The 115343-nt window shown below is 43.8% G+C and carries 94 protein-coding genes, 4 pseudogenes and 1 riboswitch; of the genes and pseudogenes, 56 read left to right on the top strand and 42 right to left on the bottom strand.

All coding sequences use genetic code 11. The features are described from left to right. Window positions 1–128 precede the first annotated feature (128 nt). The 4 genes and pseudogenes from CWO13_RS08045 to CWO13_RS08060 all read left to right on the top strand — a co-directional run bounded on the left by CWO13_RS08045 (window position 129) and on the right by CWO13_RS08060 (window position 6159). Window positions 129–1724, top strand: coding sequence for a BCCT family transporter (locus CWO13_RS08045; protein WP_048660322.1), 1596 nt, complete (start codon window positions 129–131; stop codon window positions 1722–1724). A gap of 223 nt (window positions 1725–1947) precedes the next feature. After that, window positions 1948–3749, top strand: a pseudogene (locus CWO13_RS08050) (hypothetical protein). Further along, window positions 3746–4483 (top strand): DUF3726 domain-containing protein, encoded by a 738-nt coding sequence (locus CWO13_RS08055; protein WP_048660319.1) that lies wholly within the window; start codon window positions 3746–3748, stop codon window positions 4481–4483. Before CWO13_RS08050 ends, CWO13_RS08055 begins: the two are co-directional and overlap by 4 nt. Window positions 4484–4866: 383 nt before the next feature. Further along, window positions 4867–6159: an alpha/beta fold hydrolase gene (locus tag CWO13_RS08060; protein ID WP_108020016.1), complete on the top strand. Its 1293-nt coding sequence runs from the start codon at window positions 4867–4869 to the stop codon at window positions 6157–6159. 196 nt (window positions 6160–6355) lie between these two features. On the opposite strand, the gene CWO13_RS08065 is transcribed toward CWO13_RS08060, so the two are convergent. The 6 genes from CWO13_RS08065 to CWO13_RS08090 form a co-directional block, all read right to left on the bottom strand. Further along, the gene (locus CWO13_RS08065; RefSeq protein WP_004730424.1) at window positions 6356–6538 is read right to left on the bottom strand and encodes a hypothetical protein; all 183 of its coding nucleotides are present in this window, start codon (window positions 6536–6538) and stop codon (window positions 6356–6358) included. A 268-nt stretch (window positions 6539–6806) separates the two neighbouring features. Beyond that, entirely contained in the window at window positions 6807–7034 is a 228-nt protein-coding gene (locus tag CWO13_RS08070; RefSeq protein WP_004730426.1) for a PAS factor family protein, read from the bottom strand. A gap of 223 nt (window positions 7035–7257) precedes the next feature. Further along, window positions 7258–9414 (bottom strand): cytochrome c, encoded by a 2157-nt coding sequence (locus CWO13_RS08075; protein ID WP_108020015.1) that lies wholly within the window; start codon window positions 9412–9414, stop codon window positions 7258–7260. Further along, window positions 9411–10025 carry a cbb3-type cytochrome c oxidase subunit II gene (locus CWO13_RS08080; protein ID WP_122080839.1) on the bottom strand — a complete coding sequence of 205 codons (615 nt, stop codon included), beginning with the start codon at window positions 10023–10025 and terminating at the stop codon, window positions 9411–9413. Before CWO13_RS08080 ends, CWO13_RS08075 begins: the two co-directional genes overlap by 4 nt. Next, on the bottom strand, window positions 10026–11450 hold the full coding sequence (ccoN, locus tag CWO13_RS08085; RefSeq protein ID WP_108020014.1) for a cytochrome-c oxidase, cbb3-type subunit I: 1425 nt from the start codon (window positions 11448–11450) through the stop codon (window positions 10026–10028). It lies immediately after the preceding gene. Between the two features lie 37 nt (window positions 11451–11487). After that, window positions 11488–11862 carry a c-type cytochrome gene (locus tag CWO13_RS08090; protein WP_048660315.1) on the bottom strand — a complete coding sequence of 125 codons (375 nt, stop codon included), beginning with the start codon at window positions 11860–11862 and terminating at the stop codon, window positions 11488–11490. Between the two features lie 435 nt (window positions 11863–12297). Here CWO13_RS08090 and CWO13_RS08095 point away from each other — a divergent pair, with 435 nt between their 5' ends. Together CWO13_RS08095 and CWO13_RS08100 are read left to right on the top strand one after the other, a co-directional pair. Further along, window positions 12298–12753, top strand: coding sequence for a hypothetical protein (locus CWO13_RS08095; protein WP_102431251.1), 456 nt, complete (start codon window positions 12298–12300; stop codon window positions 12751–12753). A 9-nt stretch (window positions 12754–12762) separates the two neighbouring features. After that, a complete protein-coding gene (locus CWO13_RS08100) occupies window positions 12763–13788 on the top strand; it encodes a diguanylate cyclase domain-containing protein (RefSeq protein WP_102431233.1) in 1026 nt (341 codons plus the stop codon). 332 nt (window positions 13789–14120) lie between these two features. Here the strand turns inward: CWO13_RS08100 and CWO13_RS08105 are convergent, their stop codons facing one another. Together CWO13_RS08105 and CWO13_RS08110 are read right to left on the bottom strand one after the other, a co-directional pair. Then, window positions 14121–16553, bottom strand: coding sequence for a putative bifunctional diguanylate cyclase/phosphodiesterase (locus CWO13_RS08105; RefSeq protein ID WP_102431232.1), 2433 nt, complete (start codon window positions 16551–16553; stop codon window positions 14121–14123). Between the two features lie 3 nt (window positions 16554–16556). After that, window positions 16557–17588 (bottom strand): ABC transporter substrate-binding protein, encoded by a 1032-nt coding sequence (locus CWO13_RS08110; protein ID WP_102431231.1) that lies wholly within the window; start codon window positions 17586–17588, stop codon window positions 16557–16559. A gap of 318 nt (window positions 17589–17906) precedes the next feature. On the opposite strand from CWO13_RS08110, the gene CWO13_RS08115 reads away from it, so the two are divergent. From CWO13_RS08115 to CWO13_RS08145, 7 genes are all read left to right on the top strand, one after another. Continuing rightward, on the top strand, window positions 17907–18557 hold the full coding sequence (locus CWO13_RS08115; protein ID WP_102431230.1) for a LysE family translocator: 651 nt from the start codon (window positions 17907–17909) through the stop codon (window positions 18555–18557). A gap of 288 nt (window positions 18558–18845) precedes the next feature. Next, window positions 18846–19646, top strand: coding sequence for a PhzF family phenazine biosynthesis protein (locus tag CWO13_RS08120; protein ID WP_108082762.1), 801 nt, complete (start codon window positions 18846–18848; stop codon window positions 19644–19646). 100 nt (window positions 19647–19746) lie between these two features. Next, the gene (locus CWO13_RS08125) at window positions 19747–20250 is read left to right on the top strand and encodes a YgjV family protein (protein ID WP_048660308.1); all 504 of its coding nucleotides are present in this window, start codon (window positions 19747–19749) and stop codon (window positions 20248–20250) included. A 67-nt stretch (window positions 20251–20317) separates the two neighbouring features. Next, the gene (locus CWO13_RS08130) at window positions 20318–20632 is read left to right on the top strand and encodes a cupin domain-containing protein (RefSeq protein WP_048660307.1); all 315 of its coding nucleotides are present in this window, start codon (window positions 20318–20320) and stop codon (window positions 20630–20632) included. 91 nt (window positions 20633–20723) lie between these two features. Further along, complete coding sequence (locus tag CWO13_RS08135) at window positions 20724–21188, top strand: GNAT family N-acetyltransferase (RefSeq protein WP_107898846.1); 465 nt, start codon at window positions 20724–20726, stop codon at window positions 21186–21188. A gap of 97 nt (window positions 21189–21285) precedes the next feature. Continuing rightward, a complete protein-coding gene (locus tag CWO13_RS23420) occupies window positions 21286–21486 on the top strand; it encodes a hypothetical protein (protein ID WP_157933142.1) in 201 nt (66 codons plus the stop codon). A gap of 197 nt (window positions 21487–21683) precedes the next feature. Continuing rightward, window positions 21684–21980, top strand: a complete 297-nt coding sequence (locus CWO13_RS08145) for a hypothetical protein (protein WP_048660304.1) — start codon at window positions 21684–21686, stop codon at window positions 21978–21980. A 129-nt stretch (window positions 21981–22109) separates the two neighbouring features. Here CWO13_RS08145 and CWO13_RS08150 read toward each other — a convergent pair whose 3' ends face one another. Then, the gene (locus tag CWO13_RS08150) at window positions 22110–22607 is read right to left on the bottom strand and encodes a fasciclin domain-containing protein (protein ID WP_107898847.1); all 498 of its coding nucleotides are present in this window, start codon (window positions 22605–22607) and stop codon (window positions 22110–22112) included. Window positions 22608–22810: 203 nt separating this feature from the next. On the opposite strand from CWO13_RS08150, the gene CWO13_RS08155 reads away from it, so the two are divergent. Continuing rightward, entirely contained in the window at window positions 22811–23797 is a 987-nt protein-coding gene (locus tag CWO13_RS08155; RefSeq protein ID WP_102431225.1) for a DUF2860 family protein, read from the top strand. A 161-nt stretch (window positions 23798–23958) separates the two neighbouring features. Beyond that, window positions 23959–24453 (top strand): GNAT family N-acetyltransferase, encoded by a 495-nt coding sequence (locus CWO13_RS08160; RefSeq protein WP_102431224.1) that lies wholly within the window; start codon window positions 23959–23961, stop codon window positions 24451–24453. Window positions 24454–24596: 143 nt separating this feature from the next. Here CWO13_RS08160 and CWO13_RS08165 read toward each other — a convergent pair whose 3' ends face one another. Then, a complete protein-coding gene (locus CWO13_RS08165; RefSeq protein ID WP_108082763.1) occupies window positions 24597–25379 on the bottom strand; it encodes a response regulator transcription factor in 783 nt (260 codons plus the stop codon). A 167-nt stretch (window positions 25380–25546) separates the two neighbouring features. Next, window positions 25547–25646, top strand: a riboswitch (purine riboswitch). A gap of 90 nt (window positions 25647–25736) precedes the next feature. On the opposite strand from CWO13_RS08165, the gene CWO13_RS08170 reads away from it, so the two are divergent. The 3 genes from CWO13_RS08170 (at window position 25737) to CWO13_RS23425 (ending at window position 28044) form a co-directional block, all read left to right on the top strand. Continuing rightward, the gene (locus CWO13_RS08170) at window positions 25737–26750 is read left to right on the top strand and encodes an adenosine deaminase (RefSeq protein ID WP_108082764.1); all 1014 of its coding nucleotides are present in this window, start codon (window positions 25737–25739) and stop codon (window positions 26748–26750) included. 252 nt (window positions 26751–27002) lie between these two features. Then, complete coding sequence (locus CWO13_RS08175; protein WP_108082765.1) at window positions 27003–27719, top strand: Crp/Fnr family transcriptional regulator; 717 nt, start codon at window positions 27003–27005, stop codon at window positions 27717–27719. Window positions 27720–27885: 166 nt separating this feature from the next. Then, a complete protein-coding gene (locus CWO13_RS23425) occupies window positions 27886–28044 on the top strand; it encodes a hypothetical protein (protein WP_165901729.1) in 159 nt (52 codons plus the stop codon). An 88-nt stretch (window positions 28045–28132) separates the two neighbouring features. On the opposite strand, the gene CWO13_RS08180 is transcribed toward CWO13_RS23425, so the two are convergent. Both CWO13_RS08180 and CWO13_RS08185 read right to left on the bottom strand, forming a co-directional pair. Beyond that, window positions 28133–28798 carry a DUF2057 family protein gene (locus CWO13_RS08180; RefSeq protein WP_108082766.1) on the bottom strand — a complete coding sequence of 222 codons (666 nt, stop codon included), beginning with the start codon at window positions 28796–28798 and terminating at the stop codon, window positions 28133–28135. Between the two features lie 293 nt (window positions 28799–29091). After that, window positions 29092–30654 (bottom strand): arylsulfatase, encoded by a 1563-nt coding sequence (locus CWO13_RS08185; protein ID WP_077681544.1) that lies wholly within the window; start codon window positions 30652–30654, stop codon window positions 29092–29094. Window positions 30655–31000: 346 nt separating this feature from the next. On the opposite strand from CWO13_RS08185, the gene CWO13_RS08190 reads away from it, so the two are divergent. From CWO13_RS08190 to CWO13_RS08230, 9 genes are all read left to right on the top strand, one after another. Then, window positions 31001–32548, top strand: coding sequence for an arylsulfatase (locus CWO13_RS08190; RefSeq protein ID WP_102431220.1), 1548 nt, complete (start codon window positions 31001–31003; stop codon window positions 32546–32548). A 208-nt stretch (window positions 32549–32756) separates the two neighbouring features. Beyond that, window positions 32757–35129, top strand: a complete 2373-nt coding sequence (locus tag CWO13_RS08195; RefSeq protein ID WP_108082767.1) for a tetratricopeptide repeat protein — start codon at window positions 32757–32759, stop codon at window positions 35127–35129. Between the two features lie 149 nt (window positions 35130–35278). After that, window positions 35279–36262, top strand: a complete 984-nt coding sequence (locus CWO13_RS08200; RefSeq protein WP_017060007.1) for an AAA family ATPase — start codon at window positions 35279–35281, stop codon at window positions 36260–36262. A gap of 12 nt (window positions 36263–36274) precedes the next feature. Further along, window positions 36275–37237 carry a DUF58 domain-containing protein gene (locus CWO13_RS08205; RefSeq protein WP_107898850.1) on the top strand — a complete coding sequence of 321 codons (963 nt, stop codon included), beginning with the start codon at window positions 36275–36277 and terminating at the stop codon, window positions 37235–37237. After that, on the top strand, window positions 37237–37779 hold the full coding sequence (locus tag CWO13_RS08210; RefSeq protein ID WP_107898851.1) for a DUF4381 domain-containing protein: 543 nt from the start codon (window positions 37237–37239) through the stop codon (window positions 37777–37779). The genes CWO13_RS08205 and CWO13_RS08210 overlap by 1 nt, the downstream gene beginning before the upstream one ends. After that, window positions 37772–38851 carry a vWA domain-containing protein gene (locus CWO13_RS08215; RefSeq protein ID WP_108082768.1) on the top strand — a complete coding sequence of 360 codons (1080 nt, stop codon included), beginning with the start codon at window positions 37772–37774 and terminating at the stop codon, window positions 38849–38851. Before CWO13_RS08210 ends, CWO13_RS08215 begins: the two co-directional genes overlap by 8 nt. After that, window positions 38844–40550, top strand: coding sequence for a vWA domain-containing protein (locus tag CWO13_RS08220; RefSeq protein WP_108082769.1), 1707 nt, complete (start codon window positions 38844–38846; stop codon window positions 40548–40550). Before CWO13_RS08215 ends, CWO13_RS08220 begins: the two co-directional genes overlap by 8 nt. Further along, window positions 40547–41926, top strand: a complete 1380-nt coding sequence (locus CWO13_RS08225; RefSeq protein ID WP_108082770.1) for a BatD family protein — start codon at window positions 40547–40549, stop codon at window positions 41924–41926. The genes CWO13_RS08220 and CWO13_RS08225 overlap by 4 nt, the downstream gene beginning before the upstream one ends. A gap of 78 nt (window positions 41927–42004) precedes the next feature. Continuing rightward, window positions 42005–42910 carry a LysR family transcriptional regulator gene (locus CWO13_RS08230; RefSeq protein WP_102431212.1) on the top strand — a complete coding sequence of 302 codons (906 nt, stop codon included), beginning with the start codon at window positions 42005–42007 and terminating at the stop codon, window positions 42908–42910. A gap of 231 nt (window positions 42911–43141) precedes the next feature. On the opposite strand, the gene CWO13_RS08235 is transcribed toward CWO13_RS08230, so the two are convergent. Both CWO13_RS08235 and CWO13_RS08240 read right to left on the bottom strand, forming a co-directional pair. Next, the gene (locus CWO13_RS08235; protein ID WP_108082771.1) at window positions 43142–45616 is read right to left on the bottom strand and encodes a putative bifunctional diguanylate cyclase/phosphodiesterase; all 2475 of its coding nucleotides are present in this window, start codon (window positions 45614–45616) and stop codon (window positions 43142–43144) included. Continuing rightward, window positions 45613–46731: a substrate-binding domain-containing protein gene (locus CWO13_RS08240; RefSeq protein WP_102479200.1), complete on the bottom strand. Its 1119-nt coding sequence runs from the start codon at window positions 46729–46731 to the stop codon at window positions 45613–45615. Before CWO13_RS08240 ends, CWO13_RS08235 begins: the two co-directional genes overlap by 4 nt. Window positions 46732–46812: 81 nt before the next feature. Between CWO13_RS08240 and CWO13_RS08245 the strand changes: the two genes are divergently transcribed. Further along, complete coding sequence (locus CWO13_RS08245; RefSeq protein ID WP_102431209.1) at window positions 46813–47907, top strand: substrate-binding domain-containing protein; 1095 nt, start codon at window positions 46813–46815, stop codon at window positions 47905–47907. Window positions 47908–48030: 123 nt separating this feature from the next. On the opposite strand, the gene CWO13_RS08250 is transcribed toward CWO13_RS08245, so the two are convergent. Continuing rightward, the gene (locus CWO13_RS08250) at window positions 48031–49713 is read right to left on the bottom strand and encodes an alkaline phosphatase family protein (protein WP_108082772.1); all 1683 of its coding nucleotides are present in this window, start codon (window positions 49711–49713) and stop codon (window positions 48031–48033) included. Between the two features lie 80 nt (window positions 49714–49793). Continuing rightward, window positions 49794–50582 carry a formylglycine-generating enzyme family protein gene (locus CWO13_RS08255; RefSeq protein WP_108082773.1) on the bottom strand — a complete coding sequence of 263 codons (789 nt, stop codon included), beginning with the start codon at window positions 50580–50582 and terminating at the stop codon, window positions 49794–49796. A gap of 137 nt (window positions 50583–50719) precedes the next feature. Between CWO13_RS08255 and CWO13_RS08260 the strand changes: the two genes are divergently transcribed. Further along, entirely contained in the window at window positions 50720–52051 is a 1332-nt protein-coding gene (locus CWO13_RS08260; RefSeq protein ID WP_108082774.1) for an anaerobic sulfatase maturase, read from the top strand. 93 nt (window positions 52052–52144) lie between these two features. Next, window positions 52145–53203, top strand: a complete 1059-nt coding sequence (locus CWO13_RS08265; RefSeq protein ID WP_108082775.1) for a hypothetical protein — start codon at window positions 52145–52147, stop codon at window positions 53201–53203. Window positions 53204–53381: 178 nt separating this feature from the next. On the opposite strand, the pseudogene CWO13_RS08270 reads toward CWO13_RS08265, so the two are convergent. From CWO13_RS08270 to CWO13_RS08305, 8 genes and pseudogenes are all read right to left on the bottom strand, one after another. Further along, window positions 53382–53606: pseudogene (locus tag CWO13_RS08270) on the bottom strand (gamma-glutamyltransferase); the annotation flags it as partial. A 258-nt stretch (window positions 53607–53864) separates the two neighbouring features. Further along, the gene (locus tag CWO13_RS08275) at window positions 53865–54932 is read right to left on the bottom strand and encodes a sulfate ABC transporter permease (protein ID WP_108082776.1); all 1068 of its coding nucleotides are present in this window, start codon (window positions 54930–54932) and stop codon (window positions 53865–53867) included. A 1-nt stretch (window position 54933) separates the two neighbouring features. Further along, window positions 54934–55410, bottom strand: a complete 477-nt coding sequence (locus tag CWO13_RS08280) for a hypothetical protein (protein WP_102432439.1) — start codon at window positions 55408–55410, stop codon at window positions 54934–54936. Window positions 55411–55419: 9 nt separating this feature from the next. Beyond that, window positions 55420–58602, bottom strand: coding sequence for a response regulator (locus CWO13_RS08285; protein WP_108082777.1), 3183 nt, complete (start codon window positions 58600–58602; stop codon window positions 55420–55422). Between the two features lie 201 nt (window positions 58603–58803). After that, window positions 58804–59136, bottom strand: coding sequence for an Hpt domain-containing protein (locus CWO13_RS08290; protein ID WP_017082339.1), 333 nt, complete (start codon window positions 59134–59136; stop codon window positions 58804–58806). Then, window positions 59130–60719 carry a response regulator gene (locus CWO13_RS08295; RefSeq protein ID WP_017105950.1) on the bottom strand — a complete coding sequence of 530 codons (1590 nt, stop codon included), beginning with the start codon at window positions 60717–60719 and terminating at the stop codon, window positions 59130–59132. The genes CWO13_RS08290 and CWO13_RS08295 overlap by 7 nt, the downstream gene beginning before the upstream one ends. Window positions 60720–60994: 275 nt before the next feature. After that, on the bottom strand, window positions 60995–62545 hold the full coding sequence (locus CWO13_RS08300) for a DHA2 family efflux MFS transporter permease subunit (protein WP_108082778.1): 1551 nt from the start codon (window positions 62543–62545) through the stop codon (window positions 60995–60997). A gap of 3 nt (window positions 62546–62548) precedes the next feature. Further along, on the bottom strand, window positions 62549–63613 hold the full coding sequence (locus CWO13_RS08305; RefSeq protein WP_048660257.1) for an HlyD family secretion protein: 1065 nt from the start codon (window positions 63611–63613) through the stop codon (window positions 62549–62551). A gap of 128 nt (window positions 63614–63741) precedes the next feature. Here CWO13_RS08305 and CWO13_RS08310 point away from each other — a divergent pair, with 128 nt between their 5' ends. After that, entirely contained in the window at window positions 63742–64644 is a 903-nt protein-coding gene (locus CWO13_RS08310; RefSeq protein WP_048660256.1) for a LysR family transcriptional regulator, read from the top strand. Window positions 64645–64739: 95 nt separating this feature from the next. Here the strand turns inward: CWO13_RS08310 and CWO13_RS08315 are convergent. After that, window positions 64740–64985, bottom strand: a pseudogene (locus CWO13_RS08315) (DUF2861 family protein); the annotation flags it as partial. Further along, window positions 64925–66379, bottom strand: a complete 1455-nt coding sequence (locus CWO13_RS08320) for an ATP-binding protein (RefSeq protein ID WP_108082779.1) — start codon at window positions 66377–66379, stop codon at window positions 64925–64927. The gene CWO13_RS08320 and the pseudogene CWO13_RS08315, both read right to left, overlap by 61 nt. A 243-nt stretch (window positions 66380–66622) precedes the next feature. On the opposite strand from CWO13_RS08320, the gene CWO13_RS08325 reads away from it, so the two are divergent. The 10 genes and pseudogenes from CWO13_RS08325 to CWO13_RS08375 all read left to right on the top strand — a co-directional run bounded on the left by CWO13_RS08325 (window position 66623) and on the right by CWO13_RS08375 (window position 77562). Further along, window positions 66623–67156 (top strand): YbhB/YbcL family Raf kinase inhibitor-like protein, encoded by a 534-nt coding sequence (locus CWO13_RS08325; protein ID WP_050648620.1) that lies wholly within the window; start codon window positions 66623–66625, stop codon window positions 67154–67156. Between the two features lie 40 nt (window positions 67157–67196). After that, window positions 67197–67982 carry a helix-turn-helix transcriptional regulator gene (locus CWO13_RS08330; protein ID WP_108082780.1) on the top strand — a complete coding sequence of 262 codons (786 nt, stop codon included), beginning with the start codon at window positions 67197–67199 and terminating at the stop codon, window positions 67980–67982. A 133-nt stretch (window positions 67983–68115) separates the two neighbouring features. After that, window positions 68116–69447 carry a D-serine ammonia-lyase gene (locus CWO13_RS08335; RefSeq protein ID WP_108082781.1) on the top strand — a complete coding sequence of 444 codons (1332 nt, stop codon included), beginning with the start codon at window positions 68116–68118 and terminating at the stop codon, window positions 69445–69447. A gap of 149 nt (window positions 69448–69596) precedes the next feature. Continuing rightward, a pseudogene (locus CWO13_RS08340) lies at window positions 69597–70405 on the top strand (hypothetical protein). Window positions 70406–70702: 297 nt separating this feature from the next. Then, window positions 70703–71725: a tryptophan--tRNA ligase gene (gene trpS / locus CWO13_RS08345; RefSeq protein WP_102432423.1), complete on the top strand. Its 1023-nt coding sequence runs from the start codon at window positions 70703–70705 to the stop codon at window positions 71723–71725. Between the two features lie 470 nt (window positions 71726–72195). Beyond that, on the top strand, window positions 72196–74232 hold the full coding sequence (locus CWO13_RS08350) for a M4 family metallopeptidase (protein ID WP_108082782.1): 2037 nt from the start codon (window positions 72196–72198) through the stop codon (window positions 74230–74232). A 209-nt stretch (window positions 74233–74441) separates the two neighbouring features. Continuing rightward, window positions 74442–74819: a VOC family protein gene (locus CWO13_RS08355; protein WP_102432421.1), complete on the top strand. Its 378-nt coding sequence runs from the start codon at window positions 74442–74444 to the stop codon at window positions 74817–74819. Between the two features lie 188 nt (window positions 74820–75007). Continuing rightward, entirely contained in the window at window positions 75008–75478 is a 471-nt protein-coding gene (locus tag CWO13_RS08360) for a hypothetical protein (RefSeq protein WP_102478276.1), read from the top strand. 370 nt (window positions 75479–75848) lie between these two features. Then, complete coding sequence (locus CWO13_RS08370) at window positions 75849–76709, top strand: delta-class carbonic anhydrase (RefSeq protein ID WP_102478274.1); 861 nt, start codon at window positions 75849–75851, stop codon at window positions 76707–76709. Between the two features lie 226 nt (window positions 76710–76935). Then, window positions 76936–77562 carry a LysE family translocator gene (locus tag CWO13_RS08375; RefSeq protein ID WP_108019984.1) on the top strand — a complete coding sequence of 209 codons (627 nt, stop codon included), beginning with the start codon at window positions 76936–76938 and terminating at the stop codon, window positions 77560–77562. 138 nt (window positions 77563–77700) lie between these two features. Here CWO13_RS08375 and CWO13_RS08380 read toward each other — a convergent pair whose 3' ends face one another. Then, on the bottom strand, window positions 77701–79083 hold the full coding sequence (locus CWO13_RS08380) for an MATE family efflux transporter (protein WP_108082783.1): 1383 nt from the start codon (window positions 79081–79083) through the stop codon (window positions 77701–77703). Between the two features lie 384 nt (window positions 79084–79467). On the opposite strand from CWO13_RS08380, the gene CWO13_RS08385 reads away from it, so the two are divergent. Then, window positions 79468–79914, top strand: a complete 447-nt coding sequence (locus tag CWO13_RS08385; RefSeq protein ID WP_076670255.1) for a hypothetical protein — start codon at window positions 79468–79470, stop codon at window positions 79912–79914. 163 nt (window positions 79915–80077) lie between these two features. On the opposite strand, the gene CWO13_RS23430 is transcribed toward CWO13_RS08385, so the two are convergent. From CWO13_RS23430 to CWO13_RS08400, 4 genes are all read right to left on the bottom strand, one after another. Continuing rightward, window positions 80078–80215, bottom strand: a complete 138-nt coding sequence (locus tag CWO13_RS23430; protein ID WP_157934941.1) for a hypothetical protein — start codon at window positions 80213–80215, stop codon at window positions 80078–80080. Between the two features lie 124 nt (window positions 80216–80339). Next, window positions 80340–83219 (bottom strand): aminomethyl-transferring glycine dehydrogenase, encoded by a 2880-nt coding sequence (gene gcvP, locus CWO13_RS08390; protein ID WP_108082784.1) that lies wholly within the window; start codon window positions 83217–83219, stop codon window positions 80340–80342. 89 nt (window positions 83220–83308) lie between these two features. Then, entirely contained in the window at window positions 83309–83689 is a 381-nt protein-coding gene (gene gcvH, locus CWO13_RS08395; protein ID WP_017105929.1) for a glycine cleavage system protein GcvH, read from the bottom strand. A gap of 51 nt (window positions 83690–83740) precedes the next feature. Continuing rightward, the gene (locus tag CWO13_RS08400; RefSeq protein ID WP_017064653.1) at window positions 83741–85033 is read right to left on the bottom strand and encodes a serine hydroxymethyltransferase; all 1293 of its coding nucleotides are present in this window, start codon (window positions 85031–85033) and stop codon (window positions 83741–83743) included. A gap of 441 nt (window positions 85034–85474) precedes the next feature. Between CWO13_RS08400 and CWO13_RS08405 the strand changes: the two genes are divergently transcribed. The 3 genes from CWO13_RS08405 to CWO13_RS08415 all read left to right on the top strand — a co-directional run bounded on the left by CWO13_RS08405 (window position 85475) and on the right by CWO13_RS08415 (window position 89021). Next, window positions 85475–86098, top strand: a complete 624-nt coding sequence (locus tag CWO13_RS08405) for a helix-turn-helix domain-containing protein (protein WP_017105927.1) — start codon at window positions 85475–85477, stop codon at window positions 86096–86098. A 448-nt stretch (window positions 86099–86546) separates the two neighbouring features. Next, window positions 86547–87680: a glycine cleavage system aminomethyltransferase GcvT gene (gcvT, locus tag CWO13_RS08410; protein ID WP_060981379.1), complete on the top strand. Its 1134-nt coding sequence runs from the start codon at window positions 86547–86549 to the stop codon at window positions 87678–87680. A gap of 279 nt (window positions 87681–87959) precedes the next feature. Then, window positions 87960–89021: a S1 family peptidase gene (locus CWO13_RS08415; protein ID WP_108082785.1), complete on the top strand. Its 1062-nt coding sequence runs from the start codon at window positions 87960–87962 to the stop codon at window positions 89019–89021. Between the two features lie 85 nt (window positions 89022–89106). On the opposite strand, the gene CWO13_RS08420 is transcribed toward CWO13_RS08415, so the two are convergent. Continuing rightward, window positions 89107–89433 (bottom strand): hypothetical protein, encoded by a 327-nt coding sequence (locus CWO13_RS08420; protein ID WP_102431266.1) that lies wholly within the window; start codon window positions 89431–89433, stop codon window positions 89107–89109. Between the two features lie 201 nt (window positions 89434–89634). Here CWO13_RS08420 and CWO13_RS08425 point away from each other — a divergent pair, with 201 nt between their 5' ends. Next, window positions 89635–89952, top strand: coding sequence for a helix-turn-helix transcriptional regulator (locus tag CWO13_RS08425; RefSeq protein WP_048662017.1), 318 nt, complete (start codon window positions 89635–89637; stop codon window positions 89950–89952). Window positions 89953–90045: 93 nt separating this feature from the next. Here the strand turns inward: CWO13_RS08425 and arfB are convergent, their stop codons facing one another. Beyond that, the gene (gene arfB / locus CWO13_RS08430) at window positions 90046–90456 is read right to left on the bottom strand and encodes an alternative ribosome rescue aminoacyl-tRNA hydrolase ArfB (RefSeq protein ID WP_048660225.1); all 411 of its coding nucleotides are present in this window, start codon (window positions 90454–90456) and stop codon (window positions 90046–90048) included. An 87-nt stretch (window positions 90457–90543) separates the two neighbouring features. On the opposite strand from arfB, the gene CWO13_RS08435 reads away from it, so the two are divergent. After that, window positions 90544–91149, top strand: a complete 606-nt coding sequence (locus tag CWO13_RS08435; RefSeq protein WP_048660224.1) for a beta-phosphoglucomutase family hydrolase — start codon at window positions 90544–90546, stop codon at window positions 91147–91149. 35 nt (window positions 91150–91184) lie between these two features. Here CWO13_RS08435 and CWO13_RS08440 read toward each other — a convergent pair whose 3' ends face one another. From CWO13_RS08440 to CWO13_RS08455, 4 genes are all read right to left on the bottom strand, one after another. After that, window positions 91185–93089 (bottom strand): sensor domain-containing diguanylate cyclase, encoded by a 1905-nt coding sequence (locus tag CWO13_RS08440; RefSeq protein WP_048660223.1) that lies wholly within the window; start codon window positions 93087–93089, stop codon window positions 91185–91187. A gap of 237 nt (window positions 93090–93326) precedes the next feature. After that, window positions 93327–95075: a formate--tetrahydrofolate ligase gene (locus CWO13_RS08445; protein ID WP_108082786.1), complete on the bottom strand. Its 1749-nt coding sequence runs from the start codon at window positions 95073–95075 to the stop codon at window positions 93327–93329. Between the two features lie 293 nt (window positions 95076–95368). Beyond that, a complete protein-coding gene (locus CWO13_RS08450; protein WP_017064646.1) occupies window positions 95369–96673 on the bottom strand; it encodes an inosine/guanosine kinase in 1305 nt (434 codons plus the stop codon). A 128-nt stretch (window positions 96674–96801) separates the two neighbouring features. After that, entirely contained in the window at window positions 96802–97278 is a 477-nt protein-coding gene (locus CWO13_RS08455) for a CreA family protein (RefSeq protein WP_017059837.1), read from the bottom strand. A 248-nt stretch (window positions 97279–97526) separates the two neighbouring features. On the opposite strand from CWO13_RS08455, the gene CWO13_RS08460 reads away from it, so the two are divergent. From CWO13_RS08460 to CWO13_RS08470, 3 genes are all read left to right on the top strand, one after another. After that, window positions 97527–98021, top strand: a complete 495-nt coding sequence (locus CWO13_RS08460) for a hypothetical protein (protein ID WP_108082787.1) — start codon at window positions 97527–97529, stop codon at window positions 98019–98021. Between the two features lie 60 nt (window positions 98022–98081). After that, window positions 98082–99890, top strand: a complete 1809-nt coding sequence (locus tag CWO13_RS08465; RefSeq protein ID WP_108082788.1) for an HD domain-containing phosphohydrolase — start codon at window positions 98082–98084, stop codon at window positions 99888–99890. Window positions 99891–100188: 298 nt separating this feature from the next. Next, window positions 100189–100914: an HAD-IA family hydrolase gene (locus tag CWO13_RS08470; protein ID WP_102530253.1), complete on the top strand. Its 726-nt coding sequence runs from the start codon at window positions 100189–100191 to the stop codon at window positions 100912–100914. A 406-nt stretch (window positions 100915–101320) separates the two neighbouring features. On the opposite strand, the gene CWO13_RS08480 is transcribed toward CWO13_RS08470, so the two are convergent. Together CWO13_RS08480 and CWO13_RS08485 are read right to left on the bottom strand one after the other, a co-directional pair. Then, window positions 101321–102745, bottom strand: a complete 1425-nt coding sequence (locus CWO13_RS08480) for a methyl-accepting chemotaxis protein (protein WP_108082789.1) — start codon at window positions 102743–102745, stop codon at window positions 101321–101323. A 148-nt stretch (window positions 102746–102893) separates the two neighbouring features. Further along, window positions 102894–104117, bottom strand: a complete 1224-nt coding sequence (locus CWO13_RS08485; RefSeq protein WP_102431257.1) for an aromatic amino acid transport family protein — start codon at window positions 104115–104117, stop codon at window positions 102894–102896. A 447-nt stretch (window positions 104118–104564) separates the two neighbouring features. Here CWO13_RS08485 and CWO13_RS23670 point away from each other — a divergent pair, with 447 nt between their 5' ends. The 3 genes from CWO13_RS23670 to CWO13_RS08495 all read left to right on the top strand — a co-directional run bounded on the left by CWO13_RS23670 (window position 104565) and on the right by CWO13_RS08495 (window position 106857). Beyond that, window positions 104565–104693: a hypothetical protein gene (locus CWO13_RS23670; RefSeq protein ID WP_017059831.1), complete on the top strand. Its 129-nt coding sequence runs from the start codon at window positions 104565–104567 to the stop codon at window positions 104691–104693. Window positions 104694–104916: 223 nt separating this feature from the next. Then, window positions 104917–105528 (top strand): acyl carrier protein phosphodiesterase, encoded by a 612-nt coding sequence (locus CWO13_RS08490; protein ID WP_102433327.1) that lies wholly within the window; start codon window positions 104917–104919, stop codon window positions 105526–105528. Between the two features lie 57 nt (window positions 105529–105585). Further along, a complete protein-coding gene (locus CWO13_RS08495) occupies window positions 105586–106857 on the top strand; it encodes a DEAD/DEAH box helicase (RefSeq protein ID WP_108082790.1) in 1272 nt (423 codons plus the stop codon). A 127-nt stretch (window positions 106858–106984) separates the two neighbouring features. Here CWO13_RS08495 and CWO13_RS08500 read toward each other — a convergent pair whose 3' ends face one another. Then, window positions 106985–107725, bottom strand: a complete 741-nt coding sequence (locus CWO13_RS08500) for a TetR/AcrR family transcriptional regulator (protein ID WP_102480545.1) — start codon at window positions 107723–107725, stop codon at window positions 106985–106987. A 150-nt stretch (window positions 107726–107875) separates the two neighbouring features. Here CWO13_RS08500 and CWO13_RS08505 point away from each other — a divergent pair, with 150 nt between their 5' ends. Genes CWO13_RS08505 through CWO13_RS08515 form a run of 3 tightly spaced genes read left to right on the top strand, consistent with a single transcriptional unit; the run spans window position 107876 to window position 113075 of the window. After that, complete coding sequence (locus tag CWO13_RS08505) at window positions 107876–108964, top strand: efflux RND transporter periplasmic adaptor subunit (protein ID WP_102478852.1); 1089 nt, start codon at window positions 107876–107878, stop codon at window positions 108962–108964. Continuing rightward, window positions 108964–110019, top strand: coding sequence for an efflux RND transporter periplasmic adaptor subunit (locus CWO13_RS08510; RefSeq protein WP_108082791.1), 1056 nt, complete (start codon window positions 108964–108966; stop codon window positions 110017–110019). The genes CWO13_RS08505 and CWO13_RS08510 overlap by 1 nt, the downstream gene beginning before the upstream one ends. Continuing rightward, on the top strand, window positions 110016–113075 hold the full coding sequence (locus CWO13_RS08515) for an efflux RND transporter permease subunit (RefSeq protein ID WP_108082792.1): 3060 nt from the start codon (window positions 110016–110018) through the stop codon (window positions 113073–113075). Before CWO13_RS08510 ends, CWO13_RS08515 begins: the two co-directional genes overlap by 4 nt. A 167-nt stretch (window positions 113076–113242) precedes the next feature. On the opposite strand, the gene CWO13_RS08520 is transcribed toward CWO13_RS08515, so the two are convergent. Next, complete coding sequence (locus tag CWO13_RS08520) at window positions 113243–113980, bottom strand: EAL domain-containing protein (RefSeq protein ID WP_102433333.1); 738 nt, start codon at window positions 113978–113980, stop codon at window positions 113243–113245. A 576-nt stretch (window positions 113981–114556) separates the two neighbouring features. Further along, the gene (locus tag CWO13_RS08525) at window positions 114557–115192 is read right to left on the bottom strand and encodes a hypothetical protein (RefSeq protein ID WP_108082793.1); all 636 of its coding nucleotides are present in this window, start codon (window positions 115190–115192) and stop codon (window positions 114557–114559) included. Window positions 115193–115343 lie beyond the last annotated feature (151 nt).

The following is a 115343-nucleotide window of genomic DNA, read 5'->3' on the forward strand; positions in this document are numbered from 1 at the left end:
ATTTCGCAACGCGGTAACCCAAACATGGATTAGCCTGCCCAACACAAAAAACAATAGGGCAGGTGTTAAATACACCCTTGTAGTCATCATTCAAATGACAGCTGCAAAGAAACCTCTGGAGTCAGAGTATGTCTGATTTAACCAATAGCGTGAAATCTTCAAGCTTAAATGCGGGTCAAGCACACACAACAAGCAACACAAACGGGTCTGAGTCTACATCAGATAAATTAGGTCTATCCAACCCAGCACTTTGGTACAGCGGCGGCTTTATCGCTCTGTTCGTGGCACTTGCTCTATTTGATGGCGAGCTGTTATCAAGCCTAGTAAACGCTGGCTTTGCATGGTCTGTTAAAGTATTCGGTCCTTACTGGCAAATGCTTCTTCTTCTGACTTTTCTTATTGGTCTTGGCCTCGCGGCAGGGCGAACAGGCAAGGTTATCCTAGGCGGCATCGCTAAACCTGAAATGGATGGTTTCCGTTGGATGGCGATCATCTTCTGTACGCTACTGGCAGGCGGCGGCGTATTTTGGGCAGCAGCAGAGCCTATTGCTCACTACGTTAGCCCGCCACCATTGTACGGCGCACAAGAAAACGCACAGCAAGGTGCGGTGAATGCGTTATCGCAATCTTTCATGCACTGGGGTTTCTTAGCATGGGCTATCGTCGGCAGCTTAACGTCTATCGTGGTTATGCACCTTCACTACGACAAAGGCTTGCCGCTTAAACCTCGTATTTTGCTTTACCCAGTATTGGGTGAGCGTGCACTGAAAGGCCACACAGGCGCATTGATTGATGCATGTTGTATTGTCGCAGTAGCGGCGGGCACCATTGGTCCTATCGGCTTCTTAGGCTTGCAAGTGAGCTACGCACTGAACGCACTGTTTGATATTCCAGATGGTTTCACAACACAGCTGATCATCATTCTGTTCGCTATCGTTTTATACACATTATCGGCATTAAGTGGTCTTAACCGCGGGATGCAAATGCTAAGCCGTTACAACGTAATTTTGGCAATGGCATTGATGGTCTACATCCTGATCTTTGGTCCAACGAACTTCATCTTCAATGGCTACATCCAAGGTGTAGGCAGCATGATAGATAACTTCATCCCAATGGCAACATACCGTGGTGACGAAGGTTGGTTAAGCTGGTGGACAGTGTTCTTCTGGGGTTGGTTCCTAGGTTACGGCCCAATGATGGCAATCTTCATCGCTCGTATTTCACGCGGTCGTAGTATTCGCCAATTGGTATCAACCATTAGCCTTATCGCACCGTTTGTAACTTGCTTTTGGTTCACGATTGTCGGTGGCTCTGGTCTTGCGTTCGAAATTGCAGATCCAGGCAGCGTAAGTAAAGCGTTCGAAGGCTTCAACTTACCAGGCGCACTACTAGCTGTGACTCAGCAATTACCAATGCCAATGCTGATATCTATTTTGTTCTTGATCTTAACAACGATCTTCATCGTAACGACTGGTGACTCAATGACTTACACCATCAGTGTAGTTATCAGTGGTGAGACAGAACCCAATGCAATTATTCGTACCTTCTGGGGTGTGATGATGGGGGTAACAGCGTTAATTCTGATTTCCCTAGGTTCTGGCGGTATTTCAGCGCTGCAATCCTTCATTGTTATCACCGCGGTACCGGTTTCCTTAATCTTGCTGCCATCACTTTGGAACGCGCCTCAAATCGCAATCAAGATGGCAAAAGAGCAGGGGCTGTAATAATAAGGCTCTGTAAGAAACTGATTAAATAAGAACAAATCAGCCTTTGAAAGAAGGCTGATGCAAAATTCCGAAAGGAACAAAAAACCGTACTGGTGAAGATACATCGGGCGGCACGTATTTAGGTCAATTGATCTAGTCAGGACAAAATAATAAGGGGTGAGCTCGCTTGCCCCAAATAACGTGAAAGCTAACCAACACACTGTAAAAACGAATGCTTCAAATGATGGCAACGATCGGTTCTGAATGGCTAGCAAAATCCTATAACTATAAGGTGGTGAGCAAATGGATGCACATCGTTCTACCTACACTGAATCAGCACTACGTGACGCGACTGTCGTCATGGCACCGGAAAGGCTAGGTGCAATGCACCAAACACGTATCAGCTTCGTTAGAACTCTGATTCGTAAAATGGCTCAGCAAGAATGGAAAGTGACGAAACATGAGTGGCAATTAGACGCTCAAGGTTTTGGTCATGTTATCTATAAGCTTGCGACGCCAAACCATGTTTATCATTTGGTTGTTTTCTGCGATGAGATTGCAGATGACGAACGAAATGACCGTGTAATTGCTGAAAAGTGGGACGTAACGTTCGCGCTTGTTCTTGGTGATGTTGATGTCGCCCTACTTGAAAGACTTCGTGCGAACGTACCGCTTCAGGAAGCAGGCCGTAATCCAAATAACGTGCTTGTGTTGGCGCGTGCAAATAAAAGTGTACGTGTGTTTGAACACATCGTGAATCACTTGGCTAAAGGTGTTCAACCAACGCCAAAAGAGCTGGCTGAAGTGGGTTACATCCTGCGAACGACAGCGGTATACGGTAATGGCAAATTTGGCATTGCTGACTTTAAAATCTTAGAGAAAAATGAAGATTTTAATCAGTCGTTTAGTGCGCAAATGTGTGCGGTTTATATGCTGCGTGAGTTCAGCCTAGATTGGGTTCATTACCTAGCCGAGCAACAGGGCGGTGAACAAGCGATTACCTTGCATAGAGGATTACAGCGTTACCTTGGTGTTGGTAATGCGACTGGTTTAGGCATGGCGCCATACCTTATTAACCACCCGAGTATTGTCGATCAGTGGATGACAACACGTGAGCATGCATTAGCTGACGTGTTAGTTAGTCACACGGATACGGAGTTGATTGAGCCACTACGTACATTAGTTAAAAAAGCGGTTTGTCATTTAGAACAAGTCGTTACCATCAATGAAAACCAGCAAGAGTTGAACAAAGTAGCGGTTGATGAATTAAAACACGCAGAGCAATCGCTAGAAGTGTCTGTCAGCCAATGTGATACGTGGGCGCAGTTAGTTGAACAATCTAAGCACATGAGTATGGAAGCCCAAGAAATCCTTATCTCATGCTTGATGGAATTGTACCCAGAATTAGTGGACGCCCATCAAGAGCAAATGAATTGCAGCGAAACACTGTCGCTTCCAAGTGGTAAAAAGATTCAAGACCTTTTGGTTGTGTTAGAAGAAAAGTACCGTTGGGCTATCACGACCGACTTTACTAAAGCCGAAAACAACTACTGGTTCTGGTACCGCTCTCAAGATAAAGAAGAACCAAGACTCGGTGTTCGAGGTGAAGAGCTAGGCGAAGAGCGTGAACTGCCGTTGGATATAGGCCGTCAAGCTTACCGTTTGTACCATGCTTTATTGCAGTTTGCGCCAGAGCTTTCATTGGCTGAGTTTCTTGTTAAGCAGCCACAGCATCGTGCTATTGCACGTCGTGTATGGACGCTGGGCAACAAAGCGATGGGCGACATTCAAATGAATGTGCTGCACCAAGATTCGCCACCAATGCACTTACTGCGTTGCAAGCTTGCGATGTTCGGTGCGACTAAGTTTGATCCTCGCTCAGACCGTTGGGTACGAGTGACGTTTTTCCAAGGTGCGCCACTGCTTGATGAAATTCATCAGGACGAATGGGTGTTCCCAGTATTACCTAGTGAAGCGGAGCTCGCTGATTCACAAAAAGCTACTACACATATCAATGCTCAACATGGAGGTAAATCGTTATGATCGTTTCTCACAATGAACTGGTAGCGGCCGTCAATAAAGCCTTTCTGGGTATGCGCCGTACATGTGGTGAAGCCGATGTGATAGCGAACATGGTGGCAGATTTACAAATGGTGGGGTTGGATGGTGTTCGTCATTTTAACAATGCGAGCAACTTCATTGGGTTAGAAGACGATTGCCCAGTGGACATTCAAGTGCTTAGTGATAACACGGTTGAAGTTGACCTGCACAAGGCAAGTTTAGCGTGCCACCTACCTGTGGTGATGGATTACGCGATTGAAAAAATGGTCGGCAAGAAGACGCTGAAAATTGAGTTAAACAACTGTCATAACCGCTGGCTAGCGTACAGCGAGCTTGTGAAACTGGCGGCGAAGGGCATCGCGTGTACTGCACGTTGGGATAATGGCTCCAACCCTAAGAGCACTTTGTATGTGCTTAACCGTGGTTGCGTTGCACCAGAATTGTTTTTATCAGATTTGCCTCTGGCATCGGACGATCATATCCACAATATGACCATCGAGCTTTCCGTCCAGGATTTCGATATCGAACGTTTGTCAGATGGCTACCAAACACACATTGAATCGGAAGCGCTTTTTAAAACTCAAGAGAAGGCGTGGAACGAGGGCATTGAAGTTGACGATGGAGAGTGGGGCGCGTTGAAAGAAACGGCCACGGCGATCCTTGTTGAAAACAGCCAACGTTCAATTCAAGGTGCAGGTGAGCTAGAAGCTTCTTAGCTTTATTTTATAGAGCTTTAGTTTATAGATATTTAGCTTATAGAAACTGAGCCTATAAATCCTGAGCTTATTGAATTTATAAACCTCATTTACAACAGATAAAACCAAAGAGCTTAACGTATCCTCACCTCGTTAAGCTCTTTTTATTTGTGTTCTACTTTTGTTCTTCCTCTCAATAGGTCACACCTTAAACTCTCTGTTTTGACACAAGTTGTTACGCGTTGAAGGTAAATTAAGCGATTAGATGAAGAACCTTCACAATCATGTTAAACAAACGGTTTCTTTTACAAGCCACTATGCGTATCTTGCTAACTAAAGGTGCCAACAGGCGCCGTTTTTATTCGTACCAATGACTTTAGAATCAGATAAAAAAGGAATGAAGCGTGCAAGCTAACTTTATTGATGGAACCACCCTGTATCGTCAGCACTCTTTTGAGTTGCCACTCGATTATCAAGCAAAAGATGGACAACAGATCCAAGTCTTCGCACGTGAGCTGGTTGATCTTGCTAAAGATGCGCAACAACTGCCGTGGTTGATCTACTTTCAAGGTGGACCGGGCTTCCCGTCGCCACGAGTCAGCGGTCAATCAGGTTGGCTAAAGCGTGCATTGCAAAACTACCGTGTTCTGCTTCTTGACCAACGTGGTACAGGCAATAGCACGGTGATCAGCCACGAAACCTTGGCTCATTTGTCTCCTGAACAACAAGCTGAATACCTATCGCATTTCAGAGCAGACAACATCGTGCGCGACGCGGAAGCGATTCGTGAGCAGTTGGGTGTTAAACAATGGTCGACGATTGGCCAGAGCTTTGGTGGTTTCTGTACACTTAGCTACTTGTCGCTGTTCCCACAAAGCTTACAGCGTTGTTATGTCACGGGCGGTATTCCGTCTATCGAGCGCGAAGCTGATGATGTGTATCGAGCAACCTACAAGCGTGTAGAAGACAAAAACAGAGCCTTCTTTGCTCAGTTCCCACAAGCGCAAGCTATGTGTCGTGAGATCTCTGATTACCTGCTTAACAACGACGTGAGACTGCCAAACGGTCAGGTGTTTACGGTTGAACAGTTCCAATTGATTGGTATTAACCTTGGTGGCGGTGAAGCAAACCTTCCTATGTACTTCACACTAGAGAGTGCGTTTGTTGAAGTGAACGGTAACAAGCAGCTGAGCTACAGCTTCCTAAATCAAATGCAGCAAGAGCAGGGCTACCTAACAAACCCTATTTACGCGATTCTGCATGAATCGATTTACTGCCAAGGCACAGAGTCTAACTGGTCGGCACATCGCGTGCGTGAGCAGTATCCGCATTTCAACTATCAATCGGGCAGTGAATTCTGGTTTACTGGCGAAATGGTTTATCCATGGATGTTCGACCAATTAGAAACACTGAAGCCACTGCGTGAAGCGGCGAACATGCTGGCTGAAAAGTCGGACTGGGGCACTTTGTACAACGCAGAACAGCTAAGTAAGAATACGGTTCCAATGGCGTGTGCGGTTTACGCGGATGACATGTACGTTGAGTTGGATTACAGCCGTGAAACACTGGCGAATATTCCAAATTCGAAAGCGTGGATTACTAGTGAATATGAACATAATGGTTTGCGAGTGGACGGCGAAAGAATTGTCGATAAGTTAATTACAATGGTTGATTCGTTAGAAAACTTGCCAAAATAATCAAATTCTCTGCGTAGGTTATCTACGTTAGAAGTTATCTAAGTTAGAAACAAGGCACGCCAGAAACAAGAAAACGCTGCATCCGTGCAGCGTTTTTTTTATGTCATCAAACTCTGTTTTTACTTTGTATCGTATTGATTACTAAAGCGAGTAAAACAGAGAATTTAAGAACCGGGAGGGATAGTTCCTAAACTCATTATGGTTGGATGACGATATCTTGATTTTCAGTAGTCGATAAGCTGGCGCGGTTCTGTTCGATGAGCTGCGCCGCATAAGAGGGAGTCACAGCTTGAATTTCGCCTTTTGAACGAATCGTTAGTGCTTCCCACGCATGGTCACGATATTTGCCTGTTTGTGTATATTCAATAAGTACTCTCATGATTCTTCCATCCGATGTGTGGTTAACGTGCTACTAACATTAGCGCCATTATTGAGGTTACACACCTGTTAAAAATGGAACATAAGATTAACCAAATGAGAATGCGAGCAACTTGAAAATTGCAGCGACTTGGACTTATTGTAAAGAGCCATACATACTTATCGTAAACAGCTGCATTTATCGTTAATAGCCGTACTTATTGTAAATAGCGTGTATAAAAAAACGCTGCACAATGGCAGCGTTAAAATGGAGATAGGTTGAAGCTAGATTAGCTGTTTTCTAAACCAACAATCTTGCGTGCAGACATGACTGCACTATCCAAATCGGTCAATCTACCAGCACTCGCTGGACCTAGAACTGATGAATACAAAGCCAACTGCTTCTCAAATGATAAATCTAATTGGTTATATAGATTTTGGCGGATTTGAGCGTGTTGCTGTGGCTTTGCGCTCGACAGGCCTTCCAACGTATCGTAGATGAGTGTAGTTGTATCCATATCTGTCCTTCGTACATCTTTGAAAAATTTTGCACATTATGCACTTGGTGTCATCTTTGTTCTGCGAGATTGATCGCATTATGTGCAGATCTGCTTAATTGTGTAATCAGTTAGTTATAATTGTGTTGTCTGACGCCACTGCGTACAAGAGGACCGAAAATGAAAAGGAGGCACATTGGCCTCCTTTGGTTTATTGCAATTCACTGTCTAAATGATATGTCCGCTATCGGATGTTGATGGTGTTATCTCTGCGGTCATACATGTCCGGTGTGGTATGTAAGCCACCTGCGTAACCTGCAGCTTCAAGTGTTTCTCTTACCTCACGAACATGCTCTGCGGTGACTGGTTCTTGCCTGTCTCCAAGATGCAATCGCACGAAGGTAATCAACTCAGCCAGTCTCTGATCCGACAATACATCTTCAAAACTTGCCATCGGCATGAAGTTTCTATCCTTGTCGAGATAGGTGGGTTGTAGGCCACGTACGGTTACCGCAATGGTGTTGAATGGGTCGCTGTGCATGATAATACCGTTATTCAATAGAGTAGGGGCGATAGGGTCGCGACCCTTACCATCATCACCATGACACGCCCCACAGGTTTGACGATACGTGGTGTAGATTTCAGCTGCGTAAGACTCTTCATCAAAGCCTTGAGGCTGTAACGGCACGGCATCGCTGCTAATGGTGTTGTTGATATCACCGCTCAGCAAGTAGTAGGACATAGACTCAATATCTTCACGCGTCATCAAGCTTAGGCTGTTTTTCACTACATCAGCCATACCCGCAAAAGCCGTACCTTTGTCTGAGTGACCTGTGTGTAAGAAATCGGTGAGTATTTTCTCATCCCAGCCGTCGATATACAGCTCATTTGCGGTGATGTCAGGTGCGTTCCAACCGTCGATTAAGTTACCTTGGAAAATACGTTCTGGTATCAGTGCTTGGGCAATGTTTCGTGGCGTATGGCACTCCGAACAGTGACCAAGTCCTGCGACCCAATATTTGCCTTGTTGCCACTTATCGACATCCTCAATTTCTCCTTTAAGTTCCTCTGGTACTTCGTAATCAATAGGGTCGGTATCCATGAATACGATGTTCCAGCCAAGCAAACCTAAGCGAATATTGGATGGAAACATCATGCTGTTGTCATCATTGCGTCGTGGCACGGCGGTGATTGACTGCATGTATTCCCATAAATCGACCATGTCTTGATCGGTGAGGTATTGATAAGAGGTGTAAGGCATTGCAGGATACAAGTAACCGTTCTTACCTTTACCCGCAACTAACGCGGCTCGGAAATCATCGAAGTCATAAGTCCCGATACCTTCGGTGGTGTGTGGGGTTATGTTGGTTGAATACACGGTGCCGAAAGGTGTCACGAACGGTAAGCCGCCAGCAAAGGGTTCACCACCTTCTGCACTGTGACAAGCCACACAGTCACCGGCATAAGCGAGATATTCTCCGCGCTCAACAGATGATGCTTTCAAACTCGCGAGCCTTTGTTGCTCTACTTCACCAGCGCGTCGGATATAAGCCCCAAGCGCGAGTATTTCGTTCTCGCTGAGCTGATCATCAAACGCAGGCATTAGATTATTCAAACCGTAATTGATGGTGTGCTGAATCTCTTCAATACTGCCCCCGTGTAGCCAAGTATCATCGGAAAGGTCGGGTACTCCAATCGCTGGGTTGGCGACCGTACCATCGGCATGGCAAGACGAACAATATTTGGCGAATAAGGTCTTACCGAGTTCGACCTTAACCTCAGGCACATCGGTATGACGCTGGTTAAGAGACGCTAGATAGTAAGATACCTTTGCCACTTCATCCGGGCGCATGATTTCGCTCCAACCTGGCATCGCACCATTTCGCCCTTTGGCAATGGAATGGATCACAGCCTCATCACTACCGCCATATAACCAATCTTGGTCGATAAGGTTAGGGAAGTGTTTCTGGCCTTGTGCATTGTCTCGGTGACACGCCGCACAGTGAGTTTGGAATAGTATCTGACCGCTGTTCACGATCTCAGGAACTGCAGCTAATCCCTCTAACGTGGTTTCACTGGTTTGTGCAAATTGCTCATTGAGAGTGGTGGATGGTGAACTGAGCTTGTCATCGCTCTGCTCCCAATCGACTAAGCCTTTCCACTCACCAAGCCCAGGGTAGAGCACCAAGTAGCCTGCAGAGAGTAAGAAGGCTACCGCATAACTGACAAACAGCAGATTAGGTGGCGGCGCGTCTTTCTCTTCAATGCCATCAAAGGTGCCAATGGTGTGGTCGTGATCGGCCTTGTGATTGCTACGCCAGTATTTAACGACAACAGACACCATCAGAACAAAGAAAATTAAGGTTAATAATACCGCCCATAGATTCCAAAATGTGCTCATTGTGATACCTCCTGTGACGTATCTTTACCAAGGCTTTGAAGGTAACGAATTAGCGCTTCACCTTTGGTTTTGCCTCTTACTTGCAATCTCGCATCGCCAATCTCTTTGTCGGTATAAGGCACACCCAGCGTGCGCAAGGCTTCCATTTTGGCGCTGATATCATCTCCAGTCAGAGTTTGCTCAAACAGCCACGGGTAAGAGGGCATGATAGAGGTAGGGACAACTCTGCGAGGGTTCACGAGGTGAATGACATGCCATTGGTCAGAATACTTTCTACCTAAATTGGTTAAGTCTGGGCCTGTACGCTTTGAACCCCATAAGTTTGGAAACTCATAGATATCATCCGCTTCTTTATTCGGGCGACCATTACGTTTAACTTCTGGTTCTAGAGGGCGAACCATCTGAGTGTGACAAACATGGCAGCCTTCGCTGATGTAGATATCTCGACCTGCTAACTCAATAGGTGTCAGAGGTATCGCTAAGCTGCCTTTGGCAATATCATCTCCACGGACAATGCTTGGTACTACCCAAACTAATAAAGAGAAGGAGGCGACAACAACGGTGGTCAAAATTAAAATGACGATTGAATGTGTAAAGTCTTTACTCATCACTTAAGCCCCCTCATTAATGGTGTGTTTAGCGTCATGTACGGTTGGCATACGAACCGTTTTGTACAAGTTGAATGCCATTAAGAACAATCCAAGTACAAACAGCGCACCGCCAAAGAAACGCATGAATAGCCAAGGTGCTTTAAAGTCCATAGCTTCTACAAAACTGTAAATCAGTTCGCCATTTTCATTTTGAGCGAGCCACATATAACCCTCACCGATGCCTGCGATCCAAAGTGCTATTGCATAGATGGCGACGCCAGCATGAGCGAGCCAAAAGTGCCATTTAATCAGTCGTCGCGACCAAAGGTCGGTTTGGCCCCATAAGCGTGGAATGAAATAGTAAAAAACCGCTATCCCTGACATCCCAACCCATCCAAGAGCTGCGGAATGTACGTGTCCTATGATCCACTCGGTGTTGTGTGCCACCATGTTGAACCAACGAATGGCAAGCAGTGGACCTTCGAATGTCGCCAAACAGTAGTAAAGAATCGCTGAGAAAAAGAATAAAAGAATGTAGTCGGATTTCAGCTTTTCCTTGTTTTGTAAAAGGGTCATTGCGCTATTGAACGCACCGGCCCAAGAAGGGAGCCATAGGATTAATGACATCACGATACCGATGTTCTGAATCCATATAGGAACGGAAGAATAAACTAAATGGTGCGTTCCGGCCCATGTGTAGAAGCCAACCAAGCCCCAGAAATGGATCACAGACAAACGGTACGAATAGATAGGTCGATCCGCCGCTTTGGGTATGAAATAGTAATTCATACCAATCACACCAGCGGTCAGTAAGAAACCGACGGCATTATGTCCCCACCACCACTGAACAATTGCATCTTGAGCCCCAGCAAATACAGAGTAGGACTTCATCGCCAACACTGGTATCGCGAGGTTGTTGACGATGAAAATCATGGCAACGACGATAATGAAAGCAGCAAAGAACCAGTTTGCCACAAAGATATGGCTGACCTTCCGCTTAGCAAGGGTGCCAAAGAACAACACCGCATAAAGCACCCAAACCAGCACAATCATTAAGTCGATTGGCCATTCAAGCTCCGCATACTCTTTTGAAGTAGTGTGGCCTGCGGGTAAGGAAATGACTGCAAGCAACAGGATGAATTGCCAGCCCCAAAATACCATCCATGAAAGGCTTTTATTGAACAATTCACAATGGCCCGTTCGTTGGGCAATGTACAATGAGGTCCCCATCAAGATATTCACGACGAAGCCGTAAATCACTCCTGATGTATGTAGCGGACGCAGTCGACCAAATTGGAAGTATTGAGAATCAAAGTTTAAGACTGGCCAATATAATTGCGCGGCGAGGATCACGCCGATGATCATACCTACAATCGCCCACACTAAGGATGCGACGATGAAGTACTTCACGACCTTAATGCTGTATTGCGTTGTCACTTGTTCCATAACAAGGCTCCTTGCCTAGGGGTTTTGAACCGCTGACTTAATTTGAATCGCCGATTTCGCTCGAATCGTTACCAAGCATTGAATAGAAATAGGAAATGTCGCGGATATCTTGGTCTGAGAGCGTGTCGGCTTGTTGCTGCATGAGAATCGCTAAACCACTGGTTCTTTCTCGAGTCTGGTAATCTTTCAGTGAAGAGATTAGGTAACCCACTTTTTGGCCGCGAAGGTTGGGGTAAGGGTCTTGTGTAGAAATACCATCAACGCCATGACAGGTCATACACACTTTGGCTTTTTGCTTACCCAATTCGAATTGCTCTTGATCAACTTCAGCAGACACAGGAAACATGACCAGCGTCATTACTAAGGTAGAAAGTGTCGTCATGGGGTTAAATTTTCGCTTGTATAAACTCATTATCGATTCCCTTGATTATGAAGCGAGTAAGCTTTCTAAGAGCGACGCTCGATATCGGCTGGCGTAATATGAAGCGACAGATACCAGATAAACAGGCTCTTAAAACTGCTTACGTTCGATTAAAGGTTATGCAGCGACAGGCATTCTCGCTACTTGCTGACTCATTTTTATTGTCAATTTTATTGGTCACTACGTATTCAGTGGCTGGATTGGATTACTCAAGGTGTTTAAAAAGCAGAGATTTCTACTAAACAAACGTGAGCCAATGATTATCTGGGAAGGAGCAAAGGTTGTGTTCGCGCTGGATTATAAGGTTGAAATGTTATTTAGTCAGGGTTGAGTTGTACGAATGAAAAATAAGGCAATGTCTAAGCAAGTCAAATGCCTAATATGGACTAAACTCAGATGAGTGACCTTTTTAAAACGGAGTTTAAAATGAGAACTGCACTGTTGTTCATGCTTTCATTGTGTTCATTTTCTATTTTCGCTACATCGCAACTCACCGTATTTGACCATCTAGGTCAAAAGCACCAGTTAAGCCGAGAGCAACTGTTACAACTTCCCCAACAAGAGATTATTACATCATTACCTTGGGTGGATGGAGAGCTAGTCTATAGCGGAGTGACCTTGCAAACAGTACTTGAAACCATGGACTTACCTATTGCATCTCAGGTAACTTTCGTAGCATTGAATGACTATAAAATTGCGGTGCCCAAGGAAGATTTTTACGATTACCAACCGATCATTGCGATAAAACAAAATGGTCAATTTATGTCGGTTAGAGATAAAGGGCCCTATTGGTTGATATATCCATTGTCTTCGACGCCTGATATTGATAATACAGACTTCCATGCCAAGATGATCTGGCAGATACGCGATATCCACCTATAGAGGTTCTCTATGAAAAAGCTGTTGTCGTTGACTGCCATTAAGGTCGTCGTGTTATCTTTGGCTGCGGTGGTGCTCACCGTTAATATTTACAGTGTCACTCGCATTAACGACATCAACAAAAGCTTTTCGACTCGACAAAATGAAGCCACCTGGTTTGTTTTCCAGTTAGTAAAGGAATATGCCAATTTTCTGATGGTAAGTCGTTCCGAAACTATCGATTACGATGAGTTATGGCTAGCGTACGATATTACGTGGAGTCGTTTTGATATATTGATTAACAGCACTGAATCTTCCAACTTCATTAAGTCAGCAAACTTTAAGCCTTATTTCACTTCGGAGTTTGATAAATTTAAGAGCTTGGAATCCTCGATAAAATTGGTCAGTGAAGGATTATTACCCAAGGAGTCATTACAGAAAAAGGTCGATATTTGCTACCACACACTTGTAGATTTTATTAACGACAAGTTTCGCTTACAAAGCCCTGTGATTGAAGAAAATACTTCAATGGTTGATAACTTAGTTACCGTCCATCGAATCAGTAGCGTGTTTCTAGTTGCTATCTTGCTGATTACCGGGGTTATTTTCTATGTGGATTTCTCTATCAAAAGAAAACTCTACTCTACGGATTTTATTACAGGGTTTCGTAATCGAATCTCATTGATGAAATTTGTGAAGAATAGCTACTCGAAAGACAACAACTTTGATCTCTATTTTGTCCGAATCAGAAACCTTACTGAAATTAATCAAAAATATGGTCTTGAATATGGCGATCTTGTAGTGAGTTCGGCAGCTAAGTCTCTGACTGCTAAGATACCAGAAAGCACCATTTCGTTTCGCAGTAGCGGAAGCCAGTTTTTATTTTTTATTCCTGACCATTTGTACGCGAGTGATGAAATTCAGGAGGAATTTAACGACGTGCTCAGTGATTACATCTCGGCAGGTAACCTAGAGTTGATGATTGACGCCGTAGTCAGGCATAAGAGAAACATAAGCTCCAAAGATATGATGGAGTTACTGACCTCGATGCAAGGCTAAGCTTCTTATATGGCTTAGTCTCGTTTTTATCCCTCCCTACTGATACCTCATCTTATTGGTACTTGTATGTCTACGTTAAGAGTCTTAATAAAGCTGACCAAGCTAAATTTATTAGCTTGGTCAGCTTAGCTTACGTACTAACTTGTTACCCTCATTAATATGTTGGCTTATGAGCCAGAAGAGGGCTTCATTTATTTATTCGGGCTTGTCTATAGGAACTGTTAGTTCAAGCGTATCGGTGAGTCTGTGCTTATTGCAGGAGGTTTATTCAGATGATAATGAAGCAGAGGTTTGGCCATGGTTGTTAAGTCATCGAGCTTACCGAAACACGACTATTGTTTTTGATTTAGTGACACAACCCTTTCGCAAGAGTTTGGTTCTAAAAGCGATTGTTGGTCTAGAATGGCTTGTGGATTATGGTCACGGACAAATTCAATAAACTCAATGTAAGTTAACGGTTGGCTGAATAAATAGCCCTGAATGAGGTCGCAGTTGGCTTTTCGAAGAAGATGATACTGTTCAAGAGATTCGACTCCTTCACCTACAACGAAGGTGTTACAAGAGTGTCCTAAGTTAACCATGGATTCGACCATCTTGCGGTCAGCCTTATCGTCGACGATATTATCGATAAAGCTCTTATCAATTTTAAGTTCGTCAACAGGGTAATGGAGAAGTTGGTTAAATGCTGTGTAACCCGTACCGAAGTCGTCAAGGGAAACTTTTAAACCTAAGCTTCTGATACTCTCAATGGTCTGCACCGTAAGTTTGCTGCTTTTAACGTAGCTGGTTTCGGTAATCTCTATAATGATATTGCAAGGCGGAACTTTATAACGCTCGAGTACCTTCCGAACATTGTCGGCAAAGTTACGGTTGTAGAGCTCCATCGCCGAGATGTTAATGGACAAGGTGCCACTGTATTGGTGAATATCTGAAAGCTCTTTATAACTCTTGATTGCGGAACTAATGACCCACATGTCGAGTTTGGATATCAAATTACTTTTCTCTGCGACTGGAATGAACTCATCTGGTCCTGCCTTTATATCAAATAGAGCTGGGCAGCGAATCAGACATTCTGCTCCGTCAATCTGAAGTGTTTTAGCATTGAAAATAGGCATAAAGCGAAGTTCAAAGTTGTCGCTCTCGCAGCACTCCAATAGTCTTTTTTCGATAACATCATGCCTTTCAAGTGAGTGGAGTAACTCTTCGCCATAAACAATCCTGCTCTCCCCATCGCTGTGATTCTTAGCATTAATCAACATAGCATCAATACATCGGTGCCATACCTCTTCAAATTTGGGGGTGTCGACAGGCAGAACACCCGTTGCAATCGAGAGCCTAAAACCATAGTAATCGAGGAAAGTCGTTCCCGTAAGAGTGTGGTTAATGTTCTCAATTTCTTCGTTTATTGACTGATGATCACCTATTTCTAATATGGCAATGAACTGGTTTCCTCCCAACCTTGCTACTGAATAGTCGCTGCAACTAAAGCCAAAAGAGGATTGTTGGTTCTGTAAGGTTTCTCTTAGTACTTTGGCTAGACTAACGAGCACATTGTCACCCACTTTAGCGCCATATAAATCATTGATTTTACGGAAGTCGATAATATCCCAACAAACCAAGTAACAGTGTGGGCGCATTGAACTTTTTATACGTACATCTAGGTGTCGAATGAACGAGCGTCGGTTGGCCAACTTTGTTAATTGATCGAACTCAGCTTCAAATTTCAATTCCGTTAGTGAATCAATGTAAGCGTTCTTAAGACCATCGATCTCACTTTGACCAGATGAGCGTTTGAAATATCTAAGTTTGAGTCCGCCAATGGAGATCTCGTGTAACAAGTCTTTCAGTGGGCGAACTAATTGATAGCGGACGACCATGTGTACGATGAGCATGATTATGAATAATGTTGTCAAGCAACCAAGTAAGGTCTTCTGAGCGATAATGGACTTTTCTTGATTGAATTTTTTTTCGCGGATATTAACTTGGGCAAGGAAGTGACGGCTGTTCATCTCAACTTTGATACGGTCTTTGGCTTGTTCAAACGACTTGATGACGAACTGCGTATTTTCGATATGTTCTGTGTTTGATGACGGTTCAATTAGTAGTTGCATGTTGTCATCATCGTTGTATTTGTTGAGCAAATTAGACAACTGTTTTAATGGTCCGTCTGCAATTAATATATATCGATTTAGACTGTTGTTCGCGCGCTTGTCTTGCGGGACTAAATAAGGGTCGATCGCGGTAACGTAAGCATATCTAAGCTCACCACTCACAGAGATATAAGAGAAACCTTCATAAGACAGCTCGTTTCTATTGATTAACGAGGTATAGATATCGAAGACTTTTTCATAGATGTTATCTGGGATTTTTAATCCCTCGAAAGGGTCTGATCGTAAAGTAGAAAGCGTTAATTTGAATTTAGGATTTACGACATAGATATTACGTTGACCAAATTGATTAACATGACTTTGGTTTAAGACTCGAAGTACTCTTTTCTCTAATAGAGATAGGGTGGTGTAGTCACCAGGGTTTTGAATATATCTCAAGAACTGTAGGGATGAACCAATATCTTTTACTAGTAAAGATAGGCCAAGTTGTTCGTACTCAGCGGCCACTAGAGCGGTGTTCACGTCGGACTGAACTTCGTCTAAGTACATATGTTTTACGTGGTTGGAGGCTAAGTTATAAGTAACCATCCCGCCCATTGCAAACACGAACAATAACGTGGGAATGAGTACAAAATAGAGCTTCTTTAATACTGACATTAATTATCTTAGACTGTCGACAATGCGGTTACGAATTTGAATACTATTGGGTTCGAGTTGTTCATATAGATGGCTACGCTCTAATACCTCTTTGCTAGGGAAAAGCTCAGGATCATTCTGATATTCTGGAGTGGTCAGGGCTTTTGCTTTTGAACTTGGAGTCGCAAACCATGACCCCATCGCGTTTTGAGCGGCGATCTCGGGTTGAGTTAAGAATGATAGAATTGTTATCGCTTGTGGAGATAGCTCACCGTTGTTAATTGCTGCAATACACTCCAACCATAACGTGGTGCCCTCCTGAGGGACAATATAGGTCCATGAGGCATTAGGGTCGGCATCATTCAGTACATAGCTGTCACCGGAGTAGCCGTAGGCGAGATCTATATCTGCGAGACGTTCAGGTTGGTGGGTATAGTCAATGACGTATTCGCTACTTTCTATATGAGGCTTTTGTGCTTGCAGAGTCTTGTAAGCTATGCGTAGTTCTTGCTCGTTATTAGTGAATGGATCAAACCCATTTGCTAGCAACGCGGTACCCACTAGATCGGTTGGTTCGTAATACATACTTATGCGACCACTGCTGTTCGTGTCTGGTTCAAGAAGAGCTTTCCAAGAGGTAGGAGGGTTTAATTTGTCACTTCGATATAAGATTCCCGTCGTTCCCCAAGCATAGGGGATGCCATACTCGCCACATCCTTCGACCCACCTTGAATCGATGTTATCCGTAATGGATTGTTGTAACTCACTGAGGTTGTGAAACAGGTTCTGCTTGGCTAACGCATTGAGCTTTACACTTTCTATAATCACTAGCTCAAATGCGCCCCGACGTTCGCTTAATAGCACTTCATCTCTGATCGACTCGTCAGAAAAAAACTGCTGTTTCAAATAAATGCCGTACGTGTCGCTTAGTTCGGTCACGACGCTATCGGATAGAAATTCATCCCAATTGTAGAGATAAATCTCATCCTGTTGGCTAAAGGCAGTGCCAGTTAAAAAAGATGATGACGCAAGAACTGAAATATAAAATGCTTTCACTGAGGGATTCCTTTCCTACTTTGCTTAACTAAATCGTAGCCCAAATTTTGCGACATAGCTCAAATTTAGGTCTCTAATTTCACTTCAACATCACGCAATGCATCCAGGTGGAAAAATCCTATAACCTAATTGGAGCCAAAAGTAAGCTTTAGCACAACATCACTACGTTAAATCAAGGGGATATCAACCCTTGACCGATGAAAACACGGGATTTGTTTGGTTATTAGGTTACTAGTAAATATATATTCAACTACTTGAGCATTTTTTCGTTATTTATGCAATAGTAGGGCATTAATTGAACGATAAGGAGGTTGGTTTATGGATGCAGATTTAGTTGGAATTTTTGTTACCGTGGCGATTGCTCACTTTTTGGCGCTATTAAGCCCAGGACCAGATTTTGTGATTGTGGTGAAGAGTGCTGTTCGAAATAAGGGAAAAAAAGCCCTAGGCGTTGCATTCGGTATTGCCAGTGCGAATGCGGTTTACATTGCTTTGTGCCTAGTTGGCGTAGGCTCGATTTTGGCAGCATCCGTTTCTATTATGATTGCACTCAAGATAATTGGTGGAGTGTTTCTTGTTTATCTTGCAGTGCAAGCCATAAGAGCGAAGAAATGTAATTACAATAATATGGATGTTACCGAAGGAGATAGCTTCAACCAAACGACTTTTTTTAAAGAATTCCTCACCGGTTTTCTATCTGGAATCCTTAATCCTAAAAACCTATTGTTCTATTTGAGCTTATTCACGGTGGTATTGAACAAAGATATTGGCTTCATGTTTAAGTTTGGGCTAGGTATTTGGATGACGGTGGTTGTCTTTATATGGGATGCGGCGATCATCTTCCTGTTATCTGCGCCCAAAGTACGTCAAGAGTTTACGCGTGTTGCTTACTATATTGATAAAGTGACAGGAGTAATGCTAGGCCTACTTGGTTTGACCATTGTGAAATCTGCGCTAGTACGTCAATAGGTTCAATTTGAGTCATCATTGCTGAGTAACTTCACGTTTGTGGCACGATACAATGCTTATGTGCCGCGAATGTGCGTATGTTTCCTACCTTGTCTGATACGTTTTATCTAGTGCTTGCCCGATATTAAACCTTCTGCTTCATCCACCAATTCTTTTCATAACTCTTTGTTTATCTTTCCTTACTCTTCAAATAACTATTAATAAAATTTCTGTTGAAGACTTGTAGCACAGTGTATTTGTGCTTATTGTAGGCAAAATATTTATCCGATCTCAAAGCTAGGAAACATTGTGAATTTAGAGATATATCAAGTGGATTCGTTCACAACTCAAGCTTTTAAAGGAAACCCCGCAGGGGTCTGTATTTCCAAAAAGCCATTGGGTGAGTCGTTAATGTTTTCAATTGCTGAAGAGATGGCTGTATCCGAAACGGCTTTTTTGTCACTTAACACTATGACACTTAAATGGTTCACTCCAGAAGTAGAAGTGAAGCTGTGTGGGCACGGTACACTGGCAACCGTTCATGTGATGAAAGAGCAAGGTCTGCTCAACACAGGGGATAGGGTCATATTTAATACCTTATCTGGGGAGTTGTCTGCCGCAGTTTGTGAATCGTCTATTGAGCTTGATTTCCCTAGTACACAGTTATCATTGTTTACTGAGCCCAACCTCATGTTGCTCGAACATCTTGGTTTAGAGTCGAACCAAGTCGTTTCATTCCGAGAGTTTGATTCCAAGCAGCTAATCGAAGTGTCTGACGAGCGAGTGCTACTGGGCCTTTCACCAAATTTTGATGCTTTAAAAGGTATTAAAGGGCGAGGCGTTGTCGTGACAGCGCTTTCATCGAATACTGAGCTTGATTTTGTTTCTCGTTATTTTGCACCATGGGTTGGGGTAAATGAAGATCCTGTGACAGGGTCGGCGCATTGTGCATTGACGCAGCACTGGGCAGAAAAGCTAAACAAAAGCAGCTTCAGTGCGTATCAGGCGTCTCGTCGTGGTGGCTATATGTCGACAGAGCTATTAGCTAATGGGCGAATAAAGCTAATCGGTTCTGCGACCACTGTGATTAGTGGTGTGTTGAAGATTTAAAGCGTTATTGGCTGTATCTGTTTGAGCGCATCAAGCGAGTTCGTTCGATGATTGATTGAATGAAGCGGCTAAAGCGTAAGTTATTATTGAAGGAATCACTGTGTCAGCGTTTTATCTATCTCAAGTCTTAGTCGCCATTGCGATTTGCTTCGATCTTCTGTCATTCCAGTTCAAGGAAAGGAAGAAAATCGTCACTTGTCTGTTCTTTGCCGGTGTGCTTATTTCGAGTCACTTTATTCTACTCGAGCAATGGACAGCGGCGAGCCTAATGACGATTGCCACGATTCGCTATTTGACGAGCGTATTTTCTACCTCGTCTAAGTTTAAATATTTATTCTGTTCGATGTCGGTGGTCGCAACGGCCGTGACTTATTCGGGGCTGACTAGCGTACTGAGTTGCTTTGCTTCCGTATTTCAAACCTTCGCTGCGTTTAATAAGGATGACCGCCGCTTAAGAGAATTGATGATCATCGGCACCAGTTTTTGGTTGGTTCACAATTATTTAGTTGGCTCGCCAACAGCGGTTCTTATGGAAGCGCTGTTTATTTGCAGCAACTTGGTGGGTTATTACCGTTTTTACTTCAAAAAGAATGCGATAGCTTAGAGTTTGAATCTGTTGCTACGTAATAAAGTACACCGCATGACGATGATTCAAGATTTAGGAGAGCTCGATGCCAAATATCTACGCTGATATCCCTTCGTCGCTGCCCAATGAGATGTTCAACGCTCTCATTAGTAACGAGAATATTCGAATTGAGCGAATTCTGTCACATGGACACAGTTCACCAGAAGAGGGGTGGTACAACCAAGATGAGAATGAATGGGTAATGGTGCTCGAAGGTCAAGGCGTCATCGAGTTTGAAGATGGACGTGTTGTTACCTTGTCTAAAGGGGATTACATCAACATTGCTGCGAGAGAAAAGCATAAGGTGATTGGTACGGTGGAAAACGTTGTGACGATCTGGTTGGCTGTATTTTATCGTTGAATCTCTTTGTTCTAGAATCGACTTATTTAGAGAGCGCTTAGGGGCAATACGGTACTTGTCCAATACACTAAATACATGAAAGGATTATGTCGTGGTTAGAATTAGAAATTACCAACCTAGTGATAACAAAGCGTTATGGGAGATTTATTTTCATACCGTCCGTAACATCAACGTTCGCGATTACTCTCAAGAACAAGTCGAGGCTTGGGCACCAAGTGATTTTGATTCGGAACTGTGGGACAAATGTCTTCGCCGTATACAGCCCTTTGTGGCCGAGTTAGACGGGCGCGTTGTTGGCTATACTGACTTGCAACCCAATGGCTTGATTGACCATTTTTTCTGTCACCATGAATATCAAGGAAAGGGGGTAGGAAGAGCTTTGATGGAGCATGTATTTTCAGTCGGCAGAGTTCGCGGTGTTTATCGATACTTCTCAGAGGTGAGTATTACCGCCAGACCTTTCTATGAACATCTTGGATTCAAGGTTGTGAATGAGCAAGAAGTTGACATGCGAGGCGTAAAACTGACGAATTACGTGATGGAGAAAGTAATCTAATAGCCTGAGCTAACTATCAATAGTGTTGGCGACTTCGAGTTATGTGCATCTTTATTGGTCTAATCTAAACTAATAAAGACTACATGGAGTGTGGCTCATGAATATTGTACTTAGTAATAAGATCCTCGTCTTAATTTCCTCTCTCTCATTGGCGGCAGGGGTACTGGCCTTGAAGTTCGGCTTCGAAGGGTTATTCCCGATCTTTGTCGTCGTTATTTCTTTCTTTTCTGTCGTTATCAATCTGTATGTGCTGTGTATCAGTCGAGAAGACAAAGATGTCTCCGATTCCTATCAATAAACGAATACAGCTCGTCCCGAAGCATTAACCAAAGGGTTTGAAAAACATAAGAAATAACCGACATGAATGACCGGATTTTATTTCTCATAATTCTCAAATTTGCGACATTTGTTGGTGGGTTTTTTACCATGTTCTTAAGAACTTTTTCCGGGTTGCATATAGTATGCAGGCTGATTTAGTTTAATTAAGGAATCCAAGTGGGAATAGAAGCTTTGGCGTTTGTAATGGACGCTTTAATCACGGCATGTTGCATGTACATTGCGTCGAAAATGTCATTCGTTGTTGCCGACTTTAAATCCCTCCTTACCATCGCTGTTATCGTTGCTCTAGTGTCGTTGATTCCAACTGTAGGGTGGGCTCTCGGGTTGATCCTTTTTGTATTCCTTCTCGGGAAGGCAACACACGCGAGTATTGGTGACTGTATTTGGGTAGTGGTGTTTACCAAGGTCGTGTCGATGGCGGCTTTTTTGATATTCGGACGTTTGTTTGTCTAGCTGTACACGCAAAAGAAAGTTCGCCTTCTTTGATGACGAAACTCAGTTATCTCTAAACACGAAAAGGGTGCGAACGAGTCACACCCTTTAAAGAATTTTTGAAGGCTTATTACTGGCTTTACCCATTGATTATTTTGGTAGCAGTACCGCATCAATAACATGGATGACACCATTGCTTGCTTCAACGTCTGGCATCACGACTTTAGCTTTGTTGATCATCACACTGCCATGATCAATCCCTACCATTACAGCTTCACCTTGGACTGTGACTGCACTGTTCAGTTTCATTACTTCAGCCGCCATAACCTTCCCAGGTACGACATGATAAGTAAGCACTGCAACTAACTTGTCTTTATTCTCTGGTTTCAACAGCATATCGACCGTTCCCTCTGGCAATGCAGCAAAAGCCTCATCGGTTGGGGCAAAAACGGTAAATGGTCCGTCGCCTTTCAATGTATCTACTAAGCCTGCTGCTTTTACCGCCGCAACTAGTGTGGTGAACGAGCCGTTTTCTGCTGCCACATCAACGATGTCTTTCTTCATACCGTGATGATTCGCGTGAGCGAAAGCTGTGAAAAGAAGTGTTGCGAACAGTACTGACAGGGTTTTGCTTAAGTGATTAAACATATTGTAGTCCTTTGAGTTTGTCTGTTATTTCCGAGAGGTATTACGAAAGCCTAAAAGCGATAGATCAACTTATTGCACCCTCGTGACACTTACTTCAACTGCCAAAGTCATCAGATGGATAAAAAATCCATGTTAAATACTTGTTGTAATTGCATTTTGATACTTATAGTTAGTGGGTGATTATTCAAGTAATGGATGTGAATATGAGGTTTGCTTTACCAGTTGTATTTTCTGCATTGGCTTCAATGCCTGCTTACAGTGGCCTTGCTCCAAATGAAGGTTTCAGCGGTAACTTCAGTGTTTTGGCCGGTTTCTACTCTGACAGTAGTAATTTGAGTACTGAACAGGATTCGAATCAAGCAACCAACACTGAGGAAGGGAATAGCGAAAAGCAAGGGTTACTCGGCTTTTTGGGTACCGTTCAATATACTTTTGGTGAATCGCTGACTCACCAAGTGTATGCGGGTACGACACGAGAGGATATTGCAACAGGTACCATCGCGTTTGAGATTGGTTACAGACATCAACTTTCCGGTGGCACCATATTGGATTTTTCTGTTCTTCCTACGCTTATCTCAGGTAAGGCTTGGTCTGATCCTTACGCGGTTGGCGTTAATCGAAACGAAACCGATGTGAAAGGTAATGTTGGGCGATTGCAAATGACTAACATCGGCGGCACTGGCTTTCGAACGGATTTCGCGATTGGTGAATCAGACGTAGATGATGAGCTGTCAGGGAGTTCACTAAACTTATCTGCTGAAGAGATAGCACTGCTCGATAGGGAGCGAACTTATGTGTATGCCAAGGTAGGGTATCCCTTCATCTTGCCTAATCAAGCTGGTGTGTTCGTTCCATCTATGGTGTATTTCAATTCAGATGCGGAGGGTGGTGCACTGAGCTTTGATAGCTACGGTATTGAACTGAATTACGCTAAGAGAATTGGTCGCCATGGTTTTGTGGTCACATTAGATGCCAGTGATCGTCAGTATGATGAAGCAAATCCGATTTATGAAAAAACTCGTGAAGAGAACGAATATGGCGCCTTCTTAGCATACGAGTTTGGCGGCTTGATGGGATATGAAGATTGGTCATTGATTACTTTACTTGGTTTAAGAAGCATAGATTCAAACATCGACTTCTATAATTCTGAACAGGTACTCGCGAGCGTCGGTGTCGACTATAAGTTCTAAAGATTAGATATTCCGAAGCTTTGTATAACGCTAAGATTTCGTTGGGTTTATTATCTGTTTAATTATTTCGAGCACTTATAATCTTTAAGGTTGTAGGTGCTCGTTGCTATCCGTAGTATGAAAGTCGTTCAGTTAAAAAGATCAGATAGTAAGGAAGCGCTTTGGAAATACAAATTAGACATCTAGAACTCACAGACAACCAAGATATTTTTGATATTTATCGCCATCCATCAGTATCAGAAAACACCTCTCAAAAGCCTTTCCTCAGCTCTGATCAAGTGGAGCGACTGTTTGGTCACTCCGACCATTTCACTTTAGTTGCGGAAGTATCCGGTAAAGTAGTGGGCCATATTACTTTATTCATGACCAGCAAGGTAAGAGACAGGCACTGCGCTGGTCTTGGTATTGCTATTCACCCGGATATGCATGGTAAAGGGGTCGGTAAGGCGTTAATGCAAGAAGCGATCAATCAGGCGGATAACTGGCTTAACCTCGTGCGTCTTGAGTTAGAGGTTCATGCTGACAACCACGCCGCTATTGCTTTGTATGAACGTGTAGGTTTTCAGTTAGAAGGCACAAAAAGGCTCAGTACGTTCAAAGGCGGTAAGTACATCGATATGTTACTAATGTCGAGAATACGACCAGATTACCTTTGAAGGCGAAGTGACTCTATATAACTGAAGCAGTTGAAGTAAGATATTAATTAACAGGGTTATTTTAATAAAACCCTCAAATTTTATTTGCTTGAGGGTTTTGTGTTTATAAGCATTCGTCACTATCAGATTTGTTGATAAGATCGCTATGAATTATCGATGCCAAAGCCATTTCGCAGTGCAAACTGAATCAGTTCGGTATGGTTGTCGAGTTCCAAAATATCCAACATGCGGTATTTGTGTGACTCAATGGTTCTAGAGCTTAAAAAGAGGATCTCAGCACATTGCTTTGCGGTATAACCTTGTGCCAGTTGAGTCAGAACCGCACACTGCCTTTTGGTCAGCAATAATAGTTTTTCACTCTCGTTAATATTATTGGTTTCATCGCTGGTGACACTACGCGTCATTTTGGAATGCTGCCAAAAACAGAGCCAGATATCACTCAGCAATTTGATTCGCTTCATGTCAGCCTCTTCAATTGGCTTATCGTAACGATTGAACCGTGAGAAGCCGATAGCTCCCCACTGCTGGCCAAACAACGAAAGGCTTACAATCCCATGCCAATGAGCACCTTCTTCATAAAGTACACGTAACGGGTCGAGTTTATGGTTCTTTAGTGTTTCTTCAGGGAACAACTGCCAACACTCTTTTGAACGTAAAAGCTTAAGGTAGTCAAGATAATTGCCTTTTAGAAAGCGTTCCATTTCAAGCGGTGGAGTATCTGTTTGGGATACGGAAATACTTTTTCCTGTATCCAGAAGAATCATTGAGTTTGGAAATAGGGTAAGTCTGTCGAGCTTAAACCAAGCGAGCGCTTCTCTTGCCAGTAAGAAAAAAGTGCTATCGAAATCTTTGGGCTGGCATGCGGTCAAAGTTTTGGTTTGGTGAGAGAGGAGATCCTCAAAGCTCGCGAATAGGTTGTGTTTCATATCGACCGTCTTTTATGGTTTTAGACAAAATAGCGGCAATAACTAAAGTGTGTCAATCTAATATTAGAATGTTGTTCTGAATAAGGTGTGGCGAGTATTCTTAAATGCTACTGAGTAATTTATTAGTTTTATCGAGAAACGATTAGTGAAATTCACACTGAACTCTGTATAGTAGCAACCGTTTGCTTCGTATAACCCCAATGATATGGTTTGGGGGTCTCTACCGGCTCCCGCAAAGTGCTGATTACGAAGGGTTTAGAACACAATTGTGTTCTTACTCTTTGTAATAGCGTTCAAGAAAACCTCCTGTCTATTATTCAGAGTAAGTGCACACCTAAAATCCATAGTAGGTGAAATATGAACGCATTTATTCAAGGGCTTCCAAAAGTAGAGTTGCATTTACACATTGAAGGCTCACTCGAACCTGAGTTGCTTTTTCAACTCGCTCAACGCAACGGCATTGAGCTACCTTACTCATCCCCAGAGCAGTTAAGGCGCGCATACCAATTTGATGACTTGCAGTCGTTTCTGGATATCTATTATCAAGGTGCAGATGCGCTTCGCACTGAACAAGATTTCTATGACCTAACATGGGCGTACTTAGAGCGCTGTAAGGCTGATAATGTTATTCACACCGAAATCTTCTTTGATCCTCAGACACATACTGATCGTGGTATTGCATTCGACACGGTCATTAACGGTATTCATCGTGCACTTCAACAGGGGCAAAAAGAGCTGGGTATTACCTCTCAAATTATCGCCTGTTTCTTGCGTCACCTGACTGAAGAGCGCGCCATTCAAACGTTCGCCGATGTGTTAAAACATCAAGATAAGATCGTCGGGGTTGGGTTGGATTCTTCTGAATTAGGACATCCACCAGAGAAGTTCAAACGTGTATTCCAACAAGCGAAACAAGCGGGTTTCTTAACTGTGGCACATGCAGGGGAAGAAGGTCCTGCTCAAAACATTGTGGATACGATTGAAATGCTCAGCGTGAGTCGAGTGGATCATGGTGTGCAATGCATGACAGATGACGCTTTAATCGTCGAATTGATTGAGACTAAAATGCCGCTGACTGTGTGTCCATTGTCTAACATCAAATTACGAGTGTTTGATGTAATGGAAGAGCACAACATTGTCGAGCTGTTGAGAAAGGGTGTCGCTGTAACCATAAACTCTGATGATCCAGCGTACTTTGGTGGCTACATGTCGGATAACTTCAACGCAGTGAGGCAAGCTCATGAGATGACGCAGAAAGAACTGGCACAGTTTACTTTGAATGCGATTGACGCGAGCTTTATCGAAGAGTCATTGAAGCAGCAATATCGTGAGCGTGTTCAAGACTACCTTTCTAAAGCCGATTCTGAATAGTCTCTAGTTTAGACTTCGGCTATAAAAACTCTGTAGCTTAGAGTCTTATAACGACCGACATATGTTGGTCGTTTTTATATTGCTTCTACGCAATTTTTAGGTGAGAAGTAACCTAACTGACTAAGAGGTATGATTTTATTTTGCTAAAAACATCTCCTCTAGCTGTAATGAACTACCTTTAGAAGGAGTGCAAAATGCAGCACTAACGCTGTATAACGTGAACATAGCGATTGTCGGAGGAGGAATACACCGTTGTTAGACCCAACAATCAGTGAACAAATTGAGTGGCCATGTGAATTGCCGCAAGAATTGATCGATAGCTTAATCGAGATTGCTATTTTCAAAACGAGTGTTCATAGCCTGGAAATTACCAAGAAATTCCAAAATCTGCCTGGCGTTTTCTATATTCTGAGTGGTTCTGCAGGAATCTGTTTTTCTACTGAGAATATGAAAAGCATATCCGGTGGTGTGATTGGAAGAGGAGATTGGCTAGGTGCTTTGTCTATTCATGCTGACTACAACCTCTTTGCTGTGGCAGAGGAGGTCGAGCCTATTACCATGGTACTGTTTCCTGCCAAGAAGGTGTTAGCGCTTGCCGAAGAGCAGTGCATGGTATTCAAATGGTTGTTGCATAGTGGGACCAAAGCACAATCTATTTGGATGCAAGCTTACTTATCCTCGATTCATGAAAAAGAACAGAAAACCATTTACGTCTTGTTGGAGCTTGCTGCACGCCAAACCAATATAGCAGGTGCGACCGTGAGTATAAATATCTCACAAACTCAATTGAGTACTATTACAGGGATCTCGAGACCCAGGTTGAATGAGGTGCTTAAAGGTATAGAGCAACAGGGCTTAGTGAAGATAGAGAGAGGGAAGGTGTTCATCACTGATGCTGAGGGTTTGTATGAGCGTATTTCACCAATGAATTTGATGATGCGCGATCCTGTCGCTGAGATTAAAGCGTGAACCTCTAAAAGCACAGCTAACCTTTGGATGATTAGATTTTGAGTGATTAATCAATATCACACGAAAACATTATGCACAGTGTTCTTTTAGGAACATACACCACAAGAGAATATCTATAACGTTCACTCTAGATTTATAAATTGAATTAGAGCGGAATAGAATTGTTATGAAAATGGCTGTACTGGAATATAAAGTATTGGGACTTGGTGACTGGATTAAAACAAGAATTTCTAGCCGTTGTGCATACTTACTGGCTGAAGAATATAAAGCGTTGGGATGGCCAACCAGAGTGGATGGCAAAGTGGTATCCACTGAGTCTGCTTAATCTATACGAGCCTAAAGTACCTAGATGAAGACAAAAAAGAAGCTGGCAGTGTGCCAGCTTCTTTCATTTTTAAATTAAGACAGTTGAGTTACTTGTTCACGTAGTCTTTGAATTTCTGCTTTGCTTCAGCATCTGCTTTTTCGTACCAGAAATACAACATCTCTTCAGCTGTATTTGCTGCATTTCCGTCAATCTTTGCTGGAAGCGTTACTGGCTGTACGACAGCTGCTGCTGCGCCCGCACTAGCACCTACTGTAAGTGCAGCGATGCCACCTTTCTGGTTGTATTCTTTCGCTTCTTGCGGGTACTTACGACCAATCTGCATGCCATCTTTGATAAGTTTGTCTTGCTTAACACTGATTGCATTTTGGTTTTCATCAACCAGTTTCCAATCTAAGTTTTGAAGGCCTTTTTTCGCTTCGTTGGTGTTACGGAACTTAGGCATATCGAACGTCAATGCTATGTCTGTCGCATCAAAAGTAGCAATAATCGTATCGCTATCGACAAACTCGCGGTCGTTACCTTGGCTGAAAGCAAGTTGATATTTGAAAACGATTTGGTTTACGCCGTCTGGCACGGTGATCGTTTTGCTTGAAGAGAAAAAGCCACCCTCAAGAGCAGGCTTAGCTTCGTTAACCGCTAAGACTTCGACTAAAGCATCTGCGCTAGAAGGAACTTCAATTGTTACGTCAGCGAACGCGTGTGGTGCTGCGATAATTGTGGAAAGCAGCGCGATGGATTTTAATGTTTTCATAATCATACAGTTGTTTATGGGCAGTTGAATTACAATCGCATGGTAAGAACTCCAATTCAAGTCATGTCATAAGGATTTGAAAAAATTTGCGAAATCTTAACGCAACGGTCATATATTAAGGTTCACATTGACTAGTGTGAGTTTTTATTTTTGAAAAATGAGAGGGTAGGTTGGGTGTGAATTATACTAGTTGGCGGTTCGCGTCTTATGTTATTTGTATTGGATACTAAAAAGCCGCGGTCACTGCATTCAGTCACCACGGCTTCGTTATTACATGTTTAATCTAGAGTAGCTTATTTAGCTTGTGCTGCTGCAGCTTCTAGTTGCTTAAGTTTACCTTGAAGCATGTAAGCATTTTGGTTGAAGTTACCTGGGTTCAGTACTTGGCTGTTCTGCATTGGGTAGTCGGGTAGTGTGTTCATAAACTCTTGTACTTTGCCGCCTACTGGTACGAATAGCCACATGTTGTCTGCCATCCAACGCAGGTACATGCCAGACTCGTGTGGTGCTTTTTCGAATGGGTCTGCACGTAGGTGAACGACTTGAGGCCAGTTTGGTTGGAAACGCACTGCATCTGTGATGTTACCGTCCATTACAGCGAACGAAATCTTGAAGTCATTCCAACGTACCGCGTTTAACTCAGCGTTAGCAGAGAAGTAAAGCATGCTATCACGAGGGCCTTTCTCTTCTTTACCTTGGAAGTAAGGCAGGAAGTTGTAACCATCTAGGTGTACACGCCAGTTTTTACCGTTGTAAGTCGCACCTTTATCAGAAGCCAGCTTCTCAACCACTTTATCATCACCAGCTGCTGCTAGTAGAGTCGGAATCCAGTCTTGGTGACTCATGATGTCGTTGATCTTAGTTCCCGGCTTGATTGTACCAGGCCAGCGAACTAGCTGAGGAACACGCATACCGCCTTCGTAAGTTGTACCTTTCTCACCGTGGAAGTAAGTCGCACCGCCATCAGGCCAAGATACGGTTTCTGCACCGTTATCAGTAGAGTAGATGACGATGGTGTTGTCTGCGATCTTAAGCTCATCAAGCTTGTCTAGTAGGATACCTACTTGGTCATCGTGCTCTAACATGCCGTCAGCGTAAATGCTGATACCCGATGCGCCTTGGTATTTTTCTTGTAGACGAGTCCACACGTGCATACGTGTTGTGTTGTGCCAAATGAAGAATGGTTTGTCCGCTTTCACTGCTTTTTCCATGAAGGCTAGAGATTCTTCTAGGAACTCTTCATCCGCGTGCTCCATACGTTTACGCGTCATAGGGCCAGTATCTTCAATCTTACCGTCAGAAGTTGATTTGATTACACCACGAGGCCCAAAGTTCTTACGGAACTCAGGATCTTTAGGGTAGTAGTATGTTTCTGGCTCTTCTTCTGCATTCAGGTGGTATAGGTTACCGAAGAACTGGTCAAAACCGTGGTTCGTTGGAAGGTGTTTATCTTGGTCACCCATGTGGTTCTTACCGAACTGAGCAGTCATGTAGCCCTGTTCTTTAAGAAGGTCTGCGATAGTTGGAGCCCAATCTGGGATACCGTGATCAGAGCCTGGCATACCGATAGTTAATAGACCTGTACGGAAAGGTTCTTGACCCGTTAGGAATGCAGCACGACCAGCAGTACACGATTGTTGACCGTAGTGGTCAGTAAATAGTGCGCCTTCGTTAGCTATACGGTCGATGTTAGGTGTTTCGTAACCCATCATACCGTTGTTGTATGCACTGATGTTGAATACACCAATGTCATCACCCCAGATAGCAAGAATGTTTGGTTTTTCTGCTGCCGTTGCCGCTGAAGAAGCTGCTAATAAGCCAACACCTAATGCTAGTTTATTAATTTTAGTACCCATAAGGACTCCGATTCACTTTAAAGATTAATGCGTTAGAGCAACACATCGATGAACAAATGTTATTCCCAAAATTCCGCTTCGTCCTTTTATAGTGCTTATAACCAATCGTTATGATGCTCAGTTAACCCATTGATCAATATCATTTTTAGTGGGTTGAATGAATAAGTCCTTAGTTTGTATGTGTGATCCTTATCATGTTTGTTGGCGTTAACCTTATCGATGATTCCGGTGTCCATATCTCAATAAAAATGACAAATAGATTAATAGTTTAGCGAATCTCGCGATCGTTCAAAAAATGGACTATACGTTGTAGGGCAGGATGCAAATAACTTACGAAGAGGTTTCTATGACAGCGAAATATGGCGCTAAACGTCGATTAGCGATTTTGGGTACAGCAATGATGGCCGCGTCTAGCGCCACTTTTGCGGCAGAAAAGCCAAATATATTGGTCATTTGGGGGGACGATATTGGTCAATCCAATGTGAGTGCATACACCTTCGGTCTCATGGGTTACAAAACCCCGAATATTGATAGCATCGCCAAAGAAGGCATGATGTTTACCGATTACTACGCAGAGCAATCTTGTACCGCAGGTCGCTCTACGTTCATTACAGGTCAAAGTGTACTGAGAACAGGCTTAAGTAAAGTAGGCTTGCCAGGTGCAGATATTGGCCTTCAAGCAGAAGATGCAACCATTGCTGAATTGCTTAAACCTATGGGTTACATGACAGGTCAATTTGGTAAAAACCACCTTGGCGATAAAGATGAATTTCTTCCAACAGCGCACGGGTTTGACGAATTTTTTGGCAACCTTTATCACCTAAATGCTGAAGAAGAACCAGAAAATGAAGATTACCCAACCGACCCAGAGTTTCGTAAGAAGTTTGGCCCGCGTGGTGTTATCAAATCATTTGCTGACGGCAAGATTGAAGATACGGGCCCATTAACACGTAAGCGTATGGAAACCGTTGACGAAGAAACGCTCGATGCCGCGCTTGATTTTATGGATCGCGCAGTGAAAGCCGATAAGCCATTCTTCGTTTGGTGGAACGCAACACGTATGCACTTCAGAACTCATGTGAAAGCGGATAGTAAGGGTGTGACGGGCGTTGGTAACTACGCTGATGGTATGGTTGAACACGACCGCCACGTTGGACAGTTACTGAAACAAGTCGACGAATTGGGTATCAAAGACAACACGATTGTTTTCTACTCAACGGATAATGGTCCACACATGAACTCTTGGCCTGATGCCGGTACAACGCCGTTCCGTGGTGAGAAAAACACCAACTGGGAAGGCGCATACCGTGTACCAGCAATGGTTCGTTGGCCTGGTAAGATTGAACCGGGCAGCGTTTCTAACGAAATTATGCACCACATGGACTGGATGCCAACCTTCGTAGCAGCCGCTGGTGATGATCAAATCAAAGAGAAGCTGCTGAAAGGTCATACTGCGGGTGATAAAACGTTTAAGGTTCACCTAGACGGATATAACTTCCTTCCTTACCTAACCGGTGAAGAAGAAAAAGGTCGTCGTCATGAAGTATTCTACTTTACCGATGATGGTGATTTAGCGGCTCTTCGTTACAACCAATGGAAAGCGGTGTTCATGGAGCAGCGTGCAACGGGTACGATGCAGATTTGGTCAGAACCGTTCGTGACGTTACGTCTTCCTAAGCTGTTTAACCTCCGTATGGACCCATACGAAAACGCAGATATCACATCGAATACTTACTATGATTGGTTGTTAGACCATGCTTATATGTTCGTTCCTGCACAAGCGTATGTTGGCAAGTTCCTAGAAACCTTTGCTGAATATCCACCACGCCAAAAAGCAGCAAGCTTTAGCTTGGATCAGGTTATGGAAAAACTTCAAGAGAACCATAACAAGTAAGCTTTGGTTTGTTGAAACTGATAGCTTAATGAAACTGGTAACACAAGAGAGCTCCTAGGAGCTCTTTTTTTATGCGCATACCGATGAGTAAATACCAGTCGTGAATATGAATCACAACTATCGTGCTCGCTGCCACTAAATAATTGTAAATTCATTGTTTTTGCGTCTACCTTATTAAGCATAAGGATGTATAAAAACAAGGAATGTTATGTCTGCATGGTTGTGCTTGCTAGTGAACGGATTGAAACACCAGCGAGTTGCAGTATTATCCGCAATGTTATCTTTACCCGTGTTGTCGATACTTAGTTTCCACACGCATGCCAATGAACAGGCTTTATCAGAAGCTTCGCATGCGAGCTCTCAAGCGACGTATGTCGGATCTGAAGCTTGTATTGACTGTCACAGTGTGGAAGTGGAAGCATGGCAAGGTTCTCATCACGACATGGCGATGAAGCATGCCACCGAAGATTCCGTTCTCGGTGATTTCAATAACCAAACCATCACCCATCAAGGAAAGCCTAATCGCTTTTTCCGCAAAGGTGATGAATTCTGGGTAAACATTGAAGGGCCTGATGGTCAATTCAAAGATTACAAAATCAGCTATACCTTTGCCTTTGAACCTCTGCAACAGTACATGGTTGAGTTTGAAGACGGACGCGTGCAGTTGATTCCTTTCGCTTGGGATTCTCGAGATAAGAGTGAAGGCGGTCAACGCTGGTTTCACCTTTATCCTGATACCACCAACACGGATGAATTCTACTGGACCAATAGCGGTCAAAACTGGAACTTCATGTGTGCTGATTGCCATTCAACGAACCTAGAAAAGAACTACGATAGCGCGAGTAATACCTACGACACCACATGGTCGGAGATTAATGTCGGTTGTGAAGCGTGTCATGGCCCTGCGAGTGAGCACGTTGAACAAGCCCAGCAAACAAATAACCAGCAAACCGCAGCCAAAGGGGGAAAAAATGCCCATGTCTCGGCGCATTACGGCTTTGACCGCGATTTGTCAAAATCGGTAAAAGAGTGGATCTACCAAGAGGGCAATTCAACTCTGCAACCAAAAGACATTATTCATACCAATCAAGTTCAGACCTGTGCTCAGTGCCACAGCCGACGCGCCCAGTTGAATGAAACAGGCGACCACGTTAACGGTTCATTTTTTGATAAATACCGCTTGAGCCTGATTACCCCTGAGCTTTACCATAACGATGGCCAAATCTACGATGAAGATTACGTTTACGGCTCCTTCTTGCAATCAGTGATGGCAGAGAAAGGCGTTACTTGTACTAACTGTCACGATCCTCATACTGCAGAACTGAAAATTGCCGAAGAAGCCGTGTGTAGCCAGTGTCACATTGCTTCTGAATACACACCTGAAAAGCACACATTCCATGAAGCCAATACCGAAGTTTCACAATGTACCACTTGTCACATGCCAGAAACGACTTACATGGAAGTCGATCCAAGGCGTGACCACAGCTGGCATATTCCACGTCCAGATATTAGCCAACACATTAAAACACCGAACGTGTGTACGAGCTGTCATGAAGACCAAACTGATCAATGGGCCGATCAGCAAATTGGTAAGTGGTTCCCAGATTCTAAGTATCGTAACCAGCAACACTTTGCTGTTGCCTTTTATGCGGATTCAATCGGGCATAGAGGTGCAGAAGATGCACTGGCGTATTCAGCTCAAGACTCAAGTTTAAGTAATATCATTCGTGCTTCGAGTTTAGAACGTTTAGGTGGCAACACGGGCAAGAACACGCTTATCTCATTAGCGAGAGCGGTGAAACACGATGATGAAATGATCCGCTTGGGTGTGGTGCAAGGCTCGTCTGGCTTCCCATTCACTGATCGCTGGCAGATTCTAGAGCCATTATTGAAAGACCCTGTATTGTCGATTCGATCAGAAACCGCAGGCGCGCTAGTACGTTACTGGGGAGAAATGAATCCGCTGCAGAAAGACCAAATCAAGCCTGCATTGGAAGAGTACATTGAGATACAACAATTTAATGCCGACAGAGGATTTGGCCGCACAAATTTAGGTAACGTTTACCGCGATTTAGGTCAGCACGATAAAGCGATTGAGTTCTATCAAGGTGCAATCGAAATCGAGCCTTATTTCGAAAACAGCTACGCCAATTTAGCGGATTTGTATCGAGCGCAAGGTAACGAAGCAAAAACGTTGTCGACGTTGAAGCAAGGCATTGAAGCTCAGCCTAAATCGAGTGTATTGCCATACAGCACAGGATTGTCTCTGCTTCGTGTGAAAGATTACGAACAAGCAACGGACTACCTTAAACAAGCCGCTGAAACTGCGCAAACCGACCCACAATATTGGTATGTGTACGGATTGGCTTTAGAGAAATCGGATGTGCTTGCGGCAAGTCAATCACTGCACAAGGCTTACCAATTTAGCCGCAACCCACAGCACCTGTATGCCCAGTGTGAAGTGTTGGCGCGAAACAGCCATTTACCGGGCGTACCAAAGGCGTTTGAGCAGTGTATTTCATCATTGAGCAAAGTAGCACCGCCGGAAGCCATTAACCAATTGAAATCTAGGTTTAAATAAAGCGATGAGGTGAGCTTGGCTATCGTGCTTGCTGCTTATTCCGCTTGTAACCAATTATCACGTTTATAACTGTTTATCATGTGTATAACTAATAGTTATGGGGCTTGTGAGTAGGATGTACGCAGCCAGATTGAATTAAGGGAAGACCTATGAACCATGCGCAACAAGCAATAAACCAACTGATTGAACAAACAGAAAAAAGTGTTATCGGTCAGAGCCACGTCGTTCGGGCTCTGGTGATAGGGTTATTGACTAATGGACATGTGCTTCTTGAGGGGCTTCCCGGTACTGCGAAAACTCGCTCAGTAAAATCGCTGGCGAATCTACTGAACACCAGTTTTGGTCGAATTCAGTTTACTCCTGACCTGCTGCCGTCAGATGTGACGGGTACGGAGGTGTATCAAGAGCTTGATGGCAAGCCGCAACTGCATTTCCAACCGGGTCCTATTTTCAACAGCATTGTTTTAGCCGATGAAGTGAACCGTGCGCCTGCAAAGGTACAAGCGGCTCTGCTTGAAGCTATGGCGGAAGGCACGATAACCGTGGGCGGCCAAACTCACATCCTTCCTGACTTGTTCATGGTATTGGCCACTCAAAACCCAGTTGAACAAGAAGGTACTTATCCGCTACCTGAGGCGCAAATGGACCGTTTCATTATGAAAGTGACGGTCGACTACCCAGAAGACGAAGCGGAACGTGACATCATTCGACTGGTGCGCAGTGAGGAGTTGGGTAGCGAAACCAGTTCAGAATTAGTCACTCCACAACATATTGAACCTGAGTTGGTACTTGAGGCACGCCGACAACTTCCAGACATTGCCGTTTCCGATTTAGTTGAGAACTACATTGTGGCCTTGGTCATGGCAACTCGTAAGCCAGAGCGTTACCCAGAATCAAACTTGTCTAAATGGATTGAGATTGGCTCAAGCCCGCGTGCTTCCATTGCGTTGGATAAATGTGCACGCGCTTATGCGTGGTTACAAGGGCGTGACCATGTCACGTTAGATGATGTGCGAGCGATGCTACCTACCGTATTAGGCCACAGATTCTCACTTTCTTATGATGCATTGGCCGATGGCGTTGACCATCAAAGAGTGGTTGAAGAACTGCTTGATAATGTTGAGATCGGATAATTAGGGGGCGTCATGGCGAAGCCAACACAAGCTCCCAAATCGCAAGGCCTTGATCCACGCTTATACTGCGACTATTCAAGGTTAGTGCGAATACAGGCTCAAGCTGAGTCGTTTTCTCTACTGCCTCACCTAAAGGCGGGCAGCGTGCTTTCGGGTAGACACAATTCATTGTTCCGAGGTCGAGGTTTGAATTTCGAGGAGCTACGTCACTACCAACTGGGTGATGACATTCGTAACCTCGATTGGAAAGTCACGATGCGAACAGGTAAACCTCATGTTCGTAGTTATACCGAAGAGAAAGACCGTAATGTGATGATCTGTGTTGATCAGCGCAGTTCGATGTTTTTTGCGTCTCAAAATACCATGAAATCCGTTGTAGCCGCCGAAGTGGCGGCACTGTGTGGGTGGCGAGTGCTTAAAGATGGTGACCGTGTCGGTTTCGTTTTAGCCTCGCACCAAAAGCTCTTTCATACCAAAGCACAGCGCTCACAGTCTGATTTGCTCGCTCAACTTAAACACCTGACTAAAGCGAATCAAAGTTTAGCCGTGAGTGTGAGTGACAGCGAGAGTGTCGGATTCAGTCAATGGATTGAACTGATCAAACGAATGAGATTAAAACAGTCGACCTTAATCTTTATTAGTGATTGGCGAGATTGCCAAGAACAACACCTTGATCGCCTTAAGCAACTGCAACAACACAACGATATCTTAGCCATTATGGTCACCGATCCCTTAGAACAATCACTGCCTCACGATCTTGCAAGTGCAAACTGGGTAGTGGGGGATGGTCGATTTCAACTTAATCTGGATAGCCAATCTAAGGTTAACCTCGCAAGTGAAAGCCTTGCCCAAAAAGCGGCACTCCAAAAACAATCCCTTGCTAAATTGATGGCGATGAAAAACCTTCCTTATATCGAACTAGACACGTCAGGCAATCACATATCACAGTTGCAAAAGCTGGTGGGAGGGCGCTAATGACCGTTGAACATACCCCTCCGAGTACTTACATCCTTCGCGACCTACATGATGTCGCCATTCCCGAGAGCGTGAGCTGGATGCCGCAAACCATTGGTTGGAAGATCCTCGGCGTTATTCTGTTATTGGTCGCTATCTATCTGGCTTATCGTTTGGCGCAGAGATGGTGGAATAATCGTTATCGTAAAGAAGCGCTTAAAGAGCTCATGATATTGGATGCAAGAGACAAGAACTCTACCGAACGAACCTTCAAGGTACTGAAAGTGGTGCTTCGTTACCTAGACAGCAGCAATGCAAAGCTGTTTGGCCAAGCATATGTTAACCGTTTGAACGCTTATCTGCCTGTTAACGTTAACGAGAGTAAAAATAGCAATGCTTTCTTTGCCGATGAAGTTTCGGGACTATGGATGCAGAGTTTAATCGACCCTAAGGTGCGTTTGAGCTTTGAACAGCGTTTAGAGGTGATTCAAACCGCGATGATGTGGCTAAAGCTTCATAAACCGGATGTACAAGTAACGTTTGAGGGGCAAGATAATGTTTGATGCTTTATCTGCAAGCTTCGAATTTGCGCACCCATTGTGGTTTATCGCGTTACCTCTGCCGTTGTTGGTCTACTTTGCCGTACCAGCTTATCGAACTAAGCAAATGGCGATTAAGGTGCCATTTTTTCGAGAATTGGTTGAAGCTATTGGGGAAGCGCCGTCAGAAGGTGCAAGCCAGTTAACACCAAGCTGGTGGCAACGAACTACGCTCATTATTACTTGGGTATTGGTCGTGTGCGCGTTAGCGAAACCAACCATTCTTGGTGAGCCACAGGTTCGTGAACAATTGGGTCGTGATGTGATGGTGGTGGTCGATTTATCCGGCTCAATGGCGGAGCAAGATTTCACCTCTAAGCAAGGCGATAAAATCTCTCGTTTAGATGCGACCAAAGAGGTGTTAGCCGATTTTGCGAAAACCAGAAAAGGGGACCGACTCGGTTTGATCTTGTTTGGTGATGCAGCGTTTGTACAAACACCGTTTACGGCTGATCAAGATGTATGGCTTGAACTGCTTAATCAAACCGATGTCGTGATGGCAGGGCAAAGCACGCACTTAGGCGATGCTATTGGTCTTGCGATTAAGGTGTTTGAACAAAGCGAAAAGCAAAGTACTGCAGTTCAAGACCCGAGCATTGATGCCAACGCGAAAGAGAAAGTTGTGATTGTACTAACTGATGGCAATGACACAGGAAGCTTTGTCGAACCTATCGATGCCGCAAAAGTTGCGAAGGCGAAAGGCGTTCGTATTCACGTGATCGCCATGGGTGACCCACAAACCGTTGGTGAAGTAGCTTTGGATATGGAAACCATCAAACGAGTGGCTCAAGAGTCTGGTGGTGAAGCCTTTGAAGCACTTAATCGCGATGAATTGACTAAAGCTTATGCTCAAATTGGTGAGCTAGAGCCTCAGTTGTATGAGAGTACGACTTATCGTCCTAAACAGGGATTACACCATTACCTGATGGCCATTGTTGTTGTGATGTATTTGACTGCGTTTAGTTTAGCAACAATCCGCCGACGCTCGCTTTTGGCTTCTTCAATGAAAAATTTGAAAGGAGAGAACGATGCCTGATTCTCTCATGTTGCAACAGTTCTTTACCCAGTTTCACTTTATCCGACCATTGTGGTTGTTGGCCTTTATCCCGATGTTTTTCCTATTGTGGATTCGCTGGAGAGAAGAGACCAAACCAACGTGGAAAGACATTCTGCCTGCACATTTACGTGATGCATTAACCATCGGTGAAACCGGTTGGCGCAAACAGTTACCACTGAAGCTATTAATGGTGATTGTGACCATCGCCATCATTATCTGTTCTGGCCCAACATGGCAGCGTGAAGCTTCGCCTTTTGGTGAAGATAAAGCATCGATGTTGGTTGTCCTCGATAACAGTGAATCCATGCTTGCTAAAGATTTGCCTCCAAGTCGCTTAGAACGATCTAAGCAGAAAATTAGAGACTTATTGGCAGCTCGGAAAGGCGGTAATACGGGCTTAGTGGTTTACGCAGGCAGCGCACACGTCGCGATGCCCGTCACTCAAGACAGCAAGGTATTCGAACCGTTTCTAGCGGCTATCACACCCGATATCATGCCGGTATCAGGTAAGTCAGCAGAAGAAGCACTGCCACTGATTAATCAGCAACTGTCTGGTGAGTTAGGCTCTTCTGTACTGTTGGTATCTGATGGTGTAAACCCAAGCACCATTAGGGCGTACGAGAGTTTCTTTAACGACAATCCGTATCAGTTGCTGATTCTAGCCGCAGGAAACAGTAATGTGGTGAGCGATAACCCTGTCGACCTAGATTCATTGCGCAGCCTAGCGAGCAAGACGGGTGGACGACTGATCGAAGTGATCGTTGATAACTCCGATATCCAACAACTCAATCAAGCGGTTGAAAGAAACATGCAACTGAATGGTGAGTCTTCAATGCCTTGGAAAGACATGGGATATGGCCTGCTTATTCCAATGGCAATCATCATGTTGTTGTGGTTCAGAAAAGGGTGGTTGGTACAGTGGTGTGTCGTTGGTCTAGTGATTTCAGGTAGCATCTATTCACCAAGCACTTTGGCGAAAACAGTCAATTTAACTGCTGAGAAACCAGTCGTGGTGGAGCCGCTTACAGCTTGGGATAAAACAGCTCAATGGTGGTGGGACTTATGGCTAACGCCTGATCAACAAGGGCAACGTTTATTGAATCAGAAGGAATATCTTGAAGCGGCCAAGCATTTTAAGGATCCAATGAGAAAGGGCGCGGCTTATTACTATGCTCGTGATTTTAAGTTAGCTCACAGTGCATTTTTGCAAACCAAAACTGACCTTGGCTTATACAATGCAGCCAGTGCGTTAGCCAGACAGCGTGAATACCTTGCGGCACGAGACCTTTTGAAATCATTAAGCGAGAAAGAGGATCTGTCACCAGAACTAAGAACGGATGTGGAGAACAATCTTGCTGTGCTTAGTGGAATTGTCGAAGAGGTAAACCGAACCAGTGAAAGCCAGTCTGGAACCACAGATGGCCCTGAGGAGTCTTTAGAACTCGAAGACGATCAGCCTCGAACGGGAGATGGAGCTGAAGAAGAAACGGTAGCGGAATTGATGCTTAAGGAAACGCTTAATGCCAATGAAATCTTAGGCAGCCAAGAGCTTGCCGACAAGTGGTTAAAACGCGTTGAAGCGGATCCTAAGTTCTTCTTGAAGTCCAAGTTCCAAATTCAGTTAAGAGATCCTGCACCTTCCATCGAACAGTCTTCAAAACAGGAGCAAACACAATGAGTCGAGTTGATTTAACTCTTGCAGTGCTTCTAGAAAAAGCAGGGCGCTCGGAGTCTTTTAGACTAACGAAGGCCTTGTTTGTGTCGCTAGTTCTACTGTTTAGCACTGCTTTTTCTACACTTGCTTCTGCGGCTGATATTTATGACCTGCAGAGGACTGGCGATGTCGAATTGATCGCTTGGGTCGGAGAAAAACCGAAGTCTGGCGACAAGATTACGCCTACGAAAGTTAGCGTTAATGAACAAGTGATTCTGAACATTGAGGTGGCGACACCGCGTTGGCTAACTGGGGGAACCCGAATTGGCAGCATCGAAATCCCGAATGTTATTGCTAAGCAGCGCAACCAGCTGGCGACGAACTACACGGAACGAGTGGGCGGCACAACATGGTCACGCCAACGCTGGGAAGTGACGCTTTATCCGATGACTTCGGGCGAATTCGTCATTCCTACTGTGCCTGTTCGAATTCAAGTGTCAGCGCCTGATGGTTCAAACGTTGGTGGCACACTTTATACGCAACCCATTAAGTTTGAAGCTTCATTACCTTCAGGTTTGTTAAGTGATGAATCGCCTTGGTTTTCTGCAACCGATGTGGATGTTGAACAGCAGTGGCAACGTTCGAATGAAAACTTGAAAGTTGGCGATGCGGTTACACGCACGGTTACGATTAAAGCGAAAGACAGCTTGTCTGTGTTACTGCCAGATGTGTTGTCCAATGAAGCGACTCAGCAATATCAAGCTTACCCACAGCCTAATCGTTTAGACGATACACAAGAGCGTGGTGATTACCGTTCTAGCCGCATCGAAGAAACGGTTTATGTGATTCAACAAGGTGGCGAATTTATCTTGCCGGATTTTTCATTCCAGTGGTGGGACAGTAAGAATCAACGTCTTGAAAGCGTTGTCATAAAAGGTGAGGTGTTTGAAGCCAAGCACACGCTCCAATCTTTCATCAAGGCTTATATGTCGGTCTTTATCAGCGTAGGTTTGGCATTAGTGTTGTGCGTTGCGCTATTTGTTTCTTTGATGCGCTATTACAAGAACCGACCAACACCGAGTTGGTTGGTATTCCGTCGTTTACTCAAGCAAGGTAATTGGTCTGCATTGAGAACCTTTATCTATCGAGAGTTACGAACTGAAACGACTCAGTTAGAACTGGGTAAAGTGAAACTTGGTAAATTGAATGGACAAAAACGTTGGGTGGAAGACAGCGAAGCGCTCCAACAAGGGCGTGAAGATAAAAACGTATTTACTCGCTTGTGGAGAGAGTTACGTAGCCTGCCCAGTACTCAAACAGACTCAAGGCATTCTCGTTCGATTTTCGCCCGCTTGAAAATCCCTAAAGCCTTGCCAGACTTAAAAGATAGAACTAAGTAGCAAACTTTAGTTATTCGCATCGAACATAATCGGCAGGTTCTCTACTATGGGGAACCTGCTTCTTTAATATGGAACTGTATGAAAAGTACCGAACTAAATCTAATTCCTATATTTGTTGCTATCTATGAAGAACAGAACTTATCTAGGGCTGCTAATCGCATGGATATAAGCCAACCAGCAGTGAGTAAAGCACTTGCAAGGTTGAGAGATATCTATGATGAGCCATTGTTTCACCGCACCACATCAGGCGTAGAGCCAACCACATTCGCTATTGATATCTACCCTGCAATGGCCGCTGCGCTTAAAAACTTTACGTCTACCTTATCCGCATCAAGAGACTTCGATCCTAAAACCTCAGGCCGCGTGTTTTCTATTGCCTGCGTCTCGGCGGCTAGCTATGAAATGATGCCAAGAGTGATGCAGTTAATCAGCCAGGTTGCACCCGGTATCGCACTCGAAGTTCACCCTCTGTTTACGGAAGATTACGAGTCTGATTTAAGGCTCCAAAGACACGATGTGATTGTCGATATGACGCCAAAAGGAAGAACCATGCTTAAGCATGAGGTGATTTCTACAGAGGAGCTGGTCGTGGTGTGTAGTAGTGATCACCCTACTGTTGGCGATACAATCGATATGGAACAGTTCTTAGCACTCGAACATGTGGTGGTCTCTAGGTGGCATGCGCGCAAAAGCTTATTGAGCTCTGAACACTACAGTGATCTAGAGAAACGTAGAATAGTCTATCGTGCTGCAGGTGTTGTTGAGATGCTTCCTGTTATCGAAGGCTCTGAGTACATCGGTGTAATGCCTATTTCATCGGTGCGTTGTTTTGCTGAAAAGTACGCGGTCAAAACACTGCCATTACCCTTCGAGTTGGAAGACCTGGAGATGTGTATGATTTGGCATCCAAGCCGTACTAATGAACCAAGCCATAAGTGGTTACGAGCTAAGATCAAAGCAGCAGCAAAAGAGTTATCAAGTTAGCCTATACAAGGACATAGCCATTGAAAGCATTCGCGCGATTTTAAATGGAAAGAAAGCCAACACAGTGGCACTTTGACTATAGGTAAAAGCTGCTTTACTGGTGCGATCTTTGAAGTTGCTTTTTGTTACGGCTGCTTGGCCGGTAGGGCAGCCCGAAGGCTACACTTATTCAGTCAAAAATCTGTGAAGGAACTTAACTCACTGAAACTTAATTAACTTAAGGAACAGACACTAAGCCTCTTTTTGGCTCTGCTCAGAGTTAAGCAAGAAGTAAGACACCCAATCATCAGTCGGCAACGGCCTTGCAAAGAAATAGCCTTGCGCGTATTTACAACCTATTTGGCGCAGAGTCTTTACGTGGTTCTGCGTTTCAAGCCCTTCGGCAATCACCGAGAAATTCAGAATTTGTGCAAGCTTTAATACAGCACATGTGATCTCGTAATCGACCTTGGATGAGTTAATGTCTTCAATAAAGCTTCGGTCGAGTTTGACGCAATCAGCAGATAGATTCTTCAATACCGACAGCGATGAATAGCCTGTACCAAAGTCATCAATCGCAATCTTATAACCCTTCGAGTGAAGTACCTCTATGGTTCTTGAGCAGGTTTCGAAATCTCGCATCATGTCTCTTTCAGTGATTTCAAGAAGCAGTTGATGTGGCTGGCAATCTGTTTCATCCAGTATCACTTGTAGCTGCTCTGCGAGGTCAGTCATATAGAACATTCTTGCTGAGAAGTTGATAGAGAAAATCACACCTTGTAGGTCGATACCTGAGCGTTGCCATTCGGTGATCAGGTTGGCAACCTTCTTAAATACCCACTTATCGATGTCGATAATAAGATCGCTTTTCTCTGCGACTTCAAGAAAATCGATAGGTGGAAGCAATCCAAGTTTGGGGTGACGCCAGCGAATGAGAGCCTCGGCTCCGATGATGTCTTGAGAATCCAAGTCGACTTTTGGTTGGAAGAAGACTTCCAGTTCGTCGTTTGCAATGGCTTGATGAAGCCCCATGTTTGTTTCAATTAAGTCATTGACTTCATGGGTCATTTCATCAGCATAGACTCTGTATTGATCTCTACCGTTACGTTTTGCGTGATACATAGCGGTGTCTGCGTTTCTAATTAAGGTTTCACGATCTAAGCCGTGAGTAGGGTACTCACATACCCCAATACTTGCTGAAACGAAGATAGAGTTATCATCAATATAGTAAGGCTTTCTTAATGCTTGGTTTAGGCGATCAGCGATGGGTTCACCTTCTTCTAAACCAACGTTCGAATACACAACCAAGAACTCGTCGCCGCCCATTCTAGCCACAAACCCCTTATCTCCGACGAGATTGCTAAGGATGTCAGAAACGTTAACCAGCAAGTTGTCTCCAGGTGCGTGACCTAACGAATCATTGATCGTTTTGAACTCATCAATATCGAGATAAAACAATAAAAAGGGCGCTTGGTTCTCGCTTGAGATCTTAATTTCTTTATCTAACTGCTTGGTTGCTAACAATCTATTAGCCAAATTAGTCAACGGATCGTGATGTGCTAGAAAGTCGAAGTTCTTCTTCTCTTCAGTGAGGTCGAGATAGGCCTCAGACAGCCTTGAAGCCATGTTGTTATAGGCTTTTTCCAAGTGAGACCACTCGTCACTTCTGCCCAAATTGATAGGATTCTTGAGGCTACCGGATTCTAAACGGTCGAAGCCATGTCTCAGCGCATTGAGCGGTTGTCGAATATGATGTCTCACCACGTGGTTAACCAGCAACATCGACAACACGACGGCTGAAAAGCTAATAACAATGGCGTTCAGTCTTGATAGACCAATCTCTTTTTCAAGCTGGTCGGTTAGTGCTAAGGCTTGGCTCTGTACGCGTGACTCTGTGTTTTCTACCATCTCTAACAAGTCACCTTGCGCCTCTAATAGCGAAGCCATCACCAACCAACGTTGTTCCAGATTAGCGCGAATCCGTTTTAACGCGGCGTTGTATCGCTTCACGGTACGGTGGATTCGTTTCTTCTCTGCGATAACCACAGCCGTTCCTATATCAACATTTTCTAAGTGGAGTAAGAAGATATCGAGCTCTTTCTCGACCTCGATAAGCAGTACTTTCTCCGTTTCTGGCGTGATGCGGCTGTGAATGTCACCGACCATTTTTCCTGAGGTGAGAAACGACTCTCGTAGCATGTTGATGAGATCTAATTCATTGATATAACGGATGAAATTAGGTTGGTCTAAGTGCCTAAGCTTGCTGTCGGCTATCGCAAATTCGAGTTGATTAAGTTGCTCGGCTAATGCAGCATCGATTTGATTGGTTTGCTTGAGGATTCGATTCAGTGCTAGCGAACTGCCTAAGAAACGATGGAAGTTATCGATAAAGGCATCGATCTTTTGCGAGAAACCTTCGTTGGTCGACAAATCTCTCAAGCGTTGCAGTTGGAAATCAACGTTGAATGCTTCCTCAGACAAGGTGGTTTCACTGAACAGAAAGGTTTGCTCCAGTAACTTCACACGAGAGGTTAATGTAAATACGCGACGACTGATTTCAGAGTTAACAATCAGATCTGACACGTGTGTTGAGGTTTCCGTTTTGAGCGTCGACTCGACGTAATAGAGTGAGCGGATCACCATGATGACCGCAAGGCTCACAATCAAAAGCGAAACCAGATTCGAAATAATGAGCCTTTGGGTGATGTTGATCTGAGGTAGTTTCATTGCGGCTTCCAAATTTTCAGATACGCTTCACGGTAGCCATTTTTAGGGTCATAGATGCCTTTGTCTGACTGGCTAATAAGCTCTTCAACATTACCCGGTGTAACGAGGTGTACAGGGGCAGAGTAGCCACTAGGAGGCATTTGATTGAAGGCTCGGTTGAGCTCGTCAACAATCTGCCAACCTTGTAAATATAAGGGCTCAGGAACGGTTGCCAGTTGGAATTGTCCGCTATAGATTCTTTTGTAGGCCGCTTTGCTGCCATCACCTGCAGATATGTTCCGCGGGATCATTTTTAACTCTTCAAGGCTCGACTCCAAAGAAGGTATCGCATAGTCGATGTACAAGTCGTTGATGGCCAATATGTGAGTGATTTTATCGTCGTACTTGTTATCAAGGTCTTTCAATGTCGCGGGCATTTGCTCAGCAATTTTGTCTAAAGGCAGGTAGTTGAGCTCAAGGACATCACAATTGCTGCAACGCTTGATGGTGTTAACCATGGCGTTGGCTTTGATCATCGCGATTTCATAATTAGGGTCGGTAAACACCACGGTCTTAGCTTGACCCTTGGAGTTGACGATGGCGAGCAGGGCTGCTACCTCAGCCACATCAAGCGGGTCAGTAGTGATGTTGGTGTATAAGCCGATCTCTGGGTTTCCGCCAACAAGCTCCGTCGCGTGCCATCCGATGACAACAATCCCGAGATCTTCTGCTTGTTTCAAAATGGTTTTGTGACGAACCGCGTCAATGCCACCTAAAACAATGGCATCGGGCTCAAAACCGATTGCTTTTCGGATCGCGGCACCTTGACGCACTTCAGAACCCAAACCATCAATGAACCTAAGGTGCCAATTGATGTTAGAGATGGCTTCAGATATGCCTTTGCCAACGCCATATACGCCACCATTACGTAAATCAGACGCGACGAAAATAACGTTCTTTTCATGACGCACTGCTGGACCTTGTGTTGGACCATCCCAGGTTCGTTGGTTGGAAACCGCACGCATCACTTTTTCTTCTGCGTAATGGAAGAAATTGTTCTCAGGATTACCCGCAAAACTCGGTGAGTTGCAAGTAGTAGCGAGCAACAAACTCGCAAAATACACTGTTTTATTCATAAGGGTTATAAAACGCTTTAAATTATTATCGCTATATATTTATAATATTGTTAATAAACATTCAAACATTTGGTAACAGTTATGCCGGGTCAAATTTATAAAAACGTATTACCAGCCCTACTGACAGCTTGTTTTATCCTTCCTTTTGACGTATACGCTGATGGGGTAAGGTCGGACTCAGATGTAAAGAAACTCGAAAAATTTCAAGAGACTGTGAGTGGCGAGCCGATTTCGTTAGCACCAATGTCGGTTGAGAAACCGGTCAGAATTGCCCTAATTTACCCAAGTGCAGATATTTCTGACTTTTGGAGACGAAATTACACTGCATTGAAGGAAAGGTTGATCGCTTTAGAGTTGCCATTCGAGATCAGCGAGTTTACCTCAAGACAAATTGAGCACTCTTTGCAGACTCAATATACGGATCAAGTGTTGAATGCTGACACACCTTATGACTTCGTGATTTTTGGCCCTTCTGAACTGGGAATACAAGCTCAGAACATTCAAAAGCTATCGGCTTCGACAGAATTCAAAACCTTTATTTGGGCATTTCACACGCCAAATGAACAATGGAAACATCAACCAGACAGTTGGTTTGACTTCTCAAGTGCAATGGGCGCGGAAGTGCTGTGTGACCATGTGGTGCAAGAGTTGGGGAGTGAAGTCGAGTTCTCTGCCAATCGCGGGATCCCGGGAATCACGGACACTCAACGTTCACAAGGCTTCATTGATTGCGTGGAAGAGAAAGGTGACTGGTTAACGGTTTATGAGCATTTTGGGCAATATCAAAAAATAGGCGGCGCAGACGGGATCCGATTAGTGCTAGGTAACTTCCCTGAGGTGACCATGGTTCATAATGCCAATACGGCGATGACCATGGGGGCGGTCGATGCGTTAAACCAAGCTGATATGTTGTCTGAGATCTATGTAACGGGTTGGGGCGGCACAGCGATAGAGATCGAGAAGATTCGCTCTGATGAGTTAGATGCAACACCAATGCGCATGAGTGATGACCTTGGTGTAGCGACTGCTGAAGCGATCAAGTTTCATTTAGAAGAGAGAGAAGCTGAAGTTCCGCTGGTATATTTAGGTCGTATCACGGTTGTGCACAATAAGATGAATGACGACCAGTTGAACCAACTCACCAGAGAAGCGTTTCGTTACTCAGGAAAGAATTAAGCACGATTCAATCTATCCTGCATGATAAAAAGAGCCGCTTATTCAGTTTAATCAGAATAAGCGGCTCTTTTTTATGTTAGAGACTCTGTGAGCATGTTTGGTTCACAAACCTAATAATTGTGATTAGTCAGTAATCTCTTCTAGCACTTGCCCAATCGAACCACTTGGTTGAGTGATTCCGAGTTTGTTCGAAAGCGTCGGTGCAATATCGTATGGTGTGATTGGACGTGAAACCTTCTTAGCGTCCACATCATAACCTGCGAAAATCACTGGCACGTGCGTGTCGTATTTCCAAGGGGAACCATGAGTCGAGGCAATTTGCAGGCCTTCCATATCGTTAATGTAGCTACGCGGATCAAATACCACATACACATCGCCTGAACGAGCGGGGTGGTAGTTGTTTTTGATGAGCTGCATCACATGAGTGTCAGGGACTCGGTTTGCTGCAATATCACTGCTTGATACCGCAAACGCAACGCCTTTCACTTTGGCAATTTCATCAGCAATGGCTTCTTGTACCTTAGCCAGATCCAGTTTCTTCTGAGCGATTAAGTCGTGATTAAGATAGATATAAGGCTGAGCGTACAAACGAATTGCGTCTTTGGTTAAGCCAAAATCATCTTTTAATCGTTTCTCTACACCACTCGATAGTAGTGCGTCTTTGTCGAAGTACTGAGCTTGACTGAAACCTAGAGCATTTGCCGCAGGTGAAGATTCAGGAACACCGTGATCGGCAGACAAGACGATTAAGGTGTTCTCTAACCCAACTTGGTTGTCGACGGTTTTGAAAAGCTTAGCGAGAGTCTTATCAAGTCGGATAAGGTTGTCTTCTGTTTCTAGGCTTTCAGGGCCATAAAGGTGTACCACGTAGTCGTTTGATGAGAAACTCACTGACAGATAATCAGTCACGTCACCTTGACCAAGCTTCTCTTGCATCAACAAGGTGCTAGCGAAGTTTTCCGTGATCTCGTCACCAGCAGGGCTCACGGTTAGCGTTGTGCTGTAGTACTTGTAGCTTGCCGGGCCGTATGGGTGAGGGAAGGTGCGTTGGAAATCACCGAGTTTCACTTTGTGTTCGGTATCATTTTCTTGCAACGTGTATTTATCACGCGGTAATGAGAGCTCCCACTTTTGTTTGGAATACTGAGCAGCAATCGCTTTCTCGTTCCAGCGTGATACCCAGTCTGGATACTCGTCGTAGTAATAGTTACTCGTGACGAATTCAGATTGTGCTTTGGAGAACCAGAAGGCTTTACCACTGTGTCCTGCCAATGAGATAGCACCGCGGTCTTTCACTGATACGCCGAACACTTTTGATTTGCCACTATTGGAAATCGTCAGCTCGTCACCAAAAGTGGTGGCGAGTATTGGCTCCGGAGAACGACCGTCACCTTGCGCTGTCTTCTGTGTTGGGTCAATCTCGGTGGCTTTGTCGACACCCGCGCCAGAAGTCAGCATTTTGTAGTTGCCATCTTCTACGTTATACACCAAGCGTTCTTCGCTACGGTCATACCAAACGTTACCTACCATACCATGTACGCTAGGTGGAGCGCCTGTTGCAAGCGACACATGGCCAACAATGGTTTCTGTGTTGCCGTGTTGGTAGTTCGCATTGGTGTAATAAGTACCGTCATCCATTAAGTAGCGAAAGCCACCTTCACCAAAATTATGCTTGTATCGTTCAATGAGGTCAGCGCGTAGACCATCAACCGTGATTTGAAGGACAAGGTCTGGCTTTTCTGCAGCCGATGCAGGAAGAGCGCAGAGTAACGCGAGTGTAAGTCCTGAAAGCTTGGTGTATTGCATAGGGTTTCCTTATTCACTGTTGCCGTAGCGTTCTAACGTGTGGTCAGATTTTTAACGTTGAGATAGGGTTATTCACGTATCTAGTTCGTATCTTTAACCAACCGCAGTCCCATGTCCGACATGGTGATGGATTGGCTTGCGAAATCACGACGGTAACTTTCTGATTCATTTTCGTCATAAGCAAAACTGCCACCGCGAACAGACTTGTGCGATAAGCCTACGTCGCTGTGTTTAGCGTTATTTGGATTGTCTGTTGGCCCGAATCTGTAGAAGGTGTCATCGAAAGCATCAATGACAAATTCACCAACGTTTCCTGTCATGTCATATAAGCCTAGTTCATTTGGCTTTTTTAACCCTACAGGATGCGCGCTATTTTTCGAATTTGCTGAGTACCACGCAACATCATCTAAGTTGTTGGAACCACTGTAAGTATAGTCTTTGCTTTTGTTGCCACCCTTCGCTGCAAATTCCCATTCCGCTTCAGTCGGTAGGCGGTATTCTTCACCCGTTAATTCATTCAACTGCTCAACGAAATAGTTCGCTTGTTGCCAGCTAAGGTTATTGACCGGAACTTGTGGGTTTTGGAAATAACTGAGAGATGAACCCATCACCGATTCAAACAATTCTTGAGTCACCTCAAACTTCGCAATGTAGAAACTATCTACAGTTACTTCACGGGCTGGTCGTTCTGCTTTGGTCGCTTCCGGGTTGTTTGAACCCATGGTGAATGTTCCGCCTTCAACCAACACCATCTCTTGGTCAATTTTTTGAGCGATAGGGTGTGTAGGCACGCTTGCACAGCCGCTTAGGAAAATAGTCATGGTGACGCCGCTAACTGCTGCTAAATGTTTGTAATTGATAAATTTCATCACGTGCCTCAAATGTTCGAAATAGGGTGTGATTCTAACGTTTTTGGTCATTCCTATTGGTTATAAAGGGTATAACATGCCACTGACTTAATTCGGAATTATGATGGGAACAAGACACTAAGATAGGTAGGTAAATCATGCACATTACTCAAGGTCCACAATATAACGGTAAAGCGTCTAAGCGCCTGCATGTTATGGCTAAGCCGATTGGCGCAGCGTGCAACATTGACTGTAAATATTGTTATTACCTAAGTAAGCAAGATTTGTTGGAGTACAAGAAAGGCAGTTCTCCAAGAATGGATGATGAGACGCTAGAGACTTACATCCGACAATACATCGAAGGTCAAAATACGCCTGAAATTATCTTCTCATGGCAGGGCGGCGAACCGACTATGTTAGGTTTGGCTTATTTTGAGCGTGTGGTTGAGCTACAGAAAAAGTATCAGCCTGAAGGTGTGTTAATTTCAAATGACCTACAAACTAATGGCACATTATTGAATGACGATTGGGGTCGATTCTTAGCAAAGAACAACTTCCTGATCGGTTTAAGTATTGATGGCCCTGAAATGCTGCACAACGCTTACCGTACCAACCGCGCGGGTCGTGGCACATTCAAACAAGTGATGGCTGCTGTCGAGCTGTTGCACAAACACCAAGTTAAATTCGCAACGCTAACCTGTGTGAATAACCTGACCAGTCAAAACGCCTTAGAAGTGTATCGCTTCTTACGTGACGTGGTGAAGTCTCCACAAATGCAGTTTATTCCTATCGTAGAACAGAAAACCTTTAGAACCGTTGCGCCGCAAACCTCTCAAGTTAGTGAGCAACTCAAGCAAGGTGACAAGCGTCTTATCCCGGGTCATAAAGATTCGATCATGGAATCATGGTGTGTATCGGACTTAGCGTGGGGCAACTTCCTGATTGCGGTGTTTGATGAGTGGGCGAAGCAAGACATCGGTAAAGTGTTTGTTCAATATTTTGAAGCGAGCTTAGAAACGTGGATTGGTCGCCCGAACCCGCTTTGTACCCTGAATGAGATTTGCGGTAAGGGCTTGGCGATGGAACCAAACGGCGATGTGTTCTCTTGTGACCACTATGTTTACCCTGAATATAAAATTGGCAACATCCATCACGAGAAGCTTGATGACCTAGCATACAGCGCACCACAACAAAAATTTGGTTTCGCTAAATCACGCACACTGACGAGCCAGTGTCAGCAATGTGACTACAAGTTTGCTTGTCATGGTGAATGCCCTAAAAACCGCTTTATCAAAACTCGTGCAGGTGAGCCGGGATTGAACTATTTATGCGCGGGCTGGCACAAGTTCTTTTCTCATGTTGATAAATCGATGGCGTATATCGCGCGTGCGATGAGACACCCCGTTGCTCATGGTAAGTACAGTGATTCTGTGATGATGGCGCGTCGAGCAGAACTGGCAAAACAAACGACGTTTGAGACAAAGTTTTAAGTCAAGTTCTAGGTTTAGAGTTATCGATCCTAACGAAATTTAATCAGATATGAGTCTAGGGACGGGCTAAGTTCTCCAACTTAAGGTAATACTATGATCAAGAAGAGTTTAGCGACAGCGGTTGCTTTATTGGTTTCAACGTCCGCATTGCTATCAACGTCAGCAATCGCAGCCAATAGCGTTCAACAAACCGTTGATGCACCAGCACAAAATATCAATCAAGTGCTTGAAATAACGGACACTCAAACCCGTATTCAACAGTTGTCTTACATGGCACAAGATCAGAATCAGTCTATCGAAAACCGTACTGGTGCGCTGCAAGAATTGGCAGCTTACCCAAGCCAAAACGCGCTGGTGGCTGTTGCTAGAGGCATAAAAGATCAAAACCCTGAAGTTCGTGAAGCGGCAGTGATCGGTTCTGAACCTTACCAACTTGAGCATCGGTGGGCATTGGTTTCACCACTGTTAAAAGACACCGATACCATGGTTCGTCACACGGCAACGTCAAATCTGATTCGTGACTTTAATACCTTAGATGAACAACAAAAAGGACAAATCGAGCCACCAGTAAAAGAGCTTATCAGTTTCCTAGAGACGCAAGAATCAGAAAAGTACCAATTATTGTTTGCTGATGTACTTCGCTGGCACAACGAGTGGGATAAGGCAGAAACGGTTTATCTAGAACTCATCAAAACGCATCAAAAAGAGCCACAAGTTTGGTTAAGTTACGCTGATAATTTCCGAGCGCAGAAAAAAGACCAACAAGCGGTCGATGTATTGGATCGCGGCTTGCAACATGTACCCGACTACGCAGCTCTACATTACTCTAAATCATTAACTTTGGTTCGCCTTGAAGACAAGAGCGCAGCGGCCAATGAGATTGAAGTAGCAGCTAAGTTAGCTAAAGACAACAGCTACTACTGGTACCTCAATGGGGTGTTACAAGAAGATTTAGACATCGATAAATCGACAAAGTCATTCGAAAAAGCGTATCTGATATCGGGGTCTCCAGAGCAGTTGTACGCCGTCTGTGACATTTACGTACGCTACGGCAATGATAAAACAGACGAATGCTTAGTAGAGCTTGCGAAAGTGGCGCCGGGTTATGTGATTGATCAGCTAAAAGAGAAACGAGTAGAGCCAAGCTCATAATATTTGAGTGAGTCGAGAAACGGAAAGTAGCTATTGAAAAGCCAGTCGAAACATTCGACTGGCTTTTTTGTATTTGGAGTTCTGTTCGAAATGTATCGTTAGAACAAGACACAAGCAAGAGACTTCAAAATGGGTGAGCTTAGCAGCTCACTCTCATTAATTTATTCGCCCATTGAGCTGGATGCACGACGACGGTCTGTTGCACCGTAGTCTTGCCATCTTTGACTTCAATTGCGTTACCACCTTGCTTGAGTATCGAATACCCAGTGCTGCTTACGTATGGGTTTGTCGCACTTACCATAAACTTCTCGCCACTTTCGTCGGACGTTATTGGAAAAGGGTTTGGTTCAGCCGCGAAACTGACTGCTGAAACCAAGCTTAAAGATAAAGTCGCTATTCGCATGCGTTCTCCGTTTAAGGTATCTTTTTATTCGCTCTAAGATTGACCGAGTGAGGGCGGTGAAGTTCGTGAGTTTGCAGCCTTTTTACACAATGCTGACCGCTCTGACATTGGAATAAAACCATCTCAATATTCACCATTGAAACGATAGTTATGGTTTATGTTTCGACAGGTTGGAATGAAAAATTACAGCGATAAAAAAGCCCAAGGTAGAGTGACTATCTTGGGCTTTGATTTGAATGACGATTGTTTAATTCTAGGTTAGAAAACGAAACTCAGCATTATGGTGTAGAGCATGGCATCTTTATCATCAAAGCCAATCAGCGCGTTAAAATCTTCGACAAACGCCCCGTTTGCTTTACGAGCTTCAAAATATTGCACTTCACCATTGATAGAGACGTTCGGTAACACATCGTAATCCACACCAATTAGGTAGCTGTTTCCTGTTAGGTGTTCGTGTGAATCAAACTCGGCGCCATAAACGACGTAAGGAGTGAACGAATTGAGTCTGTAACCCAAACTTGCGTATATCGAAGAGGAGAAGTCACTGGTTTGTCCTTCACTGGCCAGTATTGCTTGACCAAATTCGTACTCGGCACCTAACGACCAAAGTTGGATGTGTTGGTTGTCTTGTTTTGGAAGAGATCCAACGTTCTTAATCTTAACCGTCTGATCAAAGTTTGAATCTAAGAAGGATAAGTTCCAACGATAATTTTCTCCGCTTAACTGGAGGTTAGCACCGAACATTCGATTGGTTTCAAATTCCAGTTCTGTACTCGAATTGAAGTCGACTTCATTGTTGTCTTTGATACCTAAGAATGGAGTAAGCAATAGCGTCGCTTCATCACTAACATCGTGAGTCCAGCTGACTTTGATTCCGTTGAACGCAGTAATACCTAATACGGCGTTATACACTTCTGTTGGTGGCCTTGCTGTCATATAGGCTTGGCCTACATAGTAGTACTCAGAGGCAAGGAATAGTGGCAGTCGCAATCGACCAACGCTTACATCAAAGTCATTAAATTCATAGCCTAAATAAGCCCACTCTAGCTGCGGTTCACTCCAGTCATATTGGGGTGGCTTGACAACTTGCACGGAAGCTTTGAATGAGTTGTAGAAGTAATCGAGTTGAACACCAAATGTGGTATCGCAGTCGTAACAGCTCTCATCAGTAAAACCGCGGTTGATGATCAATGGATTATCGTTATCCGATGTTGCCCAAGATGTTGAACCAAAACCACTTAAAGATAAATTATCGGTAAGTTCAATAATGGCAAAGGCCGGAGAGGCAATCGAAGCACATAGCACTAACGTAATTATTTTTTTCATATTATTTCTCCGAACTTATAACGTAGAGAATGTTGGCATTTTGAGGAACCGAAGAGAGTGGGGAGTAACCAATACGGTTTGGTTTTTCGTCTAGCCAGTCGACTAAACTGTCGGTTGAAGCCGTTTTGATTTCTCTTGGATAACGAGCTTTTCCTGAAAAAGATAAGCCAGCCCAGTGTGCGTTCATTTGAGCGGCGTTCTTCCCAAGTAGAAGCTGATAAAATGCCTCTCTTTCGGCGCTGTTTTCAGGCCAATCAGAGAGTTCTACACGCTTGCCGTTGAGACGTTTGGTTTTACCTCGATATAGCTTTCTCGCTTTGTTGATTGATATCTCTTCAAACCCTGAGTCTAAAGAGAATATGGCGTATTCTTCTGCAGCATGAGCGGGGCTGAGAAGAAGTAAGCTTCCAAACAACCCTACCACTGCTGGTAACAGCGCTCTGCTCGAGAGCGTTTTAATTGTTTTGATCCAATTCATTGGTTTCTCCTAACAAGTCGCACTTTCAATTTGATGGAAGAGTTTTTCTTTTCTAACGGGCTTCGCTACGTACCCATCCATTCCGGAATCAAAGCACTTTTGAATATCATCATCGATAACACTGGCGGTTAACGCGATAATAGGAGTCTTGCTTAAGCCTAGGTTTTTCTCGTGTTCTCGAATCTCCTTAGTGGCGGTGAAGCCATCCATCACCGGCATCATGCAGTCCATTAAAATAATGTCGAAACTGCTGTCATTCCGATACATATCAACGGCGATTTGCCCGTTGTCTGCAATTTCAAAGGCGTAACCGGCCTTTTTGAGCATGACTGAAGCAACTTTCTGGTTTACGCGATTGTCTTCAACCAAAAGGATCTTCTCAGATTTGCTTGGCACAAAGTTAGGCTCAGCTTGCTCTGGTAATGTTTTCTTGGCTGTTTGTGCACTATGAATAGGAGTAACGGTTGAACTTGTTGATGCTGCTGGCGCGTTATGTGTAACTGGCAGTGGCATTGCTTCTACAGCCGCAAGCACTTTCTCCTTCAACATCTCGAACTTGAATGGTTTTGGTACATAATCATCCATACCCACGTCGAAACACTTTTGAATATCGTCATCAATCACACTGGCGGTGAGGGCGATAATAGGGATGCGGCGCGTGGCGCCAGTTTCTTTTTCAAATCGTCGGATGTTGCTTGTTGCGTTGAAGCCATCCATTACTGGCATCATGCAATCCATGAGTATCGCAGCGTAATGAGGGTTGGCGGTGAACATGTCGATGGCCTCTTGACCATTATTCGCAAACTCGAATTCAAAACCACTTTTACCGACGTGGAGTCCAGCAATTTTTTGGTTGATCTTGTTGTCTTCGACGATGAGGATTTTGTGTTGGATGGTCGTAGTTTGTTGGTTGGCTTCTGACAATTCAGCTAAACCTTGCGTATCACAGAGCTCAACCGCTTTAATCAAACGTAATCCAAGTAGGGGCTGCGATACCTGAGCAGTAACGCTGTTACCGATGTCAGCTGGCTCACTTAAGAAAGAACGAATCAAACAGATAGTGATGCCGTTTTGGTGCAGCTTATCTAAATCAGTGGTGTAGTAATTGGCTTGGAACGCGTCATCTTCAGCAAAAATTACGGTGATTGGTTTATTGTGTTTTTGAGTTACGAGCTGTTGTGTGATCGTAGCTGTGTTACTCACTTGCTGAGTAACCTTCAAGCCGTAAAGGTTAAGATCCCATTCTATGCGTTTAGAGAGCATGTTCTCGTTACCTAGAACATATATGTCAGCTGTTGCTGTGCTTGGTTTCGGTAGCATAATATCGACGGGTAATTCTAAGTCGAAGTAGAAACAGCTGCCTTCGCCCTTGACGGAGTCGAGCTGAATCTGGCCACCCATCAGTTCAACCAACTGTGTGCTAATGGCTAGGCCAAGACCAGTACCTCCGAATTGACGTGTGGTTGAATCATCTTCTTGAGCAAAGGGTTCGAATATTTGTTTCTGTTGTTGTTTGTCGATCCCAATACCGGTGTCTCGTACAGCAAATCTAAGGGTGACACTATTTTCTGACTTGTCGAGTGTTTGAATTGATAGGGTGACACCGCCTTCTGCAGTAAACTTCACCGCATTAGACATGAAGTTCATTAGGATCTGTCTTAAGCGGTGATCGTCAATCATCACACGAGCAGGTGTGTCAGGGCTGATATCAACGTTGACTGAAATTTTTTGTTCTTTCGCTTTTGGCGCCACAATAGAGGCGATGTCGTATATCGATTCTCTAACGGATGCTGAGTGTGGACTGATCATTAGCATGCCAGATTCAATCTTAGAGAAGTCCAAGATGTCGTTGATTAGGCTCAGTAGCAGTTGGGACGAGGTCTCAATCGTATCAACATAATCGCGTTGGGTCGGTGTGAGAGGGGTGTCTGCAAGAATCTCAGAAATACCAATAACGCCATTGAGTGGGGTACGAATTTCATGAGACATATTAGCTAAGAAGCTACTTTTCGCTTTGCTGGCCTGTATTGCGTGATCTTTCGCTTGTTCGGCGTCCTCTTTGGCTAGTGTTAGTTTCTCTTTAGCGAGCTCTCGCTCGATGGTCAATCGTTTAACTTGTTGAGCAAATAGGCTGAGCTCATCTTTACCCTGAATTAGTTTGTCTAAAGAAGGGCGCTGTTCAGCGTTTTCGCTTTTTAAGAAAGCCAACACCAAATTGAGGTTGTTGGTTACTTGTCTCGCTAAACTTAAGGTTAGCCCCATGACCATGGCTGCGAGCAGGGCAACGATGGAGATAAACAGTGTTCGTTGCACTTGCGCATCTGAGATCGCTTGCTCAACTTCTTGTTGGAACTCTTGCTTGATAACATTACCGAGGCTTTGTAATAAGCTGAGTCGAGCACTCATCGCCTCTAACCCAACAGAAACCTCTTGAGGTGTCAGTTGGCTAATGGCGTTTAGATCAAGCAGTGCGTTTCTGATCTCTTGGCTCTGAGCAAACACGTCGTTTCTAAATACCTCAACCATCAATGACACTTGATGTTCGTTGGCATTCAACGATACAAAGCGTTCGAGGAACAGTTGCTGTCTTTCACTCAAGGTTTCGATCTGTTCAGCAAGTTCTGGGTCGTACTCTTGGCTAGTTTGGAATATCTCAATCAGTGAAGTACCCAGTTTGAACTCTTCGTTCGACCAGAACATCAACCATTCGAGTTGTTGTAATGCGGTGAGGTGTTGTTGAATTTCGCGCTTGGTATTTTCGAATGGGACTTTTTCTATCTCAAGCAACAGTTGCTTGTATAAATCACTCTGCCATTCAAGAGCGTCCAACTTATCGTAAGTGTCAGTCGCTTCCATCGTGGATAGGGTCGCTTCACTGAAGTCAGCCACCAGTTGATTCATATCATCCGAAGCGTCTAAAAAAATGATGGGTGACAGCGTTTTTAATTCTGCCTTTACTTGATTGCTTTGTGTCGCGAATTCTTCAGGGCTCGAAGCCAGAGTACTCCGATATAAGATCGAAATATCTTGCAAATACACAGATAACTGATTGGTTCGTTCAAAATCTGTTAACTGAGTCGTTAAAATATACGCTTGTCTGCCTGCTAGAAAGAGCAGTAGTGAAATGGGAAGTAGAACTAAGCCAAAGAGTTTATGTTTGACTGAAAGGTTATTCCAGACCGTAATCGCCATATAAGGATCCATTCTACTGTTTTTATATAAAAACAGTAGAATAAAAATGCGGATATGGAAACCTTGAAACGGTAAATTTAATGGAAGTGTGGGAGGGGTATAAGTTCTTGTGATTCTGTGGCTTACATGATGAATGTGACTCATTTCTGGCAAATTATATAGATGGCCAGTCGATTTGATTTTTCTATTATTGATGATTAATTAATAAGTGCTAAGAACCTCATCGATTTGCTGATTGATGATCTTCATTTCGCTGTAGATAACGGAAAGATCATCATCTTGTGGTGCAAGCTTGTTGAATGTGTTTTGTTCAACTCTTTCTAATGCAACAGTCGCCGTTTCTTCCCCAAAACTGGCTAGGATGCCTTTTAAGGTGTGCACGGTAAAATGAAGCTTGCCCCAATCCTGTTGTTGAACCAACTCTTCGATCTCTTGTAGCGAATTGCCATGGTCTTCTTGATATGTAGACAAAACGGCGTAAATGACTTCTCTGTCGTTGTCTAAGTAGGCGTTTAAAGCATCAAAGTCTAGCATGTGGACTCCTGTCGGCTGCATGTTGAAAATGGGCTAGGCGGCTTAGTGGAAAAACCATACCGTGATGAATCACTAATCCATTGGTTCCATTTTGGAGGAAGTTCTAATTGTAAGATTTCTTCTAAATAGTCGTTGCTAAGTTTCTCATCTATATGAGCTTTATTGACGGCATATATATAGTCAAGTTTGGCGGCAACTGAATATGGGTAACTGTGAATGTAGTCTTTTAATTCCTGGATCGAGCCAAAGTTTTCAATGTTTATACAAGTTGAAGGGTCGACATTTTTGGACTCAAGTTTGTGGCTTATTGCTTCTCCACGAGATTTTAGACATTCCACGGCTAAATGATAAAGAGAGTACTCACCAAAGTGGGCGAGCAGTGGTAATAGTTGAGCAAGCAAATAAGTTGGTTGGTTGTGGAAATTATTCGCTATCAGTGTCGAAGCTCGAATCACTTTTTTGTGGGCAACCTGAGGGCTATTTTCGATGAGCAATATGCTGCTCTGAAATAGGGCAAGGCTGGCCAAAACTTGCTGCTGTTGTTTTACCGGAAGTTTCAGGTTTACCAACTCTGTGAATTGGTTGGCGTGCTCAAGCAAAATACGTTTGTACTTTAGTTGCGTCTCGCGTTGGTAAGTTGCTTTTAACGAATTAAAGTGCGCACCAATGGAATGGATGACATCAATGTCAGCAGCTGAAATGTGGGTCGCATACATCTCACCTAACTTTATGATCATATGTGTGTTATCTGCGTTCTCAGCTAAGTCGATCGCCCTAATTGCACGATGGCTGATACTTGGTGTCATTTCAAATGCACGAATCGCCAATTTAAGAGCAGGCAGCAGCATCTTATGTTTTTCATAGATACAGCTTAAGCAATCAATAACGCTCAATGAGAGTGGCTGCGCTATCAGAAAATTGTGGAGCTTATCTATGGCTAAATTTGGCTTGCCTAAGCTGTCGAGAATTAGCGCTTCAGCCACTAATTTTGTTGGGTGCATGTTGGTTTTCGAGTTGTTAATGACGTTAGACAGCAACTGCCATTTCTTACCTGCAATTAAATGTTCAATCAATGTCGCTTCGAACTGGACACTGGTGCCATTAGGGGAGACCGCCAAAGCTTGAGCTAACCTCTCTTGAGAGGAGATTGGATATAAATCATTAAGTTGGGTGAGCTTCTTCGACACGGACACAGCACTTTGGATCTTTTTACCTAACCTCTGAGTATGAATCGGTTTAGATACGAAATGGTGTGCTTCACCTGAAAGGGCAGTTAATACCGTTTCTTGACGCATATCCCCAGAGAGCAAGATTGTCGCTACAGTGTGGTCTATTAGGCGATTTCGATACAGAATCCCCAAAAGCTCAAACCCAGTGAAGGATTGCTCTAAGTGATAATCGATGAGGAGTACATGAAAAGAGTGCGTTTCGACCGCTTTAATGGCTTGTCGATAGTCGGTCGCAATAAAGATGCAATCATGTGAAATGCCTAAGCTCGAGAGTTGCTGCTTTATAAGAATAGTAGCACTCTTGGAGTCGTCGACAATTAAAACTCGTAGGTCAGGTGGTAAGGTCAAATCCATTTTCCTCAATACCAAATGTTATGTTTAATTTAGGTGTCAGGTTGCACAATGTCAAGGTGCCTGTATCACATACAAACACTCAATAAACTATTGGTAATTAAAACATTTATGAAAGCCTTCAAACACAGGTTACTTTTACCTGATTTTTGTTAGGTTATACGTGTTTTAGAAATAAAAAAGAGGCAAGCCGATAAGCTTACCTCTCTATTTCATTGTTCGAGTTTATATTCGAATGCTGTTCTATGTTTGAAGTTTTAATTACCGAAACTCTAGCGCTAATCACGCATGTTTAGAATCAATACTGCAGCGAGAGCCAAGAACGCCGTCATCATTAAGAACACATCGTTGTAAGCCATGATCGCAGCGTCACGTTGCATTGTGCCGAGCAAGCTTGCTTGTGCTTGTTGCATCGCAGTTGCGGCATCACTTCCTGACTGAATGAAAAACGCTTGTTGTTGCTGAAGCGTCTGCCAACCAAGTTGACTCACAGAAGGTAATGACTCCTTGATGTGTGCCAAGTGCTCACGCGTTTTGTTATCGAGTAGCGTAGCGATAATCGCGATGCTGAAAGCACCACCTAGGTTTCGCATCACGTTGGTTAACGTTGATGCGTCTGGCGTGTCCATTTTGCTGATGTTTTTCATGGCAACCAAAGACAGCGGAACCATAATAAATGGGCTACCGATAGCACGCAGAACCATAGACAAAATCAGCTGCTGGCCACCAAAATCAATCGTCATATGTGTATTCACGTAACAACTGAAACCGAACATCGCGAAACCAAAGGTCACTAAGTACTTAGGCTTAATGATTTGCGTCAGCTTAGGGACGATTGGGAATATCAACAACTGTGGGAAACCCATCCACATCAAGACTTCACCAATCTCCATCGCATTGTATTGTTGGATTTGAGTTAGATACATTGGCAGCACATAGATAGAGCCGAGCAATGCCATCCCTAGAATCAAATAGGCGATACAAGACATAGCAAATTGCCCATCTCGCAATAGCCGTAAATTCACCAGTGGCTTTTTGTGTTGGAGTTCGTTTATGACGAAGTAAACTAAGCTCACTGCAGACACAATACTCAAGCCTATGATGAAGCTCGAACTGAACCACTCTTCACGGTTACCTTCTTCTAACACTACTTCTAGACAGCCCAATCCTAACGCCATGGTGGCGATACCAAACCAATCGGCTTTTTTCAGCGTACCAAGGTCGAGCTTTTCATCATCCAAGCCATATCGGATCATGGTGATCACCAGTAAAGCTGGAGGAATGTTGATATAGAAAATATAGTGCCACGAGAAGTTCTCGGTCAGCCAGCCACCAAACGTTGGGCCGATTGACGGAGCAAACGTTGCCGTTACACCAAACAGTGCCATACCCACAGCGCGCTTGTTGACAGGCAATAACTGAATCACCAACGAGAAAGCAAGCGGGATTAAAGCACCACCACTAAAACCTTGCATTGCACGGAACACGATCATCGAGGTCATGTTCCAAGAGAACGAACACAACAAAGATGAAATGGTGAAGATGGCCGTCGTCCACGTGATATAACGGCGTTTTCCAAGCGCTTTAGAAAGCCAACCACTGAGTGGGATAGCAATCATCTCTGCGACTAGATAAGACGTAGAGATCCACGAGCTTTCATCTAAGGTGGCAGATAGCGCACCTTGAATGTCTTTGAGAGACGAGTTGGTGATCTGAATATCTAAAATCGCCATAAACGCGCCAATCAAACCGCCAAATAGGGCGATCCAATGACGTCTTGAAACCTCACCATCATCATTAGTGTGGGTTATAACACCAGCGTTACTCATGGTCTAGCCTCGTTTATCGATGGTCGCGACCACAGACAAACCAGGAAGCAATCGACCTTTCAACTCTTGCTGATCTGGAATGATGATTTTCACCGGTACACGTTGAACGATTTTAGTGAAGTTGCCGGTTGCGTTTTCTGGTGGTAGGAGCGCAAACTTGGCGCCAGTCGCAGGGGAGAAGCTGTCGACCACACCTTCAAGTGGTTGCCCCGGGAACGCATCCAGTTCTACTTCAACCGTCTGACCTTTATGAATGCCACTTAGTTGTGTCTCTTTGAAGTTGGCTTCAATCCACACTTGGTTGTTTGGCACCAAACTCATCAATGGTGCACCTGCTTGAATCAACAAGCCTTCACGTACACTGCGTTTACCAATCACACCATCTGCTGGCGCGTAAACTTTGGTGTAATCAAGGTTAAGTTGTGCTTGATCTCTTTGAGCTTTAGCTTCTGTTACTGAGGCTTTGGCTTGCTCAATTTCGCTAGCAATAACGATGAGTTGGTCATTAGTTGCGACAAGGTTGGCTTTAGCTTCTTCTAAGTCTGCTTGAGTCACTTTTTGTTGTGCGACCATGCTGTCGACTTCATCTTGAGAAGCGTAATTGCGGTTTAACAAGCTGCGAGAGCGCTGTACTTGTTGGATAGCACGTTCATATTCTGCTTCTGCGGAATCGACGCCACTTTCTGCTTGGTTAATTTTGCTACGTTGTAACGTCTGTTGTGCGATTAAGTTCTTTACGTCAGATTGTACGACGGATAAATGGGCATTAGCTTGAGCGAGTGCTGACTGGTAATCTCGGTCATCGATTTGAACCAACAAATCACCTTCTTTTACTGGTTGGTTGTCACTCACGTAAGACTTAACAATATAGCCAGATACCTTAGGACTAATATTAGTGATATCGCCTTGCAGGTAGGCATTGTCAGTAGATTCAAAGTACTGGCCATAGCCGTACCAGTATCCAGCGCCGGCTAAACCCAATGACAGCATGATCGCAGTAGCAATAAGCGGAGCTTTTTTACGTTTTTTTGTGCTTACTGTTTGCGAAGCGTTGTTGTTCTCTGTCATTTCTTATTTCTCATTTTGTTTTTATTTAGATGTAACGAATTGTAAATGAATTCGATTGATTGATAAGATAGGAAAAAAGGGAAACACTGTTGCAATAATCTTACTAATAGGGTTTTGGGAGAAGTACGATGGACTTAAATGCTGTGACTGTTTTTACGCAAGTTGTTGATTGTGGAAGCTTCACGCACGCAGCTGAGGCATTGAACATGACCAAGTCGACCGTCAGCCGAAAGCTTGACGAGCTGGAACAGCACCTAGGTGTGAGGTTGATCACTCGTTCGACACGAAGTTTAGTCTTAACGCCGGAGGGTGAGCGCTTCTATCAATCGAGCGTGCAAATGCACGAGATCATGAACCAAGCTGAGCTAGAGGTTTCTGCCAATCAGGATTTGATCCGAGGGCAGTTGAACGTTGTGTTGCCTGTTGAATTGGGGCATCAAGTATTAGCCACATACATCCACAGCTTCCTAAAAGAGCACCCAAACGTGACTTTGAATTTAGAACTGACGAATCGAGAAGTCGACATCATTGCGGAGGGGATCGATCTTTACGCGCAAATTGGTGAGCTAGTGGACTCGAGCTTGGTTTCTCGCTACCTCACAACATCGAAGCGTGTATTGGTAGCCAGCCCTGAGTATTTAGAACAGTTCGGTGAAATCTCTTCGCCCAATGACCTTAAACCGCCATTCCGAATGATTGAGGTGGTAAATAAGGCGGCGCGCCTGCCCAAGTGGCATTTACAATTGGAAGGCGGTGAGTCGATTTTGATCGATCTGCCGTGTCAGTTGCGGGTGAATACTATCACGGCATGCTTAACAGCGTGTGTTGATGGGCTTGGCTTAGCGGTGCTTCCTGAATTCATTTGTCGTGAGCACTTCAAGACAGGTAAGCTGATTCGTTTATTACCTGAATATGAGATGCCGGAAGTTTCAGTAAGCCTAGTGTATGCCGACAGGCAGTTGATGCCGAAACGTAAGAAGGTCTTTATCGACTACCTACTGACTGCCTTTCAAAATAGGAAGCACAAGTAACGGGCTGAACATTAGCGGTTAAATAAGTACTTAAGCTTCCTATTATTCAATTTTGTCTAAACCGTATTGAAGCTAACTATGATTTGGCTGCCAGATGACGACTTGTCCATTCGATAATATAGCTGGTAGTGGTTTGAACCTATCTTTAGTTGATAAACACCAGATTCGGGTTTGATGAACATTTCATTGGTTTCAATCTCTTGATACTCATTTTTGGAAGCGAGTTGTCCATCAAGAAGGACTTTTCCTTTAGGCGATACCAAAGAAAGAGTTTGGGCTTCTAAGCCTTTGTTGAGTTGCTCAGCAGAGACTTTGATTTGATAACCGTGCGATGACAGGCCTGTTCATAAGCTATTTCCAAAATACATCGGGTAGGATTGCGGAGAATAATGAGGCGGCCGTCAGCTTGTTTTATCAAGTGTTCGACAATAGTCAGGCCGATGCCCATATTGTCTTGCTTGTGAGTTTTACTTGGCGTGACACTGGACATGAGTCGTTGTATGGGCGAAGGGAAGTGCCCCTCGTCTTGCACTTCAATAGTCAGCTTGTCTTCGAGTTTGACTTGTACCAAAACTTCACCTCTACCATGTTGTTTGGCATTCTTTATTAGATTATCCAAGCAGATCGTTAGCCAGTAATAAGGCAGGTTCAGTTCAAGTTCACGCGCTTCACATTGATAAGAAATATTGTGCTTTACACACACATGATCGAGCCATTCTTCTAATGATGCGTTTTGCTTTAACAAAGGCTCTGACTGCTCCGAACTTAGGTACACTTTGCTGTTTTCGGTGAGCTGAGAGAGCCTTTGATAGTCAGATATTAAACGCCAAACCGCGCTTTGAGTTTCATCAGAATAGTCATCATAGCGATTTCTGAACATCTCAACAGTTAAGCCAAGGCTAGCAATGGGCGTACGCAGTTCATGAGTGAGAAGCTGCAAAACGAACTGCCTCTCTTTGCGTTGTTTTGTTCTTAGGTATAAGACTCTACCAAGTCCGGAAAGCAACGTTAACAGCAATGAAAAGATCAACGTTTTCATGATTAAGTTGTCATTGCTAGGTTCGCTCAAGCACATGTTGCTGTAACGAAAATTACAGGTGTCACCCGTCAACGATAGTTCTTGCTGCTCTGCAATAGGTTGCCAAACATCTAAGGGAATGGCTTTCCAGCCTTGTTCGCCACTTAGCCAAAGTACATCGTCTTGTTGCCAAGCGCGGTATCCATTGAGCAGTGCTTCTTTGCCTTGTGCGGTTAGCGTTTTTAGCTTGGAATATAAAGGGTGCTGGGGGTTGGCAATACTCAAAAATGGGCGTATCTGCTCGCTTACGTCGGGGTAAACTGCTAAATAACGATCAGCAAAACTGCCACCTGCAGGGTGTCGTTTGGAGTGTGCTGCAAACCAAACGGAATCCAATGCTTGTTGCTGACACAAAGTGAGTTCGAACTCGATGGCGTCATGTAATGAAGGATTATTGTTTTCAATCGCTCTGCAGTGATCTTGTATTGAGGCTAACGTTGCGATGTCGTCCCAACTGAAATGGTTGAAATTAGGATAACGGCTACTTTCATGAAGCAGAACTTTTGGGTACTGAGCCAACTCTTGTTGAGATATTAAGATTGGGGATGATTGCCAGGTCAGTTGATACAGGGTTTGCCACTTGTCTTGCAAACTTTGGGCATTGGCTAAAGTTGGGAGCCAAAAGGTCAAGCAAAGGGCTAAGGTAAACCTGCGCATCCAATCATTCTCATTAAAAGTCGTGAGGCGAGTCTAAAGACTTTTGGGTGAGATTTGTAACCTGAATGTCAATAAGTGCTCCCTTAACAGCAAACTGTCGAGTGGATCATGCTTTTAAATAATAAGATGAAATTACAGTAAGTATCATTTGATTCCGATAAATTAGATAATTATGTACTTATTGTCATTATTAAGCATGTGGGAAGGACTATACTCAACTCATACCAAATAAGAGGAACCATCATGAAACTAATCATCAAATCAGTATTGGCAATCAGTATTTTGGCTGCGGGCTCTGCTCAGGCGTTCGAATTAACCAGCAACGATATTCAAGAAGGTCATCCAATGGCGAAGACTTTTGAATACTCAAGTTGGGGTTGTGACGGCGATAACCTATCACCACAGTTAATGTGGAAAGATGCACCAGCAGGAACCAAAAGCTTTGCAATCACGGCGTATGACCCAGATGCTCCGACAGAAAGTGGTTTCTGGCATTGGGTTGCGTTTGATATCCCTGCGACTGTTAACGAGCTACCTCGCGGTGTCGATATATCTAAAGTCGGTGGCAAAGAAGGTCGCATTGATTACGGTACAGTTGGTTACGGTGGCGTCTGTCCTCCTGAAAAAGATGGCATGCACCGCTACCAGTTCACGGTTTGGGCATTACCAACGGATAAGCTTAATCTAGACGAAAATACGCCGTCGGCAGTGGTTGGATTCACGTTGAACAGTATGGCTTTAGATAAAGCGAAACTGACCGCAACTTATACGCGTTAATAGCTTATACACGTTGATAATAAGTAAACAAGGGGATGAGATGAATCATCAATACCAAGTGACGATCTTTCGTGCCGAGCAGTTACAAAAGCTACGTAATGTGAGGATTCTATCCCCTAGTATCATTCAGATCATTACAGGCAGTAAGCGCCTGTTTTGGAAAGACTCAGCGGCAGAACTCTCACATTCTGAGCTGTTGCTGTGTGAGGCATCAGCTTCACTAAGCTTTGAGAACATGCCCCACAAAGGGCGCTTCTTGTCGCGAGTATTCAGCTTTCAATTACAACCTTCTCAGGCGATGCTTGATTTAAGTGAGGAACGGTCGAATGAGCTGGGGTTGCCTACGGTGCAAGCGGACCGAAACTTACAAGACTCACTCAACGCGCTGTTTTCGTTTGATACACAGAACATGAGCAAAGAGACTCAACAGTTTTGGTTGCAGGGCTTATACCAGCAACTGGCTGAAAAAGGTGTGTTGCATCGACTCTTTGTCAGTGCCAACGTTTCGTTTAGCCAAAAGCTCAGCCATTATCTTTCACATTCACCAGATGAGAAGCATCCGCTAGAGTCGGTGGCGGAGCGTTTTGCGATGAGCCGCGCGACACTGATCCGAAAGCTAAAACTGGAAGGTATGCAATATCGTGAGGTATTAGCAGAAGTGCGTTTAAGCCATGCTTTGTATCTTATGCAAAATGGCCAACACAATGTCACGATGCTCGCTCAATCTTGTGGTTACCAGTCTGAAGGACGTTTTAGTCAGCGCTTTAAGGGTAAGTTTGGTCTGTCGCCAAGTGAGTACATCAAGACGGTTGCCTCAAGGGCATAGTAAGGGAAATACCATCCTATTGACGTTAGACATAAGTATAGGTTATTGAATCATTTCTCGATTACGGCTCTAATAGGCTGCACACCAAGTGATTGAAATAGCGCAGAACGCTAAATACCAGAGAAGGTAGCCCATGATCGAACTGAATCTAAATAACCTCACCAACGACTTTCCATTACTAAATAAGCTTATGGCGCTCGAAGAGGTGGTTTGGTTTAACCCAAATGTCACAACACTAGACCAAGGGTTACCTTATGTCGGCTTGGATGAGAAAGACATCCATGATGCGAGCTTGAGGTTACAAAGGTTTGCTCCTTATCTAGCCAAAGCATTTCCTGAAACTCAAGTGACCAATGGCATCATCGAGTCTGAGCTTGTTGAGACCCCATCGATGAAATCAGCATTGGAAGCGCATTATCAGCAGCCTATTAAAGGGCGCTTGATGATGAAGAAAGACAGCCATTTACCGATTTCAGGTTCAATCAAAGCTCGTGGTGGTATTTATGAAGTACTAACGCATGCCGAAAAGCTAGCGATTAAAGGCGGATTACTGTGTGAGAGTGATGACTACAGTAAGCTGTTTGAACCTGAGTTTCGTGACTTCTTTAAGCAATACAGCATAGCGGTAGGTTCAACGGGTAACCTTGGTATGTCGATTGGCATCATGAGTGCGAAACTCGGCTTTACGGTTTCCGTTCATATGTCGGCAGACGCAAGAGCTTGGAAGAAAAACAAACTTCGTGAGCATGGCGTCCATGTTGTTGAATATAAGAAAGATTATGGCGTTGCCGTAGAACAAGGCCGTAAAGAGGCACAACAAGATCCTAGATGCTTTTTCATTGACGATGAAAACTCGCAAACCTTGTTCCTTGGTTATTCGGTGGCAGGAGAAAGACTTAAACAACAATTTGAACAACAACAGATCATCGTCAACAAAGAACACCCGTTGTTCGTTTACTTACCATGTGGTGTTGGCGGCGGCCCAGGTGGTGTTGCATTTGGTTTAAAGATGGCTTTTGGTGGTGATGTTCACTGCATTTTTGCTGAGCCGACTCATTCTCCTTGCATGTTGCTGGGTGTTCACACTGGTTTGCATGATGAGATTGCAGTGCAAGATCTTGGTATCGATAACCTCACCGCTGCCGACGGTTTGGCGGTAGGACGGGCATCTGGCTTTGTCGGTCGAGCCATGGAACGTTTGCTTGATGGTTACTACACATTAACTGATGAACGTATGTACCAATTGTTAGGCGTATTGAACCAAGCCGAGGGTATTCAATTAGAACCTTCTGCACTGGCTGGTATGCCGGGGGCTATTCATGTTGAACACAACAGTGAATATCTGGAGAGGTTAGGCATCACTGAATCAACGTTAGCGAACGCGACTCATCTTGTTTGGGCAACCGGTGGCGGTATGGTTCCAGAGCAAGAAATGGCAGCGTATCTGGCTAAGTCTTCGTTGTAAATCGAACGCAGGTGGATGATTTACGCGTTTAAATGAGACAATAACTTGCGCAGATCGTTATCCAAAACACACGTTTTATAAATTAAGCTTCTTAGATGTTCTAACTATCAGTTAGGTTGAGTGGCATTCAACTTGATAGGGACATAATGATGCAAGCCGATAAAACGATTCAATCGAGTAAACAAGAAACGCGACAGTTGGTCAATACACCAGAAAACTACTACAACGTTTAGATGCGATTGGAGATTCTTTAAGAGCTTCTGGTAAGGCGCATGCCTTGTTGGGGCTTGGTTCAGTTGGTATTGAAACGGAGCGACTGGATCAATACTCAGACGTCGATTTCTTTGCGATAGTGCAAACGGGGCACAAGCAGTATTTCTTAGACAGTTTGCATTGGTTATCTGACATTCATCCAATCGACTACGCGGTAAGGAATACGGTCGACGGCTATAAGGTGCTCTATGCAGACGGGGTGTTCTGTGAGTTTGCAGTGTTTGAACCACATGAATTAGCACATATTCCGTTTGCTGAAGGGAGAATCGTTTGGCAGGAAGCTGACTTTGATACTCAGTGTTGTATTCCACCACAAAAGCGGGCAGCAGAAGCTAATTCGCAAGAGTGGATTATAGGGGAAGCCTTAACCAACCTTTACGTGGGTATGTCTCGCTATAACCGAGGTGAAAAGCTGTCGGGCAGTCGGTTCGTCCAATCTTACGCACTCGATCGTTTGATCGATCTTGTGGGTCAAACGGAAAGCTCACAACCTGAATTCGTCGATGAGTTTATGTCTGATAGAAGGCTAGAAGCGCGCTTCCCTAAGTTTGCTCAGTTACTGCCAACCTTTACTCAAGGCTACGAACGCACGGCGGAATCGGCTCTGGCACAGCTTGAGTTTTTGAACGTTCACTTTAACGTCAATCAAGCAATGCGTTCTAGAATTATTGGTTTATGTAATTAATACATTTGCTTACGATATGCATCTTTAATAGTTTGCTGTTTTGAAACGCCTCGAAAAGCGATTTCGGTACGTTAGTTTTATTACCTACCAATAAAAGGGTTGTCGTTAACCCTTATTGTTGGTAGATTTTAATAATGAAATTTACTTCTGCTTCAACTTCAATTTTCTTTTGGTGGTGCTCTATCTAGAGCAGCACGGAATACTCACATTCTTTAGCTGCTGGAAGGTAGTTAAGAATGTCACCAAGAATGTCGTTTCTTTTTATCTCCAGTAGCTTTTATTACTTGGAGATACCCCATGAAAACACCTCAAAATACGAACAAACCGGAAATTATTCTTACTGGCGACCGAGCGACTGGCCCTTTGCATTTGGGGCATTATGTAGGTTCACTTCAGCAGAGGACTTCATTGCAGCATATTCACGACCAAACGATATTGGTCGCTGACATGCAAGGGCTTACCGACAATGCACATAACCCTGCCAAGGTTTCGTCTAACATCCTCAACGTTGTTGCTGATTATCTAGCGGTAGGTATCGACCCAACAAAAACCACGATTTGCCTCCAGTCTCAGTTACCAGCACTGGCCGAACTCACCATGTTTTACAGTAACCTTGTTTCTATCGCTCGTTTGGAACGCAACCCAACAGTTAAAAGCGAGATTCAAAACAAGGAGTTTGGTCGCTCAATTCCAGCTGGTTTTCTGACTTATCCGATTTCACAGGCGGCTGATATCACGGCGTTTAACGCGACCTTGATTCCGGTGGGTGACGACCAATTGCCAATGCTAGAACAGACCAACGAGATCGTGAGAAAAGTTAACTCACTCGCGGGCAAGCCAATTTTAAATGAGTGTAAACCTCTGCTTAGCAATGCCTCTCGTCTTCCGAGCACCGACGGCAAAAGTAAGATGTCGAAATCAATGGGCAACGCTATCAACTTAGGTGCGACAGAGAAAGAGATTCGTGCCGCAGTCAAATCCATGTATACCGATCCAAATCATCTACGAATCGAAGATCCGGGCCAAGTTGAAGGGAACATCGTGTTTACCTATCTTGATGCTTTCCATACTGACGCTCAGTACGTTAATGAACTAAAAGATCACTATCGCAGAGGCGGGTTAGGGGATGGCCAAACTAAGAAGGTATTGGAAGAGTGTCTACAAGAGATGATTCGCCCGATTAGAGCACGCAGAGCTGAATTATTAGACGACAAAGCACAGCTCATTGATATTTTACGCAAAGGTACACAAGTATCGAGAGAGAAAACAGAAGCCGTTTTATTCGATGTAAAGGACGTGTTTGGGCTGAATATACTCTGATTGACGGCAATGGCACTTGTTAAGATAGCCAACAATAAATTGGTCATTTGCATGCTTAATAAACACTAGGTTAAGTCCGCACGCTAGGTAATACACCCTTATTACGATTTTGCACGAAACCGTCTTTAACTATTTTCGGGCTCTGAATCTAATAGGGGTGAGTTGGCGCCGTTATTTGAAAATCGATATCGAACCTTAATCTCGTAACGATTCGAAGCATGAAATTTCCGAGTATTGTCGGAAATTAGATACCCCTCCATATTTTGCGTCGATTTGTTGAGTTGTTGCTAAGTGGCGGAAAGTATGGGTTTTTTGACTCCCCACCTCACTTTTATTTTCGTGAAAGATTATCTTCTGAATCAATGTCACATATAAAACTAAATGCATTTAATCATGCGCATAATCTATCGTTAAGATGCGCGCTCATCCAGTGGGTGAATTTATAAAAACAAAAATTATAAAGGTGATGTATGCGTGGTACACATTTACTAATGCTATTCCCAATAGCGTTTACTTCTCAAGCTGCCAATGTAGTGAATTATTCCGATGTCGATCTATCAATCATTCTAAATCAAAAAAATCAGGGCTTTAGTGCTGTAAGTCAACCACTTGCTTACTATGAAGCAAGTCGAGTCGATACCGGTACAACGACACTCCTGCGTAAACAACAGCTCCACTATGGCATTCCGGTTTATGGTCAGTCAGTGGTGGTTGATCATTCTCAGCAAGGCATTGCTCAAGCAATAGACGGGCAAGTTTTAACGGGTATCGAAGCTGATATCGGTTCTACTTTGCCGATGATCAACGCCCAGCAAGCAATAGCGATTGCTAAGTCACAGCACAAGGGCGTGGCTGCAGCTACGATTCGTAATCCAAATGCTGACCTCCTCATTTGGCTTGATGAACAGCAACAAGCACACCTGATTTATAAAGTTGATTTCTTACAAACAAAAGGTATGGGACCTTCACGACCAATTACGCTTGTAGACGCTAAATCTGGCGAGCTACTCGACCAGTGGGAAGGTATTGCGTTCATTGATGCCGAAGGCCCTGGTGGAAACGAGAAAAGCGGTCGTTACTATTTTGGCCCGAATACTCAATACGGTGGTTTCCAGGTTAACTCATATTGCCAGATGGACAGTCAAAACGTTGTTACGATGAATATGAATAATCGCCAAGACTATGGTCAGGTTCATCAGTTTGCCTGTAATGGTAATTACGGTAGGAACGTCAATGATTACCGTGCGATTAACGGCGCGTATGCACCAATGAACGATGCACATTACTTCGGCCAGCGTGTTTTTGACATGTACAAAGAGTGGTTGAACACTCGTCCTATCCAGCAAAAACTAACGATGCGTGTGCACTACGGTTCGAACTACGGCAATGCATTCTGGGATGGCCAACAGATGACGTTTGGTGATGGTAACCAATCTATGTATCCATTGGCGACGTGGGATGTGATCGCGCATGAGGTAAGCCACGGTTTTACTGAACAAAATTCAAACCTTGAGTACCGCGGTCAGTCGGGCGGCATGAATGAGTCTTTCTCTGATGTTGCTGCAGCGGCTTTAAGCGAATATGTTCATGGCAGCTTTAACTGGAAGATGGGTGAGCACGTAATGAAGTACAGCCCTGCGATGCGCTATTTCATTCAACCTAGCCAAGATGGTATGTCTATCGATCACGTTAACCAATATTACAACGGGATTGACGTTCACCATAGCTCGGGTATTTTCAACAAAGCATTCTACCATCTAGCCACCAGCAACGGTTGGGACATTAAAAAGGCGTTCATGACTTACGCTACGGCAAACCAACTTTATTGGACATCAAAATCGAACTTCCAATCAGGTGCGGAAGGGGTTTGTAAGGCGGCACAAAAGCTAGGTTATGAAGCATCTTCGGTGCGTAATGCGTTTAGTCAGGTCGGCGTTAATGTCCAAAACTGTGGTTCTGGTCAGCCGAATCCAAACCCTAATCCACCGACACCGACACCGGGCATCAACAATTTAGAATTGAACGTTCCTGCGCCTGTGTTGAGTAGCGGTAACGATCAACAGCAGTTTGTTCTGAAGAACAGCTCTGAAGGTGATGTTTGGATCCAAACTTACAATGGTTACGGTAACGTCGATCTATATGTTGCTATCGGTCGTCCAGCATCATCAAATGACTACGATTGTTCGTCTACTAACTTGGATAACAACGAGTACTGTGGCTTTGGTGGTATACAAGGGGATGATATCTACGTAATGGTATCGGGTGCGCAAGGGTCAACAGACGCTTATGTAGCGGTCAGCACTGTACTAGAACTGCCAAACCCTAGTCCTCAACCTGATCCTCAGGACATGTGTGTGGATGTGCCAGAATGGAGCCCGAATATTTTCTACCCAGCTGGGGCGTCGGTTCAATATTGGGGCAACCGTTTTACGTCTACAACAGATAACTGGGGTGCTGATCCGTTTGAAAACTATTGGTACTGGACGCATGAAGGTTTATGTCACTAATTTAACCAATCAATTTAGTTAGAATAACGTTGCAAAGGGAGCACTTAGAAGTGCTCCCTTTATTCGTTGATAATGGGATCTATAGCCGTAAAAGGCTGTTGTATCACTTTTCTAAGCGTTAGATTATGAGTGAATAACGCTCTGGATTTTTATCAAATCTTGTAGAGGAGTTAATTAGCAGGCCTGTCACTTACGGAGAGCAATCATTTATGGATATCAGTCACTTAGATCACCTTGTATTAACCGTTAAAGATATCGAGATAACGGTAGACTTCTATCAGAGAGTGTTGGGGATGAAACCGATTCAGTTTGGTGAGGAGCGCTGGGCACTGTCGTTTGGTAACCAAAAGATAAATCTTCATCAGCAAGGGCAGGAGTTCGAACCTAAGGCTAAGCATGTACAAGCGGGGAGTGCCGACCTATGTTTCATCACCAACACACCGATTGATGAGGTATTCGATCATATTACGGGACAAGGTGTCACTATAGAGGAGGGCCCTGTAGAGCGAACCGGTGCAGTGGCCAAGATCACCTCAATTTACCTCCGCGACCCTGATGGTAATCTGATTGAGGTATCAAACTATTAAGGTCAGTCATCACTACCTATGAAATTATCTTAACGAACTTTAAGTTTAGCTGAGAGTAAACTATTGATTCATCAAGTAGTAAGTAATTATGTACACATCTGGTTACGACAAAACAAGCGTGTCACTGGAACTCCTAGCATAAGTTACTTACAATTGAACAATGTTTTATTAATCCAGTCCCAATCGTCATGGTCAGAAAATTAATCATAATAACTATTAGCCTGTTGCTTTTATCCGCTTGTGCGACAACAAGTGAAAATCAAACCGACGAAAATACATCAAGCAATGAGAATGTGCTTAATAACAGCGTCGAAAAGGCTGTGGTCAAGGAGACGGCAAGTGAAGTGGCCATTGAGCCTGTCGCAAATAACGTTAACGAGAGTTCCGTTATTACTGCAGATACCAGTGATATCAATAGCGATGGAGATTCGGCTTCTCATGAATTGAGTGAACCAGCAAAAACTAATCAACAAATGCAAGTGACAGATAAACAAGTCACCGAGGATCATGCAAGGGTTCACAGTGAAAAAGGCTTAGGTAATCATATATTCAATAACGGGCCTACGAAGCAGGTCATAAAATCATTGGAAGGTGTGACAGATGCTTTAAATGTCATGACTTTCGGAATATTTGCTTCAGGAACGCGACCAGCACAATAGCTCGATTTTAAAAACTAGTACTAAACAAAAAAGGCGAACCATGTGGTTCGCCTTTTTTGTTTCTTATTAGGTGACTGGCAGTCAGCTCGTCAGGATTACGTAACGTCTTGTTTGCGCTCACTAACACAATATGAGCTGGACTCGAGTAAGGGGCAGGTCAGCACAGCTCGGTATTTACTTGTTATGGAAGGGGCTCGCCGTATTTAACCTGTTGATCTTGTTATATGCACCAAGGATTTGAATACTCTCCCAAAGTAAGCGATGAAATCTAATCTTACAAAGACAAGGCTTATATTCATGTGTGAGCATAGTAAGATGTTTGCTGTTAAGTTTGGTTTAAGTTTAGCTATCAACATTCTAGGGAAGAAATATGAACAACAAGAGTGTGTTTTTAAGCGTCGCGATGGTGATGTTATCTGCTCAAGCAAACGCATCAGACGCGAACCATGAGTCTGTTTCAGATGGTGTTATCGCAGAACAAAGAGCGAAGCTTTCTGAAAATACCCAAGGGCAAGGTTTTGGTCCGCAAGCGCCTCGTGATCTAGGTTCAGTAGAAGGAACAAACGCTCGATTGTTTTCTGATGCGCCAGATTCAACAGCCATGAACCTATGTAATATCCACTTCCATAAGAACGCAGAGCACAAAGGTGGCGAGTTTACCCAATACGCTGGTAACGGTGATGGCAAGGGTTTCCAGAGTGGCTTTAAATACACTGGTAAGCTAAGTGAGGCTGAACTAAAACCATTTGAGGGCAAGGTTTGTCCGAGCGAGCATGGTTCTTTGCATTCGGGCGATACCATCGAAGTGCATTACGTGTATTCAACGGCACAAGTAGAGCCGGGTGAAACACTGGGTGCTTGTTTCAACGATGCGATTACCAATCCGCAACTGCGTGTGGAGACCCAAGTATACGTATTAGTGAATGACGACAAAGCACTCGACTTCGAAGCATTGGCTAAGCACTCAAAAGTGAATGGATTGCACCAAGCAACCAACATCCCACAAGATACGGGTTCAGCGATTCAATACGCAGGTTCAACAACGGGCCCAGGTTACAACGAGCAAGGTTCACCTTTCCAAGTAACATGGAGTGTTCGTCCACAAGTAGCGAAAGTAAACATCGCGACAGTCGGGAACTGGTGTGAAGGCAATGACTTTAACGAAGACCACGCCCACGGTGTGAGAAACTTGGTGGTTAACCCTGAGCTGTTGTCACCAATGGCGAACTAATCTTGCTACGTTGATTCGTAGTCAATATTTTGTAGAGGTGAGCCATTAGGTTCGCTTTTTTATTACCTTAGATAAAACACTTGGTGCTTTGTGGGGAAATTACGTATGACAGTTATTCAAACATGAGCTTTTTGAATCTTCGCAGACCAAAACACTCTTTACCTAAATCGAAACTCCATGATACGTTCGTGATCAATCATGTTGGGTTATAAGTAAGGACAAGCCAATGTCATTAGAAGGCGCAGTTACATTCTTTATTGCCATGTTTATATTTGGCATTACTCCGGGTCCCGGTGTATTTGCGATTTTGGCTCGTGGTATGGTCGATGGGTGGCGAAAGTGCATTTCTCTTTCTGTAGGAATGATATGCAGTGATCTGATTTATCTTGCGCTTGCCTGTTTTGGTCTAGCGACGATTGCTGAGAACTGGTCGTTTGCTTTTGAGGTGATTCGCTACGTTGGTGCCGCTTATTTGATTTACTTGGGCTACAAGATGTTTAAGAGCCTACCTGAAGTGCAAGGCACAGCTGAGCTCGCAGCAAAACAAAGTCAGAAATCGGAACTCGCCAGTTTCGCACAAGGCTTTTTGATTTCAGCATCAAACCCGAAAGTGATTTTGTTCTATATTTCATTCTTGCCAACGTTTATTGATCTGACTGTTTTGCGTTCACAAGATATCGTCTTGGTTGCTGTTTTAGCGGCGGTTGCTTTGATGTCCGGTTTAATGATCATTGCAATGGGCGCGGGCAGAATGGCAAGTTTACTTAAAACACCACGCACTCATAAAAGATTAAACCAAAGTGCTGGTGGAATAATGATTGCGGCTGGTTCATATTTGGCGATAAACAGATAAACAGATAAACAGATAAACAGATAAACAGATAAACAGATAAATAGATAAATAGATAAACACAGTTCAATTTAGATAAAAAAAGCGCGTTATTGCCGAGTAGCAGTAACGCGCTTTTTTGTATTAGATTATTGGTCTATCTTAGCTTGCTATTGAAACATCTGCTGGTGGCAAGTCACGCTTCTTAATCACGTATCGCAAGCGAATTAACATCAGCGTCGCTGAAACGCTCAAGCCCGTTAGAATACCTATCCAAAAGCCTTCTTCACCCATTGCAGGAACAATGTGGTCTGTTAAGCCCAACACCATACCCAGTGGTAATGCTAAGCCCCAGTATGAAGCGATGGCTAAGATCATTGGGATCTTGGTATCTTTATAACCACGTAATGCACCGTTAGCAGACGTTTGTAATGCATCGCTGAACTGGTACATCGCAGTAAAGGTCAACAATACTGCTGCTGTCGCGCTTATTGCAGGGTCAGTCGTGTAGAGTCTAATGATCCACTCAGGGAACAAAAGGAACATCGCAACCGAAAGCAGTGAGATCAACGCTGCAACTAAGATACCGACTTTGCTGCGTTCAATCGCACCAAGTTCATCTTTTTCACCCAAGGCGTGTCCAACACGAATCGTAATGCCAAAAGAGATACTCATAGGAATCACGTAAGTTAGGCTCGATATGTTAAGTGCAATTTGTGCGGCTGCCACGTTCTCTGCACCAATACGGCCGATCATCAATGCGATAACCGCGAAGATGCTGCCACACACAGCGATGTTCATACCGATAGGTAAACCTAGCTTTAGAAGGTGAAGCATCTCTTTCGCTTTTGGCTTAGCGTCTGCAAAGCTAATAATGGTTTTGTAGTGATGATGACCTTTAATGTAGGAATACAGCATTCCTGACATTAACCAATAAACCAAGCTTGTTGCCCAGCCACAACCTACAGCGCCCATTTCAGGGAAGCCGAACTTACCGTAGATAAGCACGTAGTTAACAGGAATATTCACCAACAAACCAACCACAGAAATGATCATTGGGACCTTAGTGTTATTCATACCCTCACAGAAGCCGTTCAAGGTGTAGAACAGGGCAATACCCGGCACACCAAAGGCTAGGGCAAACGCATAGTCACTGCCGATAGGAATAATCTCAGCGGCAACGCCAATCCATTCTAAGATCGGCTTGGCACTTACGAGGTAAGCGATGAGCAGTACGCTAGCAATTAATGCAAGCCATACCATCTGGAAGAACTCGACAGAGATACTTTGGAAGTCGCGAGCGCCACGGTGATAAGCAACGACTGGCGTTAACGCCATAATCACACCACGCAGTAACAGCAACACAGGAATCCAAAGGCTGGTGCCAAGTGCAATAGCGGCGAGATCGGCAGGACTTACTTGGCCAGCCATTGTCGTATCGACAAATCCCATCGCTTGGGTAGCTATTTGAGTCAAAATGATTGGAATCGAAAGATGCATAAGCGCACCCGATTCACGAGTAAAAGGACGAAATTTCGTTAGCATGGAAGTTCACAACACCAATATAAATACACGAATGATGGCAGGATGGCCGGTGTGTATTTTAGGATGTGCCCGTTGGGCGGGCGACAATATAAACACCTTACCGTATAGGGTCAAGCTTTGGGTTAAGTTAGTCGGATTGTTAAAATATAGAATTAAATTCTATGAATGCTATACAAAGTTCAATCATATTAATCAATGATTGATAACGCTTTGAACTGGATTAAACGTTTATTTTTCAAATGAATATTTATAAATTTGACATCATTCAATGTTATGTAATTACAAGTAGATGTACAATTAGTGGCATAGGGTTTTAAGAAGAAGTCTTTACCTTCAAGTACACAGATTCTGTGGCTATTCATTACAATTAGATTAAGGGTAAAAATGAAAAACAAAAAGGCGCTTGTCGGCACTCTGTTAAGTGTTCTAGTTTCTGGCAATGCTGTTGCTGGTGTTTACACCGATGAACTTACGAAATGTTTGGTGAGCTCAACAACTAAAGAAGATAGGGTTGAGCTTGTAAAGTGGATGTTTTTAGCTGTGTCTGCTCATCCTGCTGTAGACAAAGTTTCTGCAGCGACTCCCAGTCAAATGGATGAGTCAAACAAAAATGTCGCTAAGTTATCTATGCGCCTGACAACTGAAGCTTGCTTGGAGCAAACGAAAGACGCAATCGCCTATGAAGGAGATGTTGCGTTGGAAAAAAGTTTTCAAATCTTGGGTGAAGTGGCAGGTAAAGAGATGTTCTCACATCCTGAAGTAATAAAAAGCATGGCGGGACTAGATAAGCATTTAGATAGCCAAAGAGTAATGGCTCTTTTGAAGTTGTAATAACTTAAAGAGGATATCACCAATAAAAGTATTCTAAATGAGGTGTGGGTAACTATTATAAGCCCTCCTATGCGCGCGCGGAGAAGAGTTAATTTATCACCCGGGCAACAAACAGTTAGAAGCTATAATCTTCAAGCTTTTTGGAAGTGAAACATTTATCTATCTACTGCCACAAAGCCAGCAGAAACACAAAAAGACCAATTCCAATCGTGACTTTTAGAAGCAAGCCAAGAGGGGCTCCACCTTTTGGCGCTTTGTTACAACATCCCATCATCGTTTCCTCATTCATCATTGGATTCATTTCACCTTAAACCTTTCCCTTACGGTAAGGTCAATGCATTTGTAGACCTTGAATTTCAGACAACAAAAAGGCGAACCGTTTGGTTCGCCTTTTGTTGTGTTTCGCTGCTTAGCGCCGCTACGAATTAGTCTTCGTAGTTATCGATGCTTGGGCAAGAACAGATTAGGTTACGGTCGCCGTATACGTTGTCTACACGGTTAACTGTTGGCCAGTACTTCGAGTTCTTGGTTGCTTTCGATGGGAAGCAAGCCAGTTCGCGAGAGTAAGGGCGATCCCATTCTGCGCCAGCTAGGTCAACTTGTGTGTGCGGTGCGTTCACTAGAGGGTTGTTGTCTAGTGGCCATTCACCCGCTTTCACTGCTGCCATTTCGTGACGGATTGCGATCATCGCTTCACAGAAACGGTCTAGCTCTTCTAAATCTTCAGATTCAGTTGGCTCTACCATTAGTGTGCCAGCTACTGGGAAAGACATCGTCGGAGCGTGGAAACCGAAGTCCATTAGACGCTTAGCAATATCTTCTTCGCTGATGCCTGTGTCTTCTTTAAGCGGACGAATATCGATAATACATTCGTGCGCTACGCGGCCGTTAGTGCCACGGTAAAGAACAGGGTAGTGAGGACGTAGTTTTTCCATCACGTAGTTCGCGTTCAGAATCGCTACTTTCGTTGCGTCTGTTAGGCCAGGTTCGCCCATCATTGCGATGTAAGCCCAAGAGATAGGTAGGATAGAAGCACTACCTAGATCTGCAGCTGATACCGCGTAGTCAGAACCTTGTACACCATTTTCGATGTGACCTGGTAGGAAAGGTGCTAGGTGAGATTTAACACCGATAGGACCCATACCCGGACCACCACCACCGTGTGGGATACAGAATGTTTTGTGTAGGTTCAAGTGAGATACGTCTGAACCGATGAAGCCAGGTGAAGTTAGGCCTACTTGAGCATTCATGTTCGCGCCGTCTAGGTAAACCTGACCGCCCGCTGCGTGCACTTGTTCACACACTTCTTTCACTTGCTCTTCGTATACGCCGTGCGTAGAAGGGTAAGTGATCATGATGCTTGATAGGTTTTCTTTGTGCTTCTCGATTTTCGCTGCTAGGTCTGTCATGTCGATGTTGCCATCTTCATCACACTTAACAACTACTACCTTCATTGAAACCATTGATGCTGTTGCAGGGTTAGTACCGTGCGCAGAGCTTGGAATCAGACAAACGTTACGGTGAGCGTCACCGCGGCTTGCGTGGTAGCGTTGAATCGCGATTAGACCTGCGTATTCGCCAGATGCACCAGAGTTAGGTTGTAGTGAGAAATCGTCGTAACCAGTGATTTCACATAGCTTCTCTTTAAGATCTTTCGCTAGCGCTGTGTAACCCGCTGCTTGATCAAGAGGTGCGAATGGGTGAATAGAACCAAACTCAGGCCATGTTACTGGAATCATCTCAGCAGCAGCGTTCAGCTTCATCGTACAGCTGCCCAGTGGGATCATGCCGTGCGTTAGTGAGAAGTCTTTGTTCTCAAGCTGTTTTAGGTAACGCATCATTTGCGTTTCGCTGTGGTGCGTATTGAATACTGGGTGAGTTAGGAACTCTGATTCACGACGGCAGTTTTCTGGAATTGCTGCAAATTCGTTTGAAGCAATGTCAGAAGATAGTGCTTGAACGTCTTCTTTCACGTCGAAGATTGCAAACAGTGAATTCACGTCGTCGATCGTTGTTGTTTCATCTAAGCTGATACCGATCTTACCCTTAAGAAGGCGAAGGTTGATGTCTGCTGCTTGCGCTTTCGCGTACAGTGCATCTGTCTTCTCTTCAGAGTTGATCGTGATGGTATCGAAGAAGCTGTTGTTCGTTAGTTCGTAACCCGCTTTAGTCAGGCCAGCTGCTAGGATAGCTGTCATATGATGTGTACGACGAGCAATAGTACGTAGGCCTTCTGCACCGTGGTAAACCGCGTAGAAAGACGCCATGTTTGCTAGAAGTGCTTGAGCTGTACAGATGTTCGATGTCGCTTTCTCGCGGCGGATGTGTTGCTCACGAGTTTGCATTGCCATACGTAGCGCTTGGTTACCGTGAGTATCGATAGATACACCGATTACACGACCTGGCATTGTACGCTTATGCTTTTCACGAGTACCCATGAATGCAGCGTGTGGACCGCCGTAACCCATAGGAACACCGAAACGTTGCGCTGAACCGATAACTACGTCTGCGCCCATTTCGCCAGCAGGCTTAAGTAGAGCAGAAGCAAGTAGGTCAGTAGCAACTGTAACCAGTGTTTTGTTAGCTTGAGCTTTCGCAATGATGTCTGTTAGGTCACGAACTTCACCCGTTGTACTAGGGTATTGAAGAAGCGCACCAAATACGTCTTGCTCTGGAAGTGTTTCAAGAGCACCAACCATTACTTCAAAACCGATGTACTCAGCACGAGTTTTAACAACTTCTAGTGTTTGAGGGTGAACATCGTCAGCAACGAAGAATACTTTGCTCTTGCTTTTACCAGCACGCTTACACAGTGTCATCGCTTCGCCAGCCGCTGTCGCTTCATCAAGAAGGGATGCGTTCGCGATTTCCATACCGGTTAGGTCCATTACCATTTGTTGGTAATTTAGTAGAGATTCAAGACGACCTTGAGAAATCTCTGGTTGGTATGGTGTGTAAGCTGTGTACCAGCCTGGGTTCTCTAAAACGTTACGTAGAATAACGTTTGGAGTGAATGTGTTGTAGTAGCCTTGGCCAATGAAAGTACGTTTCACTTGGTTTAGGTTAGCGATCTCTTTAAGAGAGGTCAGCATGTCCATTTCGCTCAGTGGCGCAGCAAGTGTCATTGGTTTTTCAAGACGGATTTGTGCAGGAACCGTTTCGTCGATCAGTGCGTCTAAGCTAGTCGCGTTGATCGCATCAAGCATTTTCTGCTGGTCTGCTTTATTAGGGCCGTTATGACGAGCAACAAACTCGTTTTGAGTACCCAGGTCTTTCAGTAATTGGCTTTGAAGTAATTCAGTCATGATATGTTCTACTTTCTCTCTGGAGCCGTGAGCTAGCCCCTAAAATTAAGCTGCTCAAAAGAGCAGCTTTATCGTAATGAGGTTACCTATTAGTCTTCTTCGATAGAGCTTAGGTATTCTTCCGCATCCTTAAGGTTGTCTAGTTCAGACGCATCAGACATCTTCACTTTAACAATCCAACCACCTTCATAAGATTCTTCGTTAATTAACTCAGGGCTATCTTCTAATTCTTCGTTGATTTCTACGATTTCGCCAGAGATTGGTGCGTAGATATCAGAAGCTGCTTTCACTGATTCAACTAGAGAGAAGCTTTCGCCAGCTTCGATTTCGTCTCCAGTGTCAGGCAGGTCAACAAACACAACGTCACCTAGCATCTCTTGAGCGTGCTCAGAAATACCGATAGTTACAGTACCGTCACCGTTGTCTTTTACCCACTCGTGGCTGTCTGCAAACTTTAGTGTATTGTCCATTGCTTATTCTCCAAAAATTTATGAGGTTTTAATTTAAATCTTAAAAACGGTCTAACGGTAAAGAGGGAAGCGCTTGCAAAGCTCTTTAACTTGCTTGCGAACACGTTGCTCAACTTCAGCGTTGCCTTCAGGGCTTTCAACTAAGCCATCAAGTACATCGCCGATCCATTCACCGATAAGTTTGAATTCTTCAGTGCCAAAACCACGACTGGTTCCAGCTGGCGTACCTAAACGAATGCCAGAAGTAATCATAGGCTTCTCTGAATCGAATGGTATACCATTTTTGTTACATGTGATCCCTGCACGCTCTAATGCTTCTTCAGTTACGTTACCTTTCAAGCCCTTAGGACGAAGGTCAACCAGCATTAGGTGCGTGTCTGTTCCGCCAGTCACAATGTCACAACCGCGAGTTTGCAACACTTCAGCAAGAACTTTTGCGTTGTCGATCACTGAATCAATATAAGTATTAAATTCTGGGCCAAGTGCTTCGCCAAATGCTACTGCTTTAGCCGCGATAACGTGCATTAGTGGGCCGCCTTGTAGGCCAGGGAACACAGCAGAATTGATCTTTTTGTTGATGTCTTCGTGGTTAGTCAGAATCATACCGCCGCGTGGGCCACGAAGTGTCTTGTGCGTTGTTGTCGTAACAACGTGAGCGTGTGGTAGTGGGCTAGGGTGAGCACCTGTCGCAATAAGACCCGCGATGTGTGCCATATCGACCATTAGGATTGCGCCAACTTCGTCAGCGATTTCACGGAACTTAGCGAAATCGATAACGCGTGGGATAGCACTACCACCAGCAATAATCATTTTAGGTTGGCTTTCGATAGCTAAAGCGCGAACTGCTTCGTAATCGATTTCAAGAGTGTCGCGGTCTACGCCGTATTGAACTGCGTTGAACCATTTACCAGACATTGCAGGACGTGCACCGTGTGTAAGGTGACCACCAGCGTCAAGAGACATACCTAGGATAGTGTCGCCAGGTTGAAGTAGGGCAAGTTTAACTGCGCCGTTTGCTTGAGCGCCAGAGTGAGGCTGTACGTTTACGTATTCACATTTGAACAGCTGCTTAGCGCGTTCGATTGCGATAGCTTCTACTGTATCTACGTGCTCACAACCACCGTAGTAACGACGACCTGGGTAGCCCTCAGCGTATTTGTTGGTTAGGCAAGTGCCTTGAGCTTGCATTACTGCTTTAGAAACGATGTTCTCAGAAGCAATAAGTTCGATTTGTTCGTTTTGACGAGTGTTCTCTGCTTGGATTCCAGCAAATACTGCGTCGTCAGTCGCAGATAGGTTCGTAGAGAAAAAACTGTCTAAGCTATGGTTTTGGTAAGCGTTCATTGTCGAGACCTTTCATTAAGCTAATGGTGATTGTTTTTATAGTCCATTAGGTCTTACGTTGATTTCTGCATCGGTATCGTTTGCGCTATATAGGTATAGATAAACGTGAATTGCGTTATAAATATACTCTTACAGCGTCTAAGCGATCGTTGTAGGGTCAATGCAGCACGAATTGTTTCCCAAAAAGTTCGGGTAAAAAACAGCTCTTACAAATGTTAAATCTATCATTTGCTGCAAGCTGAAGTAGCATCTCTTCATCTAACAAGTCGATAACATAGCTCTGATAAAATCAATTTTCAACAAAAATTTCCAATAGGAAACAACTTTTCTCGTTTTGCTACAGGGAGCACGCTTTATTTCTGTGTGTGCTCTTTAATCAACAAAGCGCTTCATGCAACAATGAAATGAATAGACAGGAAGTAAGAAAATAATGAGGGACCTATGTCAGAAGACATTTATGATGAGTACCCATCTTTAACGTTGGCGAAGGAAACGTTAGACCAGAATATAGAACCACTCAGGCTAGGCCAGCGTATTAAAGATATCCGCGGCAAGCTTGGGATTACGTTAGAAGAAGCAAGCCAAAGAACTGGCTTGGCGCGTTCTACGCTCAGCAAAATCGAGAATGAACAGATCTCACCAACGTTTCAAGCAATGCAAAAATTGGCGATGGGTTTGCAAATTGATATGCCACAACTCTTTGAACCGCCAAGGAAAAAAGTCGCAACAGGACGTCGAGACTTAACCAAGGCAGGCCAGGGCAAACCACACCCAACACCAACTTACGAACATGAGTTGCTTGCGACAGAGCTTTCTAATAAGAAGATGATGCCGTTCAAAAGCCGCGTAAGAGCGCGTACTTTTGAAGAATATAATGATTGGGTTCGTCACGATGGTGAAGAGTTCTTAATGATCATCTCCGGTGATGTGATGTTCTACTCAGAATTCTACGAACCCGTACCAATGAGCGAAGGCGACAGCATGTATTACGATGCCAATATGGGCCACATGTTGATTTCTACTAGTGCAGAAGATGCGCTGATTTTGTGGGTGACTGCAAAATAAGTTAACAAACTTAGAATTTCTTATAGTGAATGCAAACGTTTGCTTTTGTTTCTAACGTTTGTCAAATGACGCGATATTGATGTGAAAATCATCAATATCGCGTTTTTGTATGTATCGAATAATTGTTTTTAAATTGTTAAATGTCACATTTTGAGCTGTTTTAATCTTGTTAAGGGTGTAAAACTCACTCAGGCTTGTTTATTATAGTGAACACGGTTTACTCATGTTGATTGAAGTTTACTGAAGTGAATTCTTAGAAAGTGAGTTGTATAGGGTTTGTACAGCTATTCATATTTATAACGCTAACAATATAAGCCTATATAAAAGACATCACTTTTTACTATCTACTGTTTCTAACGTTAACCCGTATCGTTAGAGGCGACTCTAAATAGAGATATAAGCGGCAGACTCGATTTTGGACAGCCTGCAACGCTTCATGGAGAATAAAATGACTCAAGAACACGCTAATCAAGACCTACTAAAAACACCACTGCATGCACTTCACGTTGAAGAGGGTGCGAAAATGGTTCCTTTCGCTGGCTACGATATGCCAGTTCAGTACCCACTAGGTGTAAAGAAAGAGCACTTACACACTCGTGACGCTGCCGGTCTTTTTGATGTTTCTCACATGGGGCAACTTCGTCTACATGGTGCAAATGCAGCTGCTGTCTTAGAATCTTTGGTTCCTGTAGATATTATTGACCTTCCTTCTGGTAAGCAGCGTTACGCGTTCTTTACTAACGAGCAGGGCGGCATCATGGATGACCTGATGGTTGCGAACCTTGGCGATCACCTATTTGTTGTTGTGAACGCAGCTTGTAAGACACAAGATATCGACCACCTAACGGCTCACCTTCCTGCAGACGTAGAAATGGAAGTGATTGATGACCGCGCTCTACTAGCACTTCAAGGCCCTAAAGCGTCTGAAGTACTGGCTCGTTTCCAACCTAGCGTTGCAGACATGCTGTTCATGGATGTTCAAAAAGTGGATATCGATGGTGTGGAATGTATCGTAAGCCGCAGTGGTTATACAGGCGAAGATGGTTACGAAATCTCTGTACCGAATGATCATGCTGAAGCACTAGCACGTAAGCTAACTTCAGAAGCTGAAGTAGAGTGGATTGGCCTTGGTGCACGTGACTCACTTCGTCTTGAGTGTGGTTTGTGTCTCTACGGTCACGACCTAGATACAACAACAACGCCAGTAGAAGCTAGCCTTCTATGGGGTATTCAAAAAGTGCGTCGTACTGACGGGGAGCGTGCTGGCGGTTTCCCTGGCGCTGATATCATCCTTGAGCAAATCGCGACTAAAGACGTTCAACGCAAGCGTGTTGGTCTTGTTGGTCAAACTAAAGCACCAGTACGTGAAGGTGCTGAATTGTTTGACGCTGAAGGTAACAAGGTTGGTGTGGTAACTAGTGGTACAGCTGGTCCTAACGCGGGTAAACCAGTTTCAATGGCGTACGTGCGCACTGATCTAGCAGCAATCGGCACCGAAGTATTTGCTGAAGTTCGTGGTAAGAAACTACCAATGACAGTAGAAAAAATGCCATTCGTACCTCAACGTTACTACCGTGGCTAATCTCGTTTAAGAGAAACCGCAATACATAACAAAAGCCTATTGTTTGATTCCCTGTATAGAGAAGTCCGACGGTGGGCTTTTTTGTTTTTGAAAGCGTATGTTTTTGTGAGCGTATTAGGTTTAGCGTTACCCACTAACAACGGTTACTTAAAATTCGTTTATAAAATGAGATATGTGGCGATATCGTTACAAATACTTACTATAATCACGGTTGTGACGTGTTATGGTGGCGATTCATCATTTTTGTAAATAAGTAGTAAGGGTTACAAGGAGTTATCTATGAATGTTAACCATACAATGAGTCCAGTTCGTAAAGCCGTTTTAGTGCTATTAGCACCGTTGATTTATACATCTAGTGCATTGGCGACGGAAAACTCGGTCGAAACTTCTCCTGACGCGAACGTAACACCTTATATTGTGAATGGTAGTGATGCTTCAGTGACGGAATTCCCTTCAATGGCGAGTTTGTTCATTGATCGTATTGATTATGATGGTGTTTACTCAACAGGCCCTTATTGCGGCGCAACCATTTTAGACCCGACCCACATTCTAACCGCAGCGCACTGTATTTACGGTAACGAAGAAGGTCAATTGTTTACTACTGTTGTCCCTCAACTTGAAGATTCGTCTCAATTTCCTAACGGTAACATTCAAAAAGCACGTGTATCCGAAGTTTACTATCGCAGTGATTATTCAAATGCGTTGAGCGACCTATTACGCAATGACGTTGCTATACTTAAGTTAGAAAGCGCACTGAATGTCGACTCAATCAATGATGTTGTTAAGCGTCCTTCAAACGATGATTATCGAATTGGTGTTAATGACTTCGTTGCTGTTGGCCATGGTGATACACGTTCAGGTTTTGACAGCACGACCTTATTGCAAAAAGCATCTCTTAATTACGTAGACAATGCGACTTGTGCAACTGCTTTTATTGATGGCTCGACATTAACTGATAATCAAATTTGTTTTAATGGTGACTATAGCGTATTCACCGGTCTTTATAATGGTACTTGTCAAGGTGACTCTGGTGGTCCAGTCTATTGGAAAGATGGCACTGAGTATAGACAGGTTGGTATCACTAGCTTTGGGCCAGACACATGTGGTGGAAACTCTACGGTGACATCTGTATTTACTGAAATCCTTGACTATGAAGCTTGGATTGATAGCGTAATTGCTGGAACTGAAACCGCTCAATTTGTTTCTACTGACGCTAAGCGAACAGCTTATGTGAATGCGCGAACTTCATCTGGTTCTGGCAGCAGCGGAGGTAGTGTTTCATTTGGTTTGCTAGGTATGCTGATGTTGATTGCTGGTGTTAGAAAAGCAGTTAAACGGTAGAACTTCAAAATGTTTGAACAAGTCGACGCTTTATCTAACGATAGCGTCGACTTTTACTTTTACAGTTGGTTAGTTGTTTGTCGAACTAGTTACTCAGCTCGATTACTGCTTTACGGCTGTATCTTTCTAGAATCTCATCCATCTCTTTTATCGCAGCATTGATGCTTTTAATCCCACCTTGCGCTACACCTTTTTCATTTTCGTTCAATGCAGAAAAAGCCTGCTTTAATTCCTTACCTTCCAACATGCTCCCGTGTAGCAACACCTCTTTGTAAGTGAGTAGCTTATGTTGTATTGCAATAATTTCTGGGCGGGGATTGTCTGATTCTAATGCGTGACTAATGCAAGGAAATGCCAATGTATAGTGATTCGCAATTTCCAATTTGACGTTTTTCTTATTCGCAATATGCAATTTTTTTAATTTCCCAACACTTGAGTCTTCAAGTCTTCTAGCCTTTACGCTCACGACCAATCAAAGCGTGAAAGTTTATGATACGTAACGTTTTTTAATAATTGGATAATATGCCTTTGATGGCTTATGTAAACCATCACAAGTCAATATGGTCTGCTTCTTGCTGAATTTAGGTCATAACTGTCTTTTGAGGATGAGCTTATGTCACAAGAACCCATAATAGTGGCGCTGATTGAGCGTAGGAAACAAGCTAACTTGTCTCAAGAAAAGTTAGCCTCGAGTTCAGGAATGAGTTTAAAAACCTATCAACGGATTGAACGTGGCGAGGCGGATATTAAGATGTCTCAGTATCGTTCAATCACCAGAACCTTAAAGGTGACGGATTTGGATGTGGTTCTTGATATTGTGGGTGCATCACAAGCAACAGCGGAAGACGTTGCAGCGGTCAGTCGCTTACTGACCAGCGAAGAGCGAATGTTGTTGATCAAACTGATTTTGTCGGTCAAAAAGAAGCAGTAATCTTACTTTCAAATAAACAGCGTAATGGATCTATTCGTTAGTCAAATTGACAGGTCTTTCTACAGTAATGTGGTTACTGAGGGCATGAAGCCATCAGCTCACTCTTCCGCGTAGCTGTTTGGTGGTACTTCTCTGCTTCTTACTTTCTAAACGTCTTTTCTGAGAGCCACGCGTTGGTTTTGTTGCTCTTCTTACTTTTTGAACCTTTGTCGCTTCCAAGATCAATTCTTTCAAACGCACTAAAGCATCATCTCGGTTTTGTTCTTGAGTTCTATATTGTTGCGCCTTAATGATAATCACCCCGTCTTTGGTGATGCGACTATCTTTGTGTGCCAAAAGCTTTTCTTTATAGAAGTCGGGCAGGGTGGAGTGTGTGATATCAAAACGTAAATGTATCGCGCTCGATACTTTATTGACGTTCTGACCGCCGGCTCCTTGGGCTCTGATCGCTGTTAACTGGAGTTCCCAGTCTTGAATCGAAACAGAGTTAGATATTTGTAACATAAACATCCATTTTGAACGGTAATATGGGGTCATGATACTGAATATTGGTTATGGTATCAGTAACTTTCTTAAAGAGTGGTAGTAGTGATGAAAATAGATTTAACGGCGTATGAAGGATTGATCTTTGATATGGACGGTACGTTGATCGATACAATGCCTGCACATGTAAAGGCGTGGCAGCAAACGGCTGAAGAGTTCGGCTTTCATTTTGAAGCGTCTTGGCTGCATAGCTTAGGTGGCATGCCGAGCTACAAAATAGCCGGTGAGGTGAACAGTAAATACGGTTTGTCTCTCGACCCACAAGCTGTGTCCACGTTTAAAATGGCATCGTTTGCGGCTATTGAAGACAAAGGAGACGTTATCCCTTGTACTCACTCTCTGCTGTTAGAGCATCTGGGTAATAAGAAGATTGCAGTAGGAACGGGCAGTCAACGTAAAAGTGCCGAACAGTTACTGGATAAGACAGACATCTTGAGTAAGCTCGATATCCTAGTGACAGCAACAGACGTTAAGAATCACAAGCCCAATCCGGATACCTTCTTAGATGCGTGTTTTGGTATGGGTTTGCAGCCAAAGCAGTGTGTTGTTTTTGAAGATACGAACCTAGGTAAGCAGGCTGCTCATGCTGCGAACATGGATTGTATTCTTGTCGTTGAGGGGAGCAAGTTAGAATTTTATCCGGCTCCAAGCTGATCGTTTGCCGGGCAAGTGAATGCAATTGTCATTTGCTAGGCTATTTCGCTCATCTCTTTATCTAGGAATAAGCACACATTGTTTCTCCCTGCTGCTTTAGCTTCGTATAGGGCTAAATCGGCGCACTTGTAATTAAGTGCTGGATCATTTGTTACGTTAGTAATCCCACCGCTCACGGTGACTACGTTGTCGAGTTCGATACTGACAGCGATTCTGAGCCTATTAAGAACGTATTCAGCTTCTTCTGTTGTAGTGTGAGGCAGAATAACGCCAAATTCTTCACCACCAATACGAGCGACAAAATCTGTTTCACGGCATTCTCGCTGGAGTACTTGAGCAACCGTTTGAATGACGCGATCACCATAATCGTGACCAAATCTGTCGTTGATGCGTTTGAAGTGGTCTATATCTAAGATCGCTAAGCAAGACTGTTCACGAGTAGGATAACGATTCACACGAGAACACTCATCTCGCAGCTCAAGATCGAACTTACGGCGGTTCCAGCACCCAGCTAAGGCATCTTTTTCGCTCAGGTTTCTCAGTTTGTTTTCTAGCTCTTTGTGTTTACTGATATCCACAAATGAAGCGACATAAAACTGAATCACGTCTTTCGAATCTTTGATGGTTTGGATTCGCAGTATTTCCGTGATTAAAGACCCGTCTTTACGTCGGTTAACGACTTCGCCTTCCCACATGCCTTTCTCTTTGATGATACTCCACATCTTGATGTAGAACTCTTCATTGTAGCGGCCAGAGGCAAACATCGATGGTTGACGACCTTTTACGTCTTCTAACTCGTAGCCACTCACGCGGGTGAACTCTTGGTTTACTTTGATGATGCGGTTGTTTCTGTCGGTAATCACCAAGGCAGACATGCCATTCATTGCTGCTTTAGCCAGTTGGCTCTCGATACTGTTCTTCTTGTGATTGCTGTTCCACAATACGAAGCCGGCAGAGATCATTGAAATCAAGAAAGATAAAGTGATGATCTGAACGACAATCGCTTGTTTTTCTTGTCGGTATTGACTGCTGAACTGCTGATTTTCAATATGAAGAACCATGTAGATTGGGCCTTCGAACTGTTTTATGTTGGGGCTGATATCAGAGTGGAAATACCAGTTCTTACCATCAAAATAGCTAGAAGATTTCTTGTCTTGAATCGCAGTCCAAAGCTCCGGGTATAACTTTGCGTAAGTTCGCTCTGAACGTGACTCAATCACATGTCCGAAAGATTCCTTTGGGTCTGGCCCCATAATGATGTGTCCGGTTTTGTTGAGAATAATCGGAACAGCAGACGATGCACCAATCTGATAGTGAAGGCGCTTATAGATCTCGAGCATGTTTAGGTTTGCGATGAAGTAACCAATGATGCGATTGTTTTCAGCGACTGGCGTCATAATGCGAAGCGCTGGTATTAAAGGACGAACGATCTCTCCGTTTTCAACTTCTAGGTCAATGCCGCGAGAACTAACTTCACCAATCTTTAATCGTTGCAGTTCCTCATAGTAATCACGTGAAGACTTGTTCTGCAGTTCGTTATCTGGGACCACGATTGCTTGACCGTCTTTGTAGTTAACGCGGAACACTTCGTTGCCAGCTAGATCGAGATAACGAAGCTGAGAATAGTATTTTTGGCCACGAGCTAACATTACCCAAAGATCTTGTAGCGTTTCTTTGTGGATGAGTGAAGGTTCTTGAACGGCACGAAGTAACGTTTGAGAGTCTGCAATAGAAGGAACAGAGTTAGATATTTGCTCAACAATAACGGCGAGTTCGTGAAAACTGTATTCGATTTGGTTCTGGCTGGATTGTTTGATATTTAGCGTATGCTGAGCGTCGACCCTGTCAAATTCAGAGTTAATATAGAGGGCAGGGACTAATCCTAGGGCAAATATGGTGCATAGAAATTGCCCGACTAGTTTTTTTATACTTGTATTCATCACTGTCCTCAAAGAATCAGCGCAATACTATATATTTTATAAGGTTTTTAATGTGATCTTGCCCCAGAACTTAAGACAATATGCGCATATAACTACGTTTTTATTGCAACTTCTTGCACTTAAGCTTGATTGTTGAGCAATTACTTCGTTAGGAAATGATTGCTCAATATAGAACACCGGTCTGAAAATTGAGCCAAATTAATCGCGATTATTTGTCGTTTATCTAACTAAGGGTATTTAGCTTAGGCCGACGATATTTCCATTACTGTCAATATCTAACGACATGAACGCTGGTTTGTCAGGTAAGCCTGGCATGGTCATCACATTGCCACACAACGCGTAAATAAAGCCAGCACCAGCACACAATTTTAGCTCTCTAACGGGTACGTCAAATTGAGTGGGAGCACCTTTTATGTGTGCTTCTGTCGAGACCGATAGTGGTGTTTTTGCCAAACAAACTGATAGGTTGCTATAGCCATGCAGTTTGAATTCAGCTAGTTGTTTTTTAGCCAGTGGAGATAGTGAAATACTTGCCGCGCCATAACCGACTTCAGCGACAGCCATTAGCTTTTCTTCTAGGGTTTGCTCAGAGTGGTACAAAGGCTCAAATTCAGACTCCTTTTTGCAAGCTTTTACCACGGCGCGAGCCAGTTGAGTCGTCCCTTCGCCGCCTTGACCAAATGCTTCGCTCACTTCAACGCTAACGCTTGGGTCGAAGTCGGTGATCATCTGTTTCAAAGCATCGAGCTCTTGAGCTGAGTCTTGTGGGAATTGGTTAATCGCAACAACTGTTGGCACTTGGTATTGCTTAACGTTGGTTATGTGCCATTTTAGGTTCTCAAACCCTGCAACAAGCGCGTTTTGGTCATCATTAAAGATTGAATCTGGTAGTGGGGTGCCCGGTCTTAAATCGTACAAACCTGAGTTCGCTTTTAATCCGCGTAGTGTCGCAACAACAACGGCACAGTCAGGCTTCTTGTTGGATGCCTTAACCTTGATGTTACATGCTTTCTCGAAACCCATGTCTGAGCCGAAACCGCCTTCAGTTACCACAAAGTCACTCAGTTTAAGAGCAATCTTATCGGCAATAATTGAAGAGTTACCATGTGCGATGTTTGCGAAAGGCCCGGCGTGAATTAGGGTAGGAACGCCTTCAAGGGTTTGCATCAATGTTGGTTCAATAGAATCCTTCATTGTTACGGTCATTGCGCCTGCAACATTGAAGTCATCTGCGGTTAACGGCAAGCCTTGTTTGTTGTAAGCAAGTACCACTCGTCCAATGCGCTTTCTTAAATCTTGAAGGTCATCTGCTAGAGCAAGGATAGCCATCAGCTCTGAAGCGGCTGAGATATCAAATCCATCTTCGCGCTCAAAGCCGTTAATTGTTTTGCTTGCTTCGTTCTTGCCTACCGTGATCATGCGTAACGCGCGATCATTATGGTCGAGTACACGTCGCCATACGATTCTAGTGGGGTCGATATCCAGTGCTTTTAAGCCTGAGCGCGCTTCAAAGGCTTCTAAGCCTTCACGCTGTTCATGATACAAACGTGCATCGATTGCTGCAGAGGCAAGGTTGTGAGCGGCCGTAACAGCATGAATGTCACCAGTTAGATGTAGGTTCAACTGTTCCATAGGAGCGACTTGAGAGTAGCCACCGCCAGCTGCGCCACCTTTAACACCAAATACAGGGCCCATTGAAGGCTGACGAATACACGCCATCGCTGATTGGTTAATTTTGGCAAGACCTTGTGCTAGCCCGATGGTGGTCACCGTTTTGCCTTCGCCGAGTGGCGTGGGTGTAATCGCCGTGACTACGACCAATTTACCATCTTGTTGGTTGGAGAGGCGTTCAAGTGATGTGAGAGACACTTTAGATTTGTATTGCCCTAATGGCTGATGTTCGTTGTGTTGTAGGCCAGCTTGCTTGGCAACCTCACTGATGTTTTTAAGGGGAGTAGAGCGACAAATATCAATATCAGACAGCATATTTGATCCTTATATCAGAACCGAAAGGTGGTACGTAAACGTTTGCGTGGCGATGGTACTGTATAAATCTGCCAAGTAAAGGCAAACCACACGAATTATGTGCTGGAAGATAACAGATCTAAAGAGTCATTGCGCGAGATCAAATCTTAAACGAGCAAAATATTCGATCTGATTACCTACAGTTGCAGTTATATTGGTGTTGAATACAAAAAGGGCTGCATATAGCAGCCCTTCAACGAATAGGTAATCTGACTTGGCGTTAACCTCAATCAGTTAACCCCTAATATGGTCGATTAACGATCCCAGTATGTTTCTTCTAAGCTATCTTCGCGTTCAGGTAGCGCACGAGAAAGACGAGGAGAGTGCTGAGTCAACACTTCGTAGCTTACACGGTTTGCGTACTTACAAATTTGAGAAAGAGAAGAGTAAGTTAGACAAGCATGCTCGTGTTTTTCTGAGTTTGGTACATTCACGTGGTGGTAGCTGTTTGCTGCCATGTCGTGAAGTAGTGCTGAAAGTGCACCATCACCAGCACCATTGGTGTTCTTAATCTCAAGTGGGCCACCTAGGTAAGGGCCAATATGAGAGTACACTTTTACAGGGTCTTTACAGTCTTGCTTACGCATCGCGCGGCTGAATTCATATTTATTGAACTCAGGGATGTTACCCGGTAACAATGGCAGTGTGGTTTCGCGTTTCGCTGGTTCGTCAGTGTAACCTGCCATGTATAGGCCAATAGGGCCAGCAGTACATAGAACTAGGTCGACCCATTCAAGCGCTTTGTTAGCCGCCAATAGAGGGTCTTTTTCACCTGTGAGCGCTTCACCTTCGTCTTCGTTCATCGCGACGATGGTTACGTTCTCTTTCAGGTATTCTTGCCACCATTCAGCGTTACCTTCGATCACATACTTAGTACCAAGTGTTAGTACAACAGGCACATTGTGCGCTTTCGCGTATTCAATCGCTTTTTGTACCGCTTTTGGCATCGGATCTTCAGGTTTGCCACGCATTAGGTATGACGAGACAACTAATGCAGACGCTTTCTCGAACACTTTTTCAGGAATGCTCTCTGGAAGAAGTTGGTTCATGTGACCTTCATTGATTGCAAACGTACGTTCGCCATCTTCAGAAATAAGTGTGTAGCAACGACCGATTGGACCATCAACAGTTTGAAGGTGATTTAGATTCATACGAGAAGAAGTGCGGCAAAGATAACGATAACCAAATGAGCCAACTTCAATCTTCTTAGACATAACGCCAAGCAGTACAGATTTGCTGTCTGCAAGTACGGAATAGTTGTGCAGTGTGTTGCCGATAGTATCGCCAGGGTATTGATGCGTGATCAAACCGCGCTCAACTAACTCTTCATACAGCGCATCTGCTTTACTTTCTTCCAATACTAGTGAGTGACCTTTACTCAGCTCGTATTTTTCTAGGAACTCGTTGTCAACACGGGCTTCGATATCAACAATCGTTTGGCCAACACCGACAATCGTTGCGCGGTGAAGCTTAGGTGTTTGTTGAATTTGGTTGACCAACGGATCACGTGCGTGAGTTGGAAAGTAATGCTTAGATTTACGCTGTCCAGGAAACTTCATATGAAAAATACAGTGAAAAAATTTTGCCGCATGATATCACATTTTGTTTCTGTTTCTTTCATTTTTATTACATTTTGAATCACCTGCACAATGTCTGTACAGGTGAATCGTCTTACTTTGGCTTGAAGCTATTCAGCTGGAACAAGTGTTGCTGGATCTACGTAAGCCTCTGTACCCCAAAGCGGAACGGTTGAAAGGCTATGCTTGAAACTGCCTTCCGTTTCTTTGGTGGTGTAAGACAAGTAAAGCAGCGACTGATTCTCTGCATCGTAGATACGACGAACCTTCATTGTTTTAAAGAAGATACTTTTCGATTGCTTGAATACCACTTCGCCAGACTTACTCTTGTCTATTTGAGCAATCATTTCTGGTGTGATTTCACCTGTTTGACGACAAGAGATAGAGCTATCACTTGGATCTGAAAGGCTAAGGTTTGCTTCGATTGATGCGATATGACAGGTAACACCTGCGATCTTATCGTCATCTAATGAAGACATCTTGATATCCTTCATTGTGAAGAAACCCAGTGAGACGTCGCCAACCTCGTTGTCCGAACAGCCAGCTAACATTGTGACGATACCTGCTGCTATTAAGGCTTTTTTCATAAGAAGTCCTTTTTATTTATATAGTTCTGTTTACTATAAGGATATTGAAAGCTTGAATACGAGTGTAGAGCTTTTCGTTAAGTTCTTAAAGGATGTTGTTGGATAATGAAAAATATGAAGCATTTAAAGTACTTGTTGGCCTTGGTCATGCTCTGTATGCTCTCTGCTTGTAGCTCGGCACCTCAGCCGACCATATGTCTTCCAAATAACTGCGATATTTGGGGATACTAACCGTAGGTACTAAAAGAATGAATAACGAAATACCTGAAATTGTACATAAGAAAAATCAATGGCTTTTTAGTCAGCTCGACATTGCTTACCCCGCAAAAGAGAGCCTCCTAGGCCGTGAACTTTATCAAAGCAAACTCCCATCCAAGACATACCAACTCCTAGCTCCAGATCAAACACCTTCCCAAATTGATGAACTGCATAAAGTTGATTTCCATAAATTGACCGTACTATTCTCACTTAACCAAGCAAGCGTGTACCAAGATGAAGCCGAAAGGGCACACATGCTTGAGTTCTTGAGCCAAATTATGCTGTCTGATGAACATGTTTTATACATCGGCACTCACAATGGCGAAGTTGTTGCGAGTGCGATCATCACAGAGTTAGAAGATTCCCTACTGATCTCGGATGTCGTTGCTGGAAATGGTCAAAGTATCAACAACTTTGCTAAGCAGTTACACGATTTTTGGGCACAAGATCATGCTTCTTGCGATAAAGTGTGGATCGAGAACTGAAGATTCTTTGACAAAGCGTTAATCTAAGTACAATACCCCGTCTTATTTAAAGGGTATTGTATGTACAAGCTATTGATATCAATCGCTGTATTGTGTGTTAGCGCTTATTCTTCACTCAGCTTTGCTAACGACTGGGATATTAAACGCATCCTAGTTTTACACTCATACGAACCTTCTTATCAATGGACTGCTGACTTCCAAAAAGGGATAGACAGTGCGTTCAGCCAGTCTCAAACCGAAGTTAAACTCTCAATCGAGTATTTGGATTCAAAGCGTGTCCACAGCCCAGAGTACTATGACTCTCTCGCGAACTACTTACGTGCGAAATATGCAGGTTACAAGTTTGATGGCGTAATTGCGACGGACGATAACGCAGCAAATTTCCTTGAATCGTTAGGTGCTTTAATTGACCGTTCTACTCCTGTAGTGGCGGTGGGAATCAATGACACCAGTACCGATATGTATGCAGTATCTGACAGAGCAACTGTGCTTTACGAGAACGATCAGATAGACGTTAATATTAAGCTGATCTCCAAATTAAGGCCTAATCTAAAGAACCTCTATTTTGTAAATGATTACAGTGTCACGTCTGAGTTAATTCACAAAGAAATGAACAAAATGATTGCTGAATTTCCAAATATCAACCTCATAGAAATTCGCGATTTGTCGCTGGAGCATACAAGCCAGTTTTTGGAAGGAATCTCTGCAGACGATGCGGTATTGCTCAGTCATTACAACACTGAGTTGAAACAAGGGGTTTACCACACTTACCAAGAGATTGCGGATACCTTGTCAAAAGCGAGTGCTGCACCAGTGTTCGCGTTGTGGCAGTTTTATATTTCGGGCGATGTTCTCGGTGGTTATGTGAATCACTCACAAAGCATGGGTGAGGAGGCAGTTGATGCGCTAGACAAATACCTTCCTCTCGGTTTTGCAGAACCGTTAACTCCCGGAGATAACAAACGTTTTGTATTCAACTACCCTGCAATGAAACGATACGGGATTAGTGCCAACGCATTACCTGATGAAGCGGTATTCATTAACGAACCTTCTTCCTTTATTCGCAAAAACTTCCAGTTGTTAATGGGGCTGTCGATGGTGATTGCGGGTTTGAGCCTGATCATCTTGATGCAATTTGTCACTCTGCGCCAAAAGAAAGAGTTGGCCAATAAGAACAAACGAATCTTAAAGCTTCAGAAACAGACCTTGAATATCCAAAAGGATATGATTCATGTTCTCGGCGAGGCGATTGAAACCCGCTCTGGCGAAACCGGTAATCACGTTAAGCGTGTAGCCAAGTTATCCTCATTGCTCGCTAAGTATCGTGGCTTGAGCCATCGCGAGGTCGAGATGATTGAGATCATCAGCCCGATGCACGATGTGGGTAAGATTTCTGTCCCTGAATCGATCTTGGATAAACCTGGTAAATTAACCGACCAAGAGTGGGAGGTGATGAAGCTTCATACTACGGCTGGCTATAACTTACTGAAGAGCGGAGCGGGTGATATTACCAACCTCGCGGCAATCATTGCTAACGAACATCACGAGCGCTGGGATGGAACAGGATACCCGAATGGCAAAGTGGGAGATGAAATTCACCTGTTTGCTCGCATCACTGCCGTAGCCGACGTCTTTGATGCGCTGCTTAGTGCTCGTTGCTATAAAGAACCGTGGCCGTTAGATATGGTCGTCGATTTGTTCGAGCGAGAGTGTGGCTACCAGTTTGATCCTCAGCTAACGACATTGCTACTGAAACACTTACCCGAGTTTGTCGCTATCCGAGATTCTTATCCCGATACTGGAACTGTGGAATATGCGATTTCACGTTCGCTTGAAGCTAAGGTTTTAGAAGAGCCGGTTGTTCGCTAAGTCTATATTAATCGTTTATACATCTTGGTTTTTTATCTAGTCACCACGATCCGGCTAGGAAGTGGTGATTTATATTTTCCCCTGAAATTGAGTCGCTTATGTAAACCTCGCAGTATTTGATTTCGTAGGATCTTGGTTAATTTGATGAAAACTGTTGCTTATGCCGAGCGATAAAGTGATCAACTCCATATTTCGCGAAGAGAAATAAGCCTGTTTCCGTAAATTGTTACCTTAATCATCTCGCGTACTGAAAGAACACTATAGGATAAAACTTGGATTCAATCTGAGTGAGATACCTATGCGGTTAGAACAGACTAAATGTGTAATTTTCGATTGTGATGGAACACTTATCGACAGTGAAAAGCTGTGCTGCCAAGCTTTGGTGAACGTTTTCACTGGCTTTGGGGCGAAGTTGAACGTCAACGACTGTTATGCGCACTTCCAAGGTGGGAAGCTGGCCGACATCTTAATGGATACGCAAGCGCGTTTAGGCTTATCTATCTCAATTGACACACTAGAACCGTTATACCGGATCGAATTAGAAGCACTGTTTCAGCGTCATTTAAAGCCGATGGACGGCGCTATCGAACTTATTGAATTCCTCAAACAACAAGACATTGAGTTTTGTATCGCTTCCAATGCACCGAAATCTAGAGTTGAATCTTCATTGGCGATGACAGGCATGCTCGATGATTTTAAAGGTAAAGTGTTCTCAGCTTTTGATGCTAACAGTTGGAAGCCAGAACCTGATCTAATCATGTACACGGCCATGAATATGGGCTTTCTACCAAATGAGTGCATCTACGTGGATGATACGTTAAAAGGGATTGAGGCTGGTGTTCGTGCGGGTATCCAATCGTTTCGATTACGCCCGAGTATTGATGAAGCAATCGTAGATCCCGAAGCCGACTCAGCAGAACTCGCGGCTCAGGATATCTACAGTTTAGAAGAAATTTCAGTTTGGATTAATGGCAAGCACTGCTCAAATGGTGATATATCGAATTCTGCAGCTTTGGTGGGGTAGAGCTTAATTGAAGGCTGACTACCTTACTAAATTGTTTGGTATGGAAACCGCAAGATGCACAAGTAAACTTCTCACCACTTTCTGAAAGCAGATACTCGTCGTGTTGGCATAAAGGGCATGTAATGTCGTCGGTGTTTGGTGTTTCTGTTTTATTCATTATGTGTCACCTGCAGCAAGAGGGTAAGCGAAAAAAGACCCGTTCAATTAGATTACTCCTAAGCTCGAATATTAGACAGTTCTTACACTTCTTAATCTCTCCTTTGCGACTTGCTTCATGGTAATTGATAATGTCATCGTTATTGACCATGATTCTTGTAATGTTATTAAACAAAAGTCAAAAAAAAGGACCCATTACGAGTCCTCATTAGTTATTTTCAATTCACGTCGCTAGCTAGCCTGCAGATCCTTAAGTGCGGTATCGCGCCAACGTCTGAGACAGAGAAACCGACGCTTCCGTTAGTCTAGATACACCATTTGACGAATTCTGAGCGACGTCTTTAATCACATCGGATTGGCTGCGAATATCGTTAAGTTTTGCGGCAATCGTATTGGCAACGTTGCTTTGTTCATCGGCTGATGTTGCAATCTGGATACTCATGTCCATCAGCGCTTGTGCAGAATCTGCAATCGAGTTTACGTCGTGACCAATGTTAGAAATCAGCTGGCTACTGGTTTGCGCCTGATCGACCGTTTGCTCTGTGATCTTTGCAATATTTTGACTCTCTTGTTGTAAGCGCTCAATCATCGCTTGGATCTCAACGGTAGCTGACTGAGTGCGACTTGCGAGTGTTCTTACTTCATCAGCAACAACAGCGAAACCACGACCTTGTTCGCCCGCACGAGCGGCTTCAATCGCAGCGTTCAAAGCCAGTAAGTTGGTTTGTTCTGAAATTGCGTTGATCGTCGTGATGACTTCGTTAATTTGGCTCGTGTTCACATTCAAGCTGGTCACAGAAGATGAGGTTTGTTCAATCAAAGAAGAAAGGGTGGTGATTTCTGAGATTGCTTGTTGAACCTTCGCGTGGCTGTCGTTGATCTGCTGTGCGTCTTGCTCTGTTTGCTCTGTTGAACGTGCAGAGATGTTAGACACTTCATTGGCAGATGCGGTCATCTGGTCCATTGCAGTAGCAACCGAATCTAGAGATGCGTTTTGGCTCATGATTTGTGTTTCGCTGCGCTTCATCTCTGTTTCGAAAGAAGCCGACGTTTCACTTAGGGTTGCTGCACTGTGGTTTACGTTGTTAACTAACTCACTGAGCGTGTCCATTGAACGGTCAAGAGCACAACCAATTGTGCCGAATTCGTCACGGCCAGGATGGAAGCCAAGGCGTGAAGTTAAGTCACCATCACCAATCTTTTGAGTGGTTGAATAAAGTACCCAAAGAGCGCCACCTAAGAAGGTCGCTACCCAGTAACAGAAAAGACCAAAAGGCACACACCATAAAAGACTGAGTAATAAAGTGTACAGTGCTTGCTGCTTTTGGTTTTGTGTATCGTTGTTTGAGACGGTAAGAGAGTAATAATTACCATCTTGTCCAATAGCCGTTGCGGTAACCGCGCCATTGTTCGAAATGATGGTCTCTTGAGGACGAGTTTGTTGGCTAACAGTACGAACAGAGGCAGGAGAATCTGACGCTGATAAAATACCTTTGAGTTGATACTCAACTTGCTGTTTTGCACTTGCGTCAATTTGTTCCATTTTATTGACGTAGTTGAGTCCAGCTAGGCTCGCCACAGCGGCGAAAAAGATTAAGAAAATGACCCAAAACTTATCGTTGATAGACATTTTAATAAACAGTTTGTCTATCGTTCGAAATTGTACTTCTTTCATAAAAACTCCACGGTAAATCCTTTACCGTGGACTCTAAATAACCGACCTCAATAAAAATGTGATATCAATCGACTAATTGTGAAAATTAATGATAGCAACATGTCATTTATGAGATCTCAATCAAGTATTTATATCCTGTATGGGTTTATTAGCCCAAAGACGGTATTAGGCCTACTGATATAAGGATTTGAATGGCAATGATAAATACGCCAATGCTACCCGCTAAAAATAACGCTTTGCTTCCACCCAACACCTGGTAAGTCGCTTCAGTACCATGAGATTTTACCGAGAAATCTGTGTAGCGAACTTTGTATACCATTACGGTAGGTAGAAGAATCGCCAGCACTGAAAGTGCAATCGCAGCATAACCCAACGCCATGATAAAACCTTGTGGGTAAAACAGGGCGAAGCCTAAAGGCGGTAAGAAGGTGATAACAGCGGTTTTAACGCGCTTTGCACTGCCTAGTTTTTTGCTTAGCGAGTCACCCATAAATTCGAATAGACCTAAGCTCACGCCAATAAATGAGGTAAGAAGAGCAAGGTCAGCGAACACGCCTACGATCACGCTTAGATTTGATTGATGAACGGTTTGCGAAAGCGAAACTAAAAGTGCACCCAAGCTTGTGTCTGACAACAGTTGTTCTTGGCTTACTACGCCCAAAGTGACGCTCTGCCAGAATACGTAGATAACCAAAGGTAACGCAGAACCGACAATCATTACCTTGCGTAGAGAGCGAACGTCTCCATCTAAGTAACGAACGATCGATGGGATGCTGCCGTGGAAACCGAAAGAGGTGAACACAACCGGGATAGCTGCAACAATCAGACCTTGTTGTAAAGGCATGCTCAGCAAGTATTGAGAAGTGATGTTAGGTGCTAGGAAGCTCAGTACCAGAACCATTGCAACCAGCTTTAAGCCAAATAAAACGCGGTTAACTTTATCGACACTGTGTGTACCAATCGTTACAACGCCTGCAACCAACAAGGTAAACAGAAGAGTCGTGACTTGGCCATTGAGTTCAAGGCCCGCGATATCTGAAATACGTTGGTTAAACTGAGCGCCACCGCCCGCGATGTATGCAGCGCATAAAGCGTAAAACAGAAACATCACTGCGAAGCTCGCGATCCACTTTCCTTTCGTCCCTAAAATTGTATGAGCTAAGGTGTGTAGGGTTGCATCAGATTCTGCGAATTGGTGAAGCTCGACCATTAATAAGGCAGTGAATGCCATTAAAGCCCACAAACCCAGCATTAAGAAAAGTGAAGTTGAAAAGCCAATACCTGCAGAAGCAAGTGGAAGAGCAAGCATGCCAGCACCAATCGTTGTGCCTGCAATGATCAAAGTACTACCAAAAACCTTTGATTTATTCATTGTATATAATTCTTTACGTTAGGGTGTGTTTTCATTGTAATTCTTCTAGCTTAAGCGCATAAACCCAAAGAATATCTCGATTTTGAAGTATTCTGATTGAGTTTAATTCCAAATGCAATATCTAATGTAATTAAAAATATGCACTGTAAATATTAATTTACACACATTTGAGGGTTAGGTGTTGAAAAGGGAGAAGCAAACGTTTGACCATGATCTGCTTCAAAATTTGTAGAGTAATCAGTTGTACTTGGTGTAAGGTGGCAGTAAATATGTCGTTCGCGTATACCCCTTTAGCGTAAACAAGCGCTAATGATCGCGAGTAGCTTCAAGCTATAAATATGGAATGGGTAGAGTAGAGTGCGTTCATCAAAGTGACATAATATAAGTCCAAGATGGTGCACTAGTTAACAGGACATCATGTCCACACCAAGGAATAGAGGGGGCACAATGAGTGACCAATCTTATAATGACGAAAGTCTTGAGTTGTTAGATGCTATGGAAATTGGCATTGACTTGTCTGACTATGAACAGACAGTTAAACAATTAGCAGAAGAACTTTTTAAGTCTTCGAACTAAGCTTTTAAATTTTTAACTTGAGCTTTTTAAGCAAAAGTACTTAAACGAAAGCTTCCTTAGCTAAAAGTTTTTTGTAGTTCAACGTTCTCAAATTAGACAATTCTTAAACTGAGCAAATCTCATTCGCTCACACGTCATATCAAAACTATCCTCATTAAAGTTCGCGAAGATAAACGAGTACGTTTACCATGTTACTTAGTTCTCGATACTTTAATGAGGTTCAATGAACTTTCTCGCACACCTACACATCGCTCAACACTGCAACAGTAACTTAGCCGGTAACCTGTTAGGTGACTTCGTTAAGGGTGACCCGAATAAACACTATTCGGATTCACTCTCTGACGGCATTAGGCTTCATCGATTTGTTGATAGCTATACTGATCGTCATGATGTTTCTCGCTCTGCAAAATCTCTCTTTTCAGACCAAACACGACGCTTTGCGCCTATCGCACTCGATGTATTTTGGGATCACTGCTTAGCCAATCATTGGGCTCAGTTCTCGCAGCAGACATTAGAACGTTTTTGTTTCGATAGCCATGAGCAGATCTTTGAAAATCAAGAGCCACACTGGCCAGAAAATTTCGTTATGGTTCATCAGAAAATGGCTGAGCATAGATGGTTAGAGAGCTATCAAGACATGTCATCAATCGAGGTGGTATTGCAGCGAATGGCGTTGAGAAGACCAAAGCTCGGTATGCTCGAGGCATGTTACGATGATCTCGAACGTCACTATGATACGTTGCAGTGTCACTTTTATGAGCTTTATCCCAATGTTTTAGAAGAAGCGAAGCAGTTTAATGCGCTTCAAATGAAGAAAAATCAAAAGGAAAGGTAAACAGCGTAATGCAGGTTTGCTACAATCCGCGCCTATTTAATCTTTGAGCATCATACTATGTCTGAATCTACTAAATCTTTTAACCAACTAGGATTGTCTGAGCACCTTCTTGCTACGCTATCAGAGCTTAACTTTACGGCTCCATCCAGTGTTCAAGAACAAGCGATTCCATTGGTATTAGAAGGCAAAGATGTACTGGCGGGTGCTCAAACGGGTACGGGTAAAACGGCTGCGTTTGGTTTACCGATTATTCAAAGGTTAATCGAGACGAAAGACAACGTTATTCCAAACCCGAAGCTCGTTCGTGCGCTTGTATTAGTACCAACTCGTGAATTGGCACAGCAGGTGTTTGATAACTTAACTAGCTACGCAAAGGGCACCGACATCAAAGTTGTGGTGGCTTACGGCGGCGTTAGCATGAAGGTTCAAACTGATAACCTACGTGGAGGCGCTGATATTCTTGTTGCGACGCCTGGTCGTCTTATTGACCATATGTTTACTAGGAACATCATGTTGAGCCAAACGGAAGTGCTGGTGCTAGACGAAGCTGACCGTATGTTAGATATGGGTTTCATTCCTGACATCAAACGTATTCTTTCTCGCATGAACGAAGTGCGTCAAACGCTGTTCTTCTCTGCAACGTTTGATAACAAAATCAAAGCGATTGCGCATCGTATGATGCAGAAGCCAAGTGAAATTCAAGTTACGCCAAAAAACAGCACCGCTGAAACCGTAACACAGATGGTTTATCCGGTAGATAAGTCGCGAAAAAGTGAATTATTGGCGTATTTGATTGGCTCAAAAAACTGGCAACAAGTGTTGGTGTTTACAAAGACTAAGCAGGGCACCGACGCTCTCGTTAAAGAGCTTAAGTTAGACGGTATTAAAGCGGCGTCAATCAATGGTGATAAGAGCCAGGGTGCGCGTGAAAAAGCATTAGACGATTTCAAATCAGGCAAAGTTCGTGCGTTGATCGCAACCGACGTAGCAGCTCGTGGTATTGATATCCAGCAGTTAGAACAAGTTGTAAACTATGACATGCCATACAAAGCTGAAGATTACGTTCACCGTATCGGACGTACTGGTCGCGCAGGTAACAGCGGTTTAGCGATTTCGTTGATGAGTCAGGATGAAGCTTACTTATTGGGTGACATTGAGCGACTGCTTGATACGCGCTTGCCTCAAGAGTGGCTAGAAGGCTTTGAACCTAGCCTAGAAAAAGATCTAGCACCAGAGCGCGGTGGTCGCAGTAAGAGTCGTTCATCAGAAAAACGTAAGATGAAAGCAAAGCTTAAGATTCACCAAAACCGCGGTAAAGCACGTCGTTAACAAACTGGAACATGCTCCAGTTTAAAATTCTATACATATAAAAATGCGCCGTTACAGTTGGCTCTGTAACGGCGCATTTTTGTTTCAAGTAAATCAATTTATGACCAATGCAGATAAAAATACTGGGTTAATTATGTTCTTGATTGCACTTCCATACACAGGGCACTTCGTAAATCAGTTCTTCTAAGCTAGTTGGGTTTAGCACCCATTGCTCTTCGATTCTAAATTTACTTACCATTTGTGAGTTGAATAGTTGCCAATGCTTGATTAAGGACTCTTCGGGGGAGGTGACCATGTCGCCTTCATTCCACGTACTCTCCATGAACGGTGTTAGGCACACCGCGGCGTTCGCGTAGATGATCATTTGCCATTTTACTTCGTAAATGTTGATCAGATTATCTGGATTGGCGTCGTTATATTGTTTCGCCAGTCCATTAATTTCTTTCTCAACATCACCAACGTTATCGATAAAGTAATCAACCAAGTTATCTTCTTGACGCACTGAATCTGAGAGAAGTTGCATTGGTCTGCGTGAGTGAATCATATTAGTAAACAAGCGCATAGCGAATAAATAAATCGAAATATTCGGCGCAATACCTTTTGGTAGCTCTTCCATTATCTTAGCAATATAAGACTGAAAATAGTCGTGTAAACAATCGCTTATAGCATGCCAGATCTTTTCTTTGCTACCAAAATGATGGCGAATAAGGCTATGCGATACGCCTGCTTTCTCACTAATGTTACGAAGCGAAACGCTATCATAACCATGCTCACAGAACATATCCGCGGCAACACCCATGATCAAAAATCTCGTCTCTTCAGCATCTTTCGCGCTTCTTCTACCTTGTTTCTTTTCAGTCATCTTCATTTCACATATTTACCTGATTACCACATTCTACACTGTTTTTACTGAAATAAAAAATACTGCACAAGTGGAAAGTAAAGCTTGAGAATTCTTTAATATTAAATATACTGCCCATCTGTGTAATAAATCATAATAATTAAATGGAGAGACATCATGCAGTCCAATTTGTCTATCAATGCCATATCGAGCAAGCGCATGGGAGCTGTTATTGCAGCACTATTGCTCGCAGGCTCTCTAACTGGATGTGACAAAGTTCAGTCAGAGGAAAATGAGCAGGTAATCAAGCCTGTAAAGCTGTTCGAAATCCCGCAACAGACTGATATTGATCTTGATAGCTTCATTGCAAAGGTTGATGCAACCGACCGTGCGGCACTTTCTTTCCAAGTGGGTGGCGATATAGAAACATTCGATATTCGTATGGGACAAGAAGTGAAGAAAGGTCAGGTGTTAGCCGTATTAGACGCGACGGATTACAGTATTGCCGTTGACGCAGCCCAAGCTAAATTTGATCTTGCAAACAGCCAATACAAACAAGCTTCTGAGTTGTATGCAAAAAAGCTGGTCAGTACCGATTACTACGACCAAGCCGTGAACACCTTTACTGCCGCTGAAGTTGAGTTGGATCAAGCAAAAACAAACCTTGGCTACACTACCTTAGTTGCTCCATTCGATGGTGTGGTATCGATGGTGTTTGGAAAGCAATATCAATTGATTGCAGAAAAGCAGCCTGTACTGAATATCTTGAATCACAGTGAAATGGATGTGACGTTTTCAATTCCAGTATCAAAGCTTGAAGACCGTTCTATTCAAGACCTAACGAGCTCAAACATGTGGGTTGTGATGGACAGCCACCGCGGCATTCGTATCCCGACTCGCTTTAAAGAAATCTCAACGCAACCAGATGAAGACACCAACAGCTACCAAGCGGTTGTGTCTATCGAAAAGCCAGAAGGCATCAATCTACTTTCTGGCATGACAGCGCAAGTTGAAGTTCAGAAAAGTAAATCTGACTATGGCATTGGTATTGTGGATTCAGCTTGGTTAAACAAAGACGCAGGCCATGGTGAACTATGGCGTTATAACCCTGACTCTCAACTGATTTCTAAAGTACAAGTCCTTCTTGATGAGCAAGGCAAGGTTATCGACGGATTGTCGTCTGGCGACCTTATTGTTGAAGCAGGTGTCGATGTGTTATCAGACGGACAACAAGTAAAAGCTTGGCTTCGTGAGGGCGGTATTTAATGAACCTTTCAAAATTATCAGTCGTTGTCGCGTCGGCTCTGTTACTTCAAGCCTGTAACAATGAAGCTGTACACCGTGAACAACCGCCTTTGTTGGTGTCTACCTTTGAAGTTGGCGCGCCGCTGACTAATCAGTTCAGAAGTTTCAATGGACAGGTGATGCCAGCTGAATTGACTCCTTTGGCATTTAAGCTATCAGGTGAGATTCAACAAGTATTAGTAGAAGCGGGTGATAACGTCGAAAAAGGGCAACTATTAGCAACCTTAGATAACGCAACGTACCTCCAAGATCTTACTGATGCTAAATCTCAATTTAAACTGGCGAGCAAACAGTTGGCCCGTGGTACGGAGATGTTTGGCAGTGAGATGTTATCGCAATCAGAACACGATCAACTGACTGCTAACTACAAGCTGGCGTCGGCGAATTTGGCGGCTGCAAAACGCAAGCTAAGTTACACGGAGCTTTTAGCGCCATTCCAAGGAACAGTTTCAACGGTTGATAAACAGCGATTCGAAAACACGGCTCCCGGCGAGACGCTACTTAACGTATACCAGAACGACAAGGTGTATGTAAGAATTCAAATATCAGATTCTATCTTGGCATCAATTAGCCCAGAGATACGTTCAAATAGCTATCGTCCAGAGGCAACCTTTGGCGGCCACACCGGGCAATACCCACTGACGTATCTTGAGCACACCAGTGAATTGCACCCACAATCACGTACATACGAGTTTTGGATGCAGATGCAACAACCTGAAAGTGAAATTCTGCCGGGCACGAGCGTCACGGTTAATGTGGATATGGCGAAAGCGGGCCTGAGCGATGTTCAAGGCTACCAGTTACCAATGACAACGCTAGAAGCGGGCTCTGAAGCGAATCAGTTCTATGTGTGGAAAATGGAAGACGGCCAAGCATTCAAAAGCGAAGTCGAAGTCGACAAGATCAGTGGCCAAGGCGCATTAATCGCTCATGGCGTTGAGCAAGGTGACGTACTCGTAAATTCAAATCTAAGAAAACTCCGTGACGGAATCCAATTGTCAGGAAAAGCAGAATGAACATCGCAGAATATTCAATAAAGAACAAAGTAATCAGCTGGCTGTTTCTCGTCATTTTGGCCATTGGCGGTGTGACGTCTTTTGGTAATCTATCCCGTTTAGAAGACCCAGCTTTTACCATTAAAGATGCAATGATTATTTCAACTTACCCTGGCGCTACGTCTATGGAAGTTGAAGAAGAACTGACTTACCCGCTTGAAAAAGAGATAAGACAGCTCCCTTACATCGATAAGATCACATCGATCTCATCGAATGGTATGTCTCAAATTATGGTTAGCATGAAGATGGATTACGGTCCGGATGAGCTACCACAAATCTGGGATGAAATGCGTCGAAAGATCAACGATCTACAGCCAACGCTGCCTAGTGGTGTTAACTCTGTCCAGATCATCGATGATTTTGGTGATGTGTTTGGCGTGATGATCATGTTGACAGGTGATGGCTATGATTACGTAGAGCTAAAACAGTACGCAGATTATCTAACTCGCGAAATTGAACTGGTTGAAGGGGTCGGCAAGGTAAGTATTGCCGGTGATCAACAAGAGCAACTGTTCGTTGAGATGTCACTAGAACGTTTAGCCGCATTGAACTTAGATATGTCGACTGTGACATCACTGCTCGCACAACAAAACAGTGTGGTATCAGCGGGCGAGGTGATGCTAAATGGTCAAAGCCTAGCGATCAAGCCAAACGGCACATTGAGCACGGTTGAAGAGCTAGAAAACCTGATCATTCATGGTCGTGATACGGGTAACCTCATTCGTTTGAAAGATGTCGCTGAAGTGACTCGTGGTATTCAAGAAAAGCCGGGCAATGTATTAACGTACAATGGTAAACCAGCGATCAACTTAGGTATTGCTTTCTCTTCAGGCATAAACGTGGTTGAGATTGGTAATGCGCTTGATGCGGAACTTGAGCGCTTAGAAAGCATTAAGCCAGCCGGTGTTGAGTTGAATTACTTCTATAACCAAGCGCAAGAAGTAGACAAATCAGTCGCTGACTTCTTAATCAGCCTCGTTGAAGCGGTAGCGATTGTTATCATCGTACTTCTGTTCGCAATGGGCTTACGCAGTGGTTTGATCATCGGTTTAGTACTGCTACTGACGGTGTTCGGTACCTTCATCTTGATGGACTACAACGATGTTGAACTGCACCGTATCTCGTTGGGTGCTTTGATCATCGCACTGGGTATGCTGGTGGATAACGCGATTGTTGTCGTTGAAGGTATTTTGGTTGGCTTGAAGAAAGGCAAAACCAAGCTTCAAGCAGCGAAAGACATCGTGAAGCAAACACAATGGCCATTGTTAGGTGCGACCATTATCGCTATCACAGCCTTTGCGCCGATTGGTTTATCGAAAGACGCGACAGGCGAGTTCATGGGCTCACTGTTCTGGGTATTGTGTTTCTCATTGTTCTTAAGTTGGGTTACGGCACTAACACTAACGCCATTCCTTGCTGAGATGTTGCTAAAAGAAGAAGACAAGGTCGATGAAAACGAAGACCCTTACAAAGGTATCCTGTTTGTTGTATTCGGCGCGTCTCTGAAATTAGCATTGCGCTTCAGATGGTTAACGGTAGTGAGCATGATCGCTCTGCTAGCTGCATCAATTGTTGGTTTTGGTATGGTGAAGCAACAGTTCTTCCCGCCATCAAACACACCGATGTTCTACGTCGACATGTGGATGCCAGAAGGTACCGATGTTCGTGAAACGATCAAGCAGACTGAGAAGGTTGAAAGCTACATTCGTCAACAAGACGACGTAGAGTTTGTAACCACAACGGTTGGGCAGGGCATGCAACGTTTCGCTCTGACATACCAACCAGAGAAAAGCTACGAAGCTTACGCCCAGTTGCAAGTAAGAACGACTGACCGTGACACTATGTTTAAGGCTCTAGCGGCGCTAGACAAAGACTTAGCAAACGAATTTGAAAAACCGACGTTCCAATTCAAGTTGATTGAGTTTGGCCCGTCACCAGCTTCAAAAATTGAAGCGCGTATTATCGGCGCCGATCCACAAGTACTGCGTAATATTGCGGTTGAAGTCGAAGATATTTTACTTGCCGATCCTGGCTCTCGAAATGTGCGCAATGACTGGCGTGAACGCACCAAAGAGCTCGTGCCACTGTTTAACGAATCAAAGGCACGTCGCCTTGGCATTTCAAAGGCGGATCTGTCTGAGACACTACAGATGGCGTTTGGTGGTTACAACATAGGCTTATTGCGTGATGGTACGCACATGTTACCTATCGTGGCACGCCTGCCTGAAGAAGAGCGTTTTGACTTTGAATCACTGAACAATGTGAAGATTTGGAGCCCATCACTACAAACTTACATCCCAGTTGAGCAAGTGATTGATGGCGTGGAGCTTCAATGGTCTGAGCCACTGATTCAGCGTCGTGACAGAAAACGTACGCTAACGGTATTGGCTGATCACGATGTTCTTGGTGATGAAACGCCAGCGAGTCTGTTTGCTCGTGTGAAACCAAAGGTAGAAGCATTAGATTTACCAGAAGGCTACAGCATTAGCTGGGGCGGTGAGTACGAAAGCTCTAAAGATGCGCAGGAATCTCTGTTTGGCTCACTGCCAATGGGTTACTTGCTGATGTTTATCATCACGATGCTTCTGTTTAACTCGGTTCGCAAGCCGCTTGTGATTTGGTTTACGGTCCCGCTCTCTATCATTGGTGTTTCAATTGGTTTGTTAGGTACCAATATGCCATTCAGCTTCACGGCGTTCCTAGGCTTATTGAGTCTAAGCGGCATGATTTTGAAGAACGGAATCGTACTGCTTGACCAGATCAACAGTGAGCTACAAACAGGTAAAGACCCATATGTAGCGGTTGTCGACAGCGCGATCAGTCGTGTACGACCGGTATCTATGGCAGCACTTACGACTATCTTGGGCATGATTCCCTTGGTATTCGATGCATTTTTCGGCTCGATGGCGATTACCATCATGGCAGGCTTAGGCTTTGCTACAGTACTAACGCTAATAGTAGTACCAGTGATGTTCGCTATTCTATATAGAATCAAACCGTCCACTGCGGGTTATTAGGGAATGATATAAAACAGATTCTTTTAAGCCAGCCCAGTCAGTTTTGACTGGGCTTTTTTATACGTGTGATTTGACGACACGTGAGAGTGGCAAAGGGTACGAATAGATAAACATTAAAAAAACCGCTTACCAATGGTAAAGCGGCTTTGTCGGGAATAGAGGCAGTGCTAGATTGCGAGGCGTATATCCAACTCAATCGGTTTTGGCATGGCCAAATGATAGCCTTGATACATATCGAAGCCTAGGCTCTGCATCGCTTCGAGTTGTTGTTGGGTTTCTATTCCTTCAATCACTGTCTTTGCGCCAATTTGGGTTGCAAGATCGAGTACCAAGGTCATTTCTTGAGTTTCACCTTGTTCAAAGTCCAACATAACAGAGCGATCAATCTTGATTATATGAGGGTTGATATGGCGAACGCGCTGCTCGGTTGATGCTTGTGTTCCGAAATCATCGACTGCTATTTGAAAGCCATTATCTGCAAGTGAGAGGGCTGCGTCTTTTAAACGTTCTTCGCTTTCGACATTGAGTTCAACCAATTCCATTACAATTTGCTCGCACGAAAGGTTGAGCTCGTGAAGGCGTTTGGCTAGCAAGCTGTCACTTACTTTCTCTGCAGCAAACAGCTCACCTACGTTTGGAAGAACGTTCAAAAACAGGTTTAAATGACGAACATTTGATTGCGCAAAGTTGCGAATATGAATTGCTCGGCTCAACCTCTCTACATTAATTTTGTCTGTGCATGAGGTTTCGTCTGAATGGAAGAAGTGATCGGGACGAACGGTATCACCTTTGTTATTTGAAATGCGCACCAAAGCTTCCACGCCTATTTGAGTCATAGAAGAATCGAATATAGGCTGATAGACACTTCTAAGCGTCAGGTCTTGGTATTTCGCAATGAACTGCATATCAGCATCTACGGATATACAGCTAATAAATTCACTTCTGTCTGATAAAATCATAGTCGCTAGTAAAGAGGGCTTATTCAATGGCGGACGTAAATGTCGCGGCTGTCACAATATTGACAGGTGTAAGTAAATTGTCAATTAATAAAAACTCATTTGTAGAGTCAATATTTAAATAAATATAATTAACGAAAAAACAGCATGATAATTGATATTAGTCATTAAAATTACTTATCATTCACCATTAATAATGATTATTGTGAATTTAATCCCTGAGTAATCTATCTCATATCAACGTCAATCAATATATGTTTTCAGCGCTAATACACCAGGTAAAAGTAGGGGCAAAGCCTTAAGTTATGGGGGAATGTCAAAGTTACGATATTAACAAACAGCTCTGTTTGCATATAAATGATATCTACTTCTCAAAATATCAACGATGAGCGTGTAAGTTATTATTTTAAAGAAGATAAACTTTGATTGATTATTGGGCAGGGTTTGAATTGGGTCTTATAAAGTATTGGGATGAAGGTCTAACTATTTACTTTAAAGATGGAGTGAAAAAGTTGACCCATATTGTTACTGCCATTGAAGTACGGCATAAAGTTGCAGGTATTTACGAACTAATTGTTGATTTCCTGACCGTTTGAGAGGATGTCCGAATTTAATAAAGCAAGGGCTGATTTTAAAATTACTATTTAATTCAGTGGCGAATTGAGAATCACTCTCTCTTAGCGTGATGCCTTGTTGGCTATATTCAGTGATCTCGTCTGGGAGTTCACCCATCCACCAATGCAATAACTCACCACTGTTTTTACTTCGGCTAATCCAATGGTCGGAAACAATGATCAAAACGTCACTCGGTTGAATAGAAAATCCATACTCTTGTTGCCAATTATGGATGTCCAACATCAATTTTCTGCGACAGGTTTTCCCTGCACTCACCATATGATGACTGATCATCCAAACCGTACCTATCTCAGAAGATATTCGGAAGTGTCGAGGCGTTTCGCCAGAGGAGATCATTTCAAGTGGGCTGATGTTGCTTGCGTGATTAAAACTAACGAAGGTGTGCTCCATCCGGCGGGCAAATGCCTTACCTATATGGTGCTCACTGATCCCTTGATTGTGTACTGTCGGGTAGTGGCGTTCACAGAGCTTTAGGCAATCGTCCTGAAATTGATTAACGCTTTTAATCACTAGATCTAATAACAATGAAGTCCCTTATACACGGTTACTATCTTATTGATGGGCAATAGTACGGTAATTGTGGCTCCGTTACCTATCGTCAAAGTGTGAGTTCTTGATCTCTCTATCAAAATTAGCCATTGCCACGTGATTTTATGGATAGCACTGGCACTTCAAT

It is taken from the genome of Vibrio sp. ZF 223 (assembly GCF_003050585.1).
GTDB lineage: Bacteria > Pseudomonadota > Gammaproteobacteria > Enterobacterales > Vibrionaceae > Vibrio > Vibrio crassostreae.

Excerpts from the sequence above, each read along its gene's own strand:
- CWO13_RS08355 (WP_102432421.1), top strand. The coding sequence starts at position 74,442 with ATGGATATCAGTCACTTAGATCACCTTGTATTAACCGTTAAAGATATC.
- CWO13_RS08205 (WP_107898850.1), top strand. The coding sequence starts at position 36,275 with ATGGCGAAGCCAACACAAGCTCCCAAATCGCAAGGCCTTGATCCACGC.
- CWO13_RS08480 (WP_108082789.1), bottom strand. The coding sequence starts at position 102,745 with ATGAAAGAAGTACAATTTCGAACGATAGACAAACTGTTTATTAAAATG.
- CWO13_RS08440 (WP_048660223.1), bottom strand. The coding sequence starts at position 93,089 with ATGAATACAAGTATAAAAAAACTAGTCGGGCAATTTCTATGCACCATA.
- CWO13_RS08190 (WP_102431220.1), top strand. The coding sequence starts at position 31,001 with ATGACAGCGAAATATGGCGCTAAACGTCGATTAGCGATTTTGGGTACA.
- CWO13_RS08460 (WP_108082787.1), top strand. The coding sequence starts at position 97,527 with ATGAATAACGAAATACCTGAAATTGTACATAAGAAAAATCAATGGCTT.
- CWO13_RS08400 (WP_017064653.1), bottom strand. The coding sequence starts at position 85,033 with ATGAACGCTTACCAAAACCATAGCTTAGACAGTTTTTTCTCTACGAAC.
- CWO13_RS08385 (WP_076670255.1), top strand. The coding sequence starts at position 79,468 with ATGAAAAACAAAAAGGCGCTTGTCGGCACTCTGTTAAGTGTTCTAGTT.
- CWO13_RS08195 (WP_108082767.1), top strand. The coding sequence starts at position 32,757 with ATGTCTGCATGGTTGTGCTTGCTAGTGAACGGATTGAAACACCAGCGA.
- CWO13_RS08245 (WP_102431209.1), top strand. The coding sequence starts at position 46,813 with ATGCCGGGTCAAATTTATAAAAACGTATTACCAGCCCTACTGACAGCT.
- gcvP (WP_108082784.1), bottom strand. The coding sequence starts at position 83,219 with ATGACTGAATTACTTCAAAGCCAATTACTGAAAGACCTGGGTACTCAA.
- CWO13_RS08045 (WP_048660322.1), top strand. The coding sequence starts at position 129 with ATGTCTGATTTAACCAATAGCGTGAAATCTTCAAGCTTAAATGCGGGT.
- CWO13_RS08225 (WP_108082770.1), top strand. The coding sequence starts at position 40,547 with ATGAGTCGAGTTGATTTAACTCTTGCAGTGCTTCTAGAAAAAGCAGGG.
- CWO13_RS08500 (WP_102480545.1), bottom strand. The coding sequence starts at position 107,725 with ATGAAGATGACTGAAAAGAAACAAGGTAGAAGAAGCGCGAAAGATGCT.
- CWO13_RS08445 (WP_108082786.1), bottom strand. The coding sequence starts at position 95,075 with ATGCTGTCTGATATTGATATTTGTCGCTCTACTCCCCTTAAAAACATC.
- CWO13_RS08155 (WP_102431225.1), top strand. The coding sequence starts at position 22,811 with ATGAGGTTTGCTTTACCAGTTGTATTTTCTGCATTGGCTTCAATGCCT.
- CWO13_RS08405 (WP_017105927.1), top strand. The coding sequence starts at position 85,475 with ATGTCAGAAGACATTTATGATGAGTACCCATCTTTAACGTTGGCGAAG.
- CWO13_RS08520 (WP_102433333.1), bottom strand. The coding sequence starts at position 113,980 with ATGCAGTTCATTGCGAAATACCAAGACCTGACGCTTAGAAGTGTCTAT.
- CWO13_RS08505 (WP_102478852.1), top strand. The coding sequence starts at position 107,876 with ATGCAGTCCAATTTGTCTATCAATGCCATATCGAGCAAGCGCATGGGA.
- CWO13_RS08295 (WP_017105950.1), bottom strand. The coding sequence starts at position 60,719 with ATGGATTTGACCTTACCACCTGACCTACGAGTTTTAATTGTCGACGAC.
- CWO13_RS08305 (WP_048660257.1), bottom strand. The coding sequence starts at position 63,613 with ATGACAGAGAACAACAACGCTTCGCAAACAGTAAGCACAAAAAAACGT.
- CWO13_RS08105 (WP_102431232.1), bottom strand. The coding sequence starts at position 16,553 with ATGTCAGTATTAAAGAAGCTCTATTTTGTACTCATTCCCACGTTATTG.
- ccoN (WP_108020014.1), bottom strand. The coding sequence starts at position 11,450 with ATGGAACAAGTGACAACGCAATACAGCATTAAGGTCGTGAAGTACTTC.
- CWO13_RS08290 (WP_017082339.1), bottom strand. The coding sequence starts at position 59,136 with ATGCTAGACTTTGATGCTTTAAACGCCTACTTAGACAACGACAGAGAA.
- CWO13_RS08235 (WP_108082771.1), bottom strand. The coding sequence starts at position 45,616 with ATGAAACTACCTCAGATCAACATCACCCAAAGGCTCATTATTTCGAAT.
- CWO13_RS08115 (WP_102431230.1), top strand. The coding sequence starts at position 17,907 with ATGGATGCAGATTTAGTTGGAATTTTTGTTACCGTGGCGATTGCTCAC.
- CWO13_RS08220 (WP_108082769.1), top strand. The coding sequence starts at position 38,844 with ATGCCTGATTCTCTCATGTTGCAACAGTTCTTTACCCAGTTTCACTTT.
- CWO13_RS08055 (WP_048660319.1), top strand. The coding sequence starts at position 3,746 with ATGATCGTTTCTCACAATGAACTGGTAGCGGCCGTCAATAAAGCCTTT.
- CWO13_RS08415 (WP_108082785.1), top strand. The coding sequence starts at position 87,960 with ATGAATGTTAACCATACAATGAGTCCAGTTCGTAAAGCCGTTTTAGTG.
- CWO13_RS08095 (WP_102431251.1), top strand. The coding sequence starts at position 12,298 with ATGAGAACTGCACTGTTGTTCATGCTTTCATTGTGTTCATTTTCTATT.
- CWO13_RS08465 (WP_108082788.1), top strand. The coding sequence starts at position 98,082 with ATGTACAAGCTATTGATATCAATCGCTGTATTGTGTGTTAGCGCTTAT.
- CWO13_RS08375 (WP_108019984.1), top strand. The coding sequence starts at position 76,936 with ATGTCATTAGAAGGCGCAGTTACATTCTTTATTGCCATGTTTATATTT.
- CWO13_RS08250 (WP_108082772.1), bottom strand. The coding sequence starts at position 49,713 with ATGCAATACACCAAGCTTTCAGGACTTACACTCGCGTTACTCTGCGCT.
- CWO13_RS08330 (WP_108082780.1), top strand. The coding sequence starts at position 67,197 with ATGAATCATCAATACCAAGTGACGATCTTTCGTGCCGAGCAGTTACAA.
- CWO13_RS08240 (WP_102479200.1), bottom strand. The coding sequence starts at position 46,731 with ATGAATAAAACAGTGTATTTTGCGAGTTTGTTGCTCGCTACTACTTGC.
- CWO13_RS08455 (WP_017059837.1), bottom strand. The coding sequence starts at position 97,278 with ATGAAAAAAGCCTTAATAGCAGCAGGTATCGTCACAATGTTAGCTGGC.
- arfB (WP_048660225.1), bottom strand. The coding sequence starts at position 90,456 with ATGTTACAAATATCTAACTCTGTTTCGATTCAAGACTGGGAACTCCAG.
- CWO13_RS08490 (WP_102433327.1), top strand. The coding sequence starts at position 104,917 with ATGAACTTTCTCGCACACCTACACATCGCTCAACACTGCAACAGTAAC.
- CWO13_RS08255 (WP_108082773.1), bottom strand. The coding sequence starts at position 50,582 with ATGAAATTTATCAATTACAAACATTTAGCAGCAGTTAGCGGCGTCACC.
- CWO13_RS08075 (WP_108020015.1), bottom strand. The coding sequence starts at position 9,414 with ATGAGCACATTTTGGAATCTATGGGCGGTATTATTAACCTTAATTTTC.
- CWO13_RS08180 (WP_108082766.1), bottom strand. The coding sequence starts at position 28,798 with ATGAAAACATTAAAATCCATCGCGCTGCTTTCCACAATTATCGCAGCA.
- CWO13_RS08510 (WP_108082791.1), top strand. The coding sequence starts at position 108,964 with ATGAACCTTTCAAAATTATCAGTCGTTGTCGCGTCGGCTCTGTTACTT.
- CWO13_RS08485 (WP_102431257.1), bottom strand. The coding sequence starts at position 104,117 with ATGAATAAATCAAAGGTTTTTGGTAGTACTTTGATCATTGCAGGCACA.
- CWO13_RS08380 (WP_108082783.1), bottom strand. The coding sequence starts at position 79,083 with ATGCTAACGAAATTTCGTCCTTTTACTCGTGAATCGGGTGCGCTTATG.
- CWO13_RS08090 (WP_048660315.1), bottom strand. The coding sequence starts at position 11,862 with ATGAGTTTATACAAGCGAAAATTTAACCCCATGACGACACTTTCTACC.
- CWO13_RS08200 (WP_017060007.1), top strand. The coding sequence starts at position 35,279 with ATGAACCATGCGCAACAAGCAATAAACCAACTGATTGAACAAACAGAA.
- gcvH (WP_017105929.1), bottom strand. The coding sequence starts at position 83,689 with ATGGACAATACACTAAAGTTTGCAGACAGCCACGAGTGGGTAAAAGAC.
- CWO13_RS08130 (WP_048660307.1), top strand. The coding sequence starts at position 20,318 with ATGCCAAATATCTACGCTGATATCCCTTCGTCGCTGCCCAATGAGATG.
- CWO13_RS23420 (WP_157933142.1), top strand. The coding sequence starts at position 21,286 with ATGAATATTGTACTTAGTAATAAGATCCTCGTCTTAATTTCCTCTCTC.
- CWO13_RS08370 (WP_102478274.1), top strand. The coding sequence starts at position 75,849 with ATGAACAACAAGAGTGTGTTTTTAAGCGTCGCGATGGTGATGTTATCT.
- CWO13_RS08100 (WP_102431233.1), top strand. The coding sequence starts at position 12,763 with ATGAAAAAGCTGTTGTCGTTGACTGCCATTAAGGTCGTCGTGTTATCT.
- trpS (WP_102432423.1), top strand. The coding sequence starts at position 70,703 with ATGAAAACACCTCAAAATACGAACAAACCGGAAATTATTCTTACTGGC.
- CWO13_RS08350 (WP_108082782.1), top strand. The coding sequence starts at position 72,196 with ATGCGTGGTACACATTTACTAATGCTATTCCCAATAGCGTTTACTTCT.
- CWO13_RS08450 (WP_017064646.1), bottom strand. The coding sequence starts at position 96,673 with ATGAAGTTTCCTGGACAGCGTAAATCTAAGCATTACTTTCCAACTCAC.
- CWO13_RS08150 (WP_107898847.1), bottom strand. The coding sequence starts at position 22,607 with ATGTTTAATCACTTAAGCAAAACCCTGTCAGTACTGTTCGCAACACTT.
- CWO13_RS08165 (WP_108082763.1), bottom strand. The coding sequence starts at position 25,379 with ATGAAACACAACCTATTCGCGAGCTTTGAGGATCTCCTCTCTCACCAA.
- CWO13_RS23430 (WP_157934941.1), bottom strand. The coding sequence starts at position 80,215 with ATGAATCCAATGATGAATGAGGAAACGATGATGGGATGTTGTAACAAA.
- CWO13_RS08515 (WP_108082792.1), top strand. The coding sequence starts at position 110,016 with ATGAACATCGCAGAATATTCAATAAAGAACAAAGTAATCAGCTGGCTG.
- gcvT (WP_060981379.1), top strand. The coding sequence starts at position 86,547 with ATGACTCAAGAACACGCTAATCAAGACCTACTAAAAACACCACTGCAT.
- CWO13_RS23425 (WP_165901729.1), top strand. The coding sequence starts at position 27,886 with ATGAAAATGGCTGTACTGGAATATAAAGTATTGGGACTTGGTGACTGG.
- CWO13_RS08285 (WP_108082777.1), bottom strand. The coding sequence starts at position 58,602 with ATGGCGATTACGGTCTGGAATAACCTTTCAGTCAAACATAAACTCTTT.
- CWO13_RS08335 (WP_108082781.1), top strand. The coding sequence starts at position 68,116 with ATGATCGAACTGAATCTAAATAACCTCACCAACGACTTTCCATTACTA.
- CWO13_RS08360 (WP_102478276.1), top strand. The coding sequence starts at position 75,008 with ATGGTCAGAAAATTAATCATAATAACTATTAGCCTGTTGCTTTTATCC.
- CWO13_RS08070 (WP_004730426.1), bottom strand. The coding sequence starts at position 7,034 with ATGGATACAACTACACTCATCTACGATACGTTGGAAGGCCTGTCGAGC.
- CWO13_RS08260 (WP_108082774.1), top strand. The coding sequence starts at position 50,720 with ATGCACATTACTCAAGGTCCACAATATAACGGTAAAGCGTCTAAGCGC.
- CWO13_RS23670 (WP_017059831.1), top strand. The coding sequence starts at position 104,565 with ATGAGTGACCAATCTTATAATGACGAAAGTCTTGAGTTGTTAGATGCT.
- CWO13_RS08320 (WP_108082779.1), bottom strand. The coding sequence starts at position 66,379 with ATGCGCAGGTTTACCTTAGCCCTTTGCTTGACCTTTTGGCTCCCAACT.
- CWO13_RS08265 (WP_108082775.1), top strand. The coding sequence starts at position 52,145 with ATGATCAAGAAGAGTTTAGCGACAGCGGTTGCTTTATTGGTTTCAACG.
- CWO13_RS08280 (WP_102432439.1), bottom strand. The coding sequence starts at position 55,410 with ATGAATTGGATCAAAACAATTAAAACGCTCTCGAGCAGAGCGCTGTTA.
- CWO13_RS08185 (WP_077681544.1), bottom strand. The coding sequence starts at position 30,654 with ATGGGTACTAAAATTAATAAACTAGCATTAGGTGTTGGCTTATTAGCA.
- CWO13_RS08325 (WP_050648620.1), top strand. The coding sequence starts at position 66,623 with ATGAAACTAATCATCAAATCAGTATTGGCAATCAGTATTTTGGCTGCG.
- CWO13_RS08210 (WP_107898851.1), top strand. The coding sequence starts at position 37,237 with ATGACCGTTGAACATACCCCTCCGAGTACTTACATCCTTCGCGACCTA.
- CWO13_RS08495 (WP_108082790.1), top strand. The coding sequence starts at position 105,586 with ATGTCTGAATCTACTAAATCTTTTAACCAACTAGGATTGTCTGAGCAC.
- CWO13_RS08065 (WP_004730424.1), bottom strand. The coding sequence starts at position 6,538 with ATGAGAGTACTTATTGAATATACACAAACAGGCAAATATCGTGACCAT.
- CWO13_RS08170 (WP_108082764.1), top strand. The coding sequence starts at position 25,737 with ATGAACGCATTTATTCAAGGGCTTCCAAAAGTAGAGTTGCATTTACAC.
- CWO13_RS08435 (WP_048660224.1), top strand. The coding sequence starts at position 90,544 with ATGAAAATAGATTTAACGGCGTATGAAGGATTGATCTTTGATATGGAC.
- CWO13_RS08215 (WP_108082768.1), top strand. The coding sequence starts at position 37,772 with ATGTTTGATGCTTTATCTGCAAGCTTCGAATTTGCGCACCCATTGTGG.
- CWO13_RS08310 (WP_048660256.1), top strand. The coding sequence starts at position 63,742 with ATGGACTTAAATGCTGTGACTGTTTTTACGCAAGTTGTTGATTGTGGA.
- CWO13_RS08425 (WP_048662017.1), top strand. The coding sequence starts at position 89,635 with ATGTCACAAGAACCCATAATAGTGGCGCTGATTGAGCGTAGGAAACAA.
- CWO13_RS08275 (WP_108082776.1), bottom strand. The coding sequence starts at position 54,932 with ATGAAAAAAATAATTACGTTAGTGCTATGTGCTTCGATTGCCTCTCCG.
- CWO13_RS08230 (WP_102431212.1), top strand. The coding sequence starts at position 42,005 with ATGAAAAGTACCGAACTAAATCTAATTCCTATATTTGTTGCTATCTAT.
- CWO13_RS08300 (WP_108082778.1), bottom strand. The coding sequence starts at position 62,545 with ATGAGTAACGCTGGTGTTATAACCCACACTAATGATGATGGTGAGGTT.
- CWO13_RS08470 (WP_102530253.1), top strand. The coding sequence starts at position 100,189 with ATGCGGTTAGAACAGACTAAATGTGTAATTTTCGATTGTGATGGAACA.